This is a genomic window from Daejeonella sp. (assembly GCF_030695525.1).
In the GTDB taxonomy this organism is placed as follows: domain Bacteria; phylum Bacteroidota; class Bacteroidia; order Sphingobacteriales; family Sphingobacteriaceae; genus Daejeonella.
In genome coordinates this window covers 1-115343 of sequence record NZ_JAUYSS010000021.1, presented here as the reverse complement: position 1 = coordinate 115343, position 115343 = coordinate 1, and the positions used below count along the sequence as shown (strand labels likewise).

Here is a 115343-nt window from a genome sequence, read left to right as displayed (position 1 = left end):
CCCTTTCTCGCCTGATAAGCATTTATTGCTGCATTAATTTCATCTTTAGATCGTTCCTCACATTTAAAGTCGCGAAGAGTAAAGTTTACCGGCAAAACCATCGAAATAAGTGTATCGTAATTTGCCGGCATTAGCCACTTGCCTGAAGTCAGGCGAACGACCCTTAATGCCTCAAGGTCAAGATCTGTTCCGAAGCCTTTCTGTACTTCTGATTGATATATACGGCCCTGTTTATTTAGTTTAAAACTTATATTTACCGTACCCTGAAGACAATTGTCACGGGAATATTCCGGATAAATCAGGACATTATAAATAAAGGTGTTTAGATTTTTGCCCTGAAATACCGGCTGATCATCATTGAGGATTGATGTCAGATGCAGGAATAAACTAAAAATAAAGTTGAGAGCCATATTCTAATTTAACGAAAAAATAAGGATATGATTATTATTGACAGGAGTAAATATGTCAATAGCCTGAAAGAGCAAATCAGATCGGTTTTTCAGGCGAACAGATAGCGATAATTATAAATGTAATGAGATAGAGCACCTGCAACAACAAAGAGATGCCAGATTTCATGACTATGAATATTTTTTCCCAAGGGCTTATCTTTATAATAGAATACCGTGCCTCCAATATAGAAGACACCTCCCAGCAACATCCAGCCTATAGCGGATAATGATAGTTTTTCTGCCATTTCATTCATTAAAGGCACAATTAATGCCCCCATTGCAATATAAATCCCAAGTGAAAGTCCTTTATGCTGTAGGCGGTTAATAACTTTTAGTGTACATCCAGCCAGTGCAATAGTCCAGATCATTACGAAAAGGGTCCATCGGGTATAACCATCAAATACAAGCAAAGCAGTTGGTGTATAGGAGCCGGATATCATGAGATAAATACAGCAATGGTCGATTTTTTGCCAGAATCTGACCCCTGACTCTGTACTAGGATAACTATGATAAATTGAACTGATTCCAAACAGTACAACGGTACAGATACCATAAACCCAGGCAGCAGTATATTCAATTGGCACATCAGCACGCTTCAGGAGTAGAAAGGTTCCGGGTATAGCAAGAATGGCCGGAATAACATGGGTATAAAAATTTACTGGCTCACGAATCGTTCTCATTTCAATCAGTCATCCTTTCCCGGTTCTTCTGTCTGACGAGGCTCTTTACTGATCTTTTCGAACAGTTTATCCATTTTTTCAACATATTCACTGGTATCATCCAGAAAAAATTCAAGATGCGGAACTATTCGTACCTGATCTTTGATTCGATTGCCTAGTTTATAGCGGATCTCGTTTGAATGAGATTTAATTGTATTTAATGCTAATGAGTTATTCGTGCTATTAAAAAAGCTTAAATAAACTCTTGCAATAGCCAGATCTGGTGAGACCCTCACTTTAGTTATGGTCACCATGATATTGGGTAAAAAATTCAATCCCTCCCGCTGGAATATCTCAGCCAGATCTTTCTGAATAACTCCTGCAAACTTCTGTTGACGCTTAGATTCCATAAAATTGGGGATTAAGAAAGTTTATAAATTATTGAATGCTGATTAATATAGCAATTTATCGTAAGGGTAACGTTTCGTATGAATCGCCTTTACCTTTTCATATAACAATTCCCTGAATTCATCAATATTCTCCTTATTTAATGCCGAAATGAAAATTGCCGGATTTCTATCTTTATTCATCCAGCTATTTTTAAAGTCGGCAAGAGTGAGTGGCGGATGCTCGTCCTGTGGGTCGAAATCAGCAGATTTATAAGCATCAATCTTATTAAATACGGTAATTATCTCTTTATCGATTGCCCCCATCTCCTTCAGAGTTTCATTGACAGTATTAATTTGATCCGCAAAATTAGCGTGTGAAATGTCAACCACATGAATTAAAATATCAGCTTCACGAACCTCATCAAGTGTTGATTTGAAGCATTCGATCAGATGGTGGGGCAATTTGCGGATGAAACCTACGGTATCTGAGAGCAGAAAGGGCAGGTTCTCAATCACCACTTTACGGACCGTTGTGTCCAGCGTTGCAAAAAGTTTATTCTCGGCAAATACTTCCGACTTGGAGATCATATTCATGATCGTTGATTTGCCAACATTAGTATACCCAACCAGCGAAACCCTGACCAACTGAGCCCGGTTCTTTCGTTGAGTAAGATTTTGTTTATCAATTTCTTTTAAACGCTCTTTTAATAAGGATATCTTATTCAGAATTAAACGACGGTCAGTTTCGATCTGGCTTTCACCCGGACCGCGCATCCCGATTCCACCCTTTTGCCGCTCAAGGTGGGTCCATAATCGGGTTAGGCGGGGAAGTAAATATTGAAGTTGTGCGAGCTCAACCTGTGTTTTTGCCTGAGAAGTTTGCGCTCTTTTGGCGAAAATATCAAGAATAAGGTTACTGCGATCAAGTATTTTTACCTGCAATTCATTTTCGATATTCCGGAGCTGTGAAGGCGAAAGTTCATCATCAAAAATGACCATATCAATCTCTTCCGACTTCACATATGCATTGATTTCTTCCAATTTTCCAGTGCCAACAAATGTAGCCCTGTCGGGACGCTGCATCCGCTGTGTAAATGCCTTTTGTGTTTCGCCGCCGGCAGTTTCAACTAAAAATTTAAGCTCGTCCAGATACTCATGGGTTTGTTCCTCTGTCTCCCCCGGTGTAATTATACCCACAAGAACTGCTCTTTCAGGCTTGGCTTCAGTATCGAAAAATTTTTGTCTTGGCATTTATATGTATTAATGATTGCAAAGATAAGAGTTTGACCCGGAGTAAATAAACAGCAGGCTGTCAGAATATCCCCGGACAAATCATGTATAATACGGGTCATTAAATTTTTGATACAAAGTCTTTCATCGCCTTTCCCGGATCGGTTTCCTTCATGAAATTCTCACCGATCAAAAAGCCATCAAATCCAGCTGCTCTCAATTCCTTTATCGATTGGGGATTACTGATTCCACTTTCAGAAATTTTCAAAAACCGGGACGGAATATGCTCAACAAGGTCATAAGAATGCTGCACCGAAACTGAAAAATCGCCCAGGTTTCGATTATTTACACCGATTGCATCCAAGTCATCACAGATACTCCGGTCTAATTCTTCTCTGTTATGAACCTCTAGGAGGACGTTGAGACCCAGATCCTTGGCAGATCTTGCAAGGATTCTGACTTCTTCAGGGGTTAAAATAGCTGCAATCAACAAAATGATGTCAGCTCCCAATGCTTTGGCTTCGATAATCTGGTATTCATCCAGCATAAAGTCTTTCCTCAATAATGGCAACTTATTTACTTTCCTGGCTTCGAGCAGATCCTCATCTTTTCCACCAAAGAAGCTACGGTCAGTCAGGATCGAAAGTGCAGAAGCCCCGGCTGCAGCATAGCCATTGGTAACCTCTTTAACAGACATATGGTCGTTTATAATTCCTTTAGATGGGGATTGACGTTTAAATTCAGCAATGATCCCTGTACGATCCGGATCTAAAATAAAATCTCGCAGCACATAACACTTACGGGAAAATAAGTCGCTCCCTTTCAGCTGATCAACACTGGTTTTAAGCTTTGCTGATTCAATTTCTTCTCTCTTCTTTAGAACGATCTTATCCAGAATATTTCCGCTCGCGGCGTTCTTAGAATTTGTATCATTTGTAGTCATATCTTCAAAAATCTTAACTCAACTCAACCAGTTAGAGATTATAAGTTTCCCATGTTCAGTGAGTACAGATTCAGGATGAAACTGTACACCTCGTACGTCGAGGGTACGGTGACTCAATGCCATGATTACTCCTTCAGTATCCGTGGCTGTAACATTGATCACATCGGGAACCATATCATTCCGAACGGCCCATGAATGATATCGCCCCACCTTAAACTGTTTTGGGCAGTCTTTAAACAACTTTTCATTTTCGTCGAGTACGGTAATCTCTGTGGCTCTGCCATGAACCGGACGGGAAAGGTTGTATAATTCGCCTCCAAAAACCTCTGCGATGGCCTGTAAACCCAGACAAATGCCCAGAATACTCTTAGTCGGTGAATACGTTCGGATCACATCCAGTAAAAGGCCTGATTCTGAAGGTATCCCCGGCCCTGGTGAAAGCAGAATCTTTTCAAAATCATTCACATCAGTAAGCTTGAATTTATCATTTCTCCATACCGTTGCCTGATGACCTGTTTCATGCAGCAGATGTACCAGATTGAATGTAAATGAGTCGTAATTATCTATTACTAGAATGTTCATCTATATATTTCTATTAAAATTATCATTTAACTGATGTCGGAAGTATGAGGTAAGAATTCAGACTTCCGACCTCAGACTTCCGACCTCGTACCTCAGACCTCAGACTTCCGACATCTTATATTTCCCCTGCCATCTCCAAGGCCTTTCTCAAGGCCATGATCTTGTTATTCACCTCATTCAATTCACTCTGCGGATCTGAGTCTGCCACAATACCTGCCCCTGCCTGATAATGAAGCACATTATTTTGACTGAGGAATGATCGGATCATGATCGCATGGTTAAAGTCGCCGTTGAAACCCATATAACCTATAGCACCACTATAAAATCCACGCTTCTGGCCTTCAAAACGATCTATCAGCTGCATTGCCATGTATTTAGGAGCACCGCTAAGTGTTCCTGCAGGATAGGTATCACCAACAACATCAAAAGGATCAACAGAACTCTGTAACTGACCCGTCACTTTAGAAACCATATGAATCAGGTGAGAATAGTATTGAATCTCTTTAAATGACTTCACTTCAACCTTATCGCAATGTCTGCTCAAATCATTTCTGGCCAGATCAACCAGCATTACATGCTCGGCATTTTCTTTGACATCCTTTTTCAGATTTTCAGCCAGTTCGGCATCCTGAAGGCTGTTTCCAGTCCTTTTAAAAGTACCGGCAATCGGGTAAATGGTTGCTACATTATTTTTAATGGTAAGTTGTGCCTCGGGAGAAGATCCGAATAACTTAAAATCGCCATAATCGAAATAAAACAGATATGGGGAAGGATTAATTGACCTTAATGCACGGTATACATTAAATTCATCCCCTAAGAAAGGCTTGGAAAAGGCTCTCGAAGGAACTATTTGAAATACATCCCCCCGGTAAACATGCTTTTTTACATTTTCGACAAGGCTGATAAACTGCTCATCAGTAAAATTAGATTTTTCCTCTCCATTCAGATTGAATTTATACTCCGGAAAATTTTTATTCTGGATCAGATACTGGATCTTTTCCAACCCGTCGGGCGCATTTTTATCTGTCCGGTGCTCGAGCAAGTACAATTCATTCTTAAAATGGTCAATTACGATAATATACCGGTAAACATGATATTGCATTAATGGAATATCCCGGCCATCCGCAGGTTTTGAGTGAAATTTGATATCTTCAAAATGCTCTACACACTCGTATGCAAAATAACCGAACAAGCCATTTGAAATAAACTTAAAATCTTCAGTGGATGCCGATTCAAACTGCTTCCTGAATGTAGAAACATGTTTCTTTAGTTCAAGATCTTTAATGGGATATTGTTCCCTTTCACCATCCGGAAAATAGGTCTCCAGCTTATCAGCGGTTAGGACTATACCGGCAATAGGATCACAACAAACATAACTCAAACTGTTTTCCCTGCTATGGTAATCAGAACTTTCTAGCAAAATACTGTTTGGGAAAACATCGCGAAGACGCAAATATATACTCACCGGGGTAGTGGTATCGGCAAGTAATTTCTTGTGGGAAGTGTATAATTTATAATTCTTCATTTCATTTATATTGTCTGATCAGGATTTCGAAATTTGTAATCACAGACCATAAAAAAACCCGACGTCTCAGGGCGTCGGGTTTATATTTTTAAGGTTTTAATGGTTAAAATTGCTCAAAATACCTGTGCCCTGTGCCCTTTCCTAAAGTGCACCACCAATTAGTTGTATTTTGTTTGATGTTCATCGCTCACAAAAATATAAAGAAATTTGACAATGCAAATTTTTTCAATGTTTGTTTAGCCCAAAATCGGGCGACCACTCTGATAAATTGCCACCACAATAACTAAAACCGCTAATCCGTAGTATAAAGCAATTGACCGGTGTTTATTGAAACCATCTGCCGCTTTCTTGGAACGGGAATGACCAATAGTAATCAGAACAGTTGCAAATAGCATCATTACTGAATGCTCAACAGTCCAGTATCGGGTCATGGTATCCTTCATTGCTTCACCCATATTGGCATAATTTACCACAGGACTAAAAAAATAAAGGATCAGGCCAACGAGAAACTGGGTATGCGTAAAGATCATCGCGAATAAGTTCACTTTACGGTTGATTTGTGAATATGGCTTTTTACCAAATAAACCAATTAAGGCCAACAATAAAGCGATAGCCAACAATAGAATGACTATATAACGAAGTCCGGAGTGTAAACCTAATAAAGTAGAGTACATATTTTTCAAATTTATATTCAAAGTAAAGAAAAAACCTGCATTAATAACAATCCAATTTACGCTTAACGGGCATCGAGGAAAATAGCTTCAGGACTGCTGGTCAGATCTGCAAACAGCGAAGGTGCAATATTCCCTGTTCCGGCATAATTGAAAACAAGAATTTTGCGCCTTGCCTTTTCAGCAATATAGATCAGATTTTTGCCTTCTCTATCGTCCCAGGCCACATCAACCGGATTTCCAAGTCCGGTAAGGGCACCCTTTATTGTTTTTGCAGGGACAACTACAGAACCTGAAGAAGTAAACTTTGAACCTGCGTCTGTAATGATATGAATAGACCCATCAGAATCAAAGCCTGCTGCACTTGCTTCGGCAATATCAGTCAGGATAAGAACATCCCTCGAAGATGAATAGGTAATACCATGAAGCCGTGTAGCACCACTTACTGTAATTTTCTTTGTCGGCTGGATTGGTCCTACTGCCAATGCTGAGGCATTTTCAAATAATTGAACTTCAACCCTGTTATGATCAATCACCACAAAAAGCCGATCATTATCAAGATGAATTCCCCAGGGCTGTCCATTGAGCTTTAACTTCTTATCAGCCAGAACAATATCCTTGAGAGTGCTTACACTACTATATACATAAATTGCACTATCGATATTACTGGATATATATAACATATCCCTGGAACGGTCGAAAGCTATTTCACGCGCACTCAACAAACCTTCATGTACGAAGGAACTCTTAATCACCAGGCTTCCGTCTGTGTTTACCTTAAAAGTTTTAATATTTTTATTTAACCTGCTAACCTGAAATACAACACCGGAATAGGGATCAAACAGAATACCATTACCGTCAGGTAATTGGGAATTAAATTTATATGGTTCGGCAAATTTTGCCTGATCGGCCGGATCAAAGATTAAGGTACTGTTTACTGCCGCATCAATATCGGCATTTGAAACATACAATCTTGATACCGTACTTTTGGGCATTGCCTCGTTCTCATCTTTCATGCAGGAAGAAAAGATGAGTGTTGAAAGAATACAGAAGATTGTAAAAAACAGGATTCTTGATTTCATATTGAGTTCCAAAGTTAAGAGTTGAAACGAATATATACTCAAGCTATTTTTGAGATGGTAAAATCTTTAATTAAAATAAGCTCCTGATGGGCAGGAGCTTATTTAAACTAACCAATTATAAACCTGTTGAATAAGGTTTGCTGTAAGGGAAGGAGTCGAACCTTCACGAAGCAGTTATTTCCCGGTTAAGGTATTTCCCAAATCTTCGCCACCGAGACGAGGAGGTGTGTCTGCCAAATTTCACCACCCTACAATGTGTAAACAATCAATTCCCGATTGCTTAGTACGAATGTAAACATTCTCCATTTATTACAAATATTTTAATAAACTATTTTAATTTTTACATAAACAATAATTATATTGCGTAAATATTAATATTTCTATAATTAAAAATGGAAAATAGAAGCCAAAATTTCGAACTTGACAATCTGGACACACAGATATTATGCATATTAATGGAAGATGCCACTATTCCTTATACTGAAATTGCTAAAAAATTGATCGTTTCGGGTGGAACTATTCATGTCAGGATGAAAAAAATGCAGGATTTGGGGGTTATAAAAGGTTCTCATCTGATCATTGATCCCCAAAAAATTGGCTATGATATCTGTGCATTTTTGGGTATCTATCTCGAAAAGGGATCTCAATATAAAGATGCGGTTGAAAATCTAAGGAAAATCAAAGAAGTGGTAGAACTACATTACACTACCGGTTCGTATAGTATGTTTGCCAAGATCATCTGCAGGGATACCAATCATTTAAGACAAGTACTTAACGAAGATATACAAGGTGTTAAGGGGATTCAACGGACCGAGACCCTGATTTCACTGGAGGAAAGTATTAAACGTCAGATCACACTTTAATAATACTGAAGAATAAAAGAGCCCTCCCGGAATTATTCCCGGAGGGCTCTTTTGTATATTTTATTTGCGTTTATGCTTCTTTATATAGAACACTTTTTACGGCAGCAACTACACGCTCTGCATTTGGAAGTGCTTCATTGATCAACGTTGGTGCATAAGGAAGTGGAACGTCAGCACATGCAACTCTCAAAACCGGTGCATCCAGATAATCAAATGCATCTTTCTGAACTTTGAAAGCAACTTCAGTAGCAATTGAGCCCAGAGGCCATGCTTCTTCAACAAAAACCATACGATTGGTTTTCTTTACTGAATTAATGACTGTATCATAATCGATCGGGCGAATAGTACGCAAATCGATCACTTCGGCATTTATCCCTTCCTTATTTAATTCTTCAATGGCAGGCATAACCACTCTCGAAAGCATTTTTCCATACGTCACAATGGTTACATCTGTACCTTCTTTAACTATATTAGCCTTGCCTATCGGCAGATAATATTCTTCCTCAGGGACCTCTCCCTTATCACCATACATCACTTCCGATTCCATGAATATCACAGGATCAGGATCCAGAATAGCTTGCTTCAATAACCCTTTTGCATCGTATGGAGTTGATGGAACAACAACTTTTAATCCAGGGCAGTTTGCATACCAACTGTCAAAGTTCTGAGAATGCTGAGCACCCAGCTGACCTGCGTTTCCCGTTGGACCACGGAAAACAATCGGACAGGCAAACTGTCCACCACTCATACTAAGTATTTTTGCTGCTCCATTTATAACCTGATCAATTGCAACAAGGGAGAAATTAAAGGTCATGAACTCGACAATAGGATTTAGTCCGTTCATTGCAGCACCAATACTGATTCCGGTGAAACCTAATTCAGCGATAGGAGTATCAATAACCCGCTTGGCACCAAACTCTTCGAGCATTCCCTGGCTTACTTTATAAGCGCCGTTATATTCTGCAACTTCTTCACCCATTAAAAAAATCTTTTCGTTCTTACGCATTTCTTCATTTAATGCTTCACGAAGTGCCTCTCTGAATTGTATTTCTCTCATGTGTAAAATCAATTTTTGGAACGCAAATATAAGTTTAATGTTTGAAAACCAAACTGAATTGGAAGGCTGGGATTGGCAATGTTACAAATACCTGTCAAACAATACAATTTAACATATGCCAGCGATGCCAAAGAGCACCTGAAATTTCCAAATAGTTCAATAATATGATGAAAGAATTGTCTCTTAACCAAAATATTGAACCATCCAGTACTAATTAAAAAAATCAGTCCCAGACATATCGTTCATCATATTCCACATGATTCTCTATTAAAATAGACCTGAATTCTTCCTGAAATGTTTTTTTATGGTGATGCTCATGTTGATTGGCGATGTATCGGGTTACCACATCTACTCCCTTATAATTTACAGAAAATGCACCATAACCATTCTGCCAGTAAAAATTCTTAAGAGATTCATCTTTGGTTTTCATCCATTTTGATGAATGTGATTTGAGTTCTTCAAGCAATTTCATCAGAGCAATTTTCTTGGAAAGCATGCACAGAATATGAATATGATCTGTATATCCGCCAATTTTTACAGGAAAACATTCCAGATTATAACAAATCCCCCATAAATATCGATGCAACTCATCCTCAAAAGGGGGCTTAATTAAAGGCTCCCTGTATTTAGTACTGAATACAATATGGAGGTAATTTTTTACGAGCGACTGTCCCATTTAATTACGGTTAAATCTCAATTTAATGGATTACACTTTAATCACGCCCCTTCAGGGCTGTTTGTGCTAATCTATTTATTTAACGGTTTATATTTCGGGCAGAGCTTTGCAATGCCCTGTAGATATACCGCCCCTTCAGGGCTAATATTTACCTGGTCAAAATGGCATTCTGCGATTAGAGGGAATTCCTTCAAGCCCTGAAAGGGCGAAATACTATCAACGAAGGGTGAAGCCCTGAGTAGAAACGAAGGATAAAGCCCTGAGTAGAAGCACAGGTCAAAGCCATGAGAAGAGTCAGTAATGTCCTGAAATATACATTCAAAAACAGCGCCCTACCTTCGACAAATCCCGTTAAACGAACAGTATTTACAATGATCAGTATTCACAGTTTGCCTGAATGGTACTGAGCTGTCGAATAACTCATTGAGTTTTTCTGTTAATTTTTGTGCAAACTGATCTTTTAGACCGGCCAGATTCTCATCTGTCAGAATTAGACCATCTCTTCCTTTCTCGGAAAACAGAGTTCCCATTTTAAAATCCTTTACCGTATAAAGATGCGGCTCAACATGGCTTACATTTCTGGCTTTCTCATACACAAGGGTGTAAAAAAGTGTTTGCAACAGGGCTTTATTCTGATCTTTACCATTATCATCAAACAAACCTTCAAAATCATTATACTTCAACTGATCTTTGCCGGTTTTATAATCAACAATTCGGGTCTTATTTCTATGAATATCCACCCTGTCAATGATACCCATTAACCTTACCTGTTCTTCCCTGCCCTCTACTTCAATGGAAAACAGGGGGGTATAAGCATCTCTGTCCTCAAGCTCCTTTATAACAAACGGAGCAATTTGCTCATCATGCCGCAATACTTTCAAAGCATACTGCTCAATTACCTTAACGATGATCTGCTGCAAGGCACTTTGCAAAAATTCATAATCCTGATCAAGATTAAGCTCTTTGGTCATAGCCGCTTTAGACATAGCCGGAAGCAGTTTTTCACGTTGCCTGATGTAGTCGGCGGTCACTTCTTTCCCTATCGAATCGCGATAAAAACTTTCCATCACCGTATGCAGCATTGTACCAACAGTATGCGGCCCGATCTCATCCGGCAAATCCTTTGGCTCTGCCAGGCCCGCTATTTTGCCGAAGAAAAACTTCAGCGAACAGCTTATATAATCTGTAAATGCCGAGGCAGAGATCTTTTTATCGTATTTGCTTTCAGAATTCCGTTTTAAATAGGTCCGAAGTTTATCCAGCACCGGACCAGTCTTGCTTACTTCTATACTTTGCGGGGCTGAAGTATCTACAGGCTGATTCTGTTGTAAAACATGCCTGAACTTACAGGATGTTTCAAATTCAAGTTGTTTTATAAACCTGCTTTCCTCTCCGCCACCTCCAACCTTGTCATCAGTAATACCGACATAAATCAGGGTAACTTTCTTAGCACAGTGCAGGAGTCGATAAAAGAAATAGGCAAAAATGGAGTTCTGGTTTTCCAGAACAGGTAAGGCGAAAGCTCTTCTGACATTATCCGGGATAAAGGATGGGGTAATACTTACCTTGGGAAGTACGCCTTCATTCATCCCGAGTACTATTAATTCATCGAAATCAAGACAACGGCTTTCGAGCAAACCCATGACCTGCAATCCTGATAAAGGCTCTCCATCAAAAGGAACCGTGAGTCCTGTCAAAGCCCTTCTGATCGTTCTAAGTACAAATCCTGCTGTTATCTCGGGTATTGCCCCGGTATTCCCAAGCTCTGCAAAACTATCTGAGAGTACATTCAGAGTTTTAACTGCCTCGGCCATCAGCAAACTTTCCAGTTTACGCAGATCAGCAATCTGTTCTGAAACCAGTAAAAGTAAGCTGCCCAAATTCCTGATAGAATCGGCAGGACTTTCAAAGGGACTGAATGTAAGCGCGTCAATTTTACTGGTGCTTCTCAGATCCTGAAGTTTAAATCTGGCCTTCTTTTCTTCAATAATCTCTTTATGTATTTTATCTCTCAATTCAATATCAGTGGCAAGCAAAGGATTGAATATATAAGTCAGAACTTTAGGATAAGCAAGGGAAACCTTATCTCCTGAGGCTATTTCTTCCTGAATATCCAGCCAGAGATCACATAATCCGAATACTGCCGACTGTTCAAAGGGATAACCCATTGTAATATTCAGACTCTCATCATCCACTGTTTGAAGTACCGGAAGCAAGAGGCTCTCATCGGCAAGGATAATCGCTTTTGAAGCAGGGTCATTCTTATCCGTACCCCCCGGGAGCAATTCAGCAAGCAATTTACCCTGAGCTATTTTACCCAAAGCCTGAATTATTGTAAATTCTTTTGTGGGATCATCAATCCGGTTTTCGGTAATCGAAAACTGATTTTCGAGACCCACAGTATTGATATTCCTCCTGATAAAATGTCCGGCTTCCTGGATATTATCTGAAAAATAGTGCTCGTCGGCATCAAAATAGAATGAGCAGCGACCTTCATCCTGCCATGATCTGAACAATATTTCCTCTGCTCTTGATAAGGCATTAAAGCCTACAAAGGCAACATGGCTGAATTCATTTAAAAACTCAGGATCAGAGTCCTTTCCTTCAGCAAGGTTTCGGTACATTTTAGCACTGCTAACCAGCCCCTGCTCAGCAAGTCTTGCATGGAAATTATGGTAGAGATTTGGCATCCTATGCCACATTTCAATAAATTTCTCCTGAACCTTGTTCTGCTTTTCCTGAGAAAATGATGACCAGAAACTCTCCATAAAGGCAAGTTGCTCCTCCTCAAAATTCGGAAACTGCTGTTCCAGTTCGGCGATACTGCCTATCAGATTAAAGACCTTTACCGGATCGGCCATGTAATAATCAATCTGAGAAAAATCAGAAACAATTATCTCGGCCAAAGGATAAAAGACATCGGCACTTACAGGTTCTTTGCCTTCCCTTTTTAACAAAAAATTGTATTCAGAATAGAGTACAAAGAACTGCTTTAACTGAGATGCACAAACCAGACTAGTTGATTCAGAGAAAAACTGCTGGATTGTATAAAAGCGGGGACTCCAGATTGGCTTGCCACTAATCTCAGCCAGGTACTTCCGCAAAAATAATTGAGGTCGTTTATTATTGAATACAATTGCAACATCCTGAAGATCTTTACCGAAGCGGTTCAAAAGATCTTCTGCAACCCGGTACAGAAACTTATCCGATGATTTGTTCTCCATGATCAGACTTTCTGCAGTTTACGATCCTGTGCATACCATAAATAAGCATCCACTTGATCAAATTCACCCATTTTCATCAGATTATCGCGATAAAGGCTGATATCTGCAATATATTTATTGTTTTGTGCCCCGAATTTAAAATCCAATAGAACTGCGCGATCTTCAAAAACAAACAATTTATCCGGCCTTTTTACAGTACCTGAATCAATGATCATATCCTTTTCACTGATAACCGATCTGGCGGTTTTGAACCAGTGCTTTATTTCTTCCTGAAGTAAAACATCCCCTACAGCCTGTCTGATCTCTTCCCTTTCTGATTCCCTGATGAGACCCTCCTGAACCTTTTCAGAAATGAGTTTATCCAGATCTTCGGTACCGCTTAAAATTTCCAGTAATTTATGCATCACAATTCCCTTGCGCTGTTTCGCATTAAACCAGGAATCCTCTTTCATGCTGTTTCGCTTGAATCGCTCGGTAAGCTGTTCATTCACATGATATTTATGAATTCTTAAAGATTCATGTTCTGAACCTGCATCAGCATCCGGAATCAGATCCGGAAGCTCGCCCATAAAATAATGAGTATCATCTGATTCAAATTGCAGATTCCCGGTTGTACCATTCTCAAATAAACCAGAAAGAATTGATTGCATATTCTTCACCGTACTTTCCTTCCCATCCTTCTTCTTAACTGGAACATTCGGGCAGATCAGACATAAATAATCTTTTGCCCTGGTTGTTGCCACATACATGGTATTTATCACATCCATATAACCCAGCATGACTTCCTCAAAATAATTCTGAGCAAAAACAGTAGATGCCAATCCTTTACCAAGGTCTACAGGAAAAGATCTAAACTGCTCAAAACCAGCAGGTTTAGCATCAGCCCATAAAAGATTTCTTTGTTGTCCATTAGAGGATTTAGCAAAACCCCAGCTAAGAAAAGGCACAATCACCGCTTTGAATTCAAGGCCTTTCGATTTATGGATAGTCATAACCTGAACTGCATCCTGACTCTCTGAAGAGGGTAATGCCTTCCCCGAGCCCTCATTATCCCACCATTCCAAAAATGGGCCGATTCCCTGATCTCCGGCAGCTGCGAACACAGCCACCTGATCCCTGAAGGCTAGAAGAAAAGGAATCAGATAGTCAGAATCAGTATTTCCAAGCCCGTAAATTTTAATCAGCTTCTCTGTCAATTCACCCAGGGGCAGTTGCTTGAATGAATTCAGATCGGTGCATAATTCGATGGGCAATATATCTACCATTGAACTGAGATTGCCGGAAGCCATATTCATCCAATGACTACTGTCTATTCCAATCAGAATATTATCAGGCTTTTGAATCTGAGCCCAGAGCCGCGCGCATTCAGCCTTAAAAATTCCACTCTCCGATTCCCTGACAATCAATAATCGGAATGTTGAGATTAATAAAGCAATTGCCGGATTATTCATAATCTTCAATGCCTCACCGGATATTACCTGAAAGGATTTACCTGCTGCTTCAGTCAGGGAGTCCTGATTGGCTCTCTGAAAAATACAATCAAGAATCTCTACGGCTTCACGATTTGACCGCACCAGAATACCAATATCCCTCATTGAGACACCCTGCTTTAAAAGCTCAGAAAGTTTTTCGATTGTATATTCTGATGCTTCAGACTGCTCCTCCTCATCTTCCTGCTCATCAAGTGAAAAAGACTTTGTTTGCTTTGTAAAGAATTTTACTTCGATTTTTCCGCCGGGCAGGGTTTTATCTGTTATTTCCTGATGACTACCCTCATAAGCTTTGACAATCATATTGCCATTCTCTATTTCCCATGAATCATGCAGGTATTCCGGTGCCGTTTCATAAAAAACATCATTCAGGTTTTGCTGCAAGATAGCTGGCAGGCTACTGTATAGAAAATTATTAAATCGGATGATATTTTCAGCACTTCTGCGATTGTACATCAGATTCTCTTCAGCCACATTATCCTCAAGCAGATCCCTTTTCAAATTACTATGCAGAATCCTCCAGTCGCCGTTTCTCCAGCGATAGATCGATTGCTTTACATCCCCAACAACCAGGTGTGCCGAATGTGCCCCCTGCGTGCCTTCCGCAATTGCATTTTTGAGGAGGGGTAAAAAATTCATCCATTGAAAAGTACTGGTATCCTGAAACTCATCGAAAAGGAAATGTTTAAACTTATTGCCGGTTTTCTCCCATATAAATGAGGGATTATCTGCATCAGAACCTGTAATTCCCTTCAAAAGCTGCTGAGCATCTGAGATCAGCAAAGCCCTTTTTTCTGAACGGTAATCTTTCAAAAGATCTGCCATTCGCTGCATCAAACGGAGATATGAGCTGTTCTTATTGATTGCCAGATAGGTATTATAGATTTCTATGCCTTCATCAAAATAGGCAATCAGCTGAGCCAAAAGTGGATTAATCTGCACATACAAGTGCTCTACCGGGCTGGAATCTTTCAAAGCATTGTTGGGCCATTGATCAAAATTATTGAGCAATTTTCGTAGTGTTTCAACCCTTGTAAATTCTCCTTGAATTATTTTATTCAACTTTAATAGTGGATTGTTTGTCTTCCCACCCAAATCTTTCGATTCAATCCCTGATGCATCAAAAAGTTCTTTAATTCTGTTGGTACGTTCAATGATCTCTTCACCGAAGGTTTTAATGCCCTTTTTTATCTGATTGCGAAGTGCATTGAATTCCTTTGTCTGTTCAATCCCCATAGCCTGCATAGCCTCCTGAAAGGGATAGTAGCGTTCCTTAAATATTTCATTGGCGAGTTCTTTTAAGGCCCGGTTGTAATCCCAGTCATAACCATCACTGATACGATCAATGGCAAGGCCGGTCACCCATTCCAGTAGTTCAGGATCTTTTTCAAGCTGAAGATTCAATGCCACAACAAGCTCATCTTTCACTTTTTCCTGATTCATTTCAAGCTTATAGCCGCTATCGATGTTTAGCTCAAATGCAAAACTTCTGATCAACTGTTGCACAAAACCATCGATGGTACTGACAGAAAATCGGCTATAATCATGCAGAATGCCCGCATATATTTCTGAGGCTCCTGTCCTTACCTCCTGATCACTCAAGTCAGGATAATTTTCTTTGAGGATAGTACTAAATTTCGATTTTTCATACCCATGACGGGCAAGTTCTTCAAGCGCACCGAGAATACGCTCCTTCATCTCGGCTGTGGCCTTATTTGTAAAAGTAACAGCCAGAATTTCACGGTATTTGCCTTTCCCGCTAAAGAGCAAAACCAGGTAATGTGCTGTCAGGGCAAAAGTTTTACCTGAGCCCGCTGATGCACGAACTAATTTCAGGGCTTTATGCACAGACATGTTTGGATCTGGTTTTAATGTTATTGAAAGCTGGCTTTTGATTCATAGAATCATAAAAATATTGATTTTATTCCTCAATCAGGTATTCTATCCCCTTAATCAAATCAATAAAAAAGCCGGCATAGCAAGCCGGCTTCAAATAATATTAATAGGCTATCCTGGTTCAAATGAAAACAAAAAACTATTTCTGAGTTATTCCGGCACCATTTTTAAACCCCGGACTAACAGCCACCGGTAATTTTCCGCCAGCTTTCAGCTCACCCGTAATCACTCTTGATGCAGCCCTTTGTGCTTCCTCAGAATTCTGATAATTGACAATCAGGGTTTTTGCCTTTTCAATCCCGGGAAGTCCTGTAATGGCATAGGGATTCGCAAAGAGCGTAAACATACTATTCATTCCTGCTATATCAGCAATCAGTGTTTTGAGACCGGCATTGTAATCCAGAACAGCTCCCGGACGTCTTCGCGTATCATGAATACTAACGATAATCTGATCAAAAGTCTGCAGCTCTGCCCTGACATTATTAACATCGCTATCCGAAGCATCTTTGGGTAATAAAAATAACATGGAATTTGGCAATAAGGGCTTCATAATATTTTGAAAAGTCGTCAAGCCTGGCGCTCCCATACTCACCATGGCGGTTTTTTTGCTTAAGTCCAGATTTTTGATCTGTGCATCACCATTCAAAATCGTTACGGCAGCATCAGCCAATTGCTGATTAAGTTGCCTGGATTCGGGGCGATTCAGATCAGAAATGATATTTTCAGGGTTTACAAACTGTTTATTCGATAGCCCGGACCAATATTTGGCCAGAAGAACCTTTCTTACACTTGTATTGATGCGTTCCCAGCTCAGTTGTTTGGATTTTATCGCCTGACGTACCAGTTTTACCGCTCTTTTCGAATTACCGGAGAGCTCAATGACATCGAGTCCGGCAATCAGACCCAATACATCACTTTCACCTTCAGGAAAAAACTTTGCCACCCCTTTCATTTCCATTGCATCTGAGAAAATAATACCCTTAAATCCAAGATCCTCTTTCAATAGGCCTGTCACAATTGGACGGGAAAGTGTGGAGGGTAAATTAGGGGTATTATCCAGAACCGGGATATTCATATGTGCAACCATGATACCGGAAGCCCCTTCTTTGATCAGTTCCCTGAAAGGGTATAATTCCAATGAATCAAGACGCTCACGGCTGAAAGGTAATTGAGGAAGGTCATGATGCGAATCCACATCGGTATCGCCATGACCCGGGAAATGCTTGACACTTACCAGAACATTATGATCCTGCAGCCCTTTCATATAGGCCGAAACCTTTGCCGCAACATTGTACTTATCATCGCCGAATGATCGGATTCCAATAACCGGATTCTTTGGGTTATTATTGATATCAGCCACCGGGGCGAAGTTCACCTGCATGCCGATACGTTTAAAATCCATCGCAACCTGCTTACCCATCTCATAGATCAGACTATTATCCTGAATTGCTCCGAGTGTGAGCTGATAGGGATAGGATACTGTACTGTCGAGCCTCATCCCCAAACCCCATTCTGCATCCATCGCTATCAATAAAGGCACTTTCGACACAGTCTGATAACGGTTGGTTAATACAGCCTGCCGGACAGGACCTCCCTGAAAAAATACGAGTCCGCCGATACGTTCCTTTCTGATCAACTTTGCAATAGAATCTTCGAATGCCTTACCCTTATCGGTATGGGCTCTGACCATAAATAGCTGGGCGATCCGTTCACGTTTGCTTAATTTTTTAAAAACAACGTCTACCCAGTCATTAGGGTTATCTATTGAACTTATAAATGAACTTTGAGATTGGGCAATACTGATCAGTGGATTTATCAGTAAGACAAAAAATACAAGGTGTTTTAAGTTTTTATACATGGGGAATGGAAAATAATTTTGTGAAATTATCAATTAAGAAAGAGAATCAAGCCAAATAGCATGAATAAAAAAGTTATGCCAAGGCTTAAACAGACGCTGAAAAGCCATATTGAAAGTTTATCTGTCAATCGCTTGCTTAGGAATCTATGCAGGATATATATTCCGGCTATATTCAGAAATATGAAAATCAAGCCTGCCCAGGCTATTATTTCGGTAATTATCATAAAATGTCCGATAAAAAATACAATTGAACTTAATCCAAAACAAATTTGCCAAAGGAATGGGTTTGATTAGATACATTCCTACCCAATAGAGACCTTATTTCACTAAATATTACAGCTTGGCATCATTATTTCTTAAGCAGACCTATAAATAAATAAACATCATTATGAAAAAGGTATTAATTTTAGCTATAGGTGTACTGTTCGCAGGAGCTGCAGAAGCACAAACATTTGGTATTAAAGGAGGTGTTAACTTTTCCAATATCATCAAAACAAATGACAGGAATTTCGATACACAATTTAAACCAGGTTTGAACGCCGGATTATTTGTAGATATTCCAGTAGTTGATGGGCTGGCATTTTCTCCGGAACTTATGTTCTCACAAAAAGGGTATAAGAACACAGGAACAAGTTTGCTGGGTGCAGCAACTGAATATTCAGTAACTACTAACTTTATTGAAATTCCAATTCTGGCCAAGATCAGTGCAGCTGATAAATTCAGTATTTACGTAGGTCCGCAGGTTTCATTTCTTGCATCCACAAAAGAGAAATTTACACGTGGAGATGCAACTTATCAGAATACAATCAGAAATGAAAACGAAAATCTGAAGAAAAGCCTTGTTGGTGGTGTTATTGGATTAGGTGTTGGTCTTACTGATCAATTGAGCTTACAGGGACGTTATGCACTTGACTTCCAGAAGAATAATGAAAATGGATCAAGTGAAACACCAATTTACAAGAATCAGGTAATTCAAACCAGTTTGGCTTATCGTTTTAAATAATTAAGACCAGCCCCAGATTGAACAGGGACTAATTTTAATGAACAAAAAATGCCCCGGAATGATCCGGGGCATTTTTTGTTTTATTGAATTCCTAAATAGGATTAACGCTCGTTAATAATAATCTCAGAGATCATCCAACCCTTATTGGATTTTTTAAATTTCAGGTTAAACCTGTAGGAACCTGCAATATCCACACGGTTTCCGTTAATGTTCCCGACACCTTCTACATCAAAATCAGCAGATCCTCCGGCATCAGCTCCATCTACTCTAAATGCCTTGTTCAATGCAGCAGATTTGCTGATATCATAAATACCTTCAGTAAAAGTATAGACAATAGCTGCTCTGTCAAGAGTACTTCCTGAAGGTTCATACATTTTACAGGTTTCGCTCAAATTGGAAACGATCCATTGTTTATCTTTTTTTACAATGGCGACCGCAAAGCTATCTACCAGACTTTTGAGCTGATCTTCATCACCTGTCTTTGCAACAACAGCATGCAGTTCTGATAGCGAAAACGCTACAAAAAGCATCAGAATAAATTTCTTCAATGGACTATCGATTATAAATTTTTGGTGATTTCAGGTGACATTGGTGTAACCGCAGAGCGGAAACGACGGATCAGATTTCCATCCTCATCAATCAGGAATTTTTCAAAATTCCATTTGATATCGCCTGTAAAATCAGGATTTGCGGCGGTTGTCAGGTGCTTAAACAGCGGACTGATATCATCACCTTTTACACTGCTTTTTTCAGCCAAAGGGAAAGTTACTCCAAAATTCTTCTGGCAAAACTCCTTGATATTTAAGTTTTCACCCGGCTCCTGACCGCCGAAATTGTTTGCAGGAAAACCAATTACCACAAGTTTATCCTTGTAGGTATCGGCAAGTTTCTGAAGATCAGCATATTGCTTCGTATAACCGCATTTCGATGCAGTATTAACAATTAAGACTTTCTTACCTTTATATTTTTTCAGGTCAAGATTCTTGCCATCAATATTCTGAACCTTAAAGGTATATATTGAAGGAGGTGCTGTAATGAACATTGCGAGTACTAAGAGTAGTGTTTTCATAATCTAAATTTAAAGTATAAAAACTGAATATTTATCAAAAGATTTTGTGAGGGGATAAAACTAACAATTATCTGACAATAAGAGCATTAAGTTTAGGTTTTTCAAAAATCTTTAAGCTCTTCGGGATGTTCCGCAGGGCATCCCGAATATCAGATAATGTGGGTTTCAAACCCACAGCCACCTGCCTGCAAGTATTTTAAACAACCCAGTATAAAATTTACGAAATAGCCCTATTAAGGATTATTCTGGATTAGAAAATAATTATCATGTTGTTTGTTACGCTACTTTGGATTTAAAATCCAAAGTATCTGTGTGCACGACATGCCCTGCGGAACATGTCGTATAGCAGCCAGCAACATAATAAAACCCTTTGTCAAACAGAATTCACTAAAAGAAATTATTTTGGCGGCAATTCCACCAATACGAATTGAGAACTGCTTTCACTTGTATTCTTTATAGAAAAAGATTGTCTCCTTCTGATCACAAAAAATCTTCCGGGTTTAAGGGTTTGATGCCCGGTTTTTCCATTATGTCTTATTTCCAATGTGGAGGGATTTAGGGAGATCAAAACCAGGGATTGCTTTTTATTTTTTGTTTTAAAATCATTTCCTTTTAAAAGATTTAGCCGGTAAGCCCTTACCCAATTCGTGTCAATTTCCAATTTAAGGTTTGGTAAGATCAATGGCTTTTGATCAAAAGTCGCCCTTTTCATTAATAGTTCCACGTCCATAACATGAAAAGTATCTTTATCTGCGTTCCATACACGATGGGTACGGTTATTTGGCGGCGCTAAATTTTCAAATCGAATTTCTCCTGCTCTGGATTTACCGGCTACAGGTAATTCTCCCTGCACCTGCGAACCGGTAACTGTGTTTGAAAGTCTTATAAAAAAGGATGGAGTAGTATGCATGTGATATAAAGAGGTGTCGCCAGGAGGTACCAGAACATTCAGGATCCGTATTTCTTTATTTTGAAAAACCGGCCGATGGCGGGGCTCTTCGTGCACAAGAATCTGTGCCTGTAAAGCATTGAGGTTACTTGTCAAAACAAGAAAGAATAATATGCTTCGGAAACTCAATTTGAAATATATCATTCTTTGTAAGTTAATTTTCTGTTTAGGTGACACCTGGTATCAATAGGTTAGTTTTATTAATTCCAAATACCATTCATCTCAGTCAGAATCAATGGTTTTCCGTCTGTAACAACAATTGTATGTTCATGCTGAGCCATAAAGCCTCCTTTATTTCCTACCATTGTCCAACCGTCATTCAGGGTTTCGGCAAATGTTGAGCTTGTTGAAATAAATGTTTCAATGGCAACAACAGAATTCTTCTTAAATCTTGCAGGGTTAAAACGGTCTCTGTAATTCGCTATTTCACCAGGTTCTTCGTGAAGGCTTCTTCCTATTCCGTGTCCCGTGAGGTTTTTTATCACTTTATACCCATATTTTTTGGCTTCGGTTTCCATCAAATGTCCGATGTCTGAAATTCGAACCCCGCCTTTTATATTGAATATGGCCTTATGTAAAATCTGCTTGGAGGCATTTATCAATTTTTGGTGTTGGTTAATATCTTCGCCAATGACAAATGAGCCTCCGTTGTCGGACCAAAAACCATTGAGCTCTGCCGAAACATCAATATTCACCAAATCGCCCTCTTTAAGTATTCTTTTGTCGGATGGAATACCATGACAAAACTCATTATTCACACTGATGCAGGTGCAGCCCGGAAATTGATAAGTTAAAAATGGAGCAGATTTTGCACCAAAATCTGATAGTATTGCTGCTCCATAGTTATCCAATTGCTTTGTGCTCATACCGGCTTGAGCATAGTTTCTCATTTCCATCAGGGTGAAAGCTACAGCCTCACTTGCCTTTTGCATCCCGATCAATTCCTCTTCTTTTGATATTGACATATTTGTTTTATTGCTTGGTTCAGGTCATTTTCATTCCATGTGAATGATGAAGAACCTCTCGTTCTTAATCGAATCTAAGCCTTTAGGCACGAATTATCAAATTGGAAATCATGCTTGAACCTCTTTGGGATTATAAAGTCCCAACAAGACATACATAACTTTAAAATAATGGTTGAATTATGACACTTTGGATTAGAAATCCAAATCATCTATGTATTCGACATGCCCTGCGGAACATGTCGAACAGCGAAAAGCTCATTTGTTCCCCTGAAGTTTATGATGAAGTGGAATTTGGGTTATTTTTATCAAAAATCCGCCGGAAAGGTTCCAGATTTTGGCCTATAAAATCCTCCGGGAACTCTTCCTCATCAGGCAATCCTACCGCCAGGTTTTCATCATTTGATGGCCAATAATTGGTGCGGAAAATAAAATCCCAAACACTCAGTGTAATTCCATAATTAAAACCGTTAGGATGGCTTGGGGGAAGGTGTTTGGCATGGTGCCAAAGGTGCATCTGCGGACCGTTAAAAAGATATTTGAATTTTCCCAGCGGGATATTCAGATTAGCATGCCCCAGCTGACCTGCCACCAGGGTAAAAATATGGACGATGAAGAAGTCGCTGATGCCAAATCCTATCATCGCTAAGGGAATATATTCAAGTGTGCGATAAATAATGTTTTCCATCCAATGGTAGCGGAGTAAGGCAGCAAAACCCATTTTTTTGGTGCTATGATGCACTTTATGGAACTCCCACATCCAGTTAACATGGTGATACATGCGGTGAATATTCCACTGCATAAAATCGCGTAAAACAAAAATAATGAGCAATTGCGCCCATCCCGGTAGGTTTCCAACCTGAATGGCAACAAGATTATTTATGCCAAATAAGCCTAAAAAATCGTTAAAAGCCTGCACGGCGACCATCGACAGGGCATTGTAGACCAGGAGGGAAAAGAGAAAGTAATTCCAAAAAAGGTAAAAGATATCAAGCCAGAAATGATCACGGATGAGGGCCTGGTTTTTGCGCCATGGAAAGGCTATTTCAGCCAAATAAATAAGCACTGAGGCAGCGATCAGCCAGTAAAAATAGTTATGCCAGCCCGGATTTAGAATTTCATTGAAAAAGTAATTTGCATAGCCTGTATAGCCATCTATTATTACTTTGAAATACTTTTCCACGCTGCAAAGATTGAAATTTTTGTTTGGAAATTATGCAATGATCCTTTTGGTATTATAAAGACTCTACAAGAGGTAGATAACTCTACAATAATGGCTGAATAATGAGCCTTTGGATTAGAAATCAAAATTATCTATGTATTCGACATAACCTGCGGAGCATGTCGAACAGCTGATGTCGAACGTTTTGCGGCTTGGTGAAGGGCGGGATTTTTAGCACTAAAGTTCACACGAAGCACAAATGTTTGAACTTGCACAATTGTTTCTACGAAAAACGTCAGCCCGCCTTTTGCCAAACCGCTGTTGTGTGTAGTTATTGGTCGGTACTAATTTCGTCCATTTCCATTCTGCATTCTGATGCTTGTTCCTTTCCATCTGGACAACAATGTCCCCAAATAGGGCAACGACTCTCCTCCATTTCTAGGTTTTTTTCGTCTGGAGTATCATCTGGAACCCCTTCATCTAATATTCCTTGAAGGAAAGCCTTTTCGTCAGGAGTTTTATCATTATAAGCACCTTTCTCAAATTGTTCTTTAATAAAGGCTTGGTGTTCAGTTTTTTCAGACTTAGTTATTGGGGGCAATGGCATATATTCAATGCAATGCTCCCACCAACATGAAGAATGTTGTAAATGCCAAGAATGATTTGGTTGAAAAATTGGAACATAACCCATATGATAAGGTAAATTCCTTGAGAGGCACAAATACGTTATAAAGCAGTCCTGCCAAAAATCTAAGTTTACCAAAACAAATTCAACTGGAGAATACATGTATTTTTTTTCAGGGTCGGTATTCTTTTCTACAAATTTCTTTTCAAGTAATTCCTCTATTATTTGTTCGCTTGAAGATAAATCTTCCGTTTCGAAGTCAAATGGATATCCAAAGCGCTTTATCGCACCGAGAGCATTTAGTTGGTCATTCGATAATTGCAATAGAGTTGAATATTTTTCCTCTAGTAAATTTGAACCTTCTAATTGCTCTAGTTGGTTTCCCCATTTTAAAATGTCATCATACAAGACCCCATCTTTACTCCCCTCTTGAAGTTGCATTTTATTAAAATAAAATGAAGTTAGTTTTCCGTGGATTTTAAATCTATAATCAGATTGCAATAGGTTTTTTGCAACTTCTTTAATTGAGTCGTGAATATGCAATTCTTCATTTTTATAAGAAATTAAATGATTGAAATGAAGGTTGTGTAAAAGATATTTTGGTTTAGTATTTGCTTCTAAAATAAAAGCAATTTCATCTTCTAATATTTCACCATCTAGAAGGGATAATTTCATAAGGAACTCTTTGTCTCTATCTGATAATTGAATAATTGATTTTTCAATTATCCAGTCTCTTGTCGTCTCAATTGTTTGGGTGCCAATCAGTGAAAGTTCGTCAGCAGAAATAGATTTATTGCCGATTAGTTGTTTTAAAAAAAAGATTGACATTGGGTGTCCACCAACCGCCTTGTAAAATTTATGTATTTCTTCTTCACTTAATTTATCATTTAATGTATTTAGTATTATTTCAGTGTCCTCGAGAGTAAATCCATTTAAATAATATTCAGAAAAATTATTATTCTTTACGTCAAAGTCTGTATAGCTGTTTATTCTTTTTGTAGAAGTAATAATTATCTTACCTAATAATTTCTTCTTCAAAGAAATTTCTACCAATTGCTCTACAAAAGTATAAACGTCAGAATTACCTGAATTTATAGAGTCAAACACAACAGTAATATCTATTTTTACTAAAACCTTTATAAGCGCTGGAACTCTTTCTGATATATCCAGACTTTGGAGTTGTTTTGCTTCATAGTCATAACCTCTTGAATAAAGTAGTGAAGTGACAAGGAAAAGAACATAATCTATGGATGTCCAACGGTTTATTTTTATCCAACAAGTTGAATCAGGACTTGCTTCTTGAACAGTTTTTGTTGAAATCCAAGTTTTACCAATTCCGTTTATTCCATAGATAATTAATTTATTTGTTTTTATTAGTTCAGCTAAAATTGTTTTTACTTCTATTTCCCGACCTTGAAACTCCCCAATTTCTGGAGTATCAAACCATGGCTTTTGTCTAATAAAAAGACCTGCATTTTCAAAATCACTCTTGATACGGTCTATTCCGATATTCTGTGCTTCCCTTGCATAATCAAAAAGTAATTTCCAAAGTAATGAGTAGCACGTATGTATTGGGCTCTTTACTTCGAATGGGGGTTGAGATAAAATTTCTATAATTTTTGCTTTTAAATTTTTAGCGGGGTCTCTATCATCATCTGAAGAATAAAAACGAGTAAGCAATGTGGTTCTTTTAAAGATGCTTTTTAGGTTCTCTAACGACTCTCCTTCAGGCAAGAAAGTTTTTAGTAAAATTTCATCTATTTCCTCTTGAGTTTCTAGGTTAGATTTAAGTTTCTTAACTTCTGCATTAGCAGTTCCATCTGTTATAAAGTAATATTTTGTCGCTCCCTTGTCTTTAGAAATGAATTTTTGAAAAATCTCTTTAAGGTCGCCTGGTGTCCAGTGATGACCTTCGCCTCTTTTCTTTAATTGATGATATTCTTCAAAGTCTGCGCCAATAATATTGAAGTCCTCTTCTTCCTCCTCTAAACTCTCAAACATTAATGAGTGTATAGAATTAGTGTCTTTCAAAATCTCTAATGTCTTAAGAAGAGAATATGAAATTTGATAGTCAAAACCTTTTATGTTTTCTGGTCCACTCATGTTAATATATAATTTCACACAACTTATAGCTTGCTGCAACCCTATCCTCCTTTAAACGAATCTACCCCTTTATACCTTGAATATCAACATATAACCCTCTTCAAATAAAAAAGCCCCACCATTTCCGGCAGGGCTTCAAATATTATTCAGAACGATAGCTGGATTGCTTTCTTATCGCCGCCTTCCAACTCTCAATTCTCAACTTTCAACTCTCAATTAACTGCATCCCCCCTGCGTTCCGCAATTCAAACACTTATAACAAGTACCTGATCTCACCATGATATGACCGCAATTGCCACAGGCAGGTGCGTCAGACTGACCGCCGCCAGAGATATCCAGGACCGGCTTCAGTTTAATGCTTGAAGTTGTAGAGGAAATGGTAACTGATGCCTCAATAAAGGAGTTTGAAGTATCAGGATTCACGTCATTATCTGTCATTTGAGGGTTTCCAACAATAGCTTTCTGCTCAGTGATCACATGAACCAGGTCTGTACGGCCCAGGTATTCATAACCCAGCATTCTGAACATATAATCTACAATTGAAGTAGCGCTCTTGATATTATCGTGTCCCGTTACCATACCTGATGGCTCGAAACGGGTGAAGGTAAATTTATCTACAAACTCTTCCAGTGGCACTCCGTATTGCAGACCAACAGAAACCGCAATAGAGAAACAGTTCATCAGGGAGCGGAAAGTTGCACCTTCTTTATGCATATCCACGAAAATCTCTCCCAATGTTCCATCTTCATACTCTCCGGTACGAACGAATACGGTTTGTCCGCCAACAGCAGCTTTCTGGGTGAAACCACCACGTTTACCAGGCAGGTTTTTACGCTCTACAACCGAAGATAACTGACGTTTGAACTTGGTATCGGTAGAACGCTCAAGGATCGCTCTTGCTGCATCAAGAACCTGCTCAGCAGTAAGGTCGCTCAGTCTGACATTTGCAGCCTCGCCAAGTACTTCTTCTACCGTATCCAGCTTATCTTCTTTACTGTCGGATGATTTGGTAGATAATGGCTGGGATAATTTACAACCGTCGCGATAAAGTGCATTTGCCTTCAAAGCCAGTTTCCATGATAATTCATAGCAATCTTTGATTTCATCAACCGTAGCCTCATTTGGCAGGTTGATTGTTTTAGAGATCGCACCTGAAAGGAAAGGTTGTGCTGCAGCCATCATTTTGATGTGGCCATGTGCATGAATGAAACGTTCGCCCTTCTGACCGCATTTATTCGCACAGTCAAAAATTGGGTAATGCTCTTCTTTCAAATATGGAGCACCTTCAACGGTCATAGTACCACAGATGTATTCATTTGCTTCTGCAATCTGCTGACGGTTAAACCCGATCGCACGTAAAAGATTGAAATCAGGAGAAGAATATTGCTCAGATTTGAAACCTAAACGGTTTAAACACTCTTCGCCCAGACTCCACTGGTTAAATACAAAACCAATTTCGAAGGCTGCAAGCAATGATTTGTCAATTTTCTCGAGTTCATCCTGATTAAAGCCTTTGGCAGCCAGGCTGTCGAAGTTAATATGTGGAGCACCCTGCAGGGTAGCCGCACCTTTAGCATAATTTACAATGGCTTCAATTTCATGCTCTTTGTATCCCTGATTGCGCAAAGCTGCAGGAACTCCCTGATTGATGATCTTGAAATAACCTCCACCAGATAATTTTTTGAACTTAACCAATGCAAAATCAGGCTCGATACCGGTAGTATCGCAATCCATTACCAAACCAATTGTTCCTGTTGGTGCAATAACTGTGGTCTGAGCGTTACGGTAACCGTATTTCTCACCAAGTTCAACAGCTCTATCCCATGAATTGCAGGCAGCTGATAATAAATAATCAGGGCAGAATTTAGGATCGATTCCCGGAGGCGCAATCTCAAGTCCTTCGTAAGCATCGTTATTATAGGCAGCATAGCGGTGGTTACGCATAACCCTGAGCATATGTTTTTTATTCTCATTGAATTTCTTGAAAGTACCCAGCTCTTTCGCCATTTCTGCCGAAGTTGAGTAGGCTGTACCAGTCATGATTGCAGTAATAGCACCGCCAATTGCACGGGCTTTATCACTATCGTAAGGAATTCCGGCAACCATCAGCATAGAGCCAAGGTTAGCATATCCCAAGCCAAGTGTGCGGTAATCATAAGATAACTGTGCCACTTCTTTGGACGGGAATTGTGCCATCAATACCGAAATTTCGAGAACCACGGTCCATACACGGCAGGCATGCTCGAAACCTTTCACATCAAATACTAATGTTTGAGGATCGAAGAAATGCGCCAGGTTAATAGAAGCCAGGTTACAGGCTGTATTATCCAGGAACATGTATTCTGAACATGGGTTTGAGGCATTGATACGTCCGCCTTCAGGACAGGTATGCCATTCGTTGATGGTTGTATCGTATTGTATTCCAGGATCGGCGCAAGCCCAGGCAGCGAAAGCAATATCCTGCCATAATTTCTCGGCTGATATCGATTTTACCGGCTGACCGGTAATTCTTCCGATCAGATCCCAGTTTCCACCATCTTCAAGTGCTTTGAAGAAAGTATTTGGAACACGTACGGAGTTGTTTGAATTCTGTCCGGATACGGTACGGTAAGCTTCACCTTCATAATCTGAAGAATAACCTGCTGCGATTAAAGCAGCAACTTTTTTCTCTTCTTCAACTTTCCAGTTTACAAATCCCTCGATTTCAGGATGGTCCAGATCCAGACATACCATTTTTGCAGCACGGCGCGTAGTACCTCCTGATTTGATTGCTCCTGCAGCACGGTCACCGATCTTCAGGAAAGACATCAAACCTGAAGAATAACCACCGCCAGAAAGTTTTTCGCTTTCGCCGCGGATTGCCGAGAAGTTAGTTCCAACTCCTGAACCGTATTTAAATATTCTGGCTTCTCTAACCCAAAGGTCCATGATACCGCCATCGTTCACCAGGTCATCACTAACTGAAAGGATGAAGCAGGCATGGGGCTGAGGACGCTCGTAGGCGGAGGTTGATTTTTCTAATTGATCTGTATCCGGGTTTACGAAATAATGGCCCTGTGGTTTACCAGTAATTCCGTAAGAACTATGTAATCCTGTGTTGAACCACTGTGGTGAATTGGGTGCAGCTAACTGACCAACGATTGTATAAACCAATTCATCGTAAAAAATACCGGCATCTTCCTTGCTGGCAAAATAATTATAACGCTCACCCCATGATCTCCAGCAATGAGCCATCCGATGGGCAACCTGTTTGATGCTGTTCTCAGATGAAGTTGATCCATCAGGCTGAGGTACCCCGGCTTTGCGGAAATACTTCTGGGCTAAAATATCCGTTGCTACCTGGCTCCAGGTTTCGGGTACTTCTACATTTTTCATTTCGAAAACAGCATCACCCGCGGGGTTACGAATAACCGAGGTACGTTTCTCGTATTTGAACAAATCATATACGTTTACCCCCTGTTTGGTGAAATATCTTTGGAACGTAAGACCTTTTCCCGTTCCTTTTGCCGCTGAGTTTGTAGAAGCTTTAGCCATAAAAAAATGATTTAATGTTGTTATTGAGTCACTTACCCTTAATAAAAATGTTTGGGGGTTTTTAATCAAATCTATCAGTTGAAGGCATTTATATCGAATCAGAGTTTTCCACAGGTTGTTAGTGTATCTGCACCCCAGCACTTAATCAGTTATTAATAGAATGATTTAAAGGTACTTAACTATGTTGAAAACTCTAAAAAATGGAGATTTTGGAGCATTTTTGTTACACAAGTTTACACACTAAAAAAGCCGGCTTTTGCCGGCTTTTTTAGTGAATTTTTAAGGCTGTTTATGCCCTGATTTAATCGACGATGGTCACTTTGATCATATTGGTCTTCCCTTTCTTCTCGATCGGAATGGCGGCAGTATTGATTACCACATTACCTGGTTCAACCAGTTTTTCAGCTTTCAGAATCTGATTTACATCCCTGATCGTTTTATCCGTACTGTCAAATTTATCATAATAGAATCCACGAACCCCCCATAAAAGACTGAGTGTATTCAGAAGTTTACGGTTACTTGTAAAAATAAAGGTTGCTGCTTTGGGGCGGTAACTGGAGATTTCGAATGCGGTATAGCCCGACGAGGTCATTGAAATGATACCGACTGCATGAGTCTTTTCAGCAAGAAAGACCGCAGAGCCACATACTGCATCACCCATATAAGTTGAAGAATTTTCATTTAAAATCTTTGATGTGTTATACGGATAATCATTTTCCTCCACATTCCTCACGATTTTATTCATAGTTTCAATGACAATCAGCGGATATTCACCAACTGAGGTCTCACCACTCAACATCACAGCATCGGCTCCATCCAAAACTGAATTTGCCACATCATTCACCTCAGCACGGGTAGGACGGGGTGAAGTAATCATACTTTCGAGCATCTGGGTAGCCACGATCACAGGTTTCGAAGCCGCACGGCATTTTCTGGCGATCATTTTCTGCAGCAATGGAACCTGTTCCATTGGCATTTCAACTCCAAGGTCGCCACGGGCCACCATCACTCCATCAGTTACTTCAATGATTTCATCAATATTATCAATCGCCTCCGGTTTCTCAATCTTTGCAATTACGCGGGCGGTTTTATCACTTCTGGCAATGATGCGCTTTAATTCAATGATATCATCTGCCGATCGCACAAATGAAAGTCCGATCCATTCTACATCATTATTGAGCGCAAATTCAAGATTTGCAAGATCTTCTTCTGTCAGACTCGGGATTGACACCTTGGTATTGGGAAGATTTACTCCTTTGCGGGAGGTAAGCACACCCCCATAAACTACCTCACACTGTACAGAATCTTTATTATTAGTGCTTAGAACCCTCATCTGGATCTTTCCATCGTCAAGGAGAATGATTTCTCCGGAACGTACATCGCTTGGAAAACTTTGATAAGTAATATAGATCTGTTTATCATCCCCGATCAGCTCTTTTGTTGTGATCTCAATCTTGTGCCCACTAATCAGGTTAATTCCGCCGTCTTTCACTAGACCAATACGGATCTTTGGACCCTGCAGATCGGCAAGTATCCCAACATTTGTTTTGTATTTTTTATTGATATCACGAATAATATCGATCACCTTTTGATGATCCTCTGTTTTTCCGTGGGAAAAATTCAACCTGCAAACATCTACACCTGCCTTGATCATGTTCAGCAATACTTCTTTTTTTGCAGAAGCAGGGCCTAATGTGGCTACAATTTTAGTTCTGTTATGAACCGTCTTCATCTGTTCTTATTTAATTTAAAAATTATTTGAGCAATAAAGTGTACTAAATACACGATCCCAAAGGGCTAAAATATGAGATTTTCTTTGGATTTCAATTTTTTGGGATCAACTTCCAGGGCAACGAGCACCTCCGGAATCTTATTTAAATTATTAATTATCTCTTTAACATCCTCCACATGAATATAATTCTGAATTAATAAAAAGAAATCTACCTTTTTCATTTCGGGCACCAGAAAACCTTCCGTACCTTTATTTGCGAGGATATAGAGTTCTGTTTCGGATTCGGGCATCAAATAAAAATATCTGCTGAAATAAAATGGTTCCTCATTAATATTAAAAGGGAGCTCCAGATCAGCGATTTTGCAAAAGTTGGTTCCAAGTTGTTTATTAGTTTTAAAACAAAACATATAGTCTTTAAGTTGTGTAGTAATAGCTACCAGCACAAAATCGAGGTCAAGTTCAAATTTTAATGTAGTTTTATTCAAGGTAAATTTTTAGCATATTGACAAAGGTAACATGCTTTATCCGTTAAAAAGTAGCTATGTTAAAATAGCTAAAAACAAAAAGGTTTGAAAATTGCCAGAATTTATTTTTCTTTGCACAGAATTATTAATCAATTAAATCAAAAAACCATGTCTGATATCGCTTCAAGAGTTAAAGCAATTATCGTTGAAAAATTAGGTGTTGACGAAAGTGAAGTTACACCAGAGGCATCTTTCACCAATGATCTTGGTGCCGATTCATTAGACACCGTGGAATTAATCATGGAGTTTGAGAAGGAGTTTAACGTGGCCATCCCTGATGACCAGGCTGAAACTATCGGCACTGTAGGTCAAGCCATCGCATATTTAGAAAAGAACGTAAAGTAATTTTACGATACCCTAACTATAAATGGAGCTTAAAAGAGTTGTTGTTACAGGACTAGGTGCGCTTACTCCAATCGGTAATACTATTCCAGAATTTTGGAATAGTTTGATCAATGGGGTAAGCGGCGCCGCTCCTATAACGCATTACGATCCTGAAAAATTCCGTACGAAATTCGCCTGTGAGGTTAAAAACTTCAATCCTGAGGATTTTTTGGATAAAAAAGAGGCTCGCAAACTCGATCCCTTTGTTCATTATGCAATTGCTGCCTCTGATGAAGCAATTAAAGATGCTGGTTTAGACTTTCCCAATCTCGACACTAACCGGATTGGTGTGATCTGGGGATCGGGTATAGGTGGGTTAAAAACCTTCACTGACGAAGTAGTAAACTTTGCACTTGGAGACGGAACACCGCGATTCAACCCGTTTTTCATTCCTAAAATGATTCTGGACATTGCTCCGGGTCATATTTCCATCAGGCATGGCCTGCGTGGTCCGAATTTTTCTACTGTTTCTGCATGTGCTTCTTCAACCAATGCCTTAATCGATGCATTCAACTACATTCGTCTGAATATGGCTGATGTGATCGTTTCAGGAGGTTCGGAGGCCATTATTAATGAAGCAGGTATGGGTGGTTTTAATGCCATGCATGCTCTTTCGACCAGAAATGATGACCCATCCACAGCCTCCCGTCCATTCGACAAAGACCGTGATGGTTTCGTTGCCGGCGAAGGTGCCGGGAGTATCATTCTGGAAGAACTGGAACATGCAAAAGCCAGAGGGGCTAAAATATATGCTGAACTTGTAGGAGGTGGTATGAGTGCTGATGCGAATCACATTACTGCACCACATCCTGAAGGTCTTGGGGCAAAATTGGTTATGACCAATGCCATGAGAGACGCAGGAATTGCAACCTCTGATATTGATTATATTAATGTTCACGGAACCTCTACCCCACTTGGAGATATCAGTGAGGTGAAAGCTATCCTTGATCTGTTCAAGGAAGATGCTTTCAAACTGAATATTAGCTCAACAAAATCAATGACAGGCCATCTTTTGGGTGCTGCAGGAGCTGTTGAAGCGATTGCTGCTATCCTGGCAGTTAAGAATGATATTGTTCCCCCAACGATCAATCATTTCACAGATGATCCCGGTTTTGACTCAAGATTAAATTTCACATTTAATAAAGCTCAAAAACGTGTTGTAAATGCTGCTTTAAGTAATACATTTGGCTTTGGAGGGCATAATGCTTCTGTAATTTTCAAAAAATACAAAGCCTGATTTTGATTTCCTGTATTCCGGATTTATTAAAACCTGCATATTTTTATCTTACCATTAGAATTATCGGTCATTAATGCCATTTTTCAGAATTTATAAACTTTACTTTTCTCCAAATCGCATATATATACGATCATTAGAGAATCTTTTAGGTTTTGTTCCCGGAAATCTACGGCTTTACCGCATGGCATTCAGACATCGTTCTGTTGCTGTTGAACTTAAAAATGGCACAAAGAACAGCAATGAGCGTCTGGAATTTCTTGGGGATGCCATTTTGGGTTCTGTTATAGCTGAGATTCTTTTCAAAATGTATCCTTATAAGGATGAGGGCTTCCTCACAGAAATGCGCTCAAAAATTGTAAGTCGTTCAAATCTAAATCAACTAGCTAAACGGCTTGGTCTGGATGAGCATATCGAGTATGATAACAGGATGATCGGCCATAACAATAAACAAGGCTCCTTACTGGGGGATACTTTCGAAGCTATGATTGGGGCTGTTTATATAGACAAAGGCTATAATTTTACACGTAACTTTCTGATAAGCAGGATTATAAAACCACATATTGACATTCATACCCTTGAACTTACTGAAACAAATTTCAAGAGTAAATTAATTGAATGGTGCCAGCGTCATGGCAAAGACATTAGTTTTGAAATCATTGCTAATGATGAAGGTGAAAATTCAAAACTGTTTACAATCCAAATTAGTGTAGATGGAGAAAATTGTGCAATCGGCCGTGATTACAATAAGAAAAATGCGGAAAAACTTGCGGCTGAAAAGGCATGTGAGTACTTAAAAATCTGACAAATCAACAGTATTAAGCCGGGCATTACTAAATAATGCTTCCCAAACCCTGCCGGTTCGATAATAAATTTCCATATTACATCTCTTTAAAATGCAGAACAGGAATAGATCCTGCCTATTTGCAGACTAAGCAGAATCTAAAATAGTAATGGTGAAACTCTTAAAAAAAGTAGCTGCACTCCTGTTTCTTATCTGGGGCTTTCTGGTATTCATATCAGCGATGATCCTCGTATTTCCATTTATTCTTCTGACGTCGGCAATCTTCAGGAAAAAAAAAGCTCAGGACATAATCTTCTTCTTCCTAAAAGTATGGGCTTGGATTTTCTCGGCATTATGCTTCTACCCTGTCAGAACAAAGGGAAGAGAAACCCTGAATCCAGATAAAGCCTGCATCTACGTTTGCAACCATAATTCTTATCTGGATGCCATTGCCGTGGTTTTATCGATTCCCGGCTCATTCAAACCACTGGGCAAGATCGAAATGGTGAAAACTCCAATCTTTGGTATGATCTACAAACGGGTGGTTGTACTTATCGACCGAAAAAGTCAGGAGAGTCGTGCCAGAAGTGTGGAGGAGTTGAAGATTGAACTTGGCAATGGTCAATCCATATTGATCTTTCCTGAAGGAACAATAAACCAGACCAATGCACCACTCTCGGAATTTTATGACGGCGCATTCCGTCTTGCAATTGAAACTCAAACCGACATAGTGCCTATGGTTATATTAAATGCAAGAAAACTGCTTCCCCGAATCAACCCTTTGGACATAAAGCCTGGCTTATTAGAATGTATATTTGCTAAACGGGTTAGAGTTGCAGGACTCAATTCTGATGACACTGGAATCTTAAAAACAAGGGTTTACCGATGTATGGAAGAGCTTATCAAAAAAAATGATTATTAGTATCTTAGATTTTTTTCTGATAAATCAGGAGCCTTTGGCAGAGGGGGTAAGGATCTTATCGCTGTTGGTCTGCCAGCATCATTGAACATCTGAAGAGATTTTTTTATATAATTGATTAATGCATATTCATCAAAATTTGCAACATTTTGATACTCGGGTCGATATAATATCATAAAATTCTTGAGATCATTCCCCTCCAGACCTGTTACATTTTTGATCGCGTAAGCACTAAACCTACGATCAACCTCCGATTCCTGAAGTTCTTTTATATAATATGCATTGAAACGGCGTGCCTGTGCAGGAGTTTTGCCAATCAGTTCATACAAAGCCGTTAGCGGCCTGAAGAAATAGGCCAGCAAAGGAGGCTTCCCGGCATAATAAGATCCCTTTTTCCGGTACTGATCCCTTACCTCATCCAGTTCCTGTTTTTTACTCTGGCCCATCACTTTAACTTCTGAAAGACTAATTACAGGCTGAAGCATCAAAACTTTATCGGAAAGCTCCAGAATTGGAAGAATCAGATCTGAATAACCGGATTTGGATAGGCTGAGCGTGTCTCCAACCGAAGCCATAATCCTGAAAAGACCTAATTCATTGCTAAAAGTAAAATTTCCAGTGTTTTTATTCAGGATATTTACCCCGGAAATTCTCGAAGCACCTGATCGTTCCATAATCAAACCCTGAACGCTGTTCTGCTGAGCCATAACAGGCCTGATGGCTATAATGGCAAAAATCAATACAAAAGTGTTAAAAACTGCTTTCATCTAAGGGGCAAAATTACTAAAACGGGCGTGGCTTTTAATTAAATGAATTATTTATAAGCTCTCCAAACTGTTTTAAAGGCTTTCCAATTAAATCATATCTTTGCAAAATGATAAAATCGATGACAGGTTATGGCTTGGCAGCCAATGATTATGCACGTGCAAAATACACAGTGGAGATCAAATCATTGAACAGCAAGTTCCTGGAACTTTCTTTAAAACTTCCTAAAGCATTTTCAGATAAAGAATTTTTACTGAGAAATGAATGCAGCAAACAAATCGAAAGAGGAAAAGTGAACATCAGTATCTATGTGGAATATGCGGAAACTACGCTGAAAACCTCAAGCATTAACCAGCCCTTGCTCAAACATTACTATGATCAGCTAAAAGAAGCAGCCGATGCTTTGGGTTCTGTGGATAACAATCTGTTTCAAATGGCATTAAATTTTCCTGAGGTTATTCAATATGGTTTGGATGAAGCCAGTGAAGATGAATGGAAGACCGTTTATAAAACCTTTGAGGAGGCGCTTGTAAACTTTCAAAACTTCCGCCAGGACGAAGGAGATGTTCTAAAACAAGACCTTATTCTCAGAATAAAAAACATTCTTGAAGGGATGAGACTTGTGTCAATACAGGAACCACTTCGAATACCATCTATCAGAGAACGGTTAAACCAATTTCTTGAAGATGCAGTAGGTAAAGAAAATGTGGATCATAACCGATTTGAACAGGAGCTGATTTATTTTATCGATAAGCTGGATATTACTGAAGAAAAAATCCGTTTGAAAAGTCATTGCGATTACTTCATTGAAGCACTTAAAGACAAGGATGCAAACGGGAAAAAACTTGGATTTATTTCTCAGGAAATCGGTAGGGAGATCAATACCATGGGTTCGAAGGCCAATGATGCTAAAATGCAGCAGATCGTGGTGGGAATGAAGGAAGAGCTAGAAAAAATTAAAGAACAATTACTTAATGTACTATAGTTGTTAGAATTCCAGACTGACAACTGGCAACTGACAACTGACAACTAAATATCAGTGAACGGCAAACTCATCATATTTTCAGCTCCTTCAGGTGCAGGTAAGACTACGATAGTCCACCATTTATTAAAAAAGATCCCTGATCTATCATTTTCCATTTCAGCCACTACCAGAAAACAGCGTGGTGATGAAGTAAATGCCAGAGACTATTACTTCATTAACAAAGAGAGTTTTCTTCATAAAATTGCCCAGAAGGAATTTGTGGAATTTGAAGAGGTTTACACGGGTACCTTTTATGGAACCCTACGTTCCGAAATTGACCGGATATGGGCCGAAGGCAAGCACGTTATCTTCGATATCGATGTAATTGGCGGACTTCATCTGAAGAAAAAATTTGGTGATAAAGCACTGGCTATTTTCGTTCAGCCCCCATCTCTTGAGGTTTTAATTGAGCGCTTGACCAGCAGAGGGACTGATCTTCCCGAAAAACTCGCCGAACGCATAAAAAAGGCCGATAAGGAATTGCTCTATGCCGATCAGTTTGACGTGATATTGAAAAATTACGAATTGGGAACAGCCTGTAAAGAAGCAGAAAAACTGGTTACAGAATTTCTTGCTCAATAATAAATAGAATGTCCGGATTAACCTTTCTCAAATCTCACATCTCACATCTCATATCTCCAGAAATATGAAAATAGGATTATTCTTCGGCTCCTTCAACCCTATTCATATTGGTCATCTGATAATTGCCAACTACATGGCTAATCATACTGATCTTCAACAGGTTTGGCTGGTAGTTTCACCACAAAACCCCTTGAAAGAAAAGAGTGATCTGATCAATATGTACGACCGTCTGGAGATGGCAAAACTTGCCACCGAAGAATCGGTTAATATTCGGGTTAGTGATGTGGAACTTAAACTACCTCAGCCATCATACACCATTGATACCCTGACCTTCCTTCATGAAAAATATCCGGAACATGAGTTCAGTCTGATTATGGGTTCAGATAATTTGGTTTCATTAAAAAAATGGAAGAATTATGAGCTCATTCTGCGCGACTACCATATTCATATTTACCCGCGCCCTGGATTTGATAAGCATGATTTTCATCAACATCCTTCCATCTGTTTAACTGACACTCCATTGATGGAATTGTCGGCTACATTTATCCGTAAGGCTGTTAAAGAAAGAAAGAATGTACAATATTTTGTACCTGATAAGGTGCTGAAATTTATTGAAGGTAAAAATCTGTATCGTTAAACTAAGGCTGACAGGGTTAAAAAATTAAAACGTGAGCAAGGAAAAAACTATTTTAAAATTAAAACTACCTACCGATCCCCTCTGGGTTAAGAATGTAGTGGAAAGTAATATTGAAGAAATTCTGACTGACCATGCCTTTTGTGAGCAGAAAGCGGCCAGCAATGCGATTACCCTCATTGTACAGAATCCTAATTTATCTGATTTGGTGCAGGAAATGGCAATGCTTGTTCAGGAAGAAATGGATCATTTTAAACGGGTTCACGACCTGATCCTTGCCCGGGGATACACCCTGGGACGTGAACGTAAAGATAATTATGTCAATGAGTTAATGCAGTTTGTAATAAAAGGTGGCAGTCGCCAGGATCAACTCATCGACCGCTTATTATTCTCGGCAATGATTGAGGCACGTAGCTGTGAACGTTTCAAAGTGATGTCTGAACACATTAATGATAAAGAGCTCTCAGATTTTTATTATGAATTGATGGTCAGCGAAGCGGGCCATTATACGATGTTCATCAGCCTTGCACGCAAATATGCCGGTAATATTGATGTAGAAAAACGCTGGAAAGAGTTTCTGGAATACGAGGCTAAGGTGATTCAGAATTATGGAAAATCGGAAACGATTCATGGATGATTATCCGTCATTTCATTGCGAGTAATAAAATTTAAGAAATTCTGAAACAGAAAATGACATAGCTTTGTATATCCGTGCAGTTTTGCCGTTACGAGTATTTGCTTATTGCCTGTTTTCGAGTATGGGGTCGCGGCATCCGCCACGATGACAACATTTGTATTTAACTGATGAGTAGATTCCGGTTCGGAGACCGAAATCGGATTGCAACCTGAGTTTAACATCCCAGAAAATATAACATGTCATGGGTAACACACAAGTCCTATTGTTATTATTTAATGAAATTACGATGTGTGGAGAAATCTCACAGTTTAAGGCAACAAATCAATTATGCTTGTGCTGAATACACAGAGGTTCATCAGTCGTACCTGTCCGTCCGGTCAGGCGGGCCTCCTTCGGAATGACGGAGTATAGTCTTACTTCATATACAACAAAAATATCGCAGGCCTCTTATGAAGGTCAGGTATTTTATTCTTCCAGTCTTTAATGCTTTTTGTTTGAATAAATTCATCCTCCGAGCTTAAATCGCAGGCAATACACAATTTTGTTTCCGCTTTACAGCTTCGCAGAATCTCCTCAAGCATAGGATTATTACGAAAAGGGGTTTCAATAAATAACTGAGTCTGGGTATGTCTTTCGGCCAAAGCCTCAAGTTCTTTGATCTTATTTGCCCGCTGCACTTTATCAATGGGCAGATAACCATGAAATGTAAAACTTTGTCCGCTAAAACCCGAAGCCATCAATGCCAGTATAATGGAACTGGGCCCAACCAATGGCACTACTTTTATCCCTTTTTGATGAGCCAAGGCAACAATTTCAGCACCGGGATCAGCAACACCAGGGCAACCTGCTTCACTCATCAGGCCTACATCCTTACCGGATAAAAGTCCCTTAAAAAACTCATTTAAATTGCCTTCACGATTATGTTTCCCATAATCATGCATAATTAGTTCACTTTGCGGAGTTTTTAAACCTGCTTCTTTTAGAAACTTGCGCGCTGATTTACTGTTCTCTACAATATACTCATCGATATGATTTATCGTATCTACAAGATAGGGGGTGTACGACTTGGCCGAAGCATTTTCTGCCAAAGGCACAGGAATGAGGTAAAGAGAACCTGGAAGCATTTTTGATTTTTGGTACAAATTAAAACAAATTCCCTTCAAATGAGTTATATGTAATAAAATGGTATAAAATCCGGAATGCATAAATATCGTACAAAATGAGTTTACGTAATAATTTAATTACAATACAACCTATTGCAAAATAATATTGTCTTACCTATAAGATCACACAAATTAAATTTTAGGAGCTATGAAATCGCACATCAAATTCCCGGAATATTTGGCTGGACTACTTTTATTCCTGTCATTTCTATTGCCGGCACAGGTAAAGGCTCAATATGACGACGTCTCCCTTGAAACTTTTTATGAGGAACTGTCCCCATATGGGGTATGGATAAATGACCCGCAATATGGTTATGTATGGCGCCCCGATGTAGATCAGGACGAATTCAGACCATATTATACGAATGGGCGCTGGGAAATGACCAAATATGGAAATACCTGGGTATCTAATTATGATTGGGGCTGGGCACCCTTCCACTACGGTCGCTGGCATCATAACAACCGAAGAGGCTGGATATGGATTCCGGATACCCGATGGGGACCGGCATGGGTAAGCTGGAGAAGTGGTGGGGGCCATTATGGTTGGGCACCCCTGGGACCGGGTATCAATATCAATATTAATATAGGATCAAGAATTCCTGATTATTATTGGGTATTTGTACCGCAACGAAATATCTATTTTGACAGGTATCCCCGTTACGACAGATACAGAAACAGGAACATTTACAATAACACAGTCATAATCAACAATACCTATGTTTACAACCAAAACAGGTATTATACAGGTCCGAGGGTTGATGAAATCAGAAGAGTAACCCGTCAACCAGTTCGTATTCATGACGTCAGGGATAACAGACCGACTAATTATGGAAATAGCCGAAGCGACCGTCCACAGGTAAACAGAGTACCTGTTAGAAGTGGCAATCCGGGACAGAACCCACGTCCAGACAATTCGGGAGGCAGAGGAGCCGTGAACGGTAGAGGATCAGACCCCCTGGCTGATAATTCAGTAAATCGTGGATCAGTACGAACAGAAAGCAAACAGATACCGGCTTCGTCACAAAGATCTGCCAGAACCTATGACAATCAGGATATCAGGGGAGGACGGAGTACTCAGGGTGGACAAAGCTCTCCAATAACAGATCGTCAGGATCAGGTCAGACAGGCACCGGTTCAAGCTCCACAAGAGCAAAGGCCTGAGCGTGCAGCACAGGTTCCACGTCAGTATCAGGCTCCTGAACGGGTTCAGAGAACTGCCACTCAACAAGGTCAGGCACCAGCTTCTGAAAGGATTCAGAGAAGTACACCGCAACAACGTCAGTATCAGGCTCCTGAACGGGTTCAGAGAAGCGAGCCTCAACAACGTCAGGCACCAGCTCCGGAAAGGATACAGAGAAGTGCACCACAGGACCGGCAGGCTCCTTCACAGAGCAGGCAGAGTTCAGAAGTGCGGGGAAATTCTTCTTCTGGACAAGAAAATGGCAGAGGTGGCCAGAACAGGCCCTCCAGAGGAAACTAAAATAAAAAAACCGGTAATGGGCCGGTTTTTTTATTTTAATACATATTATTTCAACTTACTGAGTGCAGCCCGCATCCTTGGGATCATTTGTTCTATATCTTCATGCGAACATCCTCCAACAGAAGCTCTGAACCAGTTTACACCGCTATCTGTACCAAATGCCGAAAATGGTACTATACCCATTTTCGCTTCTTTGATCAAGTAGAAATTAACTTCAGCACTGTCCTTCAAAACATTTCCTTCGGGAGTGGTTTTACCTATATAATCGACCTTAACAGTTAAGTAGATCGCACCCATCGGATTGATTGCGTCTACAGCAAAACCATCCGTCTTAAGCTGAATTATGCCCTGATACAGAGTATCCAGACTTTTCTGAACTTTTGCTTTAAAAGTTGTCAGGTAATTATTTAATTCTGTTGTTTGAGTTAAAAATTTCGCTGTTGCAACCTGCTCAGGTTTTGGTGCCCAGGCTCCAACATGCCCAACGATAGTTTTCATTTTATCGATTACATGTTCCGGACCAAACGCCCAGCCTACGCGAACACCGGTAGCAGCAAGGCATTTGGATATACCATCAATATAGATCACCCTGTCTTTCAGTTCTGGTCTTAAAGTAACCGGATCAAAATGAAACTGATCACCAAAGGTCAGAAGGGAATAGATCTGATCATACATAATATAAAGTGGCTTTTCATCCTCACCACGGGTCTTATTCTCGGCAATTACCAGATCACAGATCTCTTCCAGGTCCTTTTTGGCAAACATGGTACCGGTTGGGTTAAGCGGTGAACATAAAGCCAATAATGTAGCCCCCTTCAGGTAGGGACGGATATCATCGGCTGTTGGCATAAACATATTCTCTGCCGAAGTCTTAACCGCAACCTGAGTTGCCCCTGTAAAACGGCAATAATGATTGTTATTCCACGATGGAGTAGGATAAATTACCTTGTCTCCAGGATCAACCAGAGCCATATAGGTTCCATAGATCAAAGGACGTGATCCGCCGGCAACCAGAATTTGCTTACTGTTATAAGATAAACCGAAGCGCTCCTGCAAGAAAACTGAAATGTTCTCTCGCAATACTGCCACACCTTCGGCAGGTGGATAATTGGTTTGGTTAGCCTGATAAGCCTCAACAATTCCATCTTTCAGCTCATCAGGGATTGGGAAAATAGTTGAATCAAAATCCCCGATAGTCAGGTTCGCAATTTGCTCACCCTTACTTTTCAATTCATTGATCTGACCTGCAATTTTTATTATTTCTGAACCCTCAAGGGTACTTGCTATTTTGGATACCTTCATTTCTATTTTTGTATTCTTCAGGATATCAACCTGTTATAAATTATCTTTTCTACCTGATTAATGCTTCAACTGCCTTGTCTACCTTTTCAAAATTGAAGCTTTTCAAGATCTCCTTAAATGATGCATTGATCTGTTCATTGCACAGGTTCCCAATACTACCTTCGTGTGTATGTTTAACAATGCCCGGCGCCTTAAATTCGCCCTTTTCGATTGCTGCCCCAACTTTTTTATACGCTTCCCTGAAAGGTAGCCCGTTTAAAACCTCTTCATTCACGGCATCTACACTAAACAAATAAGCATATTTCTCATCCTTAAGAATATCCTCTTTAATTCTGATAGACTGCAACATAAAGCTTGTCATTTCCAGACATTCATTTAATGATTTGAAGGCTGGGAACAGATTCTCTTTCAGTAATTGGAGGTCACGGTGATAACCAGATGGCAGATTTGTAGTCATCAGGGCAATTTCATTCGGTAAAGCCTGGATCTTATTGCATCTAGCACGTATCAACTCAAACACATCCGGGTTTTTCTTATGAGGCATTATGCTTGAACCGGTGGTCAGTTCATCAGGGAAACTGATAAATGCAAAATTCTGATTAATGAATAAACAGGCATCCATAGCCAGCTTAGCCAAAGTTGCTGCGACCGAAGACATTGCCTGAGCCAGAATACGCTCAGTTTTTCCACGGCCCATCTGGGCATAAACTACATTATAATTAAGCGAATCAAAGCCCAGTAATTCAGTAGTCATGGTACGATTCAGTGGAAAGGAAGAACCGTATCCTGCTGCAGAACCCAATGGGTTTTTATTACAGACTTTCCAGGCAGCCAGCATCAGCTCCATATCATCGGCAAGGCTTTCGGCATAAGCTCCGAACCATAAACCGAAAGATGAAGGCATCGCAATCTGCAAATGGGTATAGCCCGGAAGTAATTTATCCTTATGCTCTTCACTTTGTGCAATCAGCTGGGTAAACAGAATGTCCGTATTTCTGACCAGTTTCTGAATCTCACTGCGAAAGAACAATTTGAGGTCCACCAGAACCTGATCATTTCTTGACCGTCCGCTGTGAATTTTTTTTCCGGCATCACCAATCCTTCGTGTAAGCAATAACTCCACCTGAGAGTGTACATCTTCCACATCATCTTCAATACTAAATTCACCTTCCTGAACTTCTTTGAAAATTTGTTTAAGACCTGCCTGAACCTGTTCCAGATCCTGGCTATCCATTAAACCAATACTTTCAAGCATACGAGTATGAGCTAATGAACCCAATACATCAAATGCAGCAAGCTGATGATCCAGCTCCCTGTCATTTCCAACAGTAAACTTTTCAACAGACCTTTCAGTTTCTGTTTCCTTTTGCCAGAGTTTGCTCATAGAACTGCTTTAAAATTTGTAAAATACTGTTCTTTAATCGTATCCCATTCGGATTTTAAAATACTGTAAAAAACAGTATTTCTGATGTATCCGTTATGTATTTTCATGTGCTGTCGTAAAACTCCTTCGCGGGTAGCGCCAATTCCCAATAAGGCCTGACGTGACTGATGATTACGCTCATCTGCTTTAAATTCTATTCTGTTCAGTCCCAAAACCTCAAAACCATAGGTCAGCATCAGGTATTTCATCTCCTTATTCAATCCGCTCCCCTGAAAATCACGTCCAATCCAGGTCCAGCCTATCTGCCCCCGCTCATCCCGCCAGGAGATTTCAGCAAGACGGGTACAGCCTGCCACCTTATTCGATTTTTTATCAATAATTACCCACACTGCACATTTTCCTGCTTCACGATCGGCAATCGCCTTTTTAATATATTTATGTAATTCTGCCGGCTTCGAAAGATCCTGAAGGCCATAGATCCAGAGGCTATCATCATCTGCTACCACCTGCAATGCTTGTTCATCATCAAACTCAATCGGACGAAGCAAGGCCCTTTCACTTTCAAGGGTAATATTCAAATCCTTTACCATCACAGAATCTCCGTCAATAATTTTATATAGAGGTCAATACCCTCTTCAATTTCATTTACATAAATATATTCATCAGCCATATGTGAACGTGCCGAATCTCCCGGACCCATTTTTAAAGAAGGGATATCAAGCAAAGCCTGATCACTGGTGGTAGGAGAACCATAGGTCTTCCTGCCCAAAGCAATTCCAGCCTGTACAATTGGATGTTCGATGCTAATTGAAGAAGGTTTTAAACGGGTAGATCTCGGATTAACATCACAGTCCACATTCTGACTTATAATCTTCAGTACCTCCTCATTTCTATAGGCATCAGTTACCCTGACATCAACGGTAAAATTACATACCGCAGGTACCACATTATGCTGTGATCCGGCCTCTATTATCGTTACACTCATCTTAACAGGGCCAAAGAGGGCTGATTTCTTGGCAAACTCATAGGATTTGAACCAATTAATATCCTTCATCGCTTTGTAGATTGCATTCTCACCCTCTTCCCTTGCCGCATGCCCTGCCCTTCCGTGAGCAACACAATCCAAAACCATTAATCCACGCTCGGCAACCGCCATTTGCATTAATGTTGGCTCACCCACAATGGCAAATTCAAGAGGCCCCAGTTCAGGAAGGATCAGCTCAATACCATTCTTACCTGAAATTTCTTCCTCGGCAGTTGCAGCCAGGCAAAGGTTGTATTTTAGATTCTTCTCCTTATAAAAATGAATAAATACCGCGATTAGCGATACCAGACAGCCTCCTGCATCATTACTTCCCAATCCAAACAACTTGGCATCGATAATATCAGCCGCAAATGGGTCACGACTATATCCTGGATTAGGCTTTACCGTATCGTGATGCGAATTGAGGAGAATGGTTGGCTTTTGTGCATCAAAATGCTCATTATATGCCCAAACATTATTGATCATACGATGGGTTTTTACTCCCTGATCCATCAGAAATTGCTCAATTGCCGAGGCAGTATTCTCCTCTTCCCTGCTAAGAGAAGGGATACTGATTAGCTTACGCAATAAATTAAGACTGTCGTCAAACAGTTTACCAGCCATTTTATTTATTCGTTTGTATATAATTCACCCGCTTTTTGAGCTGATAATTTAATTCCCTTGATCATTGAAGAGCTAAAGCCATTATGCTCCATTTCATTCAATCCGGCAATGGTGCAACCTTTTGGAGATGTCACCTTGTCGATCTCATGTTCCGGGTGGCTATTCTGCTGCAATAAAAGTGATGCTGCTCCTTTGGCTGTTTGGGCAGCCATGCGTAAGGCCTCATCGGCATGAAAACCGATCTCGACACCACCCTGTGATGCTGCACGAACGGCCCTGAGAAAGAACGCGACCCCACAGGCACAAAGTGCGGTTGCAGCTGTCATTAAATCTTCATTGATCTTAATAACTGAACCTACAGTTTCAAACATTTTGGTCACTTCCGCAATATTTTCAGCTTCCGCATTGTCAGATGCTACGCAGGTCATGGATTCACCAATTGCAATTGCAGTATTTGGCATTGCCCTTACAACCTGTACCCTGCTGCCCAGTTTGGCGCGAATGTCAGCACAGCTAACTCCTGAAATTACAGAAATCACTAAATGCCTGGCGGGATCAATTGCACCGTCAATTTGCTCCAGTAAATTGTCAAGTTGCTGTGGCAGAACAGCCAGGATAACTATAGAAGCATCAGCTGCAGCAGCATAATTATCTGAGCCGACCTGAAAACCCTGTGCTGCAATAGTATCCAGCCGCTGTACATTACGGCGGGTAAGGGTAATATCAGCGGGTTTGCAATAATCAGCTTTAACCAGTCCTTTGGCCAATGACATACCAATATTTCCGCTTCCTAAAATTGCTGTTCTTTTTGTTCCTGTTTTCATTATCTGCTGATTAAGCGTGTACCAAAATTTTCATTGTTCAAATTTGCCAATGCATCAGCTTTGCCGATACAAACCTCTTTTAGGCCTTTATTTATTGCTTCGAAGGCATTATCCAGTTTGGGAATCATCCCATCATTAATAATTCCCTGTCGCTTTAATTCATTATAATAATGCGGATCTATTGAGCGGATTACTGAACCCTCATCTTCTATATCCATTAAAACCCCCGCCTTTTCAAAACAAAAGATCAGGGATGTTTCATATTCCTTAGACATTGCGATAGAAATTGCAGAAGCAATGGTATCCGCATTGGTATTTAAAAGCTGCCCTTTGCCGTCATGTGTAATAGCAGAGAAAACCGGTGTAAAACCTGCTTCCAGCAGTTTGTAAAGACCTCTACGATCAATAGATGATTCATCGAGATCGCCCACAAAGCCATAATCAACGGCCTCACCTAAATCCTCTCCGGAGGAGAGGACTTTCTGCGGCAGACGCCTTGTTGCCCTGATCATATTTCCATCCGCACCCGACAAGCCGATTGCATTACAATTCTCAGATTGCAAACCTGCGACTATATTCTTATTGATTAAACCTGCATATACCATGGTTACTACTTTCAGGCTTTCTCCATCAGTGATTCTTCGGCCTTCAACCATTTTTGATTTGATACCCAAATCTTCGGCAATTTTGGTGGCAATTTTTCCTCCACCATGAACCAGTATCTTATGCCCTTGCAGCATTGCAAAATCGGCAATAAATTGTTGCAGACTATCCGGATTGTCGATGACATTTCCACCAATCTTAATAACCTTCAGGGATTTCATTTTAAGCCCTCCAGCATATTTTTTAAGACCGTTTGAGCAGACCAAACCCGGTTTGCAGCTTCTTTGATGACCAGTGAATGCGGGCCATCCAAAACTTCGGCAGAAAGCTCGAAATCACGGCGAACCGGCAGGCAGTGCATTACTTTCGCAGCATTGGTTTGTTCCAGCTTTTTATGAGTCATCATCCAGGATTCTCCATTCTGAACAGTTTTACCATAGTCATTGTATGATGACCAATTCTTAGCGTACACAAAGTCTGCACCCTGTAATGCAAGATCCTGATCGTGTTCAATTTTTGCTCCCGGTGTAAATTTCTCAGCCAGCTCCAAACCTTCAGGATGGGTAATTACAAAATCGATCATTCCCTCAGCCTGCGCACGGCACATCCATTCAGAAAATGAATTTGGAACAGCCTGTGGTAAAGATTTTACATGGGGAGCCCATGTTAAAACAACCTTTGGTTTTGCCACCTTTTTATATTCCTCAATGGTAATCAGATCCGCAAAACTCTGCAATGGATGCAAGGTAGCACTCTCTAAACTAATTACAGGAACTCCACTATATTTCACAAATTTATTGAATAAACCTTCGCCATAATCCTCGTCACGATTCAATAATTTAGGAAATGAGCGAAAACCCAATATATCACAATATTGACCCATGACCGCTGCTGCTTCACGAATATGCTCTACGCTTGTACCATTCATCACTACCCCGTCTTCTGTTTCCAAAGCCCAGCCTTCCTTATCAAGATTCATCACCATCACATTCATACCCAAATTCAAAGCTGCCTTCTGCGAACTTAATCGGGTACGCAGACTCGGGTTCAGGAATACCAGTCCAAGGGTTTTATTCTTACCCAGCAACTGATCTGCATAGGGATCTGCCTTTAGTATCAATGCCTGCTCAATGAAAGATTTCAGGTCTGTAACGTCATTAACGGAAGAAAATAATTTCATATTCGTAAAAATAGCCGTAAATTTTTAATTCAATTCTGCTTTCAATGCTGCAAGAAATTGATCAGCATCCTCTTTAGTTAAATTTAAAGCTGGTAAGAGCCTGATCACATTCGGTTTTGCCTCTCCGGTAAAGATACGATGCTTGAAAAGTAAATCCTTTTTTACGTTTGCATACTCTTCAGAAAGCTCAATTCCGATCATCAAACCTCTTCCACGAATCTCAGTAATTTGTGGAATCTGATTCAATTCTTTGATGAGGTAATTCCCGATTTCTTCTGCATTCTTCATCAGATCATCCTGCTCCATTACCTCAAGTACAGCAAGTGCCGCAGCACAGGCTAAGTGATTTCCACCGAAAGTTGTTCCAAGCTCACCATACCAGGGCTTAAATTTAGGTGAAATGGAAATCCCCCCTATTGGGAAACCATTACCCATTCCCTTTGCCATTGAATAAATATCAGCCTCAACGCCTGCATAATCGTGTGAATAGAATTTGCCGGTCCGCCCATAACCGCATTGAACTGAATCAGCGATATAAACCGCATCATATTGATCACAAAGGCTTCTGATCTTCTGCAAAAAACTCTTTGATGCTTCCCGGATACCACCAACACCCTGAATACCCTCAATAATTACTGAAGATATCTCATTTCCGAATGATTTAAACGCATCTTCCAATGCTTGTTCATCATTGAAAGGAAGGAAAGTGACATTATCTGTTTCGTTTACCGGAGCAATGATCTTCGGATTATCTGTTGCAGAAACAGCCAATGAAGTACGTCCGTGAAAAGCACCCTTAAAGGCAATTATTTTTTTTCGTTTGTTATAAAAAGATGCCAGTTTCAGGGCATTTTCATTTGCCTCAGCACCTGAATTACAAAGAAAGAGCTGAAAATCAGGCTTAGCAGACAAATTACCAAGCTTTTCAGCAAGTTCTATCTGTTGGGAGATAATGACTGAATTAGAATAGAACCCAACTTTATTCAGCTGCTCTGTCAGGCGTCTCACATAATGGGGATGGGTATGACCGATCGAAATCACGGCATGTCCGCCATAAAGATCCAGATATTTATTGCCATCGGCATCCCAAACGGTGCTGTTCAGAGCTTTTACAATTTCAATGTTATTGAGAGGATATACGTCGAATAGTTTCATCTTGTGGGAGTTATACGTTGTATGTTATACGTTTAAATAGTACTAAATTGAAGGAGAGGGTCATTCTTAAAATATTTGATCCAGCTCAATTTTTAGAAACGTTTAAGATAAATACAACTCAAATTTTGTTACGAACTTTACTAATTAATGAAATCAACATTGCTTTGATCTCATTTATATTATCATTCAGAGCATCATGTTCATCCAATGTGAGATATTCCAGATCACGGGATAAAAGCAGGAAGTACTCTGCTTCATTGGCCGAACCTAAGGCTATATTTAAATAGTTCCCTAAATCCTTTTGTGAATTTTTACCGCATCCTTCAGCGATATTGGCCGGTATCGCTGAGATACTTCGTCGCAATTGATTAGTTAAACTATAAAGTTCCTCCTTTGGAAAACCCTTGCTAAGCAAGTATACTTTTAATGTCAGTTGGTGAGCTTTTGCCCAAACTTTTAAATCCTTATAATTCTGCATGAATAAATTTAAGGCTCCCAGGAAGGATCCAAAAATTGACTTATTTTGCGGTAAGAACATTAAAACCAACATTTCTTTATTAAATATAAAATCAAACGCATTTACCTCATTTACTATTTATTCTTCAATTTAATTGGAGCAAAATCTAAACGTAAAACGTAATAACGTATAACTCAAAATCCTACTCCCTTCAGCCTCAAGCCCACCGTCTCCCCAAGCCCGAACATTAAATTCATATTCTGGACCGCATGCCCGCTGGCACCTTTCAGTAAATTATCTATGATGCTGATAATGAGCAATTTATTGCCATGCTTTTCCAGATGAATCAGAGCCTTATTGGTATTCACTAGCTGCTTCAGGTCAATATTTCTTTTGCTGATATGAGTGAATGGATGATCTTTAAAAAAGTTTTCATAAAGAGTGTATGCTTCATCCAGACTTAATTCAGTTTCAGTATACATTACTGCCAGAATCCCCCTGGTAAAATCACCCCTTTGGGGGATGAAATTCAGTGCCTGATCAAAGTTGTTCTGTAATTGATTTAAACTTTGACCGATCTCATTCAGGTGCTGATGCTCAAAAGCTTTGTAAACAGACAAGTTATTATTTCTCCAGCTGAAATGTGAAGTCGGACTTAAGCTTTGTCCTGCTCCTGTAGAGCCGGTAGTAGCATTGATATGTACATCCGAGTTCAATAATCCTGCATCAGCAAGTGGCAATATCCCAATCTGGATGCAGGTAGCAAAACAGCCCGGATTAGCAATGTTTTGAGCTTGTTTGATTGCTTCCCTGTTCAATTCTGGCAAGCCATAAACAAAAGACCTGCTTCCATGTCTGGCATTGGAGTTTAACCTGAAATCCTGTGAAAGATCAATGATCTTTATACTCGCTGAGATTTCATGGCTATCCAGAAACTTTTTGGCATCACCATGACCTACGCATAAAAAAAGCGCATCAATATCCTGGGAAATGGTATCTGTAAACTTCAGATTAGTGTCACCAAAAAGATCAGCATGCACATCAGAAAGCGATTTGCCCGCATTGCTGTTGCTATGAACCCAACATATTTCTGCCTGAGGATGGTTGATCAGTATCCTGAGCAATTCTCCACCAGTATATCCTGCTCCACCTGCGATTCCTATTCTGATAGTTCCCATTGTTTTACTTTTTATCGTGTACCCTATGCCAGATCATGGTCTGGTTTCCAAATATTTTTGAAAAGCCTTTTACATCCTCTCCCGACCATGAGTTATTCATCTCACCATAGCTTCCGAATTTGTTTGACATCAGATCATTCTCAGATTGAATTCCGATGATCTCAAAACGATAAGGATGAAGTTTTACAAATACTTTTCCGCTCACGGTTTTCTGTGTATCGCTTAAAAACGCTTCAATATTACGCATGATTGGATCGTGAAACTGCCCCTCGTGAAGCCAGTTGCCGTAGAAACTTGACAACTGGTCTTTCCAGCTCAGTTGCCATTTGGTTAAAGTATGTTTCTCCAAAGTATGGTGAGCTTTGATGATGATCATCGGTGCCGCAGCTTCAAAACCAACACGACCCTTGATACCAATTATAGTATCTCCAACATGAATATCCCTACCAATGCCATAAGGCTGTGCAATTTCCTGCAGTTTCTGAATGGCTTTAACCGGTGATAAGCTTTCTCCATTAATTCCTATCAGCTCACCCTGCTCAAAATCAAGTTCCAGTTTACGCGGCTCGGTTTGAGTAACCTGTGTAGGCCATGCCTCTTCTGGTAAAGTCTCATTGGAAGTCAGGGTTTCTTTACCCCCAACTGAGGTACCCCAAATACCTTTATTGATTGAATATCTTGCTTTCTCGGCAGTATATTCTACACCATGATTATTTAAATATTCAATTTCTGCCTCACGGCTCAATTTCAGGTCACGGATTGGAGTAATAATTTCCACTCCGGGAATCATTATATTGAAGATCATGTCAAAACGCACCTGATCATTCCCGGCTCCGGTACTTCCATGAGCTACATAATCAGCACCGATTAATTTGACGTAATTGGCTATTGCAGTAGCCTGACTTACTCGTTCAGCACTTACCGAAAGAGGGTAAGTTGCATTCTTAAGCACATTACCATAAATAAGGTATTTGATACAACTTTCATAATAGTTCAAAGTTTCGTCAACAACTGCATGGGAAGTAACCCCAAGGGCATAAGCACGCTCCTCGATCTGCTTCAGCTCTTCCTCAGAAAAACCACCGGTATTCACAATCACAGAATGTACTTCCAGATCACGGTCTTTGGTTAAGTAAATACAGCAAAAGGAAGTGTCCAAACCTCCGCTGAATGCTAAAACAACCTTCTTCTTCATCATTTAATTTTGTAAAAGTTTAACGAATAATGCACCTAGTGCAGCAATCATTTTCAATGAATTGCGTAATTTTTCTTCAAGACGTTCGAACAGGGTTTGTTTGCGGGCAACCTTACTCAAACGCTCCTCAGCCTCAATTTTTAAACGATCGTCTTCTTCTTTCATTTTGCGTTCGATCTCTTTAGCCTTTTCTTCCGGATCCCAAAGCATTGCTGTACACATACAATTTTTACGGTCTTTGCTTTTCAGGATATCATAGTTCACACAACTCTGACATCCTTTCCAGAAATCCTCATCCTGAGTTAGTTCTGAGTAGGTTACAGGTTCGTAGCCGAGCTCAGAATTAATTTTCATCACGGCTAATCCGGTAGTCAGTCCAAAGATCTTAGCCTCCGGATATTTTTTGCGGGAAAGGTCAAAGACTGCGCGCTTGATCAAGCGTGCAAGTCCGCGATTACGGTAACCCGGATTCACGATAAGACCTGAATTGGCCACAAACGTGCCATGACTCCAGGTTTCGATGTAACAGAAACCGGCCCAGGTACCATCCTTGTGAAGCGCAATCACTGCTTTGCCTTCCAGCATTTTTGACGTGATATACTCAGGGGTGCGTCTGGCTATTCCTGTTCCTCTGGCTTTGGCAGACTCTGCCATCTCATCGCAGATCTGTGTTGCGTATTCAATATGTTGTTCTGTTGCCGGGATAACAACAAACTCGTTTTCTTTCATGTATTTTGAAGAAAAAAATCCGGTTTTGAATCGGAAAAAAGACTACGTTTTTAGTCTTTCCTTTTGTGAATAATATCATTGATTGATCAGCCGGATGGAATGCTCCGGTTTAAGGGGTTTAATGCCAAGATTCAAGTCCGCGGCATAAAGGGTCGTCGGAAACGCAACACTAACTTCTCAGGCCTGAATTTACTACAAACAATACCCCTCATGTAACCCGTTTGGGTTAATGATCCTGTATTGGCCTGGTAGTTTAAACTATTCATTGTTAATAGTATAAGTGGTATCGAAATTTTTTACAAAAAAACGAAAAAAATACTGAAATCTGCAATAGTGGGGGGATAATATTACAATTTTTTAATGCTGGTTTGTCATTGCAGCCTCTTGTCACAAAATACAATGTGGATTAGGTCAAATTTATTTTAAAGGATTATGGATACAGTCTGTCAATACTAATTGATTTTTTAACATTCCTTTCACTCCATAACAGTTAATATTTTATGCGCTTCACTCTCCAATAAGCCTTTCAAGGGGTATTGTTTTAGCCAACATAATAATTAAATTGCTTCTATACTTGAATATCTTGAAAGCAGACTGATCCCGATACAATACAATAAATGATATGGTAAAAACTGAAGCATCACTGAATAGAACTTTAGGACTTTTTGCAAGTACCTTAATGGTGGTTGGGATAGTGATTGGGAGTGGAGTATTTAAAAAAATAGTCCCCATGGCCCAAACAGGGCTGAGTGAGACTGCGATTTTGATGGCCTGGATTCTTGCTGGTGTAATCAGTTTATTTGCTGCGTTTACAGTAAGTGCTCTGGCTTCACTTACCGAAGAATCCGGAGGCCTTTATGAATACTTCCGTATATCCTTTGGTAATTTTTTTGCTTTTATTTCAGGATGGGCTGATTTTATAATTATTAGTCCGGCAGCAATTGCTGCCCTTGCCTTTCTTTTTGGTGAGGTTATCAATTCCTTTATCCCCCTTCCAAAACCGCTTGATATCTGGAAAGACTTTTCTATTGGGGGTTTCATTTTTCCTTTTGCAAATTCGGGCGTAAAATTGATTGGAATTTTTGCAATAATCATACTTACCGGAGTAAATTCTTTGGGATCCCGCGAAAGCGGTGTTTTCAACTCTATCATTACCAGTGCTAAAATTGTGGGTATATCGGTTCTGATAATTGTGGGATTTGCTTATTCGGGGCCGGATACACAAAGTTCCAACGCTACGCTAAATACAATAAATGTACCTGAAGGAATGCTGTTTTACAGTGCATTTTTTGCGGCAATGCTGAGTGCTTTCTGGGCTTATAACGGATGGGAAACTGCTACCAATATTTCGGGTGAAATAATTAATCCAAGGCGTAACCTTCCTCTTGCCCTTACAATAGGTCTATCTCTTGTGGCATTGGTCTATACACTTCTTAACTATACCTACATGAATGTGCTCAGCCTTGAACAGATCAGAGCTATTGATGTAAATCAAATCGGAGCATTTGTTGTTGCAGAGACATTACTGGGTAGTTTTGGAAAAATACTTCTGATTGTACTTCTTATTATCTGTGTATTCGGTGCACTGAATAGTAATATTGTTTCTTCTCCCCGTAAATTCTACCGTATGGCACAACAGGGATACCTGTTCAGCCATTTGAAAAAAGTCCACCCACGGTTCAGAACACCTCATATCTCCCTAAACTATATGATGATTTTGGGATGTGTCATGCTTGTATCGGGTTCATTTGATACGCTCACGAATATGGTTATCTTCCTGAATTTTGTGTTTTATGGATTTCTTGCCTTTGCAGTTCTTCGTCTGAAAAGAAAAGGAATGATCCAGGCTAAGGTAACTGGATACCCATTCGTTCCCATTGTATTGTTGCTCTTCTCTATTGCTTTAACAATAAATACCATCTGGGTTCAGCCCCAGCAATCTTTGGTGGGGATAATACTTGTACTTAGTGGTGTACCTGTTTATTATTATTTTAAAAAACGAAAAACAACTTAATCACATTGAACACTACTGATAGTGTTTCTCATCAAATGCATTTAGGTTCGCAGTTAATACAGAAAAAATAATAGCAATTGAAAACAATAGTATTGATCATTTTTATCTTTTCGTCGACCAGCCTATTTGCCCAGGATGACTCGCTAAAAAATCTGACTTTTAATGCTTATGCTGAATTATATTATAGCTATGATTTTGCGAAACCTGCAAATCATGAAAAACCTGATTTTATCTATAATCACAAAAGGCATAATAAGATCAATGCAAACCTAATTCTATTAAAAACTAATTATTCGGCCACAAATCTCAGGGCAAATTTGGGCTTAATGGCTGGAAATTATTCAAGATACAATCTTAGTGCAGAGCCTTCCTGGGCCCGGCATCTCTATGAAGCCAATATTGGGGTTAAATTATCAAAAGAAAATAATTTTTGGTTAGATGCAGGCATACTCCCTTCTCATATTGGATTTGAGAGTGCAATCAGTGCCGACTGCATGACTTTAACAAGAAGTATTATGGCTGAAAACTCTCCTTATTACGAAACGGGGATCAGATTAGGCTATTCAACAAAAAAAGGAAATCTCAATTTGGCCTTTTTGGTTTTAAATGGATGGCAAAGAATCAAAAGACTAAATTTAGTTCAAAAACCTTCCTTTGGGATTCAGGTAAATTATAGGCCTTCCGAAAAATTACTTCTAAACTACAGCAACTTCACCGGGACAGACATTCAGAATAATTTTAATGCATTAAGAACCTTTCATAATCTGTACATGCAATTCGACATGAATAAAAAACTAGGTTTGATTGCCGGCTTTGATATAGGTAACGATAAATACAACAGCAGCGATTATGGTATTTGGTACTCACCGGTAGCTATTCTGAGGTATTCGGCCACTGAGCAAATTAAAATCGCAATTCGTGGAGAATATTACAATGATAAAAACCGGATCATAGTCGCAACAAATAACCTAAATGGACTAAGAGTTTCGGGTATTTCGGGCAATTTCGACTATCACATTAGCAAAAAGCTTCAATTCAGAATAGAAGGCAAGGTTTATCAGGCCGGTGAGAGGGAGTTTTATAATAATTCAAACAAAAATTATTCTCTGACTTCAAATGTGACAATTAGACTCTAATTCTATAAATATTCGGGCAATATTTTTTACTGCATAGAATTAAGTATTTATAATTATCTGATTATCAATTATATTATACTTACCTTTTATAATGTTTTTTTAACCTAAACGAAAATATTATGAAAATCCAAACACAATTTGTCGCATTTTTTGTAATGGCCGCCTTCTTTTTGGCATCCTGCAACACCACCACACAAGCTCCGGAAGCTGCTTTAAATATGGATTCAGTAAAAGCTGAAATTCAGAAATTAGAGGATGCTTATGCCGCAGGAGATAAAGCAAAAGATGCTGACGCCATCGTGGCCTATTACAGCGATGATGCAATTAGCTATAATTCGAATGAAGAGCCAAGCGTTGGAAAAGCAGCAATTAAGGAAAGAATTGTTGCGCGTATTGCAAAAGAAACTAACGGACAGTCGAATGCCTATAAAGTTGTTGACGTTTTTGCAGCGGGGAATGGGGCTGTTGAAATTGGCACGTGGACAACCACTGATTCAACAGGTAAAGAAGTAGATAAAGGACATTATATGTCTGTTTTCGAAAAACGCGATGGTAAATATATTTGTATCCGTGACATGAGTGTGAGTTCCATGCCTGCAAAACCAGGTATGTAATCGTGATATTGCATTATATATCCCATCCCTTCCAAATAAAAAGAAAATATCTGGAGTCAGTTTTTACTGGCTCCATTTTTTTTGACAGACTAGCAAGCAAAACATTTTTGAATTTGCGTCTTCTTTACTTGCTCAAAGACTGCCTAGCTGAAACTCCAGTATTGAATGATCTCCCGGTAACAAATCCCTGCATTTTGCAGTCCTAACAAAAACAATTCTGATGAAATCGAAAGTAATATTAAATGCTCTATTATTAATATCTCTAATGACCCTGGCTTTATCCGCACAGGAAAAGAAAGTCGCCCCCACATCATTGGAATTATATAAAGAAATTGAACAGGCCGATAGTATAATGTTCCAGGCTTTCAACTCTCAGAACATGGAGAAATTCCAGACTATGTTTACAGAAGATCTGGAATGGTTTCAGGATAATGGTGGACTAATTCCGTATAAAACTGTTTTTGAAAATTTCGGAAACACCTTCAAAAATGAAAACAAGCTGAGCAGGGAGCTAGTTAAGGGCAGCCTGGAAGTTTATCCAATAAAAGATTATGGCGCTATTCAGATTGGAAAACATCAGTTTAAACATACAGAGAATGGAAAATTAGAGATCGGAACTTTTAAATTTCTAATGATTTGGCAAAAAAAAGACGGCCTGTGGCGAATTTCCAGGGTAATAAGCTATGATCATTAATCTCGAATCAACAAAACAGCTTACGAATTCATAAAAATGCATTAGATTATCTTTATTTTTCCAAAAGATAAAACCCAAAATTGACTACCATATGAAACGCTTACTAATTCTGCTTCTTGTCTTTATATTCCTGGCAACCGCACTTTTTGCTCAAAAACCAGTACAAAAGACTATCAAGCCACTTAATGATGCCGAGTTGCCCCGGGGAACCGGAACTATAGCCATTGTTGATGTCAATCTTATTGACGTGAATGGTGGAAAAGCCATTCAGAATGCATCTGTAATAGTTAAAGGGAATAAAATTATCGCTGCCGGCCCCTCAGGAAGTATTCAGATTCCGCAGGGTGCTGAAATCATTCAGGGTAAGGGGATGTCGCTTTTACCGGGCCTAATTGATTCGCATTTTCATATCGATGGATCAGATGAGCTTCCATCAATGTTTCTTCAAAATGGTATTACTTCACTTCGTGATCCAGGACTCTGGATCGAAATGTATGATCAGGTACGAAAATCGGGTAAATCCAATCCCAGACTCTTTCTAAGCGGGCCGCATCTGGATGGTTCACCTCCTGCATATCCGAACGATGCCTATGTGGTTCGCGATGATGCAGAAGCTGTCAGGCAGGTGAATGAAGTTGCAGATCAGGGATCTACAGTTATCAAAATCTACTTCAGAACACCACCGGGAATGATAAAAGCAATCACTGATGCGGCACATAAGCGAGGTATACCAGTAACCGGGCATCTGGAAATTACTGAAGCTAAACATGCTATTGAAGCCGGTCTGGATGGAATTGAACACATAACTTCATTTGGATTGTCACTCACGCCAAAACGGGAGGCTGAAAAATATCGCCAGGCAATGCTGGCGGATAATAATTACCGTAAACAGGGACGCTATAAATCCTGGGCAGAAATTGATTTGAACTCTCCTGCAGCAGATAGTCTAACCCGATTCCTAGTCAGAAAAGGCACATTTGTTAGTCCGACCCTCGCTATTTTTGAATATCAGCCCTCACCGGGAACTATTGACAGCATTAAGCTAAAAGGATTCGATCAGATGATGAAACTGACAGCAAAACTTCAGAAAGGTGGAGCAAAAGTTGTAGTTGGTTCACATGGCATGGTCCCATATGCCGAAAAAGGTTGGGCTTATCAGCGGGAGATGGAACTCTTCGTGGAGAGCGGAATGTCAAACGCCGCAGTCATTCATGCTGCTACGATGGAAAATGCCCGCTTCTTCAGGATTGAGAATCAGTTGGGTAGCATCGAGAAAGGAAAACTGGCCGACCTGATATTGGTAAGGGGTAATCCATTAGAAGATATCAAAGTGATGAGGAATATTGAAAAAGTGATGATAAACGGGGTATTTGTCAGATAATTCTGTCATTCAAAAATTTTATTGAAAGTAATTTACAAAATCATAATAATTTTTTGGGCGACAGGATTTATTCAGTTACTATCTTTATTTTCACATTACATTTAATTGATTCCCTTTATTTTTCAATCCTGTTAAAAACGAAAATTAGACCTCTAAACAGGAGAAAAATACAGGAAAACCAAAAGAACTGCAAAATTTAATAAATAAAAATGGAAAATTTAGTAATTATTGCCCAAGTGGTACTCGCTTTATCTGTAGCCTATGTCTGGATCTTCAGATTCGATAACATTGTTCTGGAATTTAAGCAATATGGTCTGCCGGATCTGGTCAGAAACCTCGTTGGTGCATCCAAAATTTCATTGGCTACCTTATTAATTGCCGGGATCTGGTACCCGGATCTGGTGCTATACTCTGCCCTGACAATGGCTTTTTTAATGATTTGTGCACAACTAGCGCATTTCAAAGTTAAAAATCCCATTTTGAAACATATACCTTCATTTATTCTTCTCCTTATCTCTCTATTTATTGCTGGGGTTCATGCAGGGATGATTTGTTTATGAGTTTAATAAATCTAATCCTTACCTGGTTCTCTGCCCTCTCTTTTTTATTTTATGGCTTAAGCTTTTTCAGATCCAGTCATATGAAAGATGAATTCAAACGTTATGGACTAGAGAAATTCACTTTATTAACCAGTATTTTACAAATTCTGGGAGGGATTGGATTAATTGTGGGACTTCATTATCATCCAATTCTGGTAATTTCATCTGCAGGTTTATCCATCCTAATGTTATTTGGTTTTGGTGTCAGGATAAAGATTAAAGATGGCTTCTGGCAATCATTGCCGGCTTTTATGTATTTTATAATAAACGGTTACCTGTTTTATGCAGCTATCCAATCAGAATAATTTTCATCTTTAAGAACTGTTTTATGAAAATCAAGTACAGCATTTTAACTATACTATTTTTACAGTCTCTAAGTGTATTTGTCAAAGCCCAGGCAACAACAAACATTAGGCTGAAATCAGCAACAGATGACCATGAATTTGTACTAAGCAAAGAAAAAGGCAAATTCGTCGCCCTCCATTTCCTGCTTAAAACAGAATGCCCCTATTGCATCCGCCATACCCAGGAATATTTCAGTAAGGCAAAAACTCTAAAAAATGTAGTACAAGTCTTCATTAAACCTGATACTGAACTCGAAATCCGGGCTTGGTCAGGTAAATTAACTACTGAGGATCTGAAAAACTTTCCGATCTACAGAGATCCGGATGCTCAACTGGCTAAACAACTAAATATTCCCGACGGTTATAAGTTTCATAATCAGATTGTACATTTTCCTGCAACTGTTCTGATCGGTCCGGATGGAAAAGAAGTATATCGCTATGTGGGAAAGAACAACTCAGATCGTTTATCTTTTAATCAACTAGAACAAAAGGTTAATGAAATAAGCAGAAAATAAGCCAATTTTTGTATCAACCGTATTTTACTGCTTAGTTTTCTCACAAGAATAAAATAAGCTTCGCGAATTTCATATTGTGATTATCTGATTGAATATTATTAAACAATTAATTTTAATCAATTAGTTCAGACGAAATTAAACTGGCAGGATGTTAATAATCAAGCTATTCTGCTTTTCGATGTTAGTCCACAAATAGCATACTTTCCAGTCGCTTATTTTGTCGGCAGTCATTATATTGGTATTATTTCTCTGCACAAGATGAATGGCTATCATTCCACTTCAATTGATGTCATAGACCAAAACAGGCAGGGTATTTGTGTTATATTAGCAAAAAACTGAGAATTGGGACCTTAGTGTAGGCTCAGCTCATATTTAAATGATCTGAGCTTCTTTAAATAGATATAATCCCGTTAAATTCACAGGAAGTATTAGGAAGCGCTTTCTACTTTAAACTAAAAGCCTCATTATGATTTCCACCTCTTTAAAAGACCCTGACAAGCTAGATCTGGAAAATTGTTCCAGGGAGCCAATTCATATTATAGGCAAAACTCAGTCGCATGGAGTGCTTATCACTTGTGATCCCAAAAATCTTAAGATTACGCAGGTGGGAGAAAACGCAACCTGGTTTTTTGGAGTGCCCTTTGAGGACTTGTTAGGGAAAGAGCTTTGGTACCTATTAGGAGAGAAACAACTGGAAGAGTTTGTGGAGATGCTAATCTCCAAAGAACTAACCGTTCCTCAAGATGTATTGATCAATAACACTAAGTTCCTGTTGCTGGCTCATTACTCAGGACCAAATCTTATTCTGGATTTTGAACCGTATCAGGAGGTTGATAATCCCTTTTTTTTTCAGAACCAATTAACCCTGATACTCAACAAATTCCAGACTGCAACATCTGTTAATCAATTATGTGAAGCCGCAACTGTTCTAACCAAAAAAATGTTTGGATACAACAGGGTTATGATCTATAAGTTTGATGAAGAATGGAATGGGGAGGTAATCGCAGAAAGCAAGGATGAAGAGATGGGTTCCTGGCTGGGATTACATTATCCCGCTACAGATATTCCCGCTCAATCCCGGCAGCTTTTTTTGAAGACCAGGGTAAGAATCATTGCTGATGTCAATTACACTGCGGTTCCAATTGTTCCTGAGTTATCTCCTTTAACAGGGGAACCTCTTGATATTTCCGGCTCAGGCCTTAGAGCAGTATCACCAATTCATATTGAATACCTTAAAAATATGGAGGTAGGAGCTTCTCTTTCGGCTGCCATTATAGTAAAGGGGCAACTGTGGGGATTGATTGCCTGTCATCATAAGACGGCAAAACATTTAGATTTTTACCAGCGGGAGAGCTGTCGTTTTATGGCGCAAATGTTTTCTACGGAACTCACCTTACAGGAAAACACCTCCTTAATAAGTCAGGTGAAACATTCTGAAAGTATAAGGCGTCAATTGGTGGCGCAAATGAACAATGAAAGTAATGTAGTTAAGGCACTTTCTGAAGGAAATGTAAAGTTCACTCAGCTTATTTCCTGTGGTGGCGGTGCAATTTTTATGAAAGATCGCTGGAAAGTTATTGGACTCACTCCTGAAGTAAAACAACTTGAAAGCTTACTGAATTTTATTAAAGAACAGTCAGAAAGCCACTTTTTAACGCGTAATCTTTCCGCAGTATTCCCTGAAGCAAATGCTTATAAAGAAGCTGCATCTGGTGTTATTAGTCTAAAGATTTCAGAGAATATTTATATTTTTTGGTTCAGGCCCGAGGAGATCCAAGAGGTAAACTGGGGAGGTAATCCACAAAATAAAGCTTTTTTTAATGAAAAAGAACAAAGGATAAGTCCACGCCTTTCATTTGAAAAATGGTCAGAAAAATTAATGGGGGTTTCTAAAGCCTGGCAGGAAACCGATAAGGACATTCTTCGTGCATTTAAAGAGAATATTAGTTACGTTATAGTTGTGCAACTTCAAAAGGAGGTTGAAACTCTAAACACTCAATTAGTTGAGGCTAATAAAGAATTGAAATTATTTAGTTATGGGCTTTCTCATGACCTTAGATCTCCGGTAAATGGAATGGAAGGGATTCTTAAAATTTTTGAGGAAGATTACAGTAAAGAGTTGAGTGAGGAAGGCCGGGAGTTGGTTCAAATGTGCATGGATCTCAACAAAAAAATGAACGATCTCATTGAAAATATCCTTGAATATTCCCGCCTGAATAATAGTGATGACCTCAAAGTAAGTAGTGTAGATACTAAAGAATTGATAGAGGAGGTGCTCAAATTTGTTAATGCTAAAGGTAGTTACCCAAAAACCGCGCTGAAGATTCAGTCGATGTTACCCAAAATGGAAGGAGATCGCAGATTGCTTTTTCAGCTTTGGGCTAACCTGCTTAATAACGCACTTAAATATTCCTCAAAAAAAGAGAATCCCAAAGTAGAAGTCGGCACCACTGTTAAGAATGGCAGGGAAGTTTTCTTTATTAAAGATAACGGTATAGGTATTCATCCTGATTATTGGGAAACGATATTTGAGACCTTTAAAAGAGCGGTAGGAAGTGGTTTCAAAGGAACAGGAATTGGGCTGGCTATTGTGAAAAAGGTCATAGAAAAACATAATGGAGAGATTTGGGTAGAAAGTAAACCTGATCAGGGTTCAGAATTTTATTTTTATCTGGGCATAAAAAATAAGGATAAGTAAGTTTAATGGAGAAATCATGGAAAGGATAAGAGAATTTAATAATGAAAAGGATGGAGATGATTCAAAGACTTAAGGAAGAAACCTCAGAGCTTCATGAACAGATAGAAGGAGTAAATTTAGCAAAGCAAATTATGGATCACAGCATAGACCTTGATACCTACAAATTGTTATTGCTACAAAATTTCATAGCCTATCAGGCTACCGAAACTGCAATTAAACGATTTCTTCCGGGCTATAGTGGCAATAAACATAAGCAACTTCAACAGGACCTTGAACAACTGGGTGTTTCTGCAGAAATAGTTACCGAAAATGACATTTTTGAATGCCATTCTCATGCCGAAGCATTAGGAGCTGCTTATGTGGTAGAGGGATCGGCATTAGGGGGAATGCTCCTTTCCAAAAACCTTCAGAAATGCAAGCAACTCGCCTCTGTTGATCAACATCATTTTTTCAACGGAAATAAAGAAAATCTTAAAGACTGGAATTCTTTTAAGACAGTGCTTGAGCAATACGAATTTTCTAAAGCTGAAGAAAATGAAGCCTTGAAAAAGGCCAAACAAACCTTCAGGTTTTTCCAGACTATTTTTGATAGGAAGTACGTTATACGCTAAAAAATCAGCCTGCGAATAGTAAAACTCACGTTAACCATTTAGACATAGAAACTCCAGACCCCTTTTTTACCTTTTTTAAAGACCAGGCAGCAGCGCGGTCTTTGCCTGAGCAGTTTACTTTTCTTGATGCTGATAAACCTCATCCACTTTGTCAGCTCGCAGCAGAACATCTGCAGGATTACCTATTGAACCCGGTAGAGTTGAAACATAACTTTGGCTTAAACCCTGGTCAGGAAGGAACTGTAATTGGTAAGATGTTTGGTGTTCTGGTGGTTAGAACCCTAAGGAATGAAATAGGATATCTTGCTGCTTTTTCAGGAAAACTTGGCGGTACTAACCATCATATTAAATTTGTTCCTCCGGTTTTCGACAGCCTTACAGAAAACAACTTTTTAAACAGTGGAATGGCTGAACTCAACAAAATGAATCAGGAGATTTGTGAAGAAGGAAAACTGAAGTCGGAGGGCTATCTTGACCGGATCAGCACTCTGAAAACAATAAGAAGAAAACACTCTAATGGCTTACAAATGGAACTCTTCAATAACTACCATTTTCTAAATCAAAATGGTGAAACAAAAAGCCTGAATGAACTTTTCGTAAAGGCTTCCTATAAGAATCCTCCGGCTGGTGCCGGAGAATGTGCCGGTCCAAAACTACTCCAATATGCATTTCAACATAAAATGCAACCTCTTGCCATTGCAGAGTTCTGGTGGGGGCAATCACCAAAGTCAGCTCAATGGAAGCATAAAAGTTTTTATCCCTGCTGTAAAGAAAAATGTGCTCCAATTCTGGCACATATGCTGGATGGAATTACAAATTAAATATCTAATGCACCGGGTTTTATTAATTATAATTTAAACAGCCATTCAATGGTACATATCAGCTGAATAAAGCATCAGTATGAAAACCATCTACCCCTATCCCTTAATGTAAAGAGATCTTATCTTAAAAATAGTTTTAAATTTATCGGAATATAAATTTTTCAGCTTAGGGTTTGAATACAGTGAATTCAGAAAAAATTAAAAGGATTATTGGGCTTATATTAGATAAGAGATTTGTTTTATCCCTTTTCATTGCTATTGCCTTAATTACAGGTATTAAGCAATATACACGTGGTCACTATAATAACTATAAGATTTTTAAGTATACCTTCCTTCATAGTCTGGATGAAAAGTCGCTTTATGAAGAATACCCCCTGGAGTATGGAGATTCAAATCATTATGGTCCTCTGTTCGCCCTTGTAATTGCTCCATTTGCATTATTGCCGGATGCAACCGGCACCTCACTCTGGAACATTGCCAATGCATTGATCTTATACCTGGGCTTTTACAGTCTTCCGCTGCCGCTAAGAACCCGGTCAATTATTGCTTTATTATGTGCCCATGAAGCCTTGGGAGCTATGCTCAGCTTCCAGTTTAATGTTGGCCTTACAGGCCTGATTATGCTTAGTTTCTCCTATCTGCACAATGGAAAGGAAGTAAAATCAGCTTTTGCAATTGCTTTAGGAACTTTGATCAAATTGTATGGCATTGTCGGACTGGCCTTCTTTTTTTTCAGTAAGAATAAATTGAAATTTATAGTATCGGGATTGATTGCACTTACCGTATTAATCATACTCCCTGCTCTATTATCTTCACCCGAATTTATTGTCAGGTCATATACAGACTGGTTTATGAGTCTAAATGAAAAGAATATGCAGAATGTTTCACTGACCTCAATGCAGGATATATCATTCATGGGAATTGTAAGAAGGCTAATGCAGGATGCTACCATTCCTAACCTTCCATTTCTGATTGGCGGATTATTCCTATTCTTCTTACCCTATGCCCGAATCAGTCAATATCCGAATACCAATTTCAGGCTTATGCTTTTAGCTTCAGTTTTGATCTTTACTGTTATATTCAGTTCAGGCTCAGAATCACCGACCTATATTATTGCATTTGCGGGTGTAAGTATCTGGTTTATGATACAACCAAATCCAAAAAGCAAGTGGATTATCTTGATATTTATATTTGCTTTTTTATTGACAAGTATGTCACCCTCAGACCTTTTCCCCAGAATCATCAGGGATACCTATATCAAACCCTATTCACTGAAAGCACTTCCTTGTGTATTGATTTGGTTCATCATTATTTACCAAATGCTAACTGTAGATTTTAAAAAAATTAATACCCATGCATGATAAATTAATCTCTATCGTAATTCCAGCATTCAATGAAGCCGAAAATATTCCAAAGATTGCTGCTGCCATTGAAAATCTGTTCAAACTGCTTCCCTACAGGTATGAAATTATTCTGGTAGCTGATGGCTGCACCGATAGTACCATGGATAAAATTCTGGAACTAATACAGACAAATAAAAATATATTTTATATCGAATTTTCCAGAAATTTTGGACACCAGAGTGCACTAAAGGCAGGGCTGGATCATGCAAATGGTGATTGTGTGATCAGTCTTGATTGTGATTTGCAGCATCCGCCTGAAGTTATTCCTGAAATGCTCGCCAAATGGGAACTTGGTTATGAAGTGGTATATACGATCCGAAAAGAGGATAAAAAACTTCCTGTAAGTAAACGCATAAGCTCAAAACTTTTTTATAATACGATCAATAGCCTTTCGGATGTAGAAATCGAATCAGGCTCTGCTGACTTCAGGCTACTCGACAAAAAAGTAGTCCGGGTCATGAAAAATTTCAATGAAAATGAACCTTTCCTTAGGGGACTGATTAAATGGATCGGATTCAGACAGGTTTCAATAGAATATTACCCAAATCAGAGAACTTTGGGCGAAAGCAAGTACCATTTTAAGAGAATGATTAGTTTTGCATTGCAGGGTGTTACCTCATTTTCGGTCAGACCGCTATACGCTGCAATTTATCTTGGTTTTATGTTTACTATGTGCTCGATCCTATATTTACCCTATATTTTACATGCAATCTATACCGATAAAGAAGTTTCAGGCTGGGCATCACTCCTAATGACCATTGTGTTTTTTGGAGGTCTACAACTCATGATCTTGGGAATCATAGGAATTTATGTTGGAAAGATGTTTATGCAGGTTAAAGAACGTCCCAATTATATTATCCGATCTACAAACCTCATCACAGAACCAAAATGATTTTACTAAGTTTTGATATTGAGGAGTTCGATATGCCTTTTGAGTATGGAAAGGACATTTCTTTTGAAGATCAGATAGCTATTTCCATTGCAGGCAGCAACAATATTCTGGATATTCTGGATAAACATGAGGTAAAAGCTACATTCTTCAGCACAGTGATTTTCGCGCAAAATGCGCCAGAAATAATCCGGCGGATCATTAATGGCGGACATGAACTGGCCTCCCATGGTTATTATCATTCAAGTTTTGAAATTACTCACCTTGCTTCATCGAAACTGGCACTGCAGGAACTTACGGGACAGGAAATAAAAGGGTTCCGAATGGCGCGGATGAAACCTGTTGATGAGAATGAGATTACCAATGCAGGATATTTCTATAATAGCTCCATGAACCCAACGTGGTTACCAGGGAGATATAATAATTTATCCAAGCCAAGAACTTTTTATAAAGATGCAGGAACCTGGCAGATACCGGCATCGGTCACTCCATTATTACGATTTCCATTATTCTGGTTATCCTTTCATAATTTACCTTTAAGTATCTACCGCTGGCTGGTTGAAAAAACCCATAAGAATGACGGCTATCTCAATATCTATTTTCATCCCTGGGAGTTCACAGAATTGGAAGACAAAGAAAGGTTCGGTTTTCCCGGATATGTAAGCCGGAATTCAGGTATGATAATGATTCAACGTATGGATTCATTCATTGGAAACTTAAAACAAAAAAAATACCGGTTCAGCACGATATCAGATTTTCTGAAAAATTGTACAAAAACTTCCCGTGGTCTCAATTAATTGATAGCGAGTTGCTTATCTTATTAAGTTAAACTTAAAAGCTCCAAACGGAGTAATTACATTTTCAAAAAGTTTAATCTAATTTTCAGTGAAATACCTATCAATGCCAAGCTTTGCTATTCCATAAATCCCACAAAGCGGAAATATTTGCTATCTTTAGATTTACCTAAAGCGATAAATATGTTCATTACAATCATTGGAATTTTTATTCTCCTTGCAAGCTATTTTGTTGCCACACAAGATTCTCCGCTTGCAAGATATGGGCTAACCATACGCATAGTTGGAGTTATAGTTATTCTTATCGGACTTTCTTCCTCAATGTTCAGAGTTATTGAAGCGGGCCAGGTAGGAGTAAAAACACTTTTTGGTAAAGTCAATTCAGATGTTCTATACAGTGGTTTAAATATTGTTAACCCTTTAATGGAGGTTACAACCTTTGATGTAAAAACCCTGAATTATACGATGTCAGGAGTTAATGATGAAGGTAGTGCTGCTGCAGATGATGCGATCAGGGTACTTTCTGCTGATGGTCTCGAAGTGATTATTGACCTCTCTGTTCTTTTTAAGGTTAAGCCTTCCTCAGCCCCTGAAATTCTGCGTACAATTGGTAAAGATTATCTGGATAAGATTGTCAGGCCAATTGCCCGAACGGCTATAAGGGACAATGCGGTGGCTTATGATGCGGTGGCTTTGTATTCCAGTAAACGGGATGAATTCCAAAATAAAATATTTCAAACTATAAATAAAAGTTTTACCAGCAGAGGCCTTGAACTTGAGCAGCTTCTGGTACGAAATATAACTTTGCCGGCATCGGTAAAAACCGCTATTGAATCTAAAATCAATGCTGAACAGGATGCCCAAAAAATGACATTTGTCCTCCAAAAGGAAAAACAGGAAGCTGAGCGTAAACGGGTTGAGGCTCAGGGTATCGCTGATTATCAGAAGATCCTATCAACAGGCTTAAGTGATAAACAACTGCAATACGAAACGATTAAAGCTCAGAAAGAAATCGCACTTTCTCCGAATACCAAAGTCATCATCATGGGGAATAGTAAAAACGCACCGATTATTATAGGTGGTAACTAGCTTTTGTTTACAAGCTTAACAAAAACTCAGTTTTACTAATTTATAATTACCGGAAGAAGTTTACCTAAATTTTTATTCAAGGTTCATCAATCGTGTAAATGGACACAATTAAATAAATCATGGGAAGATATAATTCCTAACCCTGCTGACATACCCTTGTCATTCGCCCTTCCTAGTTTTGATCAAACAATAAATTTAAAACTATGGAAACTCAAAAAACAAAAGAGCAAAGCAAAACAGTAATTAATACTTCAGAGTTGCTGGAACATTGGCAAGGGCATCGCGGCCTCACACGCAGGGTAATCGAAGCATTTCCTGAAAAAGAATTTTTTGAATATTCTATTGGCGGCATGCGGCCCGCAGCACAGCTTATCCAGGAAATGATGGATGTAAGCACCGGCGGAATCCGTGAGATGGCTGGCGGAGAAGCGGGTGACATTGCAGGCCATGCCGTTAAAGCAACAAGTATTGCCGAAACTCTGGCTATATGGGATCAAAATACTACCGAGCTCTTTGAGAATCTTGCAAAGATCCCGGCTAACAAATTCCATGACAGAATCCTGTCTTTCGGGCAATATGAAGGAACGATTTGGGGGAATATTTTCTATTTTCTGGATAATGAAATCCATCATCGGGCACAGGTGTATGTTTATCTGAGAGCGTTGGGGGTAGAGCCACCAGCATTTTGGGACAGATATTAGAATTAATGGAGAATGGAGAACGGAGAATTACAAGTATTCTCCACCCTCAACTCTCCATTCTCAATTGTACATCAGCAAATCGGAGTAAATTATGCCAGATCATCAAAAAATAATAGCTGCGATCAGCAGCTTCATAAATGGAAGAGACACGAGCGACATCAAAATGCTGAAAGATGTACTTCACAAGGACTTTAGGGTAAGCAGCAACAATTTTATGGGGAGTCCGGGAGCCATGCTGATAAGCAGAGTGCAATATCTGCCAAACATACAAAAAGGTGTTTTTGGAGGCGTCCAAAGAAAAATGACCATTGAAAGCATCGACCAGAACAACAGTATTGCGATGGTCAAGCTCTGATTAGAAAGCTCTGAAAACTATTTTGTTTCTTATAACCTACTGGTACTGGACACAGATGGATACTGGAAGGTAATTGATAACCTTGCGGTTGTGGAAGCGAGGGAGGTGGTTAGGGGTTAGTTGTTAGTTGTTAGACTGGGTGCATACTTTTGAGTTATGCACGATCTTTTCCCTATTTTAGATGCAAGCTATCGCATCCAATGAACGCAAAAATATTCCTTAAATTTCTGATACTATTCTTATTCAGCTTTACTGCTCAATCCGTTTACAGCCAATACTACCCCGGATCAGTCTGGCAATTTAAAAAACCCTCTGACTTGAAAATGAATGCTGCTTTATTAGACAGCGCAGTAAACTTTGCCCTAAAAAATGAAAGCAAAACAAACTATAATCTTAGAGAAGCACTTTTAACGTCGTATAATAACGAACCTGATTATAAAATAGCGGGGCCGGTTCAGGATCGTGGAAAACCAGCAGGGATGATTTTACGGAACGGTTATATCGTTGCACAATGGGGAGATGTGGATAGGGTTGACATGACATTCAGCACCACCAAAAGCTACCTTTCGACTGTGGCTGGGTTAGCCCTCGATCAGGGATTAATAAAGAGTGTTAACGATCGCATGATAAATTATATCAGCGGGGACACTTTTCAGGGCGGTCGCAATTCTAAGATTACCTGGAGCCATTTGCTCACGCAATCATCCGACTGGTCGGGTTGCCTGTTTGGAGTGTGCGACTGGGCAGACAGGCCGCCGAAGTATTCAAATGCTGAAGAACTTAAAACAAGAAAGTTTCTTGAACCCGGTACCATTTTCGAATACAATGATGTCCGCGTGAATTTATTAGCCTACTCCCTGTTAAAGGTTTGGAAAAAACCTTTGCCGCTTGTCCTGAAAGAGAAAATAATGGATCCGATTGGCGCTTCAGGCTCATGGAAGTGGTATGGCTATGAAAATTCAAAAGTGGATATCGATGGAACAATGATTGAATCGGTCAGCGGAGGCGGGCACTTTGGGGGAGGAATGTTCATAAACACACAGGATCATGCGAGGTTTGGTTTGCTGTTTTTAAGAAATGGGAAATGGAACGATAATCAGCTCATTTCGAAAGAATGGGTTCAAGCTGTACAGCAGCCTTCGACTGCCAGCAAGTCGTACGGATATATGTGGTGGCTGAATGTTGATGGACGTTATAAAGATGTACCTGCTAACCTATATACCGCCGAAGGATTTGGCGGGAATTATATTGTTATTGATAAAGACAGGGATATGGTGATAGTTGCCAGGTGGCTGGAACCGTCGAAAATGGGGGAGTTTATGAAGCTGGTTATTAAGGCGGCGGAGTAAAGTGCGGGTTGCGGGTTATGAGTTACGGGGCTGGGCGGTTAGGTTTGGAGCTATGAAGAAGACTTTAGTTTTGATTTGCGTTTGTTTATTTATGACTGATTTGGCCTGGGGCCAGGAAGGGAGTAAAACCAACACTAAGGGTTTTGGCAAGCTTGACTCGGTTAGTACGGCTGAGGAAGTTGAAGCGATCATAGGTGAGGTTGATATGCACTATGTTAAATTCAGGGTTAATACCGCACTAAGCTTTGCAGACAATAATTGTTTCCGCCTGGCCGATCTTAACAAGTTAACGGCTATTACCAAGGCTGATTTCGATAAGAACGGTTTCACGGACCTGCTAGTGATTGGCATGCTAGGCAAATTTCCGGTAGTTCTTAGCCTGATGGGATCAGACGGTGATAAGATCAGTATGCATATTATAAGCAGATATTTTCTTAGGACGTGTTCAATTGCCCAGGTGATTTATGAAGATTGCAACACATTAATAGAGTTTAAGTATTTTAATTCTTACGCTGATGTGCGGGACAACGAAGTGGTTAAACCATAGAAGACTATGGCCTTCTGGGCACCTATAGCCTAAACAGGATCCATCAGATAATGGATTCCTTGAGGAAAAGCCAGGTTTGGACGCCTGAGCCAATTAAAGCTCTTATTCCATCGCCTCGCATTCCATAATACCACAGCTCCGTTAATAGCAGCACTGACCCTCCAATCTAAACCTGATGGCAGCGTAAAGCCCGGAGCCAAAGACAAAATTAATAGTTTAACCTGCCTCACCATCGGCGAGGACTTGCAGCGAACAGCAGGACTACCGAAACCTATGAAAATCTGACCATGCTTTCTAAATAATAAAAATGCGACAGCTGAAAGTTTTCAGCTTCTTCCACGCACCTCCCCACCCAAATCAATCCACTTAATTTGAGCTGATAGTCACACATGCGACACCCTTCGGGGTCGATTTGACAAACGCATTCATTTGCTATAAACATGCGACACCCTTCGGGGTCGGCGAAATCCCTTTTACAATGCAATTGTCGCTAGTCAACCCCAACTTTCCATTGTCCAGCCACTTTAACCTTTCACCTTTCACCTATTTTCGCTGTCCTGTTCAACTGTCAACTTTCAACTGCTTCATAATGGGTCAAATATTCTTCAATTACGTTTGTAACTTCATAGGAAAGTTCTATCTTTGCAGTCCCTAATTTTAGGGGCAATAGAATATATTAAATAATTTAAATTCAAGCAAGTGAATACGTTAAGTTACAAAACTGTCTCTGCCAACAAAGCGACCGTCAGCAAAGAATGGGTAGTTGTTGACGCTCAAGGAGAGATTTTGGGGCGCTTGTCTTCTAAAATCGCAATGATGATTAGAGGAAAAAACAAGCCATCGTTCACCCCACACGTAGACTGCGGCGATAATGTAATTGTTATCAATGCGGACAAAATTAAACTCACAGGAAACAAATTCGCTGAAAAGCAATATGTTTCTTACACCGGTTATCCGGGTGGGCAGAAATTTATTTCTCCTAAGGAGTTAATGGAAAAGCATCCTACCCGCGTGGTAGAGAAGGCTGTACGTGGTATGTTACCTAAAAACAGTTTGGGCCGTGCATTGTACAAAAACCTGTTCGTTTATGCAGGTTCAGAACATCCGCATGCAGCGCAAAATCCAACAACCATTAAACCGTAATTAAGAGAAATGTCAACTACAAACACTTCAGGAAGAAGAAAAACCGCAGTTGCACGCATTTATCTAACAGATGGAAGCGGCAACATTACCGTAAACGGTAAAGATTACAAGGAGTATTTTCCAACATTGCCATTACAGTATATCGTAATGCAGTCGACCGAAGTTTCTGAATCAACAGGAAAATTCGATGTGACTGTAAACGTTGCCGGCGGTGGTGTTAAAGGACAGGCAGAAGCCGTTCGTTTAGCAATTGCCAAGGCTATTGTAGAGCTGGATCCAGAGAAAAAACCTGCATTGAGAGCAAAAGGCATTATGACCCGCGATGACCGTATGGTTGAGCGTAAGAAACCAGGTCGTAAGAAAGCCCGTAAGAAATTTCAATTTAGTAAACGTTAATCTCAGGAGGATCAGACAATGGCAAGAACAACATATCAGGATTTATTGGATGCAGGTGTACATTTTGGTCACCTTACCCGCAAATGGGATCCGAAAATGGCACCGTACATTTTCATGGAGCGTAATGGCATCCACATTATAGATTTAAATAAAACTCTAACAAAATTAGAAGAAGCAGCTGCCGCGATCAAACAGATCGTAAAATCAGGACGTAAGATCTTATTCGTTTCTACCAAGAAACAAGCTAAAGACATCGTTGCTGAGCAGGCTCGTTCTGTAAACATGCCTTATGTAACCGAACGTTGGTTAGGTGGTATGTTAACTAACTTTGCTACAGTTCGTAAATCAATCAAAAAAATGTCTAACATCGATAAGATGACCAAAGACGGAACTTTTGATGTATTATCGAAGAAAGAAAAATTAATGATTCAGCGTGAGCGTATCAAATTAGAGGCACTTCTTGGAGGTATCGCTGATCTGAACCGCCTGCCGGCTGCATTATTTATTATTGACGTTAAGAAAGAGCATATCTCTGTTGCAGAAGCGATGAAATTAAACATCCCAACATTTGCAATGGTTGATACCAACTCCGACCCATCAAACATCGACTTCCCTATCCCGGCAAATGATGATGCAACCAAATCAATTACATTGATTACTGATGTTATCATGAAAGCTATCCACGAAGGACTTGATGAGCGTAAGCGTGAGAAAGAAGAAGAAGCAGACAAAGAAGCTGCAGCTGCAAAAGCTAAAGTTGATACAGAAGGTGAAGCTAAAGATGAACCAGCAACTCCAGGCAAACGTACCCGCAAGGCTACAAACCCTGAAGGAGTAGCGGTTGAAGCTGAGCCTGAAGCGAAGAGCGAAGAGTAAGGGGAGCCCCCTCCCAACCCTCCCCCGTAATGGGGAGGGCTAATTAAATTTCATACATTAATAATTTAAATAATGTCTACAGTACAAATTACTGCCGCAGATGTAAATAAATTACGCCAGCAAACCGGAGCCGGTATGATGGATTGCAAAAAAGCATTGACTGAAGCTAACGGAGATTTCGAAGCTGCTATTGATTACCTTCGTAAAAAGGGTGCAAAAGTTGCTGCTAGCCGTCAGGATCGTGAATCAAATGAAGGAGTAGTTATTGCAAAAACAACTGCCGATGGAAAACGCGGTGTGGTTGTAGAATTCAATTGTGAAACCGACTTCGTTGCAAAAAACGCCGATTTCATTGCTTTTGCGAATAGTATTGCTGATCTGGCAATCGAGAAAAACCCTTCTTCATTGGAAGAATTAGTTGAACTTGAACTGAACGGTGAAAAACTTGCTGATACCATCATTTCACAAATCGGAAAGATTGGTGAGAAAGTAGGAGTTTCTAAATTTGAATCAGTAAGCGGTGAAAAAGTGATTGCTTATATCCATGGAAATTATCGTCTTGGGGTATTAGTTGCATTAAACTCTAATCCTGCAAGTGCTGATGAAGTAGGTAAAGATGTTGCTATGCAGATTGCTGCCATGAACCCTGTTGCTATTGACAAGGGTGATGTTGATTCAAAAACAATCGAAAGAGAACTTGAAATTGCTAAAGATGTGATCCGTGCAGAAGGTAAGCCTGAAGAAATGGTTGAAAAGATCGCTGCAGGTAAGCTTAATAAATTCTATAAAGACTCTACCTTACTAAATCAGGAGTTTGTTAAAGACTCTTCTAAAACTGTTGCACAGTTTTTAAATGATGTAGAAAAAGGCCTCACCGTTACCGCATTTAAGCGGGTTCAGTTAGGAGCTTAATAATCAATCCTCTCCAATTTGGAGGGGATTTTTTTTGTCCTTATTTTTTTAGGCTATGGATCAAGCACTTATTAATGCCAGTATTTTTACCGGAGAAGAAAGACTGGAAAATAAAGCTCTTTTAATAAGTAATGGACAAATCCATTCAATTACAGATTCTAACCAGATTCCTTCTGCTTTCAAAATAACAGACCTTAATGGATTGATTCTGGCTCCCGGACTAATAGATCTTCAAATCTATGGCAGCGGCGGTAAATTATTCGGCGCACTACCTGATGAGGAGGGTCTGGAACAAATGGAAAAAGATCTTCTTGCTCAGGGTACAACCGGATTTTTCGCGACATCAGCAACCAATAGTGATGAAGTTGTCCTTAAAGCAATTGATGCAGCTAAAGCTTACCGCAAAAAAGCAAAGGGCAATTTTCTGGGTCTGCATCTTGAAGGACCCTATCTGAACGAAAAACGTAAAGGTGCCCATCCAGAAAAATATATAAAAAAAGGAACTCTAGCAGAGATCAAAAATTGGGTGGAACGAGCAGAAGGTGAATTAAAAATGATGACTATTGCACCCGAGCTCCAGGACCAGAGATTGATAGATTACCTCTACTCAAACAATATTATTATTTCGGCAGGACATAGCGACGCCACTTATGATGAAGCTATATCTTTTTTAAACAATCCGGTGCAAGCCGCTACCCATCTGTACAATGCGATGCCGCCTATCCATCATCGTGCAGCGGGACTTGTGCCAGCCATTTTCAAACTAAAACCATATACCAGCATCGTAGCAGATGGTGTTCATGTGAGTTTCCCGATGATTGAATTGGCGAAACGTGAATTAGCTGATCGATTATTTCTGATTACTGATGCCGTAACTGAAACCAATGAAGGTGTTTATCAGCACGTATTTAAAGGTGACCGTTATACTATGCCCGACGGCACTCTTTCTGGATCTTGCTTAAGTATGCTTAAGGCAGTTGAAAACTGTGTATTAAATGCTGAAATATCCCTGGAGGAAGCACTGCGGATGGCGTCAACCTATCCCGCCCGCTTACTGGGAGATCAGAGCCGGGGTCTGCTTAAAAATGGATACAGGGCCGATATTATAGTACTAAACAAAGATTTGAAACATCATAGCACCTACCTTTCAGGTAATCTCAACTAAAATATTTTAATAACTTTAAAAAAATTATCTCCATGAAGTACAAACGTATCCTGTTAAAATTAAGCGGTGAAGCATTGATGGGTGAAAGCCAATATGGTATCGACATTGACCGAGTTGCCCAATATGCAAAAGACATTCACGATGTGCATGCCAAAGGGATAGAGATTGCGCTGGTAATTGGTGGTGGTAATATTTATCGCGGACTGAGTGCTGAAAAAGCTGGCATGGATCGCGTACAGGCAGATTACATGGGAATGCTTGCTACAGTAATCAACAGCATGGCTATGCAGGATGCACTTGAAAAAACCGGTGTAAAAACACGTTTGCTTACTGCCATTAAAATGGAGCAGATCTGTGAACCTTTTATTCGCCGCCGGGCAGTCCGCCACCTTGAAAAAGGAAGGATCGTGATCTTTGGTGCAGGAACAGGTAATCCATATTTTACAACTGATACCGCAGCTTCTTTACGAGCAGTAGAGATTAATGCAGATGTTGTGATGAAGGGTACACGTGTAGATGGAATTTACACTGCTGATCCATTGAAAGAACCAAATGCCACCAGATACGATGAAATAACATTCGATGAGGTTTACCAAAAGAATCTGAATGTTATGGATATGACCGCATTTACCCTTTGTCAGGAAAATAACCTGCCAATTATTGTTTTTGATATGAATAAACCAGGCAATTTAATGCGTCTGGTAGATGGTGAACCTATCGGTACATTAGTGAAAGGCTAAGAAATCAAAGATTGGGTAAAGCTTAAATACCTGAGAATAACAGGAATTTAATTAATTTTACAGATCGAACACTGATAATATGAACGAGCTAATAAAGAAACAACTGGATGATGCGAAAACTCATATGGAAAAAGCCATTGATTTTTGTGATAATGAGCTGGTAAAAATCAGAGCGGGTAAAGCTATGCCTTCTATGCTCGACGGCATATTTGTGGACTATTATGGAACACCAACCGCTTTGAACCAGATCGGTACTGTCAATACTCCTGATGCACGTACTCTGGTAGTACAACCATGGGAGAAAACAATGCTGATTCCAATAGAAAGAGCAATTATGGAGGCAAATATCGGACTTAACCCGCAGAATGACGGTGTGGTCATCCGTTTAAATGTTCCACCATTAACCGAAGAGCGTCGTAGAGACCTGGTTAAAAAAGTAAAAGAAGAAGCTGAAAAAGGTCGTATTGCTGTCAGGAATATCCGTAAAGACGCGAATGAAAAGATCAAACGCTCTAAATCTGAGGGGGTATCAGACGATGAAATTAAAACAGGTGAAGGCGAAGTGCAAAAATTAACAGACTCATGTATCGTAAGAATTGACCGCCTGATGGAGGCCAAGGAAAAAGATATCATGACTGTCTGATCTTAATTTCTTTTAAAAGAAGGGGAATATGGCAATAGCAGTATTCCCTTTTTTAATTTTGACGGCATATGAAACTATTAGCAGACTATTTAAAACATTATAAGGGACTTATTGCCCTGGCTCTGCTTCTCGCAGCAATTAACCAAATTTTTTCCCTGCTTGACCCCTGGATCTTCAGGAAAATTATTGATACCTATGTAACCCGATACCAGGAATATACTACTGAAGAATTCTTTCAGGGTGCAGGCTTGCTTATCCTGGCAGCAATGGGTGTTGCAATGGTTTCCCGCATTGCAAAAAACTTCCAGGATTATTATGTGAATGTGATTACTCAGCGTCTGGGCGCAAAGATATATTCAGATGGCTTGGCCCATTCCCTGGAATTACCATATTCAGTATTCGAAGACCAACGCAGTGGCGAAACATTGGGAATCCTTCAAAAAGTAAGAACTGATACCGAAAAACTAATTACCGCCCTCATCAATATTGTATTTACTTCATTGGTAGGAGTAACTTTTGTATTTGTTTATGCCATCAATATCCATTGGTCTATTGCAGTAGTTTACGTTTCTGTAATACCGATTCTTGGGGTAATCAGTTCAGTTCTGAGTAAAAAAATTAAAATTGTACAGAAAACTATTGTCAGTGAAACTACAGCACTAGCCGGATCAACTACCGAATCGCTCCGTAATATTGAGCTGGTAAAAAGTCTGGGACTATCCAGTCAGGAGATTAAACGGCTAAGCAATACCACAGATAAAATCTTAAAACTTGAACTAAAGAAAGTAAAATATGTCCGGAGCCTGAGTTTTATCCAGGGAACACTTGTAAACTTATTGAGAAACATGATTCTCTTATTAATGCTCTATCTGATATTCGCAGGCAGAATCAGTGTAGGCGAGTTTTTCTCACTTTTCATCTATTCCTTCTTCATTTTTGGGCCATTACAGGAACTTGGAAACATTATCAATATTTATCGTGAAACTGAAGTATCTCTGGATAATTTCAGAGGCATACTAAGTACCCCAAAAGAGAAAAAACCAATAAAACCAGCAGTTCTGGGCCGTATCACCAGTCTAAAATTTAATTCAGTAAGCTTTAAACATCAGTCGGCAAACCGTCATGCACTTGAAAACATCACCTTTGAGACGGTAAAAGGACAAACGGTTGCATTTGTCGGGCCTTCGGGGTCAGGAAAAACCACTTTGGTAAAACTTTTGGTAGGTTTATACCATCCAGAGGCCGGGCAAGTACTTTATAATGATATTCCCGGAACCGACATTGATCTGGATGAACTGCGTGAAAAAATAGGTTTCGTTACACAGGATACACAATTATTCTCAGGCACAATCCGGGAAAATCTGCTTTTTGTTCGTCCGGATGCAAGCGATGAAGATTGCCTGCGTGTATTGCAAAAAGCTGCTTGTCAGAATTTACTTGCCCGTGCAGATAAAGGTTTGGATACGGTTATCGGTGAAGGTGGGGTAAAGGTTTCAGGAGGCGAAAAACAGCGCTTATCTATTGCCAGAGCCTTATTACGCGAACCAAATATCCTTGTATTTGATGAGGCCACTTCTTCCCTCGATTCAATTACCGAAGAGGAGATCACAGAAACTATTCGTGATGTGTCTGTTATACAGGATCATATTACTATATTAATCGCGCACAGGCTTTCAACCATAATGCATGCTGACAAGATCTTTGTCCTTGAAAAAGGGCGTATCATTGAATCAGGCAAACACGATGAACTGATTGCAGAAAAAGGTCTATATTACGCTATGTGGCGCCAACAGATTGGGGAAAAATACAGTGCAGAAGTTTAAAATATTATGTATATTCAACTATGTACTATGTGCTCAATATAAAGACATGGATAAATATTTAGCCTGACTATGATTGCAGAATACACATCGGGCTTTGGTATTTGGGAATGGGTTATGGTCATATTTTCGATTATAGCACTTCTCCTCATTATTCCATTCGCCATTTTCGATTCGCTGAAGTCAAAGAGTTTAAGTACTAGTCAAAAATTTCTCTGGATAATTTTTATACTGATTGCACCTTATCTCGGTGCAGTAGTCTATCTGTTCTGGGGACGAAAACAAAAAGCCTTATGATTACATTATTGAGTCTACTTTTTATCGGAGGTTTCTTCCGCTTCCTGCTTGGAATTCTCTGGGCAATTTTGATCATATATACACTTCTTGACCTGTTCAGAAGCAATAAACCAACAAATACAAAATTACTCTGGCTCATTGTGATCCTGATTGCACCAATACTGGGCTCTATAATTTATTTTGTAGTGGGAAGAACAAACAGGATCTAATTACTGCTGATTTGTTTCAGTCCCAGGGGAATAAGCTTCCTGGTTTTCAGATAAGTAATAAACACAATGATCAGGGTCATGGTGCCACCAAAAAGCACTGAAGGTATCGTACCCATAAGTTTTGCTGTAGCCCCCGACTCAAATGCACCAATCTCATTTGATGAATTAATAAACATGCCGTTTACTGCCGAAACTCGGCCACGCATTTCCTGAGGAGTTAGCAATTGTAATATCGTCGAGCGGATTATTACACTGACACTATCAAATGCGCCCTCGAAGAAAAGACAGATCAAAGACAAATAAAAATTACGTGAAAGTCCGAAGCAAATAATAGACAGGCCGAAACCGGCAACTGCCAAAAGCAGGTTTCTCCAGGGCTTGTTCATTGGAGGATATCTGGCCATGATAAACATTGTGATCACTGCACCTGCAGCCGGAGCAGCACGCAGAAATCCAAGTCCTTCAGAACCAACCTTCAAAATATCATGAGCAAAGATTGGCATCAATGCAACTGCACCACCAAAAAATACGGAGAACATATCCAGGCTTAATGCACCAAGGATCATCTTATTATTGAAAACAAATTTGATGCCCTCCGATAGACTTTTGAATATATTTTCCCTGGGAATAAACTGAGGAGGAAAATTTTTAACAAAGAATACAATACAACCTAATGCCAGGGCCATAAAACTTACAATCACAACAAAACAAGCAGTTATTCCACTGAATGCATACAGCAATCCACCTACTGCCGGCCCCATAATTGAAGCGACCTGCCATATTCCACTATTCCAGGTCGAAGAATTAGCATAATGTTCTCTGGGAATGATCTGAGCCAACAAAGTAAAAGCGGTAGGGGAATAGAAACCTCGGGCAATACCCACAAAAAATATCATCAGATACATGATCAATATGACTAGATTTTGTCCCAGATAGTCAAGCGCTTTATCGCTTGTAACTACGCTCAGCACAAAACTTGAAAGTAACATGGCAAGGATAATCCAGACCATGAGTTTTTTCTTGTCAGATTTATCGGCAATATATCCTCCGTACAGTGTTACTGATATGGATGGAATAGCTTCTGCGAGACCTATAAGCCCCAGGGATAGCGGATCTTTTGTTAACTGATAAATATGCCATCCAACTACTACGGCCTGAACCTGGTAAGCAAAAGTAAATAGAAAACGCATGGCCAGATAGGAGCGAAACTCCGGAAAACGCATTGCGATATAAGGATCTTTGACAGCCTCTAAAGGCTTGCTAACAGCCATTTTTATTTAATTACTCTCTCTTTTTTCTAAAATAATTTCCTTAAGATATTTTGTCCCAGCTGATTCCACCAGGTTTATGTTCAAAGTATTGCCTTAAGAGTAAATTAGACTCATTTTTTAATTCCGGATCATCCTCAAGTACTTGTATAACTGTTTGTCGGGCTTCAGACAGAAGTTTCTGATCCATGGAGAGATCCGCAAGTTTCAGATCAAGCACCCCGCTTTGTTGTGTCCCTTCAATATTTCCGGGTCCCCTGAGCTGAAGATCGATTTCTGCAATCTCAAAGCCATCGTTAGTTCTAACCATCGTATCCAAACGCGTTCTGGCATCGCTGCTTAACTTATTTCCCGACATTAGTATACAAAAAGATTGCTCTGCACCCCTGCCAACCCTACCACGCAATTGATGCAATTGAGATAAACCAAAACGTTCAGCATTTTCAATAATCATCACACTGGCATTTGGAACATTCACACCAACCTCAATCACAGTTGTAGCCACCATGATCTGTGTTTCACCTTTAACAAAACGCTGCATTTCAGATGCCTTTTCCTTAGCAGAGAGTTTACCATGAACAATACTATGCTGATATTCAGGCATTGGAAACTCATCAATTATTGCTTCTATCCCAGCTTCCAGATATAAAAGATCAAGCTTCTCGCTCTCCTTAATTAAAGGGTAAACTATATAAATCTGCCTGCCTTTAGCAATCTCTTCACGCATAAAACCGAACATCCTTAAGCGTTGATTGTGATATAAATGAACCGTTTTAATGGGCTTTCTTCCTGCCGGAAGCTCATTAATAATTGAAATATCGAGATCACCATATAGGGTCATGGCCAAAGTTCGGGGAATGGGTGTGGCCGTCATAACCAAAACGTGCGGGGGGATAACATTCTTGCGCCATAATTTAGCGCGCTGCTCAACCCCAAAGCGGTGTTGTTCATCAATCACAATAAGCCCCAGATTTTTAAACTTAACCGCATCTTCGATCAGAGCATGTGTGCCTACAAGAATATCAAGCTCTCCACTCTCCAAAATCTGGTGAAGACTGGTTCTGGCCTTTTTCAATGTGGAACCAGTCAGAATTTCTACACTAATGAAGTCATCTCCTAACAGACCCTTAATTGACTGATAATGTTGACGGGCCAAAATCTCTGTAGGAGCCATGATGCATGCCTGATAGCCATTATCTATTGCCAGAAGCATAATCATCAGAGCAACGACTGTTTTTCCACTACCAACATCACCCTGGAGTAAACGGTTCATTTGAACTCCACGCTGGGTATCCTGTCTGATCTCCCTGATTACACGTTTTTGGGCATTTGTTAGTTCAAAAGGTAATTTCTCTGAGTAAAAAGTATTAAACTTATCCCCGACATTATCAAAGATTGCTCCTTTAAATTTCTGAGTCCGAACCAATTTGGTTCTAAGAAGTTTCAACTGAATAAAAAACAATTCGTCAAATTTCAGACGGGTCTCAGCGGACTTAAGGATTACAGCATTTTCTGGAAAATGAATATTATAAAGTGCTTTCTGCAAGCCTATCAATTTATGTCTGACCAAAATATATTCAGGCAGTGTTTCTTTAACTTGTCTGATTACCTGGTCAATTAGAGCGGCCTGAGCTCTTTGAAGACCTTTACTATCAAGGTTGAACTGCTTTAATTTTTCAGTTGAGCTATAAACTGGCTGTAGTGTAAGATTGCCTCTGTTCTCTGCATTAGGATGATAGGGCTCAAGCTCAGGATGAGAGATCGAGAAGTGTCCATTAAAAATTACAGGCTTCCCAAAAACTATAAAAACAGAACCCGGTTGTATGATCTTGTCAATCCAGCGAATACTTTGAAACCAAACAAGTTCAATACTGCCTGTATCATCCTTGAATCTTGCGACAAGCCTTTTAGTATGCTTATCGCCCAATATTTCTTTTGAAATGATACGGCCTAATATTTGAACTGAAGGCAGATCCGGATTTAGTTCACGAATCTTATAAAAACGGGTTCTGTCAATATAACGAAAAGGGTAATGATGAAGCAGATCGTTAAAAGTATAAATCCCAAGATCTTTCTTAAGTATCTCAGCGCGCTGAGAACCTATACCTTTTAAATACTCAACCGGAGTTTTTAAGATTTGTTCTGCCAATCCATTCAGGGAGTAATTTCCGACAATTCAGCTGCCGGAATTTTAAAAACTATTTCTTTGATCGTATTCCAGTTAAAAACAATAACAGCGGCTAATAGCAGGGAATATGCGTATACCTGATGCAGACTAATTCCTTCGTGAAAGTAGAAAAATGCGACTGCAAAAGCAACAATCGGGTTGAGATAAATTATAATCCCTAAGGTGGAAGAAGGCATGCCGATTAGCGCATAAAGGCTTAAAAACAGGGGTATTATAGTAAAAAAGATTGAAATTATAATAATATCAGTCCAGAAGTAAGTATCAAATGGAAAACTTTTAAAACTATATACATAGAATGGAAACATTAAAATGGCTGCAATCAAAAGCTGTAATCCAAGCATATTAAACTTATCCATCCGGCTCATTGATTTCTGAGCTATCAGGAAAAAACTGTACAGAGCGGCAATAAACACAGACCATAAAACATCCCTTAGAGAACCCTGTGCGAGAATTATAATACTAAAAAGGGCAATTCCTAGTGCAACTAGTTTTAATACGCTGAGTTTTTCCTTAAGTATCATGAACCCGGCAAAAGCGGTAATCAGAGGGCAAACCATGTAGGCAAAGGCCGCCGACTTCAAATTAACATTATTTACAGCATAGATATATGTGAACCAGTTCCCGCTTATTAATACACCGGAAATTAGGCATAGGATGATAATCCTCCTACGCCCGCCTTTGCTCAGGGAATAGAAATAATTCAGGTCTGATTTTAAATGTTTGGTACGAAATAATGCAATAAAAACCCAGGTGAATACAAGTGAAGTAAATATCCTGTAATATAAGATCTCATCTGAAGGATAATGCTGTATTTTACGAAGAGGGATAGAGAAAAAGCCCCAGGTCACTACAGATATTATAGCGGCTAAATAATATTTCAGTCGGCCAGTTTTCAATATCAGCCTTTAACAGCAATAGCAGAGATCTCTACATTCACATTTTTGGGTAATCCAAGAACTGCAACGGTTTCCCTCGCCGGGAAATCTGATCGAAAGTAAGAGCCATAGATTTCATTTACTTCAGAAAAATGATTCATATCACTTAAAAAAATAGTGACTTTTACCACATCTTCAAATAAAAAACCTGCTGATAAGAGTACAGCTTCCAAATTCTTCATAACCTGTCTGGCTTCATCACCAATACTGCCAGAAATTAGCTGATTTGTGGCGGGATCGATTGGAATCTGACCGGATATAAACAACATATTCCCCGTAAGCACTGCCTGACTATATGGCCCGATAGGTTCAGGTGCCTTCTCAGTATAAATTATTGATTTCATAATAATTATTTAATTCGGTAGAGAGAAAACAGACCTAAAGTAAGACTTATGATATATCTCAGAATACATACCATTCCAGTAGCTTATAGATGATACCCGCAAGAAATAAGACTAAAGCAACTGTATTAATAATGTGCATTACCTTCAGATTGAAACTTGAAGGTCTGTTAGGATCGTGCTTTCTGAAAAAATACATAGATCAAAAATATTAAATAAAAAAGAATCCCGTCCCGAAATAATCGGGACGGGATTCTTTTTTTACAATATGCTTATATACAGTATTGTTTATTGTTGTTTGATCTCAACACGACGATTTTGAATACGTCCAGCTTCAGTTGCGTTAGAAGCAACCGGGCGGCTTTCACCGTAAGCAGTAACTGCAATTCTGTTAGAAGCTATACCGGCATTAACCAGGTAAGTTTTAACAGAATTAGCTCTGTCTCTTGATAAAACCATGTTATATTCTTCAGTACCTTCAGCAGAAGCGTGACCGTCTAACTGAACAACCGCAGAAGAATTTGCTTTCAGTGAAGAAGCTAAACCATCAAGAATTGAATATGCTGAAGTTCTCAAAACTGAAGAGTTAAACTCAAACTGGATTGGAACCATAGTACCTGATGATGCTGCAAACTCAGGACATCCGTTCAATCTAGCGATACCTTTAACAGTAGGACAAGCATCTTTTGAATCAGGAATACCATCAGCATCAACATCTAAAGGACATCCAGAACCATCAACTTTAATTCCAGCTTCTGTGTTAGGACATTTGTCTAATCTATCAGCAACACCGTCACCATCAGAATCTTTTAACAGATCAGCAGCTTCTAGTGCACTTACACGACCTTTTAATGCCTCAACTTCCTGACGTAATGTAGGATCTTTTAATTCATCATACATTAGAGCAAGTGGATTAACCCAGTCTAAATTTGGTTTAGCTGAAGAACCTAAAGAGAATTCAATACCAGCAGAGGTATAAGACCATTTATCTTTAGTGAAGCTCTTTCCTTTTGTTCCATCAAGATCATCAGCATCAAGGAAGTTCATAGTATAACCAAGATCGAAGTTAACACGATCAGAAACTTTGAATTTGATACCTGCACCAACCGGAACATATACGTTACGGATGTTGTTACGATCTCTGTCAGGACCATAAGTTCCTTTAGCAGGAGTTGAGTTAGGATTGATTTCTTTCCAGTGATAAGCAGCGTAACCAAAACCAGCTTTCAGATTGAAGTTAACAGCGTTTTCTCTTCTAAGGAAATCAATTGTTCCTACGTTAGCAATACCTGTAAGGTCTAATGCATGGCTGATTTGTGTAATTCCGTCAGTACGTGGGCCTAATCCCAAATTAACTGTGGCGCCATCATTATCATAGCTAAGCTCTCCACCGTGGTAAGCAAATTGAATACCGAAGATATGATCTACCTGCTTTCTTAAAGTAAGACCATATCCTAAAGATGGGCTCCAGTTAGTAAAGTCATTAGTTCCACCTATAGCAACAACAGGTGCTAATACTCCGGCATTGATACCGAAACTCCAGGTTCTGTACTGGCCTCTCCCACCAAATACCTTGGCAGAGGAGCTAGTAGCATCTTGTGCGAAAGAAACCTCACCGAGGCCTAACGCTGCTACTAATGAAAACACGAGGGCTTTCTTTAATGTAGAATAATTCATAATCGTTTTTTTAAAGGTTAACAAATTTCAATGGTGTAATTTACACAAAAATAGTCATAAGTTTGACTTGTGCAAATAATCAAATACTGTTCCATACATTTTCTTTGACAAAAATTACATCATAATTCGTTTTCTTGCACCCCAGATTATATACTTTTAGTATGAAATACCCTTGCATTGACAGGAAACTATTCGAAAAAAATCGTAAAAATTTTATAAAAAGGCTGTCTGCGAATTCTATAGCCATATTTCAATCGAATGACGAATTTCCAAGAAGTGGAGATCAGACCCATATATTCAAACAAAATCCTGATCTGTTTTACCTTAGCGGAATCGATCAGGAACAAACTATTTTATTTTTATTTCCTGACTGTCCTAACCCATTATACAAGGAAGTCCTGTTTTTAAGACAGACTAATGAACACATTGCAGTGTGGGAAGGTCATAAATTGACCATTCAGGAAGCAAAAAAGGTATCCGGTATCAATAATGTGTACTGGATTGATGAATTTTGGAATATTCTGCCCTCTATTATAAGTTATGCCGAAAGCATCTATCTCAATACGAATGAGAATGATCGCTATGCCCATCAGGTACCCTATCGGGATATCAGGTTTATAGAGAAAATACAAAAACATTATCCATTACATGAATATAAACGGGCTGCACTGATCATGCGTGAACTCCGCCCGCTTAAGTCAGAAATCGAGATTGATCTGACAAAAAAAGCCTGTCAAATTACCCGTGATGCCTTTATAAGGATTCTGAAATTTATAAAACCGGGCGTTGCGGAATATGAAATTGAAGCTGAAATTATTCATGAATTCATTCGGCAGAGAGCTACTGGTCATGCATATAATCCAATCATAGCTTCTGGTAAAAATGCCAATATCCTTCACTATAATGATAACAACCAGATCTGCAAAGATGGTGATGTGATCCTGTTTGACTTTGGGGCAGAATATGCTAATTATAATGCCGACATGAGCCGTTCAGTACCTGTCAGCGGCCGTTTCAGTAAGCGCCAGAAGGATGTTTATAATGCAGTATTACGGATTATGAAAGAAGCCAGAAAGATGCTTCTTCCCGGAACGATATGGAATGACTATCATGCTGAGGTTGGTAAAATAGTTGAATTTGAGCTGATTGGGCTTGGTTTACTCGATAAACAGGATATAGCGAAGCAAGATCCTAAAGCCCCGCTTTATAAAAAGTATTTTATGCACGGTACATCCCACCACCTTGGTTTGGATGTGCATGATTTTGCCAGCCGGTATAAGCCCTTTGAAGCCGGAAACCTTCTGACATGCGAGCCAGGAATTTATATTCCAAAGGAAGGTCTCGGAATACGGATTGAAAATAATATTCTGATAACGAAAAATGGCAATATCGACCTGATGGATGATATACCCGTAGAAGTTGAAGAAATAGAAGAAATCATGAATTCTTAGTTTCCAGCTGATAAGGTATCTATAAACCGGTAGAGATTAAAATCGGGACTTGCTGAAGCTGTAATAATATCCTGTTGAAGCCGATTTTTATCAAAATGCTTCATTTGGTGATGCTGAAGCAGTTTCCAGGCCTTTTCTCCCAGTAAAAATATACGTCTAGTGTTTTCTTTAATCGACTGATTTTCAATAGCTTCCATCAGTTCTGAAATACCAATAGCTTTATCGGCAATAGTATTGATAACAGGAATAGGCTCTGGCCTCTGATGGACAAGCTTTTTAAGGTTATTAGCGAAAGTATCCGCCCCCTCCCTGTCTGATTTATTCACTACGAATATATCTGCAATCTCCATTAATCCTGATTTCATGTTCTGGATCTCATCACCCGACTCCGGAACCAGCACTACCACACTGATATCTGCAAGTCCGGCAATTTCAACCTCCGACTGACCAACTCCGACTGTTTCAATCAGAATATAATCAAAACCAGCAGCCTTAAGTACATCACACATTTCAATTGTTTTCCCCGATAAACCACCTAATGAGCCCCTGGTAGCGAGCGAGCGGATATATACATTTGGCTTATTAAACTGTTCTGCCATTCTGACACGATCTCCCAGAAGAGATCCCAGATTAAATGGAGATGTAGGGTCAATGGCAAGTACGGCTATTCGCTTATTCTCAGCGCTCATATGGTTTATCATCGCATTAACCAGAGTACTTTTACCGGCCCCTGGTGGACCAGTAATGCCAATAACCGGTGTATTACTCGTTTTTAGCCCTCTTAATAATTCCTCTGAACCAGGTAAATCATTTTCTACAATAGTTAACTCCCTGGCTAATTTTCTAAAGTCCTGGGGCAATATGGAATTATTATGCTTGTCTGGCTGCATATACAAAGTAAGCTGTTTTTAATTTCATTTTACAATTCAGTCATATTAAGCAAAAGAGGCTAATTTATTTAACTTTGCCCAATATTCTGCCAACATGAAAGTTACAGGTTTTTCATTTATTCGTAATGCTGTTAATAATGACTACCCTATAGTTCAGGCAATTCTTTCTATTTTGCCTGTTTGCGATGAATTTGTAATTGCAGTTGGTGATTGTTCTGACAATACACTCGAACTTATTGAAGGCATTGCTTCCCCCAAAATAAAAATCATTCATACCGTATGGGATGAAAGTATACGCGAAGGCGGGAGAACTTTCGCACAGGAAACTGATAAAGCTTATGCTGCGATTTCAAAAGATACCGATTGGGCATTTTATATCCAGGGTGATGAATGTGTGCATGAAAACTATCTTCCGGTAATAAAGAAGGCAATGGAAGAGAATCTGAACAACAAAAATGTCGAAGGCTTATTGTTTAAATACCTGCATTTTTATGGTTCTTATGATTTTATAGCTTCCTCCAGACGATGGTATAGAAATGAGGTTAGGGTTCTAAAATTTGATCCGGGAGTTCATTCTTACCGGGATGCACAGGGATTCAGAAAAAATGGCAGAAAAATAAAGGTAAAACCCATAGATGCCTATATTTATCACTACGGCTGGGTTCAGCCGCCTGCAGGTCTTGGAAATAAGGTTCGTAATTTTAATAAATTTTATCATGAAGATTCCTGGATTCAGGAACATCTCCCTGACAATATTGAATTTGACTATGGCAATGCCGACCGACTGATCAGATTTGAAGGTACACACCCACAGGTTATGCAGAAAAGGATTGAGGTCAGTAACTGGAAGTTTCAGGTTGATCCTACGCTATTGAAAAAGAAAATGAGTCTAAGGCGTCGTATTTTACAAAAAATAGAAGATCTGTGGCAATGGAGAATCGGAGAGTATAAAAACTACAAAACTGTTTAATGACCAGTGAGTCTAATTCCCGAAAAAGTATATCTGTAGTTATACCAAATTATAACGGCAAACACCTGCTGGAGCGTAACCTTCCCTCTGTATATGAAGCATTGAACAATGCTAAAACAGATTTTGAAATCATCATTACAGATGATTGTTCAACCGATAGTTCCGTAGCTTTTATCAGACAAAACTATCCACATGTCCATTTGCTAATCAATGATAAAAATCATGGCTTTTCAGTAAGCTGTAACAAAGGAATTGCAATAGCCGGGAAAGATTTGGTATTACTACTTAATACTGATATTGAATTAAATAAGGATTTTTTCGAAAGTCAGTTTAAATATTTTGAGCTTTCGGATACTTTTGGTGTGATGAGTAAAATCATAGGAGCTAAAAATGGTGAGACTCAGGATACCGCAAGATTCTTAAAATACTCCGGGTTTAAAATTAAAGCCAATAACTTTTTCCACCTTGAAAACGAGGATTTTCTTACCCCAACGGCCTATTTATCAGGTGCAAATGCATTAATCGACACAAAAAAATTAAAAGATATAGGCGGATTTGATGAAATCTTTTCACCCTTTTATTGTGAAGATTTTGAATTGGGATTAAGGGCATGGCGATTAGGCTGGAAATGCTATTATGATCCTAAATCCTATTGTATTCACGATCATTCATCCACAACCAAAAATTACCGTACCCGAAATTGGGTTAAGGCCGTATTCTTTCGCAACAGGCTTTATGTTCATGCGATACATTTAAGTAGAACCCGATTAGTTTTTTGGTTTCTGCAAATCACTTTCATCGACATGCTTTTTATGTGGATGGGTTTAAAATTCTATTACTATAATAGTTTTGGAATGTTTTTAAATAACCTTAATCCCTTGCGTCAATCCCGCAAAAGAATGAAGAATTTAATGGCCTTTCATAATAGTACCATGAGCATGGATGATGTCATTAAGAAAATGAATAAGATGATTGAGGGACAAACAATCATTTTCAGAAGAAATTAGACATCTATCAAAATGACTAACTTTGTGTTAGAAATCTTTTTATGAAAACCTTTTTCCGACTTTTTGCTTTTGCTGCTCCTGTACAGAAATTTGCGGTTCCATTCTTTATCACGTCGGTATTAGGTGTCATATTCGGACTTCTAAATTTCACCCTCCTAATTCCCGTTTTCGAGCTCCTATTCAATCAGGCAGGAAAAACAGGAGGAAAAGCGGTAAATGTATTGCCTTTATTCGATTTTAGCCTGAGCTATTTCAAAGATTTGTTTTATTATTATTTCCAGAGCATCATCAACACTTCGGGTAAGGTCGGAGCTTTAAAAATGGTCAGCATTGCCATTGTTATCTCTGTTGTATTGAGTAACCTTTTTAAATATTTATCTGCCAGGGTCATTGAAAATTTCAGGTTAATGATTGTAACCCGCATCCGGAGCAGCATATTCAAAAAACTCACCAACATCGATATCCAATACTTTAGCAGTCAGCGTAAAGGAGACCTGATTTCGAGATTCATGACCGATGTAGTAACCATTCAGGACTCAATTATCCGTTCATTACAAGTTATACTACGTGAGCCGATTGCGATCATTCTTAATTTTGCTGTTCTGTTTACAATATCTGCCAAACTGACATTTTTTGCATTGATCCTGATTCCAGTCTCTGGCCTTCTAATTTCAGTGATCGTCAAAAGGCTAAAGAAACATGCAACAGCAGCTCAGGAATCTTTAGGAGTTTTGGTATCGAGTATAGATGAAGGTCTTAATGGGGTTAAAATCATTAAATCATTTAATGCTGAGCATTATATTCAGGATAAATTCAATGCAATAAATATGTGGACAAGTAAAATCCACAGGAGGCTCGCCCGTAGAGTATTACTAGCTGCGCCGGTTTCAGAAATGATGGGTGTGATTACAGTTGCTGCATTACTATACTATGGAGGTACTCTTATCCTGCAGGAGGGATCGGGTCTTCAGGGAGCTGAATTTATTGGCTATATCATTATTTTTTCACAAATCATTAACCCAGCAAAAGCCATTTCAGAAGCATTTGGCAATATCTCGCAGGGCATATCTGCAGGAGAGCGGGTATTCCAGTTATTGGATGCGCCTGAAAACATTATAGATAAACCAAATCCTGTTTCAAAAACCGCATTCAATGATTGTATTGAGTTGAAAAATGTCTCTTTCGCTTATGGTGAAAAAGAAGTCTTGAAAGGTATCGAATTTAAGATTTTAAAAGGCAGTACGGTTGCTTTGGTTGGTCCTTCGGGAGGAGGAAAAACTACCCTCATGGATCTCCTGCCAAGATTTATGGATCCTTTACATGGTGAAATATGTTTGGATGGGCTAAATATAAAGGATATCAGCATGCGCGATGTCAGAGCATTGATGGGAATTGTAAATCAGGAATCTATCCTTTTTAATGATACCATTTTCAATAATATCGCCTTTGGCAGATCATTTACACAGGAGGAAGTAATCCAAGCGGCTAAAATTGCAAATGCTCATGAGTTCATTGTCAATACCTCAGAGGGGTATCAAACCAATATTGGTGACAGGGGCATGAAACTTTCGGGAGGACAAAAACAAAGAATCTGCATCGCAAGAGCTGTCCTTGCCAATCCACCAATCCTTCTTCTGGATGAAGCTACATCCGCTTTGGATACTGAATCAGAAAAAGTGGTTCAAAATGCGCTCAAAAATTTAATGAAAAACCGTACTTCAATTGTCATTGCCCACCGACTGAGTACCATACAGGAAGCCGATCAGATCATTGTTCTTGAAAATGGCAAAATTGAAGAACAGGGTAGCCATAATGAACTAATCAGGGCTGATGGTCTTTATAAAAGGCTGATCGAAATGCAAACATTCAACGAATAGAAATGAATGATCATGCACTGGTTTCTATAGCTTTATGTACTTATAACGGAGAAGCTTATTTAAGAGAACAGCTGGATTCCATTGTTAATCAAAGCTATTCCCCAATTGAGGTAATTGCAGTTGATGATTATTCTTCTGACAATACCTTAAACATATTAAAAGAATATTCCGAAAAATATCCCTCGATTAAACTATTCGTCAATTCTGAAAATCTGGGCTATATCAGAAATTTTGAAAAAGCCCTCCAGTTATGTAGTGGCGATTTTATTGCTTTATCAGATCAGGATGATATCTGGGATTTACAAAAAATTGAAAAGCAGGTCAAGGCTATCGGTAATCATTTGCTGGTTTATCATGACTCAGAATTCGTAGACCAGAATGGTCAATCTTTGCACCGGAAGATGTCGGATATTATGAATTTGTACCGGGGTGATCAACCCGAGGCTTTCCTGTTCTTTAACTGTATTTCAGGACACTCAGTATTAATGAAAAAAGAGCTGAAGGATGAGATCTTACCTTTCCCCAATGCTTATTTTCACGACTGGTGGATGGGATACGTTGCTACAAATCTGGGAAGCATAGATTTCCTTGTTGAAAGTCTGGTCAAATACCGGCAACATCAGAAAGCAGATACGAATATTTTAAAGCGTAAGAGAGATAATACGCTTAGAAATCCACTTACTTCGGCAGTGAAATATGAGCGGAAAATGCTCTGGATTAAATCCTGTTTCGAATATCCTAAAAATAAAAATCCGGAATTTATACGCCATCTCTATGCTGAATTTAAAAAGAACAAAGAGGAATATATTTCGTTGGGGCTGGCAAAGCTAATCTTTAAGAATCGCGATGTACTATTCAGCATAAACAAAAAAAGCGCTTTCAGTAAACTAAATTTCGCACTCAAAGAATTATGGGGAGGAAAAATCAGAAGAATCTTTTCAGAATAGTTCAGGCTTGCTTTTCTTTGTAGCAGAACACATTAATGGCCATATCAAAACTCTCACAAAACAACCTTGTATCTATAAAAGGGCGTTTTCTGGTCGCTGATTCCTTGATATAATAATGGAAACCTAAGCTTTCGACCAGTGCAAGAAGCTCATGCAAAGTTTGCTTTGAATTCACATTATTATGGTATTCAAAGAAGATATGTTTTGCATTTTGTAAACTTTTTCCGCAATATTTCAAAACTGTATCCTCAGCTCCTTCAATATCAATTTTCAGAAAATCGACATCTTCTGTCAGGTAATCCAGTAAAGGAACAGATTCGATTAATTTAGGCTCTTGCCAGGAGTATTCATTATTTACTCTTCCACCCATTCCACCATCGGTAAAGAACTTTAAGGTTTCTTTTTTAGTCCATACCGCCTTTTGATGGAGTGTTACATTTTTCAAGCAAAAAGTCTCTACATTCTCTTTCAGAATCACGAAAATATCAGCATCAGGTTCGAAGGCAATAATTTGATGATCAGGATAGTTAAGTGAAAAATATAACACACTTAAGCCCATGTTTGCACCGCAGTCGAGAATAATCTTTGAGCCGGCACTTGGTTTGAACCGATAGATTTCTGTCTCGAAAAGTTCAATATAGGATTCGGCAAAACTTGGTCCGTGATGAAATTTAAACGGTTTGTCGAATACATGAGCATATCCAATCGTAAAGTGTTTATAATCGGCAATGCGACCTAATTCCAGTTTAATATCACCCGAATTAAGCTTCATTTGTATGCTTCTTTTAAGCCTTCTGAATTCTTTTCTTAAGCCCAAACCTGTCAGATTTAACGTTATTAACCATCAATAAAGGCCAAACAAAAAAAGCGATCAGATAGATCGCTTTTAAAATTATTTGTTCAGATTATAATTTCCTTTTCACCTCTACCTGTTCGTATGACTCTACGATATCACCCGCTTCAATATTATTAAAGTTCTGAATATTTAAACCACACTCATAACCGGTAGCAACTTCTTTCACATCATCTTTGAAACGTTTCAATGAGGCCAGTTCACCGGTATAAACTACTACACCATCACGTATGATACGAATCTTGCTGTTTCTGGTAATCTTTCCGTCGAGTACCATACAACCTGCAATTGTACCCACTTTACTGATTTTAAATACTTCACGAATTTCAACGTTGGAAGTAATTTTCTCTTCAAATTCAGGGTCAAGCATACCTTCCATCGCGGCTTTCACCTCATTAATGGCATCGTAGATGATTGAATAAAGACGGATATCAATTTGTTCTGCCTCAGCCAGTTTACGTGCACTTGCAGAAGGACGAACCTGGAAACCAATGATGATCGCATCAGAAGCCGAAGCTAATAAAACATCCGATTCAGATATCTGACCTACAGATTTATGTATGATATTCACCTGGATCTGTTCAGTCGACAGTTTCAGCAAGGAATCGGACAATGCTTCGATTGAACCATCCACGTCACCTTTAACGATCACATTCAACTCCTTGAAGTTTCCGATTGCCAAACGACGTCCGATCTCATCAAGTGTGATATGTTTCTGAGTACGTAATCCCTGCTCACGTTGTAATTGCAATCTCTTATTGGCAACCTGACGGGCTTCAACTTCACTTTCCATCACGTTGAACTTATCACCTGAGGTTGGCGCGCCCTGCATACCTAAAACCTGTACAGGTGTAGAAGGACCGGCCTTATCTAACTTAACTCCGCGTTCATTATGTAGTGCTTTTACCTTTCCACTGTATCCACCGGCAAGTATCGCATCTCCAACCCTCAATGTTCCGGCCTGAATCAGCACAGTTGTGACAATTCCACGACCTTTATCCAAAGCTGCTTCGATAACTGTACCAACGGCACGCTTGTTTGGATTGGCTGTCAACTCCAGCATATCTGCTTCGAGCAAGACCTTTTCCAGCAATAAATCAATGCCTGCACCGGTTTTACCTGAAATTTCCTGACTTTGATATTTCCCGCCCCAGTCTTCAACCAAAATGTTCATTGCAGAAAGCTGTTCACGAACCTTATCAGCATTCGCACCCGGTTTATCAACCTTACTAAATGCAAATACAATTGGTACATTTGCAGCCTGTGCATGATTAATAGCTTCACGCGTTTGAGGCATCACACTATCATCAGCAGCAATTACAATAATTGCAATATCGGTTACATTGGCACCCCTTGCACGCATGGCCGTAAATGCTTCGTGACCCGGAGTATCCAGGAAAGTTATTTTACGATCATTTTCAAGGGTTACTTCATAAGCTCCAATGTGCTGGGTAATTCCACCCGCTTCTCCTGCGATAACATTTGTCTTACGAACAAAGTCAAGCAAGGATGTTTTACCATGATCCACGTGACCCATTACGGTTACGATTGGAGCTCTTGGTAATTGATCCTCCGGAGTATCAGTTTCTTCAAGTAAACCAGTTTCCTCATCTTCAGGTTTCACAAACTCAACTTCATAACCGAATTCATCCGCTACGATGGTCAGAGTTTCAGCATCCAGTCTTTGATTGATGGATACGAACATTCCCAGGCTCATACAAGTTGAAATAACCTGAGTAACAGGAACATCAAGCATCAGTGCCAGCTCATTTGCAGTAACAAATTCTGTTACCTTGATGGTTTTGGACTGCATTTCTGCTTCCAATGCTGCATCTTCAGCAGTCTGAGCCACATCATCACGCTTCTGACGACGCAATTTTGCACGCTGTGCAAATTTTCCTGATTTACCCGCACCACTTAAACGTGCAAGTGTTGCTTTGATCTGATCCTGAATTTCTTTATCTGTAGGTTCGGCTTTTGGAGCATCCGGGGTACGGGGCTTATTCCTGAAATCAGGTCGGGCTCCGCCTGCAGTACCTTGTCCTGGTCTTGTATTTCTGAAATCAGGACGATTACCCTGATATCCTGCACCGGGTGCAGGGCGTGGTGATCCTCCTGACTGCTGACCTTGCTGGCCTTGCTGACCAGGTTGTGCTGCCTGACCGGGTTGACCCGGGGCATTATCTTTACGCTTCCGTTTACGCTTATGATCAGCTCCTGCAGCACTCGATGAAGAAGCCACTGGTTGACCACGGCGAGCCGGTGAAGCTGGTAGCTCAATTCTACCAATCACATTAGGGCCTGTCAGACGTTCTGCTTTGGCACGAATAACTAAAGCATCAGGATTACTTTCCTGAGTATTTGGCTTATTTTCTTGTTTTTCTTCAGCTACCGGTTTAGTAGCAGGAACTTGGGGCTGTTCTTTAATAGTTTCTTTCAGACTTTCAACAGGCTCTTTAATTTCTGCTGCAGGTGCAGTTTCCACCTCAGGCTCTGCTTTTTCCTGAACGGGTTGCGGAATAACTTCCGGTTCCGGCACTTTTACAGGCTCCTCAACTTTAGCAGCCGGAGCCGGTGGAGCTGGTGGAGCAACAGGAGGTTTTTCCGGTTCGGGACTTTTTTTATCAGGACGGGTTTTGGAATTCAAGTCATCTAAATTGATCCTTCCTACCACTTTAACACCTGGCAAAGTACCTTCTTCTGCTTTAGGCTCATTAATGACAGGCTGCTGAGGTTCAGCTTTTGGCTTCTCAACTACCGGAGGAGTAAATGGATTGACATTCTTGATCAGAATTTCTTCCTGTTCAAAATCCTTTGAACGCTGTGGTTCAGTCTTTTCGTTAGTTACAGGAATATCATCGCGACGAATCTTGCCAATAACAATTTGTTTAGCTTCTTCTTTTACGATCTTATCACCCTGGAACTCCTTAAGAAGAACATCGTACATCTCATCGGTGAGTTTAGTATTGGGCCTGGCCTCAACTTTATGACCTTTTTTCCCTAAAAACTCCACCGCGGTGTTCAGGCCGATATTCAGCTCTTTCGCAGCTTTAAGTAAATTTGTGCTTTTACCTTCTGACATTTATTATTTTAACCTCGCTATTTTTGTACAAAAGTACGTTTTTTATATGTTATATGCTTTGAGGATCGGGCTTTTTCTTAAACCTGTTTTTTCTCAATAAGATACTAGCCTAAATTATTCAAATTCTGACTTCAGTATCTCAATTACATCTTTTACTGTAGTATCTTCCAGGTCAGTACGTTTAACCAAATCATCCACAGATAAGCTAAGAATCGATTTTGCTGTATCCAAACCAACACGCTTGAATTCATCAATGATCCAGCCCTCAATTTCATCTGAGAATTCCTCAATATCCACATCCTCATCATCTTCATGTGCCTCACGGTACACATCAATTTCATATCCTGTAAGCTTTCCCGCTAACTTAATATTGTGACCACCGCGGCCAATTGCCAATGAAACCTGATCAGGTTTTAAATAAACTGCCGCTCTCTTTTCTTCGTCATCAAGTTTGATGCTTGTGATTTTTGCCGGACTTAATGCCCTTTGAATATACAATGAAATATTGTTTGTAAAGTTAATTACGTCGATATTTTCATTTTTCAATTCACGAACGATTCCATGTATACGTGATCCTTTCATGCCTACACAAGCACCAACCGGGTCAATTCTGTCGTCATATGACTCTACCGCAACTTTAGCACGTTCTCCTGGTTCACGAACAATTTTCTTTATTGTAATCAGTCCGTCGAATATCTCAGGTACTTCCATCTCAAACAAACGTTGCAGAAATTCGGGTGCCGTACGGGAAATAATAATCTTTGGATTACCATTAAGCATTTCTACTTTCTCAATAATGGCACGTACAGAATCTCCTTTTTTGAAATAATCAGCAGGAATCTGCTCTGTTTTGGGCAATAAGAGCTCATTTCCTTCGTCGTCAAGTACCAAAGTCTCTTTTTTCCAAACCTGATATACTTCTCCGGTTACTATCTCCCCAACACGGTCTTTGTATTTCTTAAAAATCTCGTCCTTCTCAAGTTCCAGAATCTTTGAAACCAGGGTTTGACGTGCAGCCAGAATTGCCCTTCTACCAAAACTTTCAAGGGTAATCTGTTCGATAAAATCATCCCCAACCTCAAGATCAGGATCAATTGCTTTTGCTTCTGCAAGTTCAATCTCAAGATCATCATCTTCCGAAAAACCATCTTCCATTACCGTTCTTGTACGCCAGATCTCCAAATCCCCGTTATCCGGGTTGACGATCACATCACAATTTTCGTCTGTACCATACCTCTTACGCAACATGCTGCGGAAAACTTCTTCCAACACGCTGATAACCGTAGGCCGGTCAATATTCTTGAAGTCCTTAAACTCCTGGAATGAATCGATTAAATTAATATTGCTCATTTTTTATTGAATTTGTCCCGTAGGTACGGGACGTTATTTAAAACTCACTAAAACTATCGTTTCTGATATATCTTCAAACTTTATATAGCTCTCTAGCAAAACTGCTTTCTTAGCCTTTTCCTTAACACTCTCTTGTATCGTAATTCCTGAATCATCCGCAGCCATCAATTTACCTTCCCTGATACTACCATCTTTAAGCTTAACCTTTAATGAACGGTTAATATTTTTCTGGAACTGGCGCAATGATTTTAGTGGGGTATCTATTCCGGGAGAGGAAACTTCCAGTCTGTATGCTTGTTCAATGGCATTTTCCTCCTCAAGATGAAAACCTACATGCCGGCTTATCGCAACACAATCACTAATTGCAACACCATTATCTCCATCTACTAAAATAGACAAAATTCCGCTACTATGCATCTGAACGTCTACCAGAAACAAATCGGGACGGTCGGCAATCTTTTCTTCAACTAACTCAATGACACGCTTTTCTATATTCATTTTGACCTCTTTTTTAATCCCCTTGAAAAACAGGTTGGTAAAAAAAGAGCCCCGCAAATGTCGGGGCTCTTCTCAGATCGACGCAAATATAAAAAAAAATCCGTCAATACAAATACCTGATTTCAATACATTTATAAGATTTACCTTTTTGAAACAATGAATTTATGCTCTGTAAACCCATCTGAGAGAAACAGTTCACGCGTTTGGATCAGATCATCTGCATCCTGAAGCAATAACTTTGTGTAACAGCGGGCAAAATATAAATGGTTTTCTCTGAAATTATCTTTTGGTTTAAATCTAACCATCCCGCCTTCAATAGAATAAATGCCTTCCAAAGCCTGTTGAAAATCCCTCATTTCAGGATCCCCTGGTTCTTCGTACACTGCAAAAAAATTTGCCCATAAAGAATCAGAGAGAGAATCAGTCTTTAATTCCTCTAATACAGGAATTGCTAAACCCCTTAATTCTACCGCATTGCTGTCGGCATTAAACCTGATTATTAGTTTATTTTGTGTTTGATCCTGAGCCCTTTCCTGTTTACAGGAATTAAAGAAAATTAAAATTATTACTGAAATATGAAATAGATTCTTCATATTTATTTACATTTTAAACCAAAAATCATGAGGCTGATCATTGAAATTCTATTAATGGGTGCAGCTGTCGCTATTGCTGCTTACCTGCTGCCGGGGGTTGAAGTCGAAAATTTCTGGAGTGCCATTATTGCAGGTATACTCATTGCACTTGCAAACGCAACCATTGGCACAATTCTCCGAATTTTAACCTTTCCAATCAATTTTTTGACTCTGGGTTTGGTTTCTTTCATCATTACCGTTCTAATGGTGTTATTAGTTGACAGCCTGATGGAAACATTTAATACCAGTGGATTCCTCTCTGCAGTTTTATTTGCCATAGTTCTTGCTTTGATAAATATGATCTTTTCGGCATTCCAATCAGATAAAGCAGCCTAGCAAATAATTTCGGGTACCTGATTCCCGGGAAAACAGGAATCAGGTACCCCTATTTTTTTACAGCCGTTGTTGCCCTGATTACAATTGGAGACTTGTCTTTCGCTGTCTGATCAAATACCTCTCTGTTATCAGTCATCCTATAATATTTTCCAAGTTTTTCAACTGCTGCAGCCCTTACCTGTGAAACCTTATCTTTAGTTGCCAAATCTTGCAATGTTTGATGAACAGCCTTCCGCTCATCGTCTGACAGATTTTCAATAACAGATAAAGCCGTATGGCGAACGAACCAGTTCTTATCTTTGAATGCAGAAACCATCACCTTCCTTGCAGCAGCCTCCTCCTTCATATCTTTCAATTTCATTATTGCTTCAATCCTGTCCATAAATAATGGCGCATTCTGATATTGAAAAATATATTCCTGCATATTTTTTACTTCGTTTTTTTCAGCAAGGATATATTTTTCAGCATCAACATTTACAAGATCTGGAGGACTTAAGGAGGGGAAAATAAACGATTGGTTTTGCCTTTCAAGGATAATTTCCTTACGCTCTACCTTCGTTCCGGTGTAAATATCTATAGCCATAGGAATACGGTATAGAGGTGTTTCTGACAGATTCTGATTTTGCCTAATATTTACATTTATCTCCCGCTTTAGTGGATCATAAGAATTCTGAATACTCAAAACTGGGTGGCCGGAAGCCAGGAACCATTGATTAAAAAACCAATTTAAATCCATACCGGTAATTTCCTCAAATGCCAGCCTAAGCTCATGAATTTCGGCCGTTTTGTAAGTATGCCTGTTCAGATAAAGTTTCAGGGATTCAAAAAAAGCCTCATCCCCAACCGTCTTTCTTAGCATATGGAGTATCCTTCCTCCCTTATGATAACTTATCTCATCAAACATTTGTTCTCTATCCGAATAATCAAAACGGATTACATCCGGTTCTGGTTTTCGTTTATTACTAATATAGACCGACATATCCTCAAATCCTTTAAGATCAGCCTGATCCCTGCCGTATTTATATTCGTCCCATAGATATTCGCCATAGGTGGCAAATGATTCATTCAGAGGCAGGTTAGCCCAGGATTCGGCAGTAACCAGGTTTCCAAACCAGTGATGAAATAGTTCGTGAGCGATAATATCTTCATAATTTTCATCCAGATATTGTCCTTCTGACATATTCAAACCCTCAAAAAATACCGATGCGGTTGTATTTTCCATAGCCCCACTCACAAAATCACGGACCACAATCTGGGAGTATTTATCCCATGGATACTCAATTCCCAATTTGTTTGAGAAAAATTCCATCATTTCGGGGGTTTTTCCAAATACCAGTTTTGCTGTGGAAGCATAAGCCGGTTCGGTATAATAACTTACTTCCTTATCCCTCCAGGTATCTCTGGTAATGACGAAATCCCCGACTGCCAGCATAGTCAGATAAGTGGAATGAGGCTGCTCCTGTCGCCAGCTGTCTGTCCGCGTACCATCTCCATTCATGCTCGAAAATTCAAGTGTCCCATTCGAAAGGCTGACAAACTCATTTGGTACTGTAATATTCAGTTCCTGCGTCATTTTTTCCTGACTGCCATTAATGGTTGGGAACCAATTTGAATTACATTCAGTTTCACCCTGAGTCCAGATTTGCCTTGGTTTCCCTTTATCCTTTCCATCCCTGTTTATGAAATAAATACCACGGTCACCCGCTGATGCAATATCCTCGCCGACTTTTAATTTATTTGGCATCGCGACGTAATCAATAAATATGGTGTATTTCTGATCTCTGGTATATATCTTATCCAAACTGATAGTAAGCAATTTACCATTGTAGGTATATCTTAATGGCTTCATATCATCGCCATTAACCAATGAAACTGAGTTCAAGCGAAACCCATTGGCATTCAATACCAACTGGTCAGAAGGATAGAAATAGGGCTTTGCAAGAATTGTAGCTTTTCCAATCACGTATGCGCTATCCCAATCGAAACTAAGATCAAGTCTGGTATTAATAATATCTGTGGTTTGGGTATAGCTGCCCCTGTATACTAAAGCACCCTTTGAATTTTCAACAATAGTAATAGGGTCCAAATTAACCATCCTTGGAGCAGAACAAGCTAAAAGCAGTATTGAAGCCAGTATAGGGTAGCAGAGGATATATTTTATTTTCATCAACATTAATTTGTTATTAATAATCCCGTTTACACGGAATTTCATTTGCTTTACAGCAAAATTGAGATTCATTTTCTATTCTTCTATCAGCAGATTTTCAATTGTTTTCTCAAATTCATTTTTAAAATCCGCATAATGAACCCCGGTTCCGGGCCCACTGAAACCGGTATGGATCTTTCTGACTTTTCCCTGCTTATCAATGATTATCATAGTTGGGAAGGCTACAAATTGCTTTAACATTGGCAGACTTTTAGCTACCTCGGCTTTATCATTTATATAGCCGGTAATTAACATAACATATGGAACGTCAAACCGCTCGCGTAAGCGTAATAGGTTTCTTTTCGAACGTTCATAATCCCTGGTTCGTTCATAAGCCAGGGCAACAATTTCAAGGCCCTTTTCCTGATATTTTTTGTACAATGGAACCAGGTAAGCAGTTTCATCCATACAATTAGGACACCAGGATCCGAAAAACTGTACCAAAACAACCTTATTCTTAAATTTTGAATCCGAAAGAGAGACATTCTTTCCATTTAAATCAGGAAAAGAAAAATCTATTTTATCAAATCCATCCCTCAAGGCAGTCATCGAATAAGCATCAGGCAGGATCGCATTATCGTCTTTCCTGGCGGTCCATGTCTGTACAGAAGATAGTCCGGAATAGAAATTTCCATCCACTATTGTGTTACTATCCAGAATTTTGCCGGTAAACAGGAAAGCATGACTGCCGTCGAAACAGGAAAGATAAAGTTTATTGTCTGAGACAGTTCCCTCAAGAAAACGATAATCCCCTGTACTGGTTAAAAAAGTGCCAATAAGGCGACCATCCTGTTGGGTAAATTCACCAATGGCAGGAATCGAATTACCTGTCTTTGCATCATGAAAAGTAACGGACCAGGAGCCTGTCACAACAAGCTCAGGTTTGGTTTTGGCCTTGAAAAAACGCCATGAGTAACCTTTTTGGGCTTCGAGCATCATTACTTCGCTACTATCTGCGAAATGTTTAATCCACTGTCCGTGCAAAGAACCGTTCTTTAACTTTGCCCTGATCTCCGAATCAAAAAGAGGCATCTTAATAAAGATAGAATCTGATTCTGTATAAATTTCATTGACCCTAAACCTTTCATCCCCATTTATAATCTCTAAAAATTGCTGATCTGCAGAATCGATTACTTCAAAATTGAAAGGTATGCTGGCTCCCGAAATTGTTTTGAGGGTAGCACGCCAGATTCCTTGTTCCAGTGCATGATCTGTTTTACTTTTACAAGCAAATAAGCCGGAAAGAAGAATAGTGAAAATAATAATTTTGAAGCAATTTTTCATCGCATGGGCCCCGGCTAACTATTTTAGAATCTCACGTGCAATTACAATGCGTTGAATCTCAGAAGTCCCTTCATAAATTTGGGTAATCTTTGCATCGCGCATCAGACGTTCCACATGAAATTCCTTAACAAAACCATATCCTCCGTGTATCTGAACTGCCTCAACAGTAGTTTTCATGGCTACTTCTGACGCGAATAATTTGGCCATAGAACTTGCCTGAGCATACGGGAGGCCCTGGTCTTTCAACCAGGCAGCTTTTAAGCAGAGCATCCTTGCTGCTTCAATTTCAGTTGCCATATCTGCAAGCTTAAACTGAATTGCCTGATGCCCGGAAATCGGTTTCCCAAATGCCCTGCGTTCTTTTGAATATTGGAGAGCCAGTTCATAAGCACCTGAGGCTATCCCAAGGGCCTGTGAAGCGATCCCTATCCGTCCGCCATCCAGTGTTTTCATTGCAAATGAGAATCCAAAACCTTCATCGCCGATCCGATTCTCTTTAGGTACTTTTACGTCGGAAAACATCAGGGAATGTGTGTCTGATCCACGTATTCCCATTTTATTTTCTTTAGGGCCCTTTGTGAAACCCTCCATATCTTTCTCAACAATCAGTGCATTTATTCCCTTATGTCTTTGGGCAGGATTAGTTTGGGCTATGACCAGGTAGGTAGAGGCATTTCCCCCGTTTGTGATCCAGTTTTTAGTTCCATTAAGGAGATAATGATCGCCCATATCGATCGCGCTTGTGTGCAGAGAAGTGGCATCGGAACCGGCTTCTGGTTCAGAAAGACAAAATGCGCCTATTTTTTCACCGGCTGCAAGCGGTTTCAGATATTTTTCCTTTTGAAACTCAGAACCGTATTTCTCAAGTCCGAAACAAACCAATGAATTATTTACCGAAACCACTACAGAAGCTGATGCATCAACTTTTGAAAGCTCTTCCATGGCAAGCACATACGAAATGGTATCGAGTCCGGAGCCATTATACTTGGGATCAACCATCATCCCGAGAAAACCAAGTTCACCTAGTTTTTTTATCTGCTCATGCGGAAATTTTTGATGTTCATCCCGTTCTATTACCCCGGGTTTTAATTCATTATTGGCAAAATCCCTGGCTGCCTGCTGAATCATCAACTGCTCTTCTGTAAAATCAAAAAACATAATAATTGGTTTAGTGCCGCAAAATTAATGTTTCGGGCCTGATTAGTATTTGCTTCTATGCAAATATTAAGAAATATTTCCGTTTGTTATGTGCGGGATTATGGAATATGCCTTAAAAAAGCAAGAATTGATTGGAAATCTCAGTAATTGGATCTGATTTTTTTCTCTATAAGTGTTGTGGAATAACCGCTAAGATATTCTATAGTTTTTACCTCTCCGCCGTATTGCAATACCAGCCCGGCCCCCACAATCTGTTCAATTGAATAATCAGCCCCTTTAACCAGGAAGTCGGGTCTCACTAATTCAATCAGGTGCAGTGGGGTAGGCTCATCAAAGATTACCACTGCATCTACAAAAGAAAATGAAGCAAGCATGACAGAACGGGAAAGCTGATCATTAACAGGCCGGCCCGGGCCTTTCAATGCTGATGCAGATGAATCAGAATTTAAGCCAATCACTAATTTATCTCCCATATCAGCAGCTTTCGACAGATAATCAATATGCCCTAAATGAAGTAAATCAAAGCAACCATTGGTGAACACTAATTTTTTCCCCAGAAGTCGCCATACATTCAGGGGAGCTTTTAGTTGATCCGGAGTATAAATTTTACTCTTAATATTATCCAGTCTGCTCATTTTGATTTTTTCTAGTGTATTGCTTCAGGAACAAAATTAAACTTATTGAACCAATAAAAAGGATAATTAATGTTTGAGTTGTATGAACCAATAATGCGTAAGAAAGGCCATCACTTTTGGATATGCCATAAATAATCAAACCCTCTGAAACCATCCAGTGAAAGGCACCTATACCTCCCTGAACAGGTGCAATCATTGCAAGACTGCCAAAAACCAGGGTAGAAAGTGCTGCACCCGGGCCAAGAGTGGAAGTAGCGTTCAGAGCAAAAAAGCACAGGTAGGATGAAAGCCCGTATAGCAACCAGATGAATGCTGAGCTCAATATAAATCCGGTTTTATTGTCCAGATTTTTTACGGATAAAATTCCGGTCTTCATTCCTGAGAAAAAACGGATAATACGGTTATAAATTCCCCATCTTTTCTTTTTCATCAGGAAATAAAAGAAAATAACTATCAGAACTATGAGCAAAAATGCAAAGATCAGCAAAATGATGTCGCCGGTCCTACCACTTAATTTAGTATGAACATGCTGATATAGAAATCCGGATATCAAGTTAAATTCTAAAAGGATAGCCATCGCAAATACAATTCCCAGCATTAGCAAGTCAACAATACGCTCAGCAATTACAGTCCCCAATAGCTTAATTACGGGGATATTATCAGATTTATTTAGCACAGTACATCTCGCAAGTTCGCCCATGCGCGGGAATGCCAGATTAGCAAGATATCCCATAATTACTGCATGAAAAGTATTCATAATACCAGGGGTACCATGCCCCAGCGAGCCAATCATTAAATTCCATCGGTAGGCTCTTAATACATGTGCAAGCAAACTAAGGACGATGGATAAAAGAACCCATACATAATCAGCCTTTTTCAGATCTGAAAGCATTTTGCTAAGATCCTGCCCTTTGAAAGCTAAATACAAAAGCAAAATCCCTGTGACCAGAAATAACAGGTATCTGATGGATTTTATGAGCGAAATTCTCAATATAAATTTTCTTTATTCAGGTACATATTGTCTATAATCCTGATTTTACCAATTCTGGCAGCAACCAGAGCTATCATTGTTACCGCTCTTTTTGAAGTAATTGGCTTGAATGTGCGGGCATTATAAATTTCAAAATATTCAGTCTCAATTCCTGGGCACGATTCAAGAAAATCGTTGACCTTTTTCTTTACCTGTTTAACTGAATGCGTTTTAAATAATTCATGTGCCAGTGTGAGCGATTTGTACAAGGCAAGCGCCTGTAATCTTTCAGCTGGTAACAAATAAACATTTCGGGAGCTCATTGCGAGCCCATCATTTTCCCTGATAATCGGACAAATAACCAGTTTGACTTTAATCCTCAACTTTCTGACCATATAGGCAATCACCATTATCTGCTGATAATCTTTCTGACCAAAAAAAGCAAAGTCGGATTGCACTGTGTCAAACAGCTTTTTTACGATCTGTGTTACACCCTGATAATGTCCCGGTCTGATCCTTCCTTCAAGGATATTATCCAGATTGTCCAGTTCGATACTCCAGAATTCTGAACTGTTATACATTTCATCCACTTCAGGAAGGAACAAAACATCGCATTTAAATTCCCTTAATTTTCGGAGATCATCTTCAATGGGACGTGGATAATTCTCCAAATCCTTTTTATCATTAAATTGTGTTGGATTCACAAAAATACTGCAAACTACAAAATCTGTCTTCCTGCGGGCAGCCTCAATTAAAGATAGATGACCAGCATGCAAAGCACCCATAGTCGGGACAAATCCAATGGATTTGCCTGATGAACGTATATCATCGAGATAGTGATGAATGGCTTCTCTGTTGTTAAAGATTTTCAAATTACAATTTGCTATTAATGGGCTCAAAAATGGTTAAATACTTAAACAGAACCAAAACAACTTGCCTAATTCGTTGATATTTCATAAGATAATGATTACCTTTGCTGTTCTAAAACTTTTCTTAACCTTAAATTAATCAAACCGGAGATGGCAAAAACGAAGATTCTTTTTATTACGCATGAGATGTCGCCTTTCCTTGAACTTACCAAAATTTCTGAGATTACCCGTCACTTACCTCAGGCAATGCAGGACAAAGGATTTGAAATCCGTATTTTGATGCCGCGTTTCGGTAATATTAACGAACGCCGTAACAGATTACATGAAGTAATTCGACTATCGGGTATGAACATCATCATAAATGATAATGACAACCCATTAATCATCAAGGTCGCATCTATCCCTTCTGCACGAATGCAGGTATATTTCCTTGACAATGAAGAATATTTCCAGCGAAAGCATGTATTTACTGATAATAACAATAAATTCTATGCTGATAACGACGAGAGAACCATATTTTTCTGTAAAGGTGCTTTAGAAACCGTTAAAAAATTAGGCTGGTCTCCTGATGTTGTACACTGCCACGGATGGATGAGTGCGCTTGTTCCTGCTTATTTAAAGACTTTGTATAAAGATGACCCTACTTTTAAGAATTCAAAAGTGGTGTATTCCCTATATGATGATAATTTTGAAACCTCTCTCAGTGCTGAATTTGCATCTAAAGCGATTATGAACGGAATGAATGCCGAACACACTGAAATGTATACAGACGCTACTAATACAGCTTTGAACCTTGGAGCAATCTCCTATTCTGATGCAGTAGTTTGTGCCTGCGAAAATATCAATGAAGAAGTGTTAAAGTTTGTTAAAAAATCCAATAAACCGCTTCTGGAATTCAATTCCACTTTAGATTACGAAAATTATTACAACCTTTACGAAGAAATTGCTAGCGAAGAATTAGTGTCATTAGCCTAAGCCTAACTATGCAAACCTCCCCGAGTGAATAATGGAGGGGTACCCGATCAGATTGAAAAAAGAGCTTGTAAGCTTTTAAAAATTAATGTAATACGGATGAAATTATACAAACTGGACTTATTAACGCTGTTGATAAGTCTTTTTATTTTAAGCAGCTGTCAGAATACAGATTCTATTGGCCTTGATGTTGATCCGGCTACTGAAGTTACAGGTAGCTTTACAGATACGATTACAGTTATCTCATCCACTGTAAAAGAAGATTCACTGGTTACCAATACCTTGACAAAATACCCTCTTGGATATTTGATAGATCCCATCTTCGGGAAAACTAATGCTAATATCGCCATGTCACTGACACTTGACCCTCCCGGCCTTAATTTCGGGACATCTCCGGTTTTGGATTCAGCAGTCCTGGTACTTTATTATGCTAAGGACTTTTATGGCGATAGTACCTCAAATTTTCAGGTTGAGGTTCATCAGCTCAATAATCCGCTGAGTACCTCTGTACGATACTATAATACACAGGCTCAGAGCTATGGATCATCCGTGATTGGAAGCAAAAGACTAAGATTCAATGTCAATGATAGCGTAAGGGTTACGGAAATTGTAACAGGCAATCCCGACAAACAAGTTACCCGGGCACCTCAGATGCGAATACCGCTCAATTCAAGTTTTATCACAACTAACTTTCTGAACGCAAGCAGTACCACCTTAAGCAGCGATGATTTGTTGAATAAGGCTGTAAAAGGGTTTTACCTGACTGTTAATAAGGCACAGAGTTCCGGACCCGGAGGTATAGCATTTTTTAACCTTAGCGATTCAAGCAGGCTGGAAATTTATTATAAAAGTCAGAATGGTGCTTTAATTGATACCACTATGCATAAATTCCCTATCGTGAATGGTTCAGTGCCTGTAATTGCCGACTTCAAGCATGATTATAGCGGAACGGATATTCCAGCTAATTTGAATAATACAAGCACTCAACAAGATTTTACCTATGTTCAGGGTTTAGCAGGCCTGCGAACAAAAATCCGGTTTCCCCATATTGAAAAGTTAAAAAATCTTGGAAATATTACCATAAATAAAGCAGAACTGATAGTCTCAGTTGTAGGTGGAACAGATGCATTTAAGCCAGCTTCGCGGCTTATAATGTATCGTACGGATATTGCAAACCAAAGACAATTCATTCCCGATTTCAGCACCGACCCTGCATTCTCTTTAACAGATTTTGACTTCGGTGGTTTTTATGACTCAAGTAAAAAACATTATAAGTTTCAGATCACAAGCTATATTCAGGATATCATTAAAGGTAAACTGAGACAATACGACACCTATATTGCACCAGTCAGTACAGATTTTAATCGTTCGGCTGGTCCGTCTGTATCAGGAAGCAACGCTGGAGGAGCTGTTATTGGCAGCGGGAAATCCGGAGTTAGCTATCAAATGAAACTTAGAGTAATTTATAGTAAGATAAATTAATTTTCTACTCCCCTTTATTATATACAAGCAAATTGCTAGTTTCGGCAATTAACAATTCATAATTATGTGTGGAATAGTTGGTTATATTGGACACCGTGAGGCCTGGCCCATAATCATCAAGGGATTACAACGACTTGAATACCGGGGATATGATAGTGCCGGAGTAGCACTCATGAACAGTCATCTAAGCATTTATAAAAAGGCTGGAAAGGTAAGTGATTTAAAACAATCAGTTGAAGGGAAAAACCTGAGCGGCACAATGGGCATGGGACATACCCGCTGGGCCACGCATGGTGAACCTTCAGACCGTAATTCACATCCACATACCTCAGGTGACGGCCGTCTGGCGATTATACATAATGGCATTATTGAAAACTATTCCAGTTTGAAAGAGGCATTATTATCCAGAGGCCATGTCTTTAATAGCGATACAGATACAGAAGTCCTGATACACCTTATTGAAGATATTCAGTTTCAGACAGGCCTGGATATCAGGGAGGCCGTCAGAATTGCCCTTGATAAAGTGATCGGTGCATACGCCATAGTAATCATAGATCAGGATGAACCCAACGAATTGATTGCAGCCCGAAAAGGGAGCCCGATGGTGCTGGGAGTTGGAGATGGGGAATATTTTATCGCTTCAGATGCATCACCGATAATTGAATATACTAAAAATGTGATTTACCTCAATGATAATGAAATTGCCTTTATCAAACGGGATGAATTACTGATAAAGAATATTGATAATACAATCCAGATTCCCTACGTACAGGAGCTTGAATTAAAGCTTGAAATGCTTGAAAAGGGCGGGTTTGATCATTTCATGCTCAAAGAAATCTTTGAGCAACCGAGGTCGATAAAAGACTGTATGAGAGGACGTATCTATCCGGACGAGGGTTATGTTCAATTGGGCGGGATCAAAGAATATGCTGAAAAACTAAAGAATATTGACCGCATCGTAATTGTTGCCTGCGGAACCTCCTGGCATGCCGGACTGGTTGGGGAGTACCTGATAGAAGAATATTCCCGTATTCCGGTTGAGGTTGAATATGCATCAGAATTCAGGTATCGAAACCCGATTATCTCAGAAAAGGATATTGTAATTGCAATCTCCCAATCAGGGGAAACTGCAGACACAATGGCTGCAATCGAACTTGCAAAATCCAAAGGAGCCACTATTTTTGGAATTTGTAATGTTGTAGGAGCTTCAATACCCCGACTGAGCCATGCTGGTGTCTATACCCATGCCGGACCTGAAATTGGGGTTGCCTCAACAAAAGCATTTACAGCACAGGTCACAGTTCTTACACTAATGGCATTGTATATGGCACAACAAAGAGGTAAGATCACTCAAAGTAAAATGGTTCACCTGCTTACTGAACTTGAGAATATTCCCTTACTTGTTGAGAAATGTCTATTATCAAATGATAATATAAAAAATATCTCTGAAGCCTTTAAAGATGCGAGTAACTTTCTGTTTCTGGGCAGAGGAAGTGGATTTCCGGTAGCACTGGAAGGTGCTCTTAAGTTAAAGGAGATCTCTTATATCCATGCAGAAGGATATCCTGCTGCTGAAATGAAACATGGGCCAATTGCCTTAATCGATGAAGAAATGCCGGTGGTATTCATTGCAACAAAAAACTCATCCTACGAAAAAGTAATCAGTAACATACAAGAGGTGAAGGCCAGAAAGGGCAGGGTCATTGCAATTGTCACTGAGGGTGATGTTGTGGTTAAAAATATGGCCGATTTCGTTATAGAAATACCTGATGCTGATGAAATATTTCTTCCTCTGCTTGCTACTATCCCATTACAGCTGTTATCATACCATATTGCTGTATTAAGAGGTTGTAATGTAGATCAGCCAAGAAATCTGGCAAAATCAGTAACGGTAGAATAAGCATAATCTGGCAAATAGAACTTAAATGATAATTTTTTTCAGAAAGAAATATTGGTCCATATTTATTGCATCAATAAATTATTAACTTGTATAAAAAATCAGGTATCATGACCAGCAGAATTCCATTTGTAATAGCCATACTCACGCTCATCTGCGGAGTATTCATCTCCATTATATTTGGAGCAAATGAAGACTTTTTTAAAGATAAAATCAAGGAAGGCCTAAGCAAAAATGAAAAGATCAGCCTTATTCAGGATGTTGCAGAAAAGGATGCTGTATTGAAGGCAGAGAGTGAAAAAAACTGGCGATATTATCAAAGATTTCACTTTCATGCAACCGGGATTGGGGCAATGGTAATGGGCGTACTGCTTTTTATATCATTTTTATCAGCTCCGCAAGGACTAAAAAATATTACTTCATATGCTGTTGCCATTGGCGGATTTCTATACCCTTTCCTCTGGTTATTTGCAGCAATATACGGCCCTGAACTAGGCAGAGAGGTTGCCAAGGAAAAATATGCCGTTTTCGGCTATATGGGTGGCTTATTTTTACTGGGCTTATTCCTGAGTCTTTTTATGGCAATTAAATATTCATTCAAAAGCAGTAAATAATTTCTAAAACACAGTCCATTTTAGCTTTCAGGAAAGTACTGCATTTGCAACTCTCATGCTATTTCCTGAAAGAATTTTTTGAATATCATCATCCGAATATCCCATTTGTACCATTCCCACAGTGAATAGGGGCCAATTGGTCCAGGCCAAGCTTTGAATCATGTCTGAGCTTTCCTTGAAATCATCTGGCGGCCAAAGTGCTTCCCAGCGCGTTCTCTCAGGATTTCGTGCAGAAATCTTCTTGCTTTCCTCATTTGAAAATTGAGATCTGTAGGCAACATCAGTTCCAATAGCAACATGGTCAACTCCAAACTTTTTTACTACATAATCAATATGCTTCATCATCATTGCGATATCACCGCTACCCCCAAGAAACCTTGGTATGCAACAAATTCCAATATACCCACCAGTGTCGGCAATTGCACGAATCACATTATCCGGTTTCGAACGAATATGCTTATTGATGGAAGCCACTGTGGTATGACTGGCTACCATGGGTTTCTTTGAAACCTGAGCTGCCTCCAGGCTTGTCTGCCAGCCGGAATGAGCAATATCCACAATCACACCAACACGATTCATTTCCTTGACTACCTCCCGTCCGAAATCACTCAATCCCCCATTGGCTTTTTCTGCACAACCATCCCCAATTACATTTCTTCGATTATAGGTAAGATGCATCATTCTAATTCCCAAATGGAAGAATACGCTGATATATCTTAATTCATCTTCTACAGAAATCCAATCCTGTGGCAAAGGAACGCCATTACCAGTGAAATATAGAGCATGTCGATTTTCTTTTTTAGCCCGTAGAATGTCTTCTGGCTTTACAGCTTTACTTACAAAATCACTCATCATATCAGTAGAATAAGTAAAGTTCGCTAAGCGCTTAAGCAGTCGACTAATCCCATTCCCTTCTTCACCAGTATTCTGTACCACACAAGTTACCCCGGAAGCCTTCCAAGCATTTTCTAATTCCTCCCTTTCTCTTTTATCAATGACAAAACGAGTCATAGACTGACTTTCCATCATGTCCTGTAGTTCCAACTGAGATGCTTTGGAATCTATTGCCAAATTTATCAATGCAGCATTAGGTGCAGCCGATGGCATGAATCCATAGCAATCAATGACAAGGGAATTCATGTGTAATTCAAGGCCCCGTTCAAGCTGTTTCTGACTAGGTTTAAGGATGCTTTTAGCTATCTCAAAATTCTGTTTTATCTGTTCATTTATGGCATATCTTGAATGATCGAGGCTTAAAGATGATTGAAAATTAGGTTTAGGGAATTCATTGGCTTGAGCAAACCCTCCAAAAAAACCATCACCTGCTATAGCTAAACCGGCCATGCCTGAAAGCTTTAGGAAATCTCTGCGCTTATTTTTCATTAGATTTTGATTTAATGGCCTGGTAATTATTTACGATTAAATAGAATTTGTTATCAATTCAAAACAATTTAGGTCTTTAAAATTAAGTGGCAAAAAATAAATAGCATCCAATCTGCTATTTCCAATTTAAAATTCAATCAGGCGCTAAATTCTACTCTGAATGCAATATCCAGTATTCAATAATTCAAAATTCCTTTAAATACTTAACTTTGCCCCATGCAAATTCACATATTAAAATCAAAAATTCACAGAGTCAAAGTAACAGATGCAGATCTTAACTATGTAGGCAGTATTACTATAGATCATGACTTATTGGATGCTGCAAATATCCTGGAAGGTGAAAAAGTGCAGATCGTCAATAATAATAATGGTGAGCGCTTTGAAACATATACCATAAGCGGAAGAAGAGGAAGCGGAGATATTATTTTGAATGGTGCCGCTGCACGAAGGGTTATGAAAGGTGATGTAATTATAATCATAACCTATGCTATTATGGATGCAGAAGAAGCCAGAAACTATAAGCCTGTTGTTATATTCCCGGATGAGGAAACTAACTTATTGAAATAACATAGCATTCAGGGCTCATCAAAATGAGTTTTAGCTGAGCCTGAAATCAACCTGCTAATTTCATTCAGCTCATTATCTGACAGATATCGCCATTTTCCCAGGGGTATATCCAGTCTGATATTCATTATTCTGACTCTTTTGAGTTTAATCACCTTATAATCAAGGTATTCACACATTCTTCGGATTTGTCTGTTCAGTCCCTGAGTGAGTATTATTTTAAATCTATTCTTATCCAGTTGTTCCACTTCACATTTGCGGGTTATGGTATCCAGGATAGGAATTCCGTTGCTCATCTTTTTTAGAAATTCAGGATTTATTGGCTTGTTAACTGTGACAAGATATTCCTTTTCATGATTATTTCTGGCCCGCAAAATTTTGTTGACAATATCCCCGTCACTTGTCAGTAAAATCAGTCCTTCACTTGCTTTATCAAGCCGCCCGATCGGGAAGATACGCTTCGGATATTTGATATAATCAATGATGTTATTTTTCTCAGCCTTTGTGTCGGTTGTACATACTATTCCTACCGGCTTATTAAATGCTATATATACAGGCTTTTCTTCAGGGGTGGAAACTAGTTTCCCGTCAACTCTAACCTCGTCTTCAGGAACGATTTTAGTGCCCATTTCAGGCACCACACCATTAATAGTAACACGGTTTTCAAGAATCAGTTTATCCGCCGCCCTACGCGAACAGTAGCCTATCTCACTCAGATATTTATTTATCCGGGT

The 115343-nt window shown here is 39.4% G+C and carries 108 protein-coding genes (1 of these 108 running past the window's edge); 51 read left to right on the top strand and 57 right to left on the bottom strand.

Annotation, left to right across the window (positions count from 1 at the left end; all coding sequences use genetic code 11):
* The 9 genes from Q8S11_RS05085 to Q8S11_RS05045 all read right to left on the bottom strand — a co-directional run.
* Window positions 1-410: the 5' portion of a TonB family protein gene (locus Q8S11_RS05085; protein ID WP_305660990.1), read on the bottom strand. It extends 250 nt beyond the left edge of the window; the window shows 410 of its 660 coding nt (coding positions 1-410); its start codon is at window positions 408-410; its stop codon lies off the left edge, out of view.
* Between the two features lie 89 nt (window positions 411-499).
* Window positions 500-1129, bottom strand: coding sequence for a hemolysin III family protein (locus tag Q8S11_RS05080; protein ID WP_305660989.1), 630 nt, complete (start codon window positions 1127-1129; stop codon window positions 500-502).
* 5 nt (window positions 1130-1134) lie between these two features.
* Complete coding sequence (gene rbfA, locus Q8S11_RS05075; protein ID WP_305660988.1) at window positions 1135-1518, bottom strand: 30S ribosome-binding factor RbfA; 384 nt, start codon at window positions 1516-1518, stop codon at window positions 1135-1137.
* Window positions 1519-1560: 42 nt separating this feature from the next.
* Window positions 1561-2748 carry a GTPase HflX gene (hflX, locus tag Q8S11_RS05070; protein ID WP_305660987.1) on the bottom strand — a complete coding sequence of 396 codons (1188 nt, stop codon included), beginning with the start codon at window positions 2746-2748 and terminating at the stop codon, window positions 1561-1563.
* Between the two features lie 100 nt (window positions 2749-2848).
* Complete coding sequence (trpC, locus tag Q8S11_RS05065; RefSeq protein ID WP_305660986.1) at window positions 2849-3670, bottom strand: indole-3-glycerol phosphate synthase TrpC; 822 nt, start codon at window positions 3668-3670, stop codon at window positions 2849-2851.
* Between the two features lie 18 nt (window positions 3671-3688).
* The gene (locus Q8S11_RS05060; protein ID WP_305660985.1) at window positions 3689-4252 is read right to left on the bottom strand and encodes an aminodeoxychorismate/anthranilate synthase component II; all 564 of its coding nucleotides are present in this window, start codon (window positions 4250-4252) and stop codon (window positions 3689-3691) included.
* 115 nt (window positions 4253-4367) lie between these two features.
* A complete protein-coding gene (locus Q8S11_RS05055; protein WP_305660984.1) occupies window positions 4368-5777 on the bottom strand; it encodes an anthranilate synthase component I family protein in 1410 nt (469 codons plus the stop codon).
* 236 nt (window positions 5778-6013) lie between these two features.
* The gene (locus Q8S11_RS05050; RefSeq protein WP_305660983.1) at window positions 6014-6451 is read right to left on the bottom strand and encodes a cytochrome B; all 438 of its coding nucleotides are present in this window, start codon (window positions 6449-6451) and stop codon (window positions 6014-6016) included.
* Window positions 6452-6513: 62 nt separating this feature from the next.
* Complete coding sequence (locus tag Q8S11_RS05045) at window positions 6514-7530, bottom strand: hypothetical protein (RefSeq protein WP_305660982.1); 1017 nt, start codon at window positions 7528-7530, stop codon at window positions 6514-6516.
* Between the two features lie 392 nt (window positions 7531-7922).
* On the opposite strand from Q8S11_RS05045, the gene Q8S11_RS05040 reads away from it, so the two are divergent.
* Window positions 7923-8393: an Lrp/AsnC ligand binding domain-containing protein gene (locus Q8S11_RS05040; protein WP_305660981.1), complete on the top strand. Its 471-nt coding sequence runs from the start codon at window positions 7923-7925 to the stop codon at window positions 8391-8393.
* 70 nt (window positions 8394-8463) lie between these two features.
* On the opposite strand, the gene Q8S11_RS05035 is transcribed toward Q8S11_RS05040, so the two are convergent.
* The 5 genes from Q8S11_RS05035 to Q8S11_RS05015 all read right to left on the bottom strand — a co-directional run bounded on the left by Q8S11_RS05035 (window position 8464) and on the right by Q8S11_RS05015 (window position 18594).
* Window positions 8464-9450, bottom strand: coding sequence for a pyruvate dehydrogenase complex E1 component subunit beta (locus Q8S11_RS05035; RefSeq protein WP_305660980.1), 987 nt, complete (start codon window positions 9448-9450; stop codon window positions 8464-8466).
* Window positions 9451-9673: 223 nt separating this feature from the next.
* Complete coding sequence (gene tnpA, locus Q8S11_RS05030) at window positions 9674-10126, bottom strand: IS200/IS605 family transposase (protein ID WP_305660979.1); 453 nt, start codon at window positions 10124-10126, stop codon at window positions 9674-9676.
* Between the two features lie 332 nt (window positions 10127-10458).
* Window positions 10459-13350 carry a PD-(D/E)XK nuclease family protein gene (locus Q8S11_RS05025; protein ID WP_305660978.1) on the bottom strand — a complete coding sequence of 964 codons (2892 nt, stop codon included), beginning with the start codon at window positions 13348-13350 and terminating at the stop codon, window positions 10459-10461.
* A gap of 2 nt (window positions 13351-13352) precedes the next feature.
* Window positions 13353-16694: an exodeoxyribonuclease V subunit beta gene (locus Q8S11_RS05020; RefSeq protein WP_305660977.1), complete on the bottom strand. Its 3342-nt coding sequence runs from the start codon at window positions 16692-16694 to the stop codon at window positions 13353-13355.
* 181 nt (window positions 16695-16875) lie between these two features.
* On the bottom strand, window positions 16876-18594 hold the full coding sequence (locus Q8S11_RS05015) for a glycoside hydrolase family 3 protein (protein WP_305660976.1): 1719 nt from the start codon (window positions 18592-18594) through the stop codon (window positions 16876-16878).
* 388 nt (window positions 18595-18982) lie between these two features.
* Here Q8S11_RS05015 and Q8S11_RS05010 point away from each other — a divergent pair, with 388 nt between their 5' ends.
* Window positions 18983-19597 (top strand): porin family protein, encoded by a 615-nt coding sequence (locus Q8S11_RS05010; protein WP_305660975.1) that lies wholly within the window; start codon window positions 18983-18985, stop codon window positions 19595-19597.
* Between the two features lie 101 nt (window positions 19598-19698).
* On the opposite strand, the gene Q8S11_RS05005 is transcribed toward Q8S11_RS05010, so the two are convergent.
* The 9 genes from Q8S11_RS05005 to Q8S11_RS04965 all read right to left on the bottom strand — a co-directional run bounded on the left by Q8S11_RS05005 (window position 19699) and on the right by Q8S11_RS04965 (window position 32218).
* Window positions 19699-20145 (bottom strand): nuclear transport factor 2 family protein, encoded by a 447-nt coding sequence (locus Q8S11_RS05005; protein ID WP_305660974.1) that lies wholly within the window; start codon window positions 20143-20145, stop codon window positions 19699-19701.
* 11 nt (window positions 20146-20156) lie between these two features.
* Window positions 20157-20666, bottom strand: coding sequence for a glutathione peroxidase (locus Q8S11_RS05000; protein ID WP_305660973.1), 510 nt, complete (start codon window positions 20664-20666; stop codon window positions 20157-20159).
* A gap of 397 nt (window positions 20667-21063) precedes the next feature.
* Window positions 21064-21759 carry a hypothetical protein gene (locus tag Q8S11_RS04995; protein ID WP_305660972.1) on the bottom strand — a complete coding sequence of 232 codons (696 nt, stop codon included), beginning with the start codon at window positions 21757-21759 and terminating at the stop codon, window positions 21064-21066.
* Between the two features lie 56 nt (window positions 21760-21815).
* On the bottom strand, window positions 21816-22580 hold the full coding sequence (gene map, locus Q8S11_RS04990; protein ID WP_305660971.1) for a type I methionyl aminopeptidase: 765 nt from the start codon (window positions 22578-22580) through the stop codon (window positions 21816-21818).
* 274 nt (window positions 22581-22854) lie between these two features.
* Entirely contained in the window at window positions 22855-23760 is a 906-nt protein-coding gene (locus Q8S11_RS04985) for a sterol desaturase family protein (RefSeq protein ID WP_305660970.1), read from the bottom strand.
* A 310-nt stretch (window positions 23761-24070) separates the two neighbouring features.
* Entirely contained in the window at window positions 24071-26467 is a 2397-nt protein-coding gene (locus Q8S11_RS04980; protein ID WP_305660969.1) for a dsDNA nuclease domain-containing protein, read from the bottom strand.
* 216 nt (window positions 26468-26683) lie between these two features.
* Window positions 26684-30001, bottom strand: a complete 3318-nt coding sequence (locus Q8S11_RS04975) for a vitamin B12-dependent ribonucleotide reductase (protein WP_305660968.1) — start codon at window positions 29999-30001, stop codon at window positions 26684-26686.
* A gap of 301 nt (window positions 30002-30302) precedes the next feature.
* Window positions 30303-31733, bottom strand: a complete 1431-nt coding sequence (gene pyk / locus Q8S11_RS04970; RefSeq protein WP_305660967.1) for a pyruvate kinase — start codon at window positions 31731-31733, stop codon at window positions 30303-30305.
* 65 nt (window positions 31734-31798) lie between these two features.
* On the bottom strand, window positions 31799-32218 hold the full coding sequence (locus Q8S11_RS04965; RefSeq protein WP_305660966.1) for an IPExxxVDY family protein: 420 nt from the start codon (window positions 32216-32218) through the stop codon (window positions 31799-31801).
* A 147-nt stretch (window positions 32219-32365) separates the two neighbouring features.
* On the opposite strand from Q8S11_RS04965, the gene Q8S11_RS04960 reads away from it, so the two are divergent.
* The 4 genes from Q8S11_RS04960 to Q8S11_RS04945 all read left to right on the top strand — a co-directional run bounded on the left by Q8S11_RS04960 (window position 32366) and on the right by Q8S11_RS04945 (window position 35581).
* Window positions 32366-32602, top strand: a complete 237-nt coding sequence (locus Q8S11_RS04960) for an acyl carrier protein (protein WP_008508386.1) — start codon at window positions 32366-32368, stop codon at window positions 32600-32602.
* Window positions 32603-32624: 22 nt separating this feature from the next.
* Window positions 32625-33878: a beta-ketoacyl-ACP synthase II gene (fabF, locus tag Q8S11_RS04955; protein WP_305660965.1), complete on the top strand. Its 1254-nt coding sequence runs from the start codon at window positions 32625-32627 to the stop codon at window positions 33876-33878.
* Window positions 33879-33951: 73 nt separating this feature from the next.
* The gene (gene rnc, locus Q8S11_RS04950) at window positions 33952-34680 is read left to right on the top strand and encodes a ribonuclease III (RefSeq protein ID WP_305660964.1); all 729 of its coding nucleotides are present in this window, start codon (window positions 33952-33954) and stop codon (window positions 34678-34680) included.
* Between the two features lie 148 nt (window positions 34681-34828).
* Window positions 34829-35581: a 1-acyl-sn-glycerol-3-phosphate acyltransferase gene (locus Q8S11_RS04945; protein WP_305660963.1), complete on the top strand. Its 753-nt coding sequence runs from the start codon at window positions 34829-34831 to the stop codon at window positions 35579-35581.
* Here Q8S11_RS04945 and Q8S11_RS04940 read toward each other — a convergent pair.
* Complete coding sequence (locus Q8S11_RS04940) at window positions 35578-36345, bottom strand: hypothetical protein (protein ID WP_305660962.1); 768 nt, start codon at window positions 36343-36345, stop codon at window positions 35578-35580. The two genes, Q8S11_RS04945 and Q8S11_RS04940, sit on opposite strands and share 4 nt — an antisense overlap.
* A 107-nt stretch (window positions 36346-36452) precedes the next feature.
* Between Q8S11_RS04940 and Q8S11_RS04935 the strand changes: the two genes are divergently transcribed.
* The 4 genes from Q8S11_RS04935 (at window position 36453) to Q8S11_RS04920 (ending at window position 39220) form a co-directional block, all read left to right on the top strand.
* Complete coding sequence (locus tag Q8S11_RS04935) at window positions 36453-37328, top strand: YicC/YloC family endoribonuclease (protein ID WP_305660961.1); 876 nt, start codon at window positions 36453-36455, stop codon at window positions 37326-37328.
* Between the two features lie 54 nt (window positions 37329-37382).
* Window positions 37383-37949 (top strand): guanylate kinase, encoded by a 567-nt coding sequence (gene gmk / locus Q8S11_RS04930; protein WP_305660960.1) that lies wholly within the window; start codon window positions 37383-37385, stop codon window positions 37947-37949.
* 64 nt (window positions 37950-38013) lie between these two features.
* Window positions 38014-38586 (top strand): nicotinate (nicotinamide) nucleotide adenylyltransferase, encoded by a 573-nt coding sequence (nadD, locus tag Q8S11_RS04925; protein ID WP_305660959.1) that lies wholly within the window; start codon window positions 38014-38016, stop codon window positions 38584-38586.
* 31 nt (window positions 38587-38617) lie between these two features.
* Entirely contained in the window at window positions 38618-39220 is a 603-nt protein-coding gene (locus Q8S11_RS04920; protein WP_305660958.1) for a tRNA-(ms[2]io[6]A)-hydroxylase, read from the top strand.
* 413 nt (window positions 39221-39633) lie between these two features.
* Here Q8S11_RS04920 and Q8S11_RS04915 read toward each other — a convergent pair whose 3' ends face one another.
* Entirely contained in the window at window positions 39634-40344 is a 711-nt protein-coding gene (locus Q8S11_RS04915) for an SAM-dependent methyltransferase (protein WP_305660957.1), read from the bottom strand.
* Between the two features lie 187 nt (window positions 40345-40531).
* Between Q8S11_RS04915 and Q8S11_RS04910 the strand changes: the two genes are divergently transcribed.
* Window positions 40532-41863: a DUF6600 domain-containing protein gene (locus tag Q8S11_RS04910; protein WP_305660956.1), complete on the top strand. Its 1332-nt coding sequence runs from the start codon at window positions 40532-40534 to the stop codon at window positions 41861-41863.
* Between the two features lie 45 nt (window positions 41864-41908).
* Here the strand turns inward: Q8S11_RS04910 and Q8S11_RS04905 are convergent, their stop codons facing one another.
* The 12 genes from Q8S11_RS04905 to Q8S11_RS04850 form a co-directional block, all read right to left on the bottom strand.
* Window positions 41909-43165 (bottom strand): pyridoxal phosphate-dependent aminotransferase, encoded by a 1257-nt coding sequence (locus Q8S11_RS04905; RefSeq protein WP_305660955.1) that lies wholly within the window; start codon window positions 43163-43165, stop codon window positions 41909-41911.
* A gap of 49 nt (window positions 43166-43214) precedes the next feature.
* Complete coding sequence (gene argH, locus Q8S11_RS04900) at window positions 43215-44549, bottom strand: argininosuccinate lyase (RefSeq protein ID WP_305660954.1); 1335 nt, start codon at window positions 44547-44549, stop codon at window positions 43215-43217.
* Window positions 44546-45139, bottom strand: coding sequence for a GNAT family N-acetyltransferase (locus tag Q8S11_RS04895; RefSeq protein ID WP_305660953.1), 594 nt, complete (start codon window positions 45137-45139; stop codon window positions 44546-44548). The genes argH and Q8S11_RS04895 overlap by 4 nt, the downstream gene beginning before the upstream one ends.
* Window positions 45139-46197 (bottom strand): M20 family metallo-hydrolase, encoded by a 1059-nt coding sequence (locus Q8S11_RS04890; RefSeq protein ID WP_305660952.1) that lies wholly within the window; start codon window positions 46195-46197, stop codon window positions 45139-45141. Before Q8S11_RS04890 ends, Q8S11_RS04895 begins: the two co-directional genes overlap by 1 nt.
* 5 nt (window positions 46198-46202) lie before the next feature.
* The gene (gene proC, locus Q8S11_RS04885; RefSeq protein ID WP_305660951.1) at window positions 46203-47021 is read right to left on the bottom strand and encodes a pyrroline-5-carboxylate reductase; all 819 of its coding nucleotides are present in this window, start codon (window positions 47019-47021) and stop codon (window positions 46203-46205) included.
* A complete protein-coding gene (argB, locus tag Q8S11_RS04880) occupies window positions 47021-47845 on the bottom strand; it encodes an acetylglutamate kinase (protein WP_305660950.1) in 825 nt (274 codons plus the stop codon). Before argB ends, proC begins: the two co-directional genes overlap by 1 nt.
* On the bottom strand, window positions 47842-48804 hold the full coding sequence (locus Q8S11_RS04875) for an acetylornithine carbamoyltransferase (RefSeq protein ID WP_305660949.1): 963 nt from the start codon (window positions 48802-48804) through the stop codon (window positions 47842-47844). The genes argB and Q8S11_RS04875 overlap by 4 nt, the downstream gene beginning before the upstream one ends.
* A 24-nt stretch (window positions 48805-48828) precedes the next feature.
* Window positions 48829-49959 carry an aspartate aminotransferase family protein gene (locus tag Q8S11_RS04870; protein ID WP_305660948.1) on the bottom strand — a complete coding sequence of 377 codons (1131 nt, stop codon included), beginning with the start codon at window positions 49957-49959 and terminating at the stop codon, window positions 48829-48831.
* Between the two features lie 118 nt (window positions 49960-50077).
* Window positions 50078-50437 carry a four helix bundle protein gene (locus Q8S11_RS04865; RefSeq protein WP_305660947.1) on the bottom strand — a complete coding sequence of 120 codons (360 nt, stop codon included), beginning with the start codon at window positions 50435-50437 and terminating at the stop codon, window positions 50078-50080.
* A gap of 173 nt (window positions 50438-50610) precedes the next feature.
* Window positions 50611-51594, bottom strand: coding sequence for an N-acetyl-gamma-glutamyl-phosphate reductase (argC, locus tag Q8S11_RS04860; protein WP_305660946.1), 984 nt, complete (start codon window positions 51592-51594; stop codon window positions 50611-50613).
* 4 nt (window positions 51595-51598) lie between these two features.
* Window positions 51599-52789, bottom strand: a complete 1191-nt coding sequence (gene argG / locus Q8S11_RS04855) for an argininosuccinate synthase (RefSeq protein WP_305661000.1) — start codon at window positions 52787-52789, stop codon at window positions 51599-51601.
* A 3-nt stretch (window positions 52790-52792) separates the two neighbouring features.
* Complete coding sequence (locus Q8S11_RS04850; RefSeq protein ID WP_305660945.1) at window positions 52793-53518, bottom strand: GNAT family N-acetyltransferase; 726 nt, start codon at window positions 53516-53518, stop codon at window positions 52793-52795.
* A 622-nt stretch (window positions 53519-54140) separates the two neighbouring features.
* On the opposite strand from Q8S11_RS04850, the gene Q8S11_RS04845 reads away from it, so the two are divergent.
* The 29 genes from Q8S11_RS04845 (at window position 54141) to Q8S11_RS04705 (ending at window position 80273) form a co-directional block, all read left to right on the top strand.
* The gene (locus Q8S11_RS04845; RefSeq protein WP_305660944.1) at window positions 54141-55532 is read left to right on the top strand and encodes an APC family permease; all 1392 of its coding nucleotides are present in this window, start codon (window positions 54141-54143) and stop codon (window positions 55530-55532) included.
* Between the two features lie 77 nt (window positions 55533-55609).
* On the top strand, window positions 55610-56668 hold the full coding sequence (locus Q8S11_RS04840) for a porin (protein ID WP_305660943.1): 1059 nt from the start codon (window positions 55610-55612) through the stop codon (window positions 56666-56668).
* Between the two features lie 119 nt (window positions 56669-56787).
* The gene (locus Q8S11_RS04835) at window positions 56788-57282 is read left to right on the top strand and encodes a nuclear transport factor 2 family protein (RefSeq protein WP_305660942.1); all 495 of its coding nucleotides are present in this window, start codon (window positions 56788-56790) and stop codon (window positions 57280-57282) included.
* 220 nt (window positions 57283-57502) lie between these two features.
* Window positions 57503-57976, top strand: a complete 474-nt coding sequence (locus tag Q8S11_RS04830; RefSeq protein ID WP_305660941.1) for a nuclear transport factor 2 family protein — start codon at window positions 57503-57505, stop codon at window positions 57974-57976.
* Window positions 57977-58067: 91 nt separating this feature from the next.
* Complete coding sequence (locus Q8S11_RS04825; protein WP_305660940.1) at window positions 58068-59357, top strand: amidohydrolase family protein; 1290 nt, start codon at window positions 58068-58070, stop codon at window positions 59355-59357.
* A gap of 209 nt (window positions 59358-59566) precedes the next feature.
* Window positions 59567-59917 (top strand): DoxX family protein, encoded by a 351-nt coding sequence (locus Q8S11_RS04820; RefSeq protein ID WP_305660939.1) that lies wholly within the window; start codon window positions 59567-59569, stop codon window positions 59915-59917.
* Window positions 59914-60261: a DoxX family protein gene (locus Q8S11_RS04815; protein ID WP_305660938.1), complete on the top strand. Its 348-nt coding sequence runs from the start codon at window positions 59914-59916 to the stop codon at window positions 60259-60261. Before Q8S11_RS04820 ends, Q8S11_RS04815 begins: the two co-directional genes overlap by 4 nt.
* Window positions 60262-60284: 23 nt before the next feature.
* Window positions 60285-60815, top strand: a complete 531-nt coding sequence (locus Q8S11_RS04810) for a peroxiredoxin (protein ID WP_305660937.1) — start codon at window positions 60285-60287, stop codon at window positions 60813-60815.
* Between the two features lie 466 nt (window positions 60816-61281).
* Entirely contained in the window at window positions 61282-63513 is a 2232-nt protein-coding gene (locus tag Q8S11_RS04805; protein WP_305660936.1) for an ATP-binding protein, read from the top strand.
* Window positions 63514-63569: 56 nt separating this feature from the next.
* Window positions 63570-64124: a biliverdin-producing heme oxygenase gene (locus Q8S11_RS04800; RefSeq protein ID WP_305660935.1), complete on the top strand. Its 555-nt coding sequence runs from the start codon at window positions 63570-63572 to the stop codon at window positions 64122-64124.
* A 101-nt stretch (window positions 64125-64225) separates the two neighbouring features.
* Window positions 64226-64945, top strand: coding sequence for a hypothetical protein (locus Q8S11_RS04795; RefSeq protein ID WP_305660934.1), 720 nt, complete (start codon window positions 64226-64228; stop codon window positions 64943-64945).
* A gap of 182 nt (window positions 64946-65127) precedes the next feature.
* A complete protein-coding gene (locus Q8S11_RS04790; protein ID WP_305660933.1) occupies window positions 65128-66306 on the top strand; it encodes a glycosyltransferase family 87 protein in 1179 nt (392 codons plus the stop codon).
* Window positions 66299-67240 (top strand): glycosyltransferase family 2 protein, encoded by a 942-nt coding sequence (locus Q8S11_RS04785; RefSeq protein ID WP_305660932.1) that lies wholly within the window; start codon window positions 66299-66301, stop codon window positions 67238-67240. Before Q8S11_RS04790 ends, Q8S11_RS04785 begins: the two co-directional genes overlap by 8 nt.
* The gene (locus Q8S11_RS04780; RefSeq protein ID WP_305660931.1) at window positions 67237-68034 is read left to right on the top strand and encodes a polysaccharide deacetylase family protein; all 798 of its coding nucleotides are present in this window, start codon (window positions 67237-67239) and stop codon (window positions 68032-68034) included. Before Q8S11_RS04785 ends, Q8S11_RS04780 begins: the two co-directional genes overlap by 4 nt.
* Before the next feature lie 180 nt (window positions 68035-68214).
* On the top strand, window positions 68215-69120 hold the full coding sequence (locus tag Q8S11_RS04775; protein ID WP_305660930.1) for a prohibitin family protein: 906 nt from the start codon (window positions 68215-68217) through the stop codon (window positions 69118-69120).
* Window positions 69121-69323: 203 nt separating this feature from the next.
* Complete coding sequence (locus Q8S11_RS04770; RefSeq protein ID WP_305660929.1) at window positions 69324-69821, top strand: DinB family protein; 498 nt, start codon at window positions 69324-69326, stop codon at window positions 69819-69821.
* A gap of 91 nt (window positions 69822-69912) precedes the next feature.
* Window positions 69913-70176 (top strand): nuclear transport factor 2 family protein, encoded by a 264-nt coding sequence (locus tag Q8S11_RS04765; RefSeq protein WP_305660928.1) that lies wholly within the window; start codon window positions 69913-69915, stop codon window positions 70174-70176.
* Window positions 70177-70376: 200 nt separating this feature from the next.
* Window positions 70377-71525, top strand: coding sequence for a serine hydrolase (locus Q8S11_RS04760; protein WP_305660927.1), 1149 nt, complete (start codon window positions 70377-70379; stop codon window positions 71523-71525).
* A gap of 52 nt (window positions 71526-71577) precedes the next feature.
* Window positions 71578-72072 (top strand): hypothetical protein, encoded by a 495-nt coding sequence (locus Q8S11_RS04755; protein WP_305660926.1) that lies wholly within the window; start codon window positions 71578-71580, stop codon window positions 72070-72072.
* Window positions 72073-72771: 699 nt separating this feature from the next.
* Entirely contained in the window at window positions 72772-73215 is a 444-nt protein-coding gene (rplM, locus tag Q8S11_RS04750; RefSeq protein WP_305660925.1) for a 50S ribosomal protein L13, read from the top strand.
* Between the two features lie 9 nt (window positions 73216-73224).
* Complete coding sequence (gene rpsI, locus Q8S11_RS04745) at window positions 73225-73611, top strand: 30S ribosomal protein S9 (protein WP_305366380.1); 387 nt, start codon at window positions 73225-73227, stop codon at window positions 73609-73611.
* Between the two features lie 18 nt (window positions 73612-73629).
* Window positions 73630-74487: a 30S ribosomal protein S2 gene (gene rpsB, locus Q8S11_RS04740; protein ID WP_305660924.1), complete on the top strand. Its 858-nt coding sequence runs from the start codon at window positions 73630-73632 to the stop codon at window positions 74485-74487.
* A gap of 72 nt (window positions 74488-74559) precedes the next feature.
* A complete protein-coding gene (gene tsf, locus Q8S11_RS04735) occupies window positions 74560-75399 on the top strand; it encodes a translation elongation factor Ts (RefSeq protein WP_305660923.1) in 840 nt (279 codons plus the stop codon).
* A gap of 55 nt (window positions 75400-75454) precedes the next feature.
* On the top strand, window positions 75455-76564 hold the full coding sequence (gene nagA / locus Q8S11_RS04730; RefSeq protein ID WP_305660922.1) for an N-acetylglucosamine-6-phosphate deacetylase: 1110 nt from the start codon (window positions 75455-75457) through the stop codon (window positions 76562-76564).
* Window positions 76565-76596: 32 nt separating this feature from the next.
* On the top strand, window positions 76597-77304 hold the full coding sequence (pyrH, locus tag Q8S11_RS04725) for a UMP kinase (protein WP_305660921.1): 708 nt from the start codon (window positions 76597-76599) through the stop codon (window positions 77302-77304).
* Window positions 77305-77383: 79 nt separating this feature from the next.
* Window positions 77384-77947, top strand: coding sequence for a ribosome recycling factor (gene frr / locus Q8S11_RS04720; RefSeq protein ID WP_305660920.1), 564 nt, complete (start codon window positions 77384-77386; stop codon window positions 77945-77947).
* A 68-nt stretch (window positions 77948-78015) separates the two neighbouring features.
* Complete coding sequence (locus tag Q8S11_RS04715; protein WP_305660919.1) at window positions 78016-79770, top strand: ABC transporter ATP-binding protein; 1755 nt, start codon at window positions 78016-78018, stop codon at window positions 79768-79770.
* A 69-nt stretch (window positions 79771-79839) separates the two neighbouring features.
* Complete coding sequence (locus Q8S11_RS04710) at window positions 79840-80064, top strand: PLDc N-terminal domain-containing protein (protein WP_305660918.1); 225 nt, start codon at window positions 79840-79842, stop codon at window positions 80062-80064.
* Window positions 80061-80273, top strand: a complete 213-nt coding sequence (locus Q8S11_RS04705) for a PLDc N-terminal domain-containing protein (protein ID WP_305660917.1) — start codon at window positions 80061-80063, stop codon at window positions 80271-80273. Before Q8S11_RS04710 ends, Q8S11_RS04705 begins: the two co-directional genes overlap by 4 nt.
* Here the strand turns inward: Q8S11_RS04705 and Q8S11_RS04700 are convergent.
* From Q8S11_RS04700 to Q8S11_RS04680, 6 genes are all read right to left on the bottom strand, one after another.
* Entirely contained in the window at window positions 80270-81544 is a 1275-nt protein-coding gene (locus Q8S11_RS04700) for an MFS transporter (RefSeq protein ID WP_305660916.1), read from the bottom strand. The two genes, Q8S11_RS04705 and Q8S11_RS04700, sit on opposite strands and share 4 nt — an antisense overlap.
* Before the next feature lie 40 nt (window positions 81545-81584).
* Window positions 81585-83690, bottom strand: coding sequence for an ATP-dependent DNA helicase RecG (recG, locus tag Q8S11_RS04695; protein WP_305660915.1), 2106 nt, complete (start codon window positions 83688-83690; stop codon window positions 81585-81587).
* A 5-nt stretch (window positions 83691-83695) separates the two neighbouring features.
* Window positions 83696-84625: an EamA family transporter gene (locus Q8S11_RS04690; protein ID WP_305660914.1), complete on the bottom strand. Its 930-nt coding sequence runs from the start codon at window positions 84623-84625 to the stop codon at window positions 83696-83698.
* Window positions 84626-84627: 2 nt separating this feature from the next.
* The gene (locus Q8S11_RS04685; RefSeq protein ID WP_305660913.1) at window positions 84628-85008 is read right to left on the bottom strand and encodes a RidA family protein; all 381 of its coding nucleotides are present in this window, start codon (window positions 85006-85008) and stop codon (window positions 84628-84630) included.
* 58 nt (window positions 85009-85066) lie between these two features.
* A complete protein-coding gene (locus Q8S11_RS17810) occupies window positions 85067-85204 on the bottom strand; it encodes a DUF6728 family protein (protein ID WP_371135127.1) in 138 nt (45 codons plus the stop codon).
* 89 nt (window positions 85205-85293) lie between these two features.
* Complete coding sequence (locus Q8S11_RS04680; protein ID WP_305660912.1) at window positions 85294-86682, bottom strand: OmpA family protein; 1389 nt, start codon at window positions 86680-86682, stop codon at window positions 85294-85296.
* Between the two features lie 161 nt (window positions 86683-86843).
* Between Q8S11_RS04680 and Q8S11_RS04675 the strand changes: the two genes are divergently transcribed.
* Window positions 86844-88133 (top strand): aminopeptidase P family protein, encoded by a 1290-nt coding sequence (locus Q8S11_RS04675; protein WP_305660911.1) that lies wholly within the window; start codon window positions 86844-86846, stop codon window positions 88131-88133.
* Here Q8S11_RS04675 and meaB read toward each other — a convergent pair.
* Window positions 88130-89023: a methylmalonyl Co-A mutase-associated GTPase MeaB gene (gene meaB, locus Q8S11_RS04670; protein ID WP_305660910.1), complete on the bottom strand. Its 894-nt coding sequence runs from the start codon at window positions 89021-89023 to the stop codon at window positions 88130-88132. The genes Q8S11_RS04675 and meaB overlap by 4 nt on opposite strands.
* Window positions 89024-89117: 94 nt before the next feature.
* Here meaB and Q8S11_RS04665 point away from each other — a divergent pair, with 94 nt between their 5' ends.
* The 4 genes from Q8S11_RS04665 to Q8S11_RS04650 are packed head-to-tail and all read left to right on the top strand — an operon-like array spanning window position 89118 to window position 93824.
* Window positions 89118-89993, top strand: coding sequence for a glycosyltransferase family 2 protein (locus Q8S11_RS04665; protein ID WP_305660909.1), 876 nt, complete (start codon window positions 89118-89120; stop codon window positions 89991-89993).
* Entirely contained in the window at window positions 89993-91000 is a 1008-nt protein-coding gene (locus Q8S11_RS04660) for a glycosyltransferase family 2 protein (protein WP_305660908.1), read from the top strand. The genes Q8S11_RS04665 and Q8S11_RS04660 overlap by 1 nt, the downstream gene beginning before the upstream one ends.
* Before the next feature lie 41 nt (window positions 91001-91041).
* Complete coding sequence (locus Q8S11_RS04655) at window positions 91042-92877, top strand: ABC transporter ATP-binding protein (protein WP_305660907.1); 1836 nt, start codon at window positions 91042-91044, stop codon at window positions 92875-92877.
* Between the two features lie 2 nt (window positions 92878-92879).
* Complete coding sequence (locus Q8S11_RS04650) at window positions 92880-93824, top strand: glycosyltransferase family 2 protein (RefSeq protein WP_305660906.1); 945 nt, start codon at window positions 92880-92882, stop codon at window positions 93822-93824.
* 1 nt (window position 93825) lies between these two features.
* On the opposite strand, the gene Q8S11_RS04645 is transcribed toward Q8S11_RS04650, so the two are convergent.
* The 5 genes from Q8S11_RS04645 to Q8S11_RS04625 form a co-directional block, all read right to left on the bottom strand.
* Window positions 93826-94596 carry an FkbM family methyltransferase gene (locus Q8S11_RS04645; protein ID WP_305660905.1) on the bottom strand — a complete coding sequence of 257 codons (771 nt, stop codon included), beginning with the start codon at window positions 94594-94596 and terminating at the stop codon, window positions 93826-93828.
* Window positions 94597-94729: 133 nt separating this feature from the next.
* Window positions 94730-97759 carry a translation initiation factor IF-2 gene (gene infB, locus Q8S11_RS04640; RefSeq protein WP_305660904.1) on the bottom strand — a complete coding sequence of 1010 codons (3030 nt, stop codon included), beginning with the start codon at window positions 97757-97759 and terminating at the stop codon, window positions 94730-94732.
* A gap of 114 nt (window positions 97760-97873) precedes the next feature.
* Window positions 97874-99109, bottom strand: a complete 1236-nt coding sequence (gene nusA / locus Q8S11_RS04635; protein ID WP_305660903.1) for a transcription termination factor NusA — start codon at window positions 99107-99109, stop codon at window positions 97874-97876.
* 33 nt (window positions 99110-99142) lie between these two features.
* Window positions 99143-99607, bottom strand: coding sequence for a ribosome assembly cofactor RimP (rimP, locus tag Q8S11_RS04630; protein WP_305660902.1), 465 nt, complete (start codon window positions 99605-99607; stop codon window positions 99143-99145).
* A 140-nt stretch (window positions 99608-99747) separates the two neighbouring features.
* On the bottom strand, window positions 99748-100200 hold the full coding sequence (locus Q8S11_RS04625) for a hypothetical protein (RefSeq protein ID WP_305660901.1): 453 nt from the start codon (window positions 100198-100200) through the stop codon (window positions 99748-99750).
* A gap of 27 nt (window positions 100201-100227) precedes the next feature.
* On the opposite strand from Q8S11_RS04625, the gene Q8S11_RS04620 reads away from it, so the two are divergent.
* Entirely contained in the window at window positions 100228-100575 is a 348-nt protein-coding gene (locus tag Q8S11_RS04620) for a phage holin family protein (RefSeq protein ID WP_305660900.1), read from the top strand.
* 49 nt (window positions 100576-100624) lie between these two features.
* Here Q8S11_RS04620 and Q8S11_RS04615 read toward each other — a convergent pair whose 3' ends face one another.
* The 6 genes from Q8S11_RS04615 to panC form a co-directional block, all read right to left on the bottom strand.
* On the bottom strand, window positions 100625-102742 hold the full coding sequence (locus tag Q8S11_RS04615; RefSeq protein ID WP_305660899.1) for a M1 family metallopeptidase: 2118 nt from the start codon (window positions 102740-102742) through the stop codon (window positions 100625-100627).
* A gap of 75 nt (window positions 102743-102817) precedes the next feature.
* Complete coding sequence (locus Q8S11_RS04610) at window positions 102818-104065, bottom strand: TlpA disulfide reductase family protein (protein WP_305660898.1); 1248 nt, start codon at window positions 104063-104065, stop codon at window positions 102818-102820.
* A gap of 18 nt (window positions 104066-104083) precedes the next feature.
* On the bottom strand, window positions 104084-105223 hold the full coding sequence (locus tag Q8S11_RS04605; protein ID WP_305660897.1) for an acyl-CoA dehydrogenase: 1140 nt from the start codon (window positions 105221-105223) through the stop codon (window positions 104084-104086).
* A gap of 140 nt (window positions 105224-105363) precedes the next feature.
* Entirely contained in the window at window positions 105364-105858 is a 495-nt protein-coding gene (gene rfaE2, locus Q8S11_RS04600) for a D-glycero-beta-D-manno-heptose 1-phosphate adenylyltransferase (protein WP_305660896.1), read from the bottom strand.
* Window positions 105842-106849 (bottom strand): lysylphosphatidylglycerol synthase transmembrane domain-containing protein, encoded by a 1008-nt coding sequence (locus tag Q8S11_RS04595; RefSeq protein WP_305660895.1) that lies wholly within the window; start codon window positions 106847-106849, stop codon window positions 105842-105844. Before Q8S11_RS04595 ends, rfaE2 begins: the two co-directional genes overlap by 17 nt.
* Window positions 106846-107700 (bottom strand): pantoate--beta-alanine ligase, encoded by an 855-nt coding sequence (gene panC / locus Q8S11_RS04590; protein WP_305660894.1) that lies wholly within the window; start codon window positions 107698-107700, stop codon window positions 106846-106848. Before panC ends, Q8S11_RS04595 begins: the two co-directional genes overlap by 4 nt.
* 147 nt (window positions 107701-107847) lie before the next feature.
* On the opposite strand from panC, the gene Q8S11_RS04585 reads away from it, so the two are divergent.
* From Q8S11_RS04585 to Q8S11_RS04570, 4 genes are all read left to right on the top strand, one after another.
* Window positions 107848-108672: a glycogen/starch synthase gene (locus Q8S11_RS04585; protein WP_305660893.1), complete on the top strand. Its 825-nt coding sequence runs from the start codon at window positions 107848-107850 to the stop codon at window positions 108670-108672.
* A 96-nt stretch (window positions 108673-108768) separates the two neighbouring features.
* On the top strand, window positions 108769-110151 hold the full coding sequence (locus Q8S11_RS04580; RefSeq protein WP_305660892.1) for a DUF4270 domain-containing protein: 1383 nt from the start codon (window positions 108769-108771) through the stop codon (window positions 110149-110151).
* A 64-nt stretch (window positions 110152-110215) separates the two neighbouring features.
* Window positions 110216-112051, top strand: a complete 1836-nt coding sequence (gene glmS, locus Q8S11_RS04575; RefSeq protein WP_305660891.1) for a glutamine--fructose-6-phosphate transaminase (isomerizing) — start codon at window positions 110216-110218, stop codon at window positions 112049-112051.
* Between the two features lie 107 nt (window positions 112052-112158).
* On the top strand, window positions 112159-112662 hold the full coding sequence (locus tag Q8S11_RS04570) for a hypothetical protein (protein ID WP_305660890.1): 504 nt from the start codon (window positions 112159-112161) through the stop codon (window positions 112660-112662).
* A gap of 27 nt (window positions 112663-112689) precedes the next feature.
* Here Q8S11_RS04570 and Q8S11_RS04565 read toward each other — a convergent pair whose 3' ends face one another.
* The gene (locus tag Q8S11_RS04565; RefSeq protein ID WP_305660889.1) at window positions 112690-114045 is read right to left on the bottom strand and encodes a dipeptidase; all 1356 of its coding nucleotides are present in this window, start codon (window positions 114043-114045) and stop codon (window positions 112690-112692) included.
* Window positions 114046-114261: 216 nt separating this feature from the next.
* Between Q8S11_RS04565 and panD the strand changes: the two genes are divergently transcribed.
* A complete protein-coding gene (panD, locus tag Q8S11_RS04560; protein WP_305660888.1) occupies window positions 114262-114612 on the top strand; it encodes an aspartate 1-decarboxylase in 351 nt (116 codons plus the stop codon).
* Between the two features lie 8 nt (window positions 114613-114620).
* On the opposite strand, the gene Q8S11_RS04555 is transcribed toward panD, so the two are convergent.
* Window positions 114621-115343: pseudouridine synthase (locus Q8S11_RS04555; protein ID WP_305660887.1), on the bottom strand; the 723-nt coding region annotated here is incomplete at its 5' end.

Bases quoted from the DNA above. Each gene is read 5' to 3' on its own strand.
- Q8S11_RS04865 (WP_305660947.1), bottom strand. From the start codon at position 50,437: ATGCAGAATTATAAGGATTTAAAAGTTTGGGCAAAAGCTCACCAACTG.
- Q8S11_RS04675 (WP_305660911.1), top strand. From the start codon at position 86,844: ATGAAATACCCTTGCATTGACAGGAAACTATTCGAAAAAAATCGTAAA.
- Q8S11_RS04715 (WP_305660919.1), top strand. From the start codon at position 78,016: ATGAAACTATTAGCAGACTATTTAAAACATTATAAGGGACTTATTGCC.
- Q8S11_RS04895 (WP_305660953.1), bottom strand. From the start codon at position 45,139: ATGGTAAAGGATTTGAATATTACCCTTGAAAGTGAAAGGGCCTTGCTT.
- Q8S11_RS04645 (WP_305660905.1), bottom strand. From the start codon at position 94,596: ATGAAGCTTAATTCGGGTGATATTAAACTGGAATTAGGTCGCATTGCC.
- Q8S11_RS04755 (WP_305660926.1), top strand. From the start codon at position 71,578: ATGAAGAAGACTTTAGTTTTGATTTGCGTTTGTTTATTTATGACTGAT.
- Q8S11_RS04980 (WP_305660969.1), bottom strand. From the start codon at position 26,467: ATGAGTGGACCAGAAAACATAAAAGGTTTTGACTATCAAATTTCATAT.
- Q8S11_RS04995 (WP_305660972.1), bottom strand. From the start codon at position 21,759: ATGATATATTTCAAATTGAGTTTCCGAAGCATATTATTCTTTCTTGTT.
- rimP (WP_305660902.1), bottom strand. From the start codon at position 99,607: ATGAATATAGAAAAGCGTGTCATTGAGTTAGTTGAAGAAAAGATTGCC.
- Q8S11_RS05020 (WP_305660977.1), bottom strand. From the start codon at position 16,694: ATGTCTGTGCATAAAGCCCTGAAATTAGTTCGTGCATCAGCGGGCTCA.
- argB (WP_305660950.1), bottom strand. From the start codon at position 47,845: ATGAAATCCCTGAAGGTTATTAAGATTGGTGGAAATGTCATCGACAAT.
- Q8S11_RS04615 (WP_305660899.1), bottom strand. From the start codon at position 102,742: ATGAAAATAAAATATATCCTCTGCTACCCTATACTGGCTTCAATACTG.
- Q8S11_RS04565 (WP_305660889.1), bottom strand. From the start codon at position 114,045: ATGAAAAATAAGCGCAGAGATTTCCTAAAGCTTTCAGGCATGGCCGGT.
- Q8S11_RS04805 (WP_305660936.1), top strand. From the start codon at position 61,282: ATGATTTCCACCTCTTTAAAAGACCCTGACAAGCTAGATCTGGAAAAT.
- Q8S11_RS04605 (WP_305660897.1), bottom strand. From the start codon at position 105,223: ATGTTTTTTGATTTTACAGAAGAGCAGTTGATGATTCAGCAGGCAGCC.
- Q8S11_RS04875 (WP_305660949.1), bottom strand. From the start codon at position 48,804: ATGAAATTATTTTCTTCCGTTAATGACGTTACAGACCTGAAATCTTTC.
- Q8S11_RS04685 (WP_305660913.1), bottom strand. From the start codon at position 85,008: ATGAAATCAATAATTTATACTGAGAAGGCACCTGAACCTATCGGGCCA.
- argC (WP_305660946.1), bottom strand. From the start codon at position 51,594: ATGGGAACTATCAGAATAGGAATCGCAGGTGGAGCAGGATATACTGGT.
- Q8S11_RS04945 (WP_305660963.1), top strand. From the start codon at position 34,829: ATGGTGAAACTCTTAAAAAAAGTAGCTGCACTCCTGTTTCTTATCTGG.
- Q8S11_RS05045 (WP_305660982.1), bottom strand. From the start codon at position 7,530: ATGAAATCAAGAATCCTGTTTTTTACAATCTTCTGTATTCTTTCAACA.
- rnc (WP_305660964.1), top strand. From the start codon at position 33,952: ATGCCATTTTTCAGAATTTATAAACTTTACTTTTCTCCAAATCGCATA.
- Q8S11_RS04665 (WP_305660909.1), top strand. From the start codon at position 89,118: ATGAAAGTTACAGGTTTTTCATTTATTCGTAATGCTGTTAATAATGAC.
- Q8S11_RS04780 (WP_305660931.1), top strand. From the start codon at position 67,237: ATGATTTTACTAAGTTTTGATATTGAGGAGTTCGATATGCCTTTTGAG.
- nagA (WP_305660922.1), top strand. From the start codon at position 75,455: ATGGATCAAGCACTTATTAATGCCAGTATTTTTACCGGAGAAGAAAGA.
- Q8S11_RS04935 (WP_305660961.1), top strand. From the start codon at position 36,453: ATGATAAAATCGATGACAGGTTATGGCTTGGCAGCCAATGATTATGCA.
- pyk (WP_305660967.1), bottom strand. From the start codon at position 31,733: ATGAAGACGGTTCATAACAGAACTAAAATTGTAGCCACATTAGGCCCT.
- proC (WP_305660951.1), bottom strand. From the start codon at position 47,021: ATGAAAACAGGAACAAAAAGAACAGCAATTTTAGGAAGCGGAAATATT.
- Q8S11_RS04835 (WP_305660942.1), top strand. From the start codon at position 56,788: ATGAAAATCCAAACACAATTTGTCGCATTTTTTGTAATGGCCGCCTTC.
- trpC (WP_305660986.1), bottom strand. From the start codon at position 3,670: ATGACTACAAATGATACAAATTCTAAGAACGCCGCGAGCGGAAATATT.
- Q8S11_RS04850 (WP_305660945.1), bottom strand. From the start codon at position 53,518: ATGAAAGAAAACGAGTTTGTTGTTATCCCGGCAACAGAACAACATATT.
- Q8S11_RS04770 (WP_305660929.1), top strand. From the start codon at position 69,324: ATGGAAACTCAAAAAACAAAAGAGCAAAGCAAAACAGTAATTAATACT.
- rfaE2 (WP_305660896.1), bottom strand. From the start codon at position 105,858: ATGAGCAGACTGGATAATATTAAGAGTAAAATTTATACTCCGGATCAA.
- Q8S11_RS04905 (WP_305660955.1), bottom strand. From the start codon at position 43,165: ATGAAGGTATCCAAAATAGCAAGTACCCTTGAGGGTTCAGAAATAATA.
- Q8S11_RS04845 (WP_305660944.1), top strand. From the start codon at position 54,141: ATGGTAAAAACTGAAGCATCACTGAATAGAACTTTAGGACTTTTTGCA.
- Q8S11_RS05055 (WP_305660984.1), bottom strand. From the start codon at position 5,777: ATGAAGAATTATAAATTATACACTTCCCACAAGAAATTACTTGCCGAT.
- Q8S11_RS04650 (WP_305660906.1), top strand. From the start codon at position 92,880: ATGAATGATCATGCACTGGTTTCTATAGCTTTATGTACTTATAACGGA.
- map (WP_305660971.1), bottom strand. From the start codon at position 22,580: ATGTCAATATCAAAAGAAGAGGAATTGATCGGGATGCAAAAGGCAAGT.
- Q8S11_RS04830 (WP_305660941.1), top strand. From the start codon at position 57,503: ATGAAATCGAAAGTAATATTAAATGCTCTATTATTAATATCTCTAATG.
- Q8S11_RS04960 (WP_008508386.1), top strand. From the start codon at position 32,366: ATGTCTGATATCGCTTCAAGAGTTAAAGCAATTATCGTTGAAAAATTA.
- Q8S11_RS04570 (WP_305660890.1), top strand. From the start codon at position 112,159: ATGACCAGCAGAATTCCATTTGTAATAGCCATACTCACGCTCATCTGC.
- rpsB (WP_305660924.1), top strand. From the start codon at position 73,630: ATGGCAAGAACAACATATCAGGATTTATTGGATGCAGGTGTACATTTT.
- glmS (WP_305660891.1), top strand. From the start codon at position 110,216: ATGTGTGGAATAGTTGGTTATATTGGACACCGTGAGGCCTGGCCCATA.
- Q8S11_RS05060 (WP_305660985.1), bottom strand. From the start codon at position 4,252: ATGAACATTCTAGTAATAGATAATTACGACTCATTTACATTCAATCTG.
- Q8S11_RS05025 (WP_305660978.1), bottom strand. From the start codon at position 13,350: ATGGAGAACAAATCATCGGATAAGTTTCTGTACCGGGTTGCAGAAGAT.
- Q8S11_RS05040 (WP_305660981.1), top strand. From the start codon at position 7,923: ATGGAAAATAGAAGCCAAAATTTCGAACTTGACAATCTGGACACACAG.
- Q8S11_RS04940 (WP_305660962.1), bottom strand. From the start codon at position 36,345: ATGAAAGCAGTTTTTAACACTTTTGTATTGATTTTTGCCATTATAGCC.
- Q8S11_RS04825 (WP_305660940.1), top strand. From the start codon at position 58,068: ATGAAACGCTTACTAATTCTGCTTCTTGTCTTTATATTCCTGGCAACC.
- Q8S11_RS04680 (WP_305660912.1), bottom strand. From the start codon at position 86,682: ATGAATTATTCTACATTAAAGAAAGCCCTCGTGTTTTCATTAGTAGCA.
- Q8S11_RS04655 (WP_305660907.1), top strand. From the start codon at position 91,042: ATGAAAACCTTTTTCCGACTTTTTGCTTTTGCTGCTCCTGTACAGAAA.
- Q8S11_RS04815 (WP_305660938.1), top strand. From the start codon at position 59,914: ATGAGTTTAATAAATCTAATCCTTACCTGGTTCTCTGCCCTCTCTTTT.
- rpsI (WP_305366380.1), top strand. From the start codon at position 73,225: ATGTCAACTACAAACACTTCAGGAAGAAGAAAAACCGCAGTTGCACGC.
- Q8S11_RS05010 (WP_305660975.1), top strand. From the start codon at position 18,983: ATGAAAAAGGTATTAATTTTAGCTATAGGTGTACTGTTCGCAGGAGCT.
- Q8S11_RS05080 (WP_305660989.1), bottom strand. From the start codon at position 1,129: ATGAGAACGATTCGTGAGCCAGTAAATTTTTATACCCATGTTATTCCG.
- Q8S11_RS05035 (WP_305660980.1), bottom strand. From the start codon at position 9,450: ATGAGAGAAATACAATTCAGAGAGGCACTTCGTGAAGCATTAAATGAA.
- Q8S11_RS04620 (WP_305660900.1), top strand. From the start codon at position 100,228: ATGAGGCTGATCATTGAAATTCTATTAATGGGTGCAGCTGTCGCTATT.
- Q8S11_RS04975 (WP_305660968.1), bottom strand. From the start codon at position 30,001: ATGGCTAAAGCTTCTACAAACTCAGCGGCAAAAGGAACGGGAAAAGGT.
- nadD (WP_305660959.1), top strand. From the start codon at position 38,014: ATGAAAATAGGATTATTCTTCGGCTCCTTCAACCCTATTCATATTGGT.
- Q8S11_RS04610 (WP_305660898.1), bottom strand. From the start codon at position 104,065: ATGAAAAATTGCTTCAAAATTATTATTTTCACTATTCTTCTTTCCGGC.
- Q8S11_RS04915 (WP_305660957.1), bottom strand. From the start codon at position 40,344: ATGCTTCCAGGTTCTCTTTACCTCATTCCTGTGCCTTTGGCAGAAAAT.
- meaB (WP_305660910.1), bottom strand. From the start codon at position 89,023: ATGCAGCCAGACAAGCATAATAATTCCATATTGCCCCAGGACTTTAGA.
- Q8S11_RS04705 (WP_305660917.1), top strand. From the start codon at position 80,061: ATGATTACATTATTGAGTCTACTTTTTATCGGAGGTTTCTTCCGCTTC.
- Q8S11_RS17810 (WP_371135127.1), bottom strand. From the start codon at position 85,204: ATGTATTTTTTCAGAAAGCACGATCCTAACAGACCTTCAAGTTTCAAT.
- pyrH (WP_305660921.1), top strand. From the start codon at position 76,597: ATGAAGTACAAACGTATCCTGTTAAAATTAAGCGGTGAAGCATTGATG.
- Q8S11_RS04910 (WP_305660956.1), top strand. From the start codon at position 40,532: ATGAAATCGCACATCAAATTCCCGGAATATTTGGCTGGACTACTTTTA.
- Q8S11_RS04800 (WP_305660935.1), top strand. From the start codon at position 63,570: ATGATTCAAAGACTTAAGGAAGAAACCTCAGAGCTTCATGAACAGATA.
- Q8S11_RS04625 (WP_305660901.1), bottom strand. From the start codon at position 100,200: ATGAAGAATCTATTTCATATTTCAGTAATAATTTTAATTTTCTTTAAT.
- Q8S11_RS04870 (WP_305660948.1), bottom strand. From the start codon at position 49,959: ATGAAACTATTCGACGTATATCCTCTCAATAACATTGAAATTGTAAAA.
- infB (WP_305660904.1), bottom strand. From the start codon at position 97,759: ATGTCAGAAGGTAAAAGCACAAATTTACTTAAAGCTGCGAAAGAGCTG.
- Q8S11_RS04580 (WP_305660892.1), top strand. From the start codon at position 108,769: ATGAAATTATACAAACTGGACTTATTAACGCTGTTGATAAGTCTTTTT.
- frr (WP_305660920.1), top strand. From the start codon at position 77,384: ATGAACGAGCTAATAAAGAAACAACTGGATGATGCGAAAACTCATATG.
- rbfA (WP_305660988.1), bottom strand. From the start codon at position 1,518: ATGGAATCTAAGCGTCAACAGAAGTTTGCAGGAGTTATTCAGAAAGAT.
- tsf (WP_305660923.1), top strand. From the start codon at position 74,560: ATGTCTACAGTACAAATTACTGCCGCAGATGTAAATAAATTACGCCAG.
- panD (WP_305660888.1), top strand. From the start codon at position 114,262: ATGCAAATTCACATATTAAAATCAAAAATTCACAGAGTCAAAGTAACA.
- Q8S11_RS05000 (WP_305660973.1), bottom strand. From the start codon at position 20,666: ATGAAAACACTACTCTTAGTACTCGCAATGTTCATTACAGCACCTCCT.
- Q8S11_RS04585 (WP_305660893.1), top strand. From the start codon at position 107,848: ATGGCAAAAACGAAGATTCTTTTTATTACGCATGAGATGTCGCCTTTC.
- Q8S11_RS05015 (WP_305660976.1), bottom strand. From the start codon at position 18,594: ATGTATAAAAACTTAAAACACCTTGTATTTTTTGTCTTACTGATAAAT.
- nusA (WP_305660903.1), bottom strand. From the start codon at position 99,109: ATGAGCAATATTAATTTAATCGATTCATTCCAGGAGTTTAAGGACTTC.
- fabF (WP_305660965.1), top strand. From the start codon at position 32,625: ATGGAGCTTAAAAGAGTTGTTGTTACAGGACTAGGTGCGCTTACTCCA.
- hflX (WP_305660987.1), bottom strand. From the start codon at position 2,748: ATGCCAAGACAAAAATTTTTCGATACTGAAGCCAAGCCTGAAAGAGCA.
- Q8S11_RS04785 (WP_305660932.1), top strand. From the start codon at position 66,299: ATGCATGATAAATTAATCTCTATCGTAATTCCAGCATTCAATGAAGCC.
- Q8S11_RS04890 (WP_305660952.1), bottom strand. From the start codon at position 46,197: ATGGCTGGTAAACTGTTTGACGACAGTCTTAATTTATTGCGTAAGCTA.
- Q8S11_RS04700 (WP_305660916.1), bottom strand. From the start codon at position 81,544: ATGGCTGTTAGCAAGCCTTTAGAGGCTGTCAAAGATCCTTATATCGCA.
- argG (WP_305661000.1), bottom strand. From the start codon at position 52,789: ATGAAGAAGAAGGTTGTTTTAGCATTCAGCGGAGGTTTGGACACTTCC.
- Q8S11_RS04660 (WP_305660908.1), top strand. From the start codon at position 89,993: ATGACCAGTGAGTCTAATTCCCGAAAAAGTATATCTGTAGTTATACCA.
- Q8S11_RS04810 (WP_305660937.1), top strand. From the start codon at position 60,285: ATGAAAATCAAGTACAGCATTTTAACTATACTATTTTTACAGTCTCTA.
- Q8S11_RS04775 (WP_305660930.1), top strand. From the start codon at position 68,215: ATGTTCATTACAATCATTGGAATTTTTATTCTCCTTGCAAGCTATTTT.
- Q8S11_RS04710 (WP_305660918.1), top strand. From the start codon at position 79,840: ATGATTGCAGAATACACATCGGGCTTTGGTATTTGGGAATGGGTTATG.
- Q8S11_RS05050 (WP_305660983.1), bottom strand. From the start codon at position 6,451: ATGTACTCTACTTTATTAGGTTTACACTCCGGACTTCGTTATATAGTC.
- Q8S11_RS04765 (WP_305660928.1), top strand. From the start codon at position 69,913: ATGCCAGATCATCAAAAAATAATAGCTGCGATCAGCAGCTTCATAAAT.
- Q8S11_RS04760 (WP_305660927.1), top strand. From the start codon at position 70,377: ATGAACGCAAAAATATTCCTTAAATTTCTGATACTATTCTTATTCAGC.
- argH (WP_305660954.1), bottom strand. From the start codon at position 44,549: ATGAGCAAACTCTGGCAAAAGGAAACAGAAACTGAAAGGTCTGTTGAA.
- Q8S11_RS04820 (WP_305660939.1), top strand. From the start codon at position 59,567: ATGGAAAATTTAGTAATTATTGCCCAAGTGGTACTCGCTTTATCTGTA.
- tnpA (WP_305660979.1), bottom strand. From the start codon at position 10,126: ATGGGACAGTCGCTCGTAAAAAATTACCTCCATATTGTATTCAGTACT.